This is a genomic window from Stappia sp. G46H5W (genome assembly GCF_058448995.1).
Window position 1 is genome coordinate 282,439 of the sequence record NZ_JBZFLL010000004.1, and the last position, 115,343, is coordinate 397,781.

General features: G+C 64.4%; 88 protein-coding genes, 1 tRNA gene and 1 pseudogene (2 of these 90 only partly in view). 57 read left to right on the forward strand and 33 right to left on the reverse strand.

Going from position 1 to position 115,343, the window contains the following annotated elements:
- The 3 genes from ACVJ6E_RS14220 to ACVJ6E_RS14230 all read left to right on the forward strand — a co-directional run.
- Positions 1 to 742, forward strand: partial view of a 3-hydroxyacyl-CoA dehydrogenase NAD-binding domain-containing protein gene (locus ACVJ6E_RS14220; RefSeq protein WP_120269519.1) — the final stretch only. The gene continues 1,376 nt to the left of window position 1, outside the view; 742 of the gene's 2,118 nt are visible here — the last part of the coding sequence; the start codon falls outside the window, past its left edge; its stop codon occupies positions 740 to 742.
- A 184-nt stretch (positions 743 to 926) separates the two neighbouring features.
- On the forward strand, positions 927 to 2,015 hold the full coding sequence (locus tag ACVJ6E_RS14225) for a metal-dependent hydrolase (RefSeq protein ID WP_120269518.1): 1,089 nt from the start codon (positions 927 to 929) through the stop codon (positions 2,013 to 2,015).
- Between the two features lie 129 nt (positions 2,016 to 2,144).
- A complete protein-coding gene (locus tag ACVJ6E_RS14230) occupies positions 2,145 to 3,383 on the forward strand; it encodes an MFS transporter (RefSeq protein WP_120269517.1) in 1,239 nt (412 codons plus the stop codon).
- A gap of 16 nt (positions 3,384 to 3,399) precedes the next feature.
- Here ACVJ6E_RS14230 and ACVJ6E_RS14235 read toward each other — a convergent pair whose 3' ends face one another.
- The 3 genes from ACVJ6E_RS14235 to ACVJ6E_RS14245 are packed head-to-tail and all read right to left on the reverse strand — an operon-like array spanning position 3,400 to position 8,394.
- On the reverse strand, positions 3,400 to 4,164 hold the full coding sequence (locus tag ACVJ6E_RS14235; protein ID WP_147421881.1) for a hypothetical protein: 765 nt from the start codon (positions 4,162 to 4,164) through the stop codon (positions 3,400 to 3,402).
- A gap of 53 nt (positions 4,165 to 4,217) precedes the next feature.
- On the reverse strand, positions 4,218 to 6,182 hold the full coding sequence (locus tag ACVJ6E_RS14240) for an adenylate/guanylate cyclase domain-containing protein (RefSeq protein ID WP_120269515.1): 1,965 nt from the start codon (positions 6,180 to 6,182) through the stop codon (positions 4,218 to 4,220).
- A 49-nt stretch (positions 6,183 to 6,231) separates the two neighbouring features.
- Entirely contained in the window at positions 6,232 to 8,394 is a 2,163-nt protein-coding gene (locus ACVJ6E_RS14245; protein ID WP_120269514.1) for a caspase family protein, read from the reverse strand.
- Between the two features lie 206 nt (positions 8,395 to 8,600).
- Between ACVJ6E_RS14245 and ACVJ6E_RS14250 the strand changes: the two genes are divergently transcribed.
- From ACVJ6E_RS14250 to htpG, 3 genes are all read left to right on the forward strand, one after another.
- Positions 8,601 to 9,647: a Gfo/Idh/MocA family oxidoreductase gene (locus ACVJ6E_RS14250; protein WP_120269513.1), complete on the forward strand. Its 1,047-nt coding sequence runs from the start codon at positions 8,601 to 8,603 to the stop codon at positions 9,645 to 9,647.
- Positions 9,644 to 10,471, forward strand: coding sequence for a glycerophosphodiester phosphodiesterase family protein (locus tag ACVJ6E_RS14255; protein ID WP_120269512.1), 828 nt, complete (start codon positions 9,644 to 9,646; stop codon positions 10,469 to 10,471). The genes ACVJ6E_RS14250 and ACVJ6E_RS14255 overlap by 4 nt, the downstream gene beginning before the upstream one ends.
- 112 nt (positions 10,472 to 10,583) lie before the next feature.
- Positions 10,584 to 12,518, forward strand: coding sequence for a molecular chaperone HtpG (gene htpG / locus ACVJ6E_RS14260; protein WP_120269511.1), 1,935 nt, complete (start codon positions 10,584 to 10,586; stop codon positions 12,516 to 12,518).
- 54 nt (positions 12,519 to 12,572) lie between these two features.
- On the opposite strand, the gene ACVJ6E_RS14265 is transcribed toward htpG, so the two are convergent.
- On the reverse strand, positions 12,573 to 13,202 hold the full coding sequence (locus ACVJ6E_RS14265; RefSeq protein ID WP_158592712.1) for a LysE family translocator: 630 nt from the start codon (positions 13,200 to 13,202) through the stop codon (positions 12,573 to 12,575).
- 203 nt (positions 13,203 to 13,405) lie between these two features.
- Between ACVJ6E_RS14265 and ACVJ6E_RS14270 the strand changes: the two genes are divergently transcribed.
- From ACVJ6E_RS14270 to ACVJ6E_RS14300, 7 genes are all read left to right on the forward strand, one after another.
- Positions 13,406 to 14,326 (forward strand): LysR family transcriptional regulator, encoded by a 921-nt coding sequence (locus ACVJ6E_RS14270; protein WP_120269509.1) that lies wholly within the window; start codon positions 13,406 to 13,408, stop codon positions 14,324 to 14,326.
- Positions 14,327 to 14,458: 132 nt separating this feature from the next.
- Positions 14,459 to 15,262 carry a putative hydro-lyase gene (locus ACVJ6E_RS14275; RefSeq protein WP_199681327.1) on the forward strand — a complete coding sequence of 268 codons (804 nt, stop codon included), beginning with the start codon at positions 14,459 to 14,461 and terminating at the stop codon, positions 15,260 to 15,262.
- Between the two features lie 22 nt (positions 15,263 to 15,284).
- Positions 15,285 to 16,328, forward strand: coding sequence for a TRAP transporter substrate-binding protein (locus ACVJ6E_RS14280; RefSeq protein ID WP_120269507.1), 1,044 nt, complete (start codon positions 15,285 to 15,287; stop codon positions 16,326 to 16,328).
- 27 nt (positions 16,329 to 16,355) lie between these two features.
- Complete coding sequence (locus ACVJ6E_RS14285) at positions 16,356 to 16,904, forward strand: TRAP transporter small permease (protein WP_120269506.1); 549 nt, start codon at positions 16,356 to 16,358, stop codon at positions 16,902 to 16,904.
- Positions 16,901 to 18,181 carry a TRAP transporter large permease gene (locus ACVJ6E_RS14290; protein ID WP_120269505.1) on the forward strand — a complete coding sequence of 427 codons (1,281 nt, stop codon included), beginning with the start codon at positions 16,901 to 16,903 and terminating at the stop codon, positions 18,179 to 18,181. The genes ACVJ6E_RS14285 and ACVJ6E_RS14290 overlap by 4 nt, the downstream gene beginning before the upstream one ends.
- Positions 18,182 to 18,226: 45 nt before the next feature.
- Positions 18,227 to 18,904 carry a DUF2848 domain-containing protein gene (locus tag ACVJ6E_RS14295; protein WP_120269504.1) on the forward strand — a complete coding sequence of 226 codons (678 nt, stop codon included), beginning with the start codon at positions 18,227 to 18,229 and terminating at the stop codon, positions 18,902 to 18,904.
- A gap of 64 nt (positions 18,905 to 18,968) precedes the next feature.
- Positions 18,969 to 20,255, forward strand: a complete 1,287-nt coding sequence (locus tag ACVJ6E_RS14300; RefSeq protein WP_120269503.1) for an amidase family protein — start codon at positions 18,969 to 18,971, stop codon at positions 20,253 to 20,255.
- Here the strand turns inward: ACVJ6E_RS14300 and ACVJ6E_RS14305 are convergent, their stop codons facing one another.
- From ACVJ6E_RS14305 to ACVJ6E_RS14315, 3 genes are all read right to left on the reverse strand, one after another.
- Positions 20,256 to 21,485 carry a mandelate racemase/muconate lactonizing enzyme family protein gene (locus tag ACVJ6E_RS14305; RefSeq protein WP_120269502.1) on the reverse strand — a complete coding sequence of 410 codons (1,230 nt, stop codon included), beginning with the start codon at positions 21,483 to 21,485 and terminating at the stop codon, positions 20,256 to 20,258.
- A gap of 109 nt (positions 21,486 to 21,594) precedes the next feature.
- Positions 21,595 to 22,881: a UDP-N-acetylglucosamine 1-carboxyvinyltransferase gene (locus ACVJ6E_RS14310; RefSeq protein ID WP_120269501.1), complete on the reverse strand. Its 1,287-nt coding sequence runs from the start codon at positions 22,879 to 22,881 to the stop codon at positions 21,595 to 21,597.
- A 114-nt stretch (positions 22,882 to 22,995) separates the two neighbouring features.
- On the reverse strand, positions 22,996 to 23,757 hold the full coding sequence (locus tag ACVJ6E_RS14315) for a DeoR/GlpR family DNA-binding transcription regulator (protein ID WP_120269500.1): 762 nt from the start codon (positions 23,755 to 23,757) through the stop codon (positions 22,996 to 22,998).
- Positions 23,758 to 24,017: 260 nt separating this feature from the next.
- On the opposite strand from ACVJ6E_RS14315, the gene ACVJ6E_RS14320 reads away from it, so the two are divergent.
- From ACVJ6E_RS14320 to ACVJ6E_RS14340, 5 genes are all read left to right on the forward strand, one after another.
- Positions 24,018 to 24,935: an ABC transporter substrate-binding protein gene (locus ACVJ6E_RS14320; protein ID WP_120269745.1), complete on the forward strand. Its 918-nt coding sequence runs from the start codon at positions 24,018 to 24,020 to the stop codon at positions 24,933 to 24,935.
- A 148-nt stretch (positions 24,936 to 25,083) separates the two neighbouring features.
- Entirely contained in the window at positions 25,084 to 26,127 is a 1,044-nt protein-coding gene (locus ACVJ6E_RS14325) for a glycine betaine/L-proline ABC transporter ATP-binding protein (RefSeq protein WP_120269499.1), read from the forward strand.
- A gap of 2 nt (positions 26,128 to 26,129) precedes the next feature.
- Entirely contained in the window at positions 26,130 to 28,196 is a 2,067-nt protein-coding gene (locus tag ACVJ6E_RS14330) for an ABC transporter permease subunit (protein WP_208996734.1), read from the forward strand.
- Positions 28,193 to 29,095, forward strand: a complete 903-nt coding sequence (locus tag ACVJ6E_RS14335) for a choline/ethanolamine kinase family protein (protein ID WP_120269498.1) — start codon at positions 28,193 to 28,195, stop codon at positions 29,093 to 29,095. The genes ACVJ6E_RS14330 and ACVJ6E_RS14335 overlap by 4 nt, the downstream gene beginning before the upstream one ends.
- Positions 29,096 to 29,099: 4 nt before the next feature.
- A complete protein-coding gene (locus tag ACVJ6E_RS14340; RefSeq protein WP_120269497.1) occupies positions 29,100 to 31,544 on the forward strand; it encodes a GcvT family protein in 2,445 nt (814 codons plus the stop codon).
- Between the two features lie 3 nt (positions 31,545 to 31,547).
- Here the strand turns inward: ACVJ6E_RS14340 and ACVJ6E_RS14345 are convergent, their stop codons facing one another.
- Positions 31,548 to 33,296: a cyclic peptide export ABC transporter gene (locus ACVJ6E_RS14345; RefSeq protein WP_120269496.1), complete on the reverse strand. Its 1,749-nt coding sequence runs from the start codon at positions 33,294 to 33,296 to the stop codon at positions 31,548 to 31,550.
- Between the two features lie 343 nt (positions 33,297 to 33,639).
- Here ACVJ6E_RS14345 and ACVJ6E_RS14350 point away from each other — a divergent pair.
- A tRNA-Met gene (locus ACVJ6E_RS14350) sits at positions 33,640 to 33,716 on the forward strand.
- 99 nt (positions 33,717 to 33,815) lie between these two features.
- Here the strand turns inward: ACVJ6E_RS14350 and ACVJ6E_RS14355 are convergent.
- Entirely contained in the window at positions 33,816 to 37,889 is a 4,074-nt protein-coding gene (locus ACVJ6E_RS14355; protein ID WP_147421880.1) for an enoyl-CoA hydratase/isomerase family protein, read from the reverse strand.
- Positions 37,890 to 38,104: 215 nt separating this feature from the next.
- Here ACVJ6E_RS14355 and ACVJ6E_RS14360 point away from each other — a divergent pair.
- The 3 genes and pseudogenes from ACVJ6E_RS14360 (at position 38,105) to ACVJ6E_RS14370 (ending at position 45,022) form a co-directional block, all read left to right on the forward strand.
- Positions 38,105 to 39,231 (forward strand): annotated as a pseudogene (locus ACVJ6E_RS14360) (IS3 family transposase).
- 269 nt (positions 39,232 to 39,500) lie between these two features.
- Positions 39,501 to 44,225, forward strand: coding sequence for an ATP-binding protein (locus tag ACVJ6E_RS14365; protein WP_120269494.1), 4,725 nt, complete (start codon positions 39,501 to 39,503; stop codon positions 44,223 to 44,225).
- Between the two features lie 434 nt (positions 44,226 to 44,659).
- Positions 44,660 to 45,022, forward strand: coding sequence for an excalibur calcium-binding domain-containing protein (locus ACVJ6E_RS14370; protein WP_120269743.1), 363 nt, complete (start codon positions 44,660 to 44,662; stop codon positions 45,020 to 45,022).
- Between the two features lie 319 nt (positions 45,023 to 45,341).
- Here ACVJ6E_RS14370 and ACVJ6E_RS14375 read toward each other — a convergent pair whose 3' ends face one another.
- A complete protein-coding gene (locus ACVJ6E_RS14375; protein ID WP_120269493.1) occupies positions 45,342 to 45,704 on the reverse strand; it encodes an alpha/beta fold hydrolase in 363 nt (120 codons plus the stop codon).
- A 95-nt stretch (positions 45,705 to 45,799) separates the two neighbouring features.
- On the opposite strand from ACVJ6E_RS14375, the gene ACVJ6E_RS14380 reads away from it, so the two are divergent.
- The 4 genes from ACVJ6E_RS14380 (at position 45,800) to ACVJ6E_RS14395 (ending at position 51,261) form a co-directional block, all read left to right on the forward strand.
- The gene (locus ACVJ6E_RS14380; RefSeq protein WP_147421879.1) at positions 45,800 to 46,441 is read left to right on the forward strand and encodes an RAD23 family protein; all 642 of its coding nucleotides are present in this window, start codon (positions 45,800 to 45,802) and stop codon (positions 46,439 to 46,441) included.
- 557 nt (positions 46,442 to 46,998) lie between these two features.
- On the forward strand, positions 46,999 to 47,358 hold the full coding sequence (locus tag ACVJ6E_RS14385; protein WP_147421878.1) for a hypothetical protein: 360 nt from the start codon (positions 46,999 to 47,001) through the stop codon (positions 47,356 to 47,358).
- A 233-nt stretch (positions 47,359 to 47,591) separates the two neighbouring features.
- Positions 47,592 to 48,479, forward strand: coding sequence for a hypothetical protein (locus ACVJ6E_RS14390; protein WP_120269491.1), 888 nt, complete (start codon positions 47,592 to 47,594; stop codon positions 48,477 to 48,479).
- A 1,831-nt stretch (positions 48,480 to 50,310) separates the two neighbouring features.
- Positions 50,311 to 51,261 carry a site-specific integrase gene (locus tag ACVJ6E_RS14395; RefSeq protein ID WP_208996733.1) on the forward strand — a complete coding sequence of 317 codons (951 nt, stop codon included), beginning with the start codon at positions 50,311 to 50,313 and terminating at the stop codon, positions 51,259 to 51,261.
- Here the strand turns inward: ACVJ6E_RS14395 and ACVJ6E_RS14400 are convergent.
- From ACVJ6E_RS14400 to ACVJ6E_RS14455, 12 genes are all read right to left on the reverse strand, one after another.
- Complete coding sequence (locus ACVJ6E_RS14400) at positions 51,258 to 51,977, reverse strand: hypothetical protein (RefSeq protein WP_147421877.1); 720 nt, start codon at positions 51,975 to 51,977, stop codon at positions 51,258 to 51,260. The genes ACVJ6E_RS14395 and ACVJ6E_RS14400 overlap by 4 nt on opposite strands.
- Positions 51,978 to 52,536: 559 nt before the next feature.
- Entirely contained in the window at positions 52,537 to 57,363 is a 4,827-nt protein-coding gene (locus ACVJ6E_RS14405; protein ID WP_158592711.1) for an autotransporter domain-containing protein, read from the reverse strand.
- A gap of 135 nt (positions 57,364 to 57,498) precedes the next feature.
- Positions 57,499 to 58,302, reverse strand: coding sequence for a helix-turn-helix domain-containing protein (locus ACVJ6E_RS14410; protein ID WP_120269487.1), 804 nt, complete (start codon positions 58,300 to 58,302; stop codon positions 57,499 to 57,501).
- Between the two features lie 312 nt (positions 58,303 to 58,614).
- On the reverse strand, positions 58,615 to 59,655 hold the full coding sequence (locus ACVJ6E_RS14415; protein WP_120269486.1) for a LacI family DNA-binding transcriptional regulator: 1,041 nt from the start codon (positions 59,653 to 59,655) through the stop codon (positions 58,615 to 58,617).
- 172 nt (positions 59,656 to 59,827) lie between these two features.
- A complete protein-coding gene (locus ACVJ6E_RS14420; RefSeq protein ID WP_120269485.1) occupies positions 59,828 to 61,252 on the reverse strand; it encodes a neutral/alkaline non-lysosomal ceramidase N-terminal domain-containing protein in 1,425 nt (474 codons plus the stop codon).
- Complete coding sequence (locus tag ACVJ6E_RS14425; protein ID WP_120269484.1) at positions 61,249 to 62,976, reverse strand: IlvD/Edd family dehydratase; 1,728 nt, start codon at positions 62,974 to 62,976, stop codon at positions 61,249 to 61,251. Before ACVJ6E_RS14425 ends, ACVJ6E_RS14420 begins: the two co-directional genes overlap by 4 nt.
- A 68-nt stretch (positions 62,977 to 63,044) precedes the next feature.
- Positions 63,045 to 64,037: a dipeptide ABC transporter ATP-binding protein gene (locus ACVJ6E_RS14430; protein WP_120269483.1), complete on the reverse strand. Its 993-nt coding sequence runs from the start codon at positions 64,035 to 64,037 to the stop codon at positions 63,045 to 63,047.
- A complete protein-coding gene (locus tag ACVJ6E_RS14435; protein ID WP_120269482.1) occupies positions 64,034 to 65,047 on the reverse strand; it encodes an ABC transporter ATP-binding protein in 1,014 nt (337 codons plus the stop codon). The genes ACVJ6E_RS14430 and ACVJ6E_RS14435 overlap by 4 nt, the downstream gene beginning before the upstream one ends.
- Before the next feature lie 2 nt (positions 65,048 to 65,049).
- On the reverse strand, positions 65,050 to 65,928 hold the full coding sequence (locus tag ACVJ6E_RS14440; RefSeq protein WP_208996778.1) for an ABC transporter permease: 879 nt from the start codon (positions 65,926 to 65,928) through the stop codon (positions 65,050 to 65,052).
- 11 nt (positions 65,929 to 65,939) lie between these two features.
- Positions 65,940 to 66,884 carry an ABC transporter permease gene (locus ACVJ6E_RS14445; RefSeq protein WP_120269480.1) on the reverse strand — a complete coding sequence of 315 codons (945 nt, stop codon included), beginning with the start codon at positions 66,882 to 66,884 and terminating at the stop codon, positions 65,940 to 65,942.
- 59 nt (positions 66,885 to 66,943) lie between these two features.
- Positions 66,944 to 68,521, reverse strand: a complete 1,578-nt coding sequence (locus tag ACVJ6E_RS14450; RefSeq protein WP_120269479.1) for an ABC transporter substrate-binding protein — start codon at positions 68,519 to 68,521, stop codon at positions 66,944 to 66,946.
- A gap of 101 nt (positions 68,522 to 68,622) precedes the next feature.
- Positions 68,623 to 69,303 (reverse strand): RraA family protein, encoded by a 681-nt coding sequence (locus ACVJ6E_RS14455; protein WP_120269478.1) that lies wholly within the window; start codon positions 69,301 to 69,303, stop codon positions 68,623 to 68,625.
- Positions 69,304 to 69,433: 130 nt separating this feature from the next.
- Between ACVJ6E_RS14455 and ACVJ6E_RS14460 the strand changes: the two genes are divergently transcribed.
- Together ACVJ6E_RS14460 and ACVJ6E_RS14465 are read left to right on the forward strand one after the other, a co-directional pair.
- On the forward strand, positions 69,434 to 70,168 hold the full coding sequence (locus tag ACVJ6E_RS14460) for an SDR family oxidoreductase (protein WP_199681274.1): 735 nt from the start codon (positions 69,434 to 69,436) through the stop codon (positions 70,166 to 70,168).
- Positions 70,169 to 70,185: 17 nt separating this feature from the next.
- Positions 70,186 to 71,031, forward strand: a complete 846-nt coding sequence (locus ACVJ6E_RS14465; protein ID WP_120269476.1) for a fumarylacetoacetate hydrolase family protein — start codon at positions 70,186 to 70,188, stop codon at positions 71,029 to 71,031.
- Positions 71,032 to 71,264: 233 nt separating this feature from the next.
- On the opposite strand, the gene ACVJ6E_RS14470 is transcribed toward ACVJ6E_RS14465, so the two are convergent.
- The 7 genes from ACVJ6E_RS14470 to ACVJ6E_RS14500 all read right to left on the reverse strand — a co-directional run bounded on the left by ACVJ6E_RS14470 (position 71,265) and on the right by ACVJ6E_RS14500 (position 77,388).
- On the reverse strand, positions 71,265 to 72,758 hold the full coding sequence (locus tag ACVJ6E_RS14470; RefSeq protein WP_120269475.1) for a tripartite tricarboxylate transporter permease: 1,494 nt from the start codon (positions 72,756 to 72,758) through the stop codon (positions 71,265 to 71,267).
- Positions 72,759 to 72,762: 4 nt separating this feature from the next.
- Positions 72,763 to 73,203, reverse strand: coding sequence for a tripartite tricarboxylate transporter TctB family protein (locus ACVJ6E_RS14475; RefSeq protein WP_120269474.1), 441 nt, complete (start codon positions 73,201 to 73,203; stop codon positions 72,763 to 72,765).
- 21 nt (positions 73,204 to 73,224) lie between these two features.
- Complete coding sequence (locus tag ACVJ6E_RS14480; RefSeq protein WP_120269473.1) at positions 73,225 to 73,911, reverse strand: GntR family transcriptional regulator; 687 nt, start codon at positions 73,909 to 73,911, stop codon at positions 73,225 to 73,227.
- Position 73,912: 1 nt separating this feature from the next.
- Entirely contained in the window at positions 73,913 to 74,782 is an 870-nt protein-coding gene (locus ACVJ6E_RS14485) for an alpha/beta fold hydrolase (protein ID WP_120269472.1), read from the reverse strand.
- A gap of 17 nt (positions 74,783 to 74,799) precedes the next feature.
- Positions 74,800 to 75,390 carry an amino acid synthesis family protein gene (locus tag ACVJ6E_RS14490; protein WP_120269471.1) on the reverse strand — a complete coding sequence of 197 codons (591 nt, stop codon included), beginning with the start codon at positions 75,388 to 75,390 and terminating at the stop codon, positions 74,800 to 74,802.
- Positions 75,391 to 75,411: 21 nt separating this feature from the next.
- On the reverse strand, positions 75,412 to 76,386 hold the full coding sequence (locus ACVJ6E_RS14495) for a tripartite tricarboxylate transporter substrate binding protein (RefSeq protein WP_120269470.1): 975 nt from the start codon (positions 76,384 to 76,386) through the stop codon (positions 75,412 to 75,414).
- Positions 76,387 to 76,743: 357 nt separating this feature from the next.
- The gene (locus ACVJ6E_RS14500; RefSeq protein WP_185925995.1) at positions 76,744 to 77,388 is read right to left on the reverse strand and encodes a GntR family transcriptional regulator; all 645 of its coding nucleotides are present in this window, start codon (positions 77,386 to 77,388) and stop codon (positions 76,744 to 76,746) included.
- Between the two features lie 187 nt (positions 77,389 to 77,575).
- On the opposite strand from ACVJ6E_RS14500, the gene ACVJ6E_RS14505 reads away from it, so the two are divergent.
- The 5 genes from ACVJ6E_RS14505 to ACVJ6E_RS14525 are packed head-to-tail and all read left to right on the forward strand — an operon-like array spanning position 77,576 to position 82,857.
- Entirely contained in the window at positions 77,576 to 78,523 is a 948-nt protein-coding gene (locus tag ACVJ6E_RS14505; RefSeq protein WP_199681272.1) for a tripartite tricarboxylate transporter substrate binding protein, read from the forward strand.
- Positions 78,514 to 78,975 (forward strand): tripartite tricarboxylate transporter TctB family protein, encoded by a 462-nt coding sequence (locus ACVJ6E_RS14510; RefSeq protein ID WP_158592710.1) that lies wholly within the window; start codon positions 78,514 to 78,516, stop codon positions 78,973 to 78,975. The genes ACVJ6E_RS14505 and ACVJ6E_RS14510 overlap by 10 nt, the downstream gene beginning before the upstream one ends.
- A gap of 1 nt (position 78,976) precedes the next feature.
- A complete protein-coding gene (locus tag ACVJ6E_RS14515) occupies positions 78,977 to 80,455 on the forward strand; it encodes a tripartite tricarboxylate transporter permease (RefSeq protein ID WP_120269466.1) in 1,479 nt (492 codons plus the stop codon).
- Between the two features lie 36 nt (positions 80,456 to 80,491).
- A complete protein-coding gene (locus tag ACVJ6E_RS14520; RefSeq protein ID WP_120269465.1) occupies positions 80,492 to 81,928 on the forward strand; it encodes an aldehyde dehydrogenase in 1,437 nt (478 codons plus the stop codon).
- Positions 81,929 to 81,966: 38 nt separating this feature from the next.
- Positions 81,967 to 82,857, forward strand: a complete 891-nt coding sequence (locus ACVJ6E_RS14525; RefSeq protein ID WP_120269464.1) for an NAD(P)-dependent oxidoreductase — start codon at positions 81,967 to 81,969, stop codon at positions 82,855 to 82,857.
- Between the two features lie 69 nt (positions 82,858 to 82,926).
- Here ACVJ6E_RS14525 and gcvA read toward each other — a convergent pair whose 3' ends face one another.
- Complete coding sequence (gene gcvA / locus ACVJ6E_RS14530) at positions 82,927 to 83,841, reverse strand: transcriptional regulator GcvA (RefSeq protein WP_120269463.1); 915 nt, start codon at positions 83,839 to 83,841, stop codon at positions 82,927 to 82,929.
- A gap of 175 nt (positions 83,842 to 84,016) precedes the next feature.
- Between gcvA and ACVJ6E_RS14535 the strand changes: the two genes are divergently transcribed.
- The 19 genes from ACVJ6E_RS14535 (at position 84,017) to ACVJ6E_RS14625 (ending at position 107,964) form a co-directional block, all read left to right on the forward strand.
- Positions 84,017 to 85,135: a thiolase family protein gene (locus tag ACVJ6E_RS14535; protein ID WP_199681270.1), complete on the forward strand. Its 1,119-nt coding sequence runs from the start codon at positions 84,017 to 84,019 to the stop codon at positions 85,133 to 85,135.
- Between the two features lie 4 nt (positions 85,136 to 85,139).
- A complete protein-coding gene (locus ACVJ6E_RS14540; protein ID WP_120269462.1) occupies positions 85,140 to 85,550 on the forward strand; it encodes an OB-fold domain-containing protein in 411 nt (136 codons plus the stop codon).
- Complete coding sequence (locus tag ACVJ6E_RS14545; RefSeq protein WP_120269461.1) at positions 85,547 to 86,329, forward strand: enoyl-CoA hydratase/isomerase family protein; 783 nt, start codon at positions 85,547 to 85,549, stop codon at positions 86,327 to 86,329. Before ACVJ6E_RS14540 ends, ACVJ6E_RS14545 begins: the two co-directional genes overlap by 4 nt.
- A gap of 44 nt (positions 86,330 to 86,373) precedes the next feature.
- A complete protein-coding gene (locus ACVJ6E_RS14550; RefSeq protein ID WP_158592709.1) occupies positions 86,374 to 88,236 on the forward strand; it encodes a TRAP transporter fused permease subunit in 1,863 nt (620 codons plus the stop codon).
- 17 nt (positions 88,237 to 88,253) lie between these two features.
- Positions 88,254 to 89,213, forward strand: coding sequence for a TAXI family TRAP transporter solute-binding subunit (locus ACVJ6E_RS14555; protein ID WP_120269459.1), 960 nt, complete (start codon positions 88,254 to 88,256; stop codon positions 89,211 to 89,213).
- A 32-nt stretch (positions 89,214 to 89,245) separates the two neighbouring features.
- A complete protein-coding gene (locus tag ACVJ6E_RS14560; protein ID WP_120269458.1) occupies positions 89,246 to 90,232 on the forward strand; it encodes a CoA transferase in 987 nt (328 codons plus the stop codon).
- Positions 90,233 to 90,308: 76 nt separating this feature from the next.
- A complete protein-coding gene (locus tag ACVJ6E_RS14565; RefSeq protein WP_120269457.1) occupies positions 90,309 to 91,463 on the forward strand; it encodes a CoA transferase in 1,155 nt (384 codons plus the stop codon).
- Between the two features lie 27 nt (positions 91,464 to 91,490).
- Positions 91,491 to 93,188, forward strand: a complete 1,698-nt coding sequence (locus ACVJ6E_RS14570) for a dihydroxyacetone kinase family protein (RefSeq protein WP_120269741.1) — start codon at positions 91,491 to 91,493, stop codon at positions 93,186 to 93,188.
- Positions 93,189 to 93,225: 37 nt separating this feature from the next.
- Entirely contained in the window at positions 93,226 to 94,209 is a 984-nt protein-coding gene (locus ACVJ6E_RS14575) for an aldo/keto reductase (RefSeq protein ID WP_120269456.1), read from the forward strand.
- 43 nt (positions 94,210 to 94,252) lie between these two features.
- Positions 94,253 to 95,404, forward strand: a complete 1,152-nt coding sequence (locus tag ACVJ6E_RS14580; protein WP_199681262.1) for an iron-containing alcohol dehydrogenase — start codon at positions 94,253 to 94,255, stop codon at positions 95,402 to 95,404.
- A gap of 249 nt (positions 95,405 to 95,653) precedes the next feature.
- Entirely contained in the window at positions 95,654 to 97,057 is a 1,404-nt protein-coding gene (locus ACVJ6E_RS14585) for a sigma-54-dependent transcriptional regulator (protein ID WP_120269454.1), read from the forward strand.
- Complete coding sequence (locus ACVJ6E_RS14590) at positions 97,050 to 99,098, forward strand: cache domain-containing protein (RefSeq protein WP_120269453.1); 2,049 nt, start codon at positions 97,050 to 97,052, stop codon at positions 99,096 to 99,098. The genes ACVJ6E_RS14585 and ACVJ6E_RS14590 overlap by 8 nt, the downstream gene beginning before the upstream one ends.
- Before the next feature lie 341 nt (positions 99,099 to 99,439).
- Positions 99,440 to 101,185: an OFA family MFS transporter gene (locus ACVJ6E_RS14595; protein ID WP_120269452.1), complete on the forward strand. Its 1,746-nt coding sequence runs from the start codon at positions 99,440 to 99,442 to the stop codon at positions 101,183 to 101,185.
- A gap of 251 nt (positions 101,186 to 101,436) precedes the next feature.
- Positions 101,437 to 101,916: a formate dehydrogenase subunit gamma gene (locus ACVJ6E_RS14600; protein ID WP_120269451.1), complete on the forward strand. Its 480-nt coding sequence runs from the start codon at positions 101,437 to 101,439 to the stop codon at positions 101,914 to 101,916.
- Positions 101,913 to 103,469, forward strand: coding sequence for a formate dehydrogenase beta subunit (locus ACVJ6E_RS14605; RefSeq protein ID WP_120269450.1), 1,557 nt, complete (start codon positions 101,913 to 101,915; stop codon positions 103,467 to 103,469). Before ACVJ6E_RS14600 ends, ACVJ6E_RS14605 begins: the two co-directional genes overlap by 4 nt.
- A gap of 4 nt (positions 103,470 to 103,473) precedes the next feature.
- Entirely contained in the window at positions 103,474 to 106,344 is a 2,871-nt protein-coding gene (gene fdhF / locus ACVJ6E_RS14610; RefSeq protein WP_120269449.1) for a formate dehydrogenase subunit alpha, read from the forward strand.
- Between the two features lie 4 nt (positions 106,345 to 106,348).
- On the forward strand, positions 106,349 to 107,164 hold the full coding sequence (gene fdhD / locus ACVJ6E_RS14615) for a formate dehydrogenase accessory sulfurtransferase FdhD (protein WP_067219357.1): 816 nt from the start codon (positions 106,349 to 106,351) through the stop codon (positions 107,162 to 107,164).
- A complete protein-coding gene (locus ACVJ6E_RS14620; protein WP_067219362.1) occupies positions 107,154 to 107,378 on the forward strand; it encodes a formate dehydrogenase subunit delta in 225 nt (74 codons plus the stop codon). The genes fdhD and ACVJ6E_RS14620 overlap by 11 nt, the downstream gene beginning before the upstream one ends.
- Positions 107,379 to 107,508: 130 nt before the next feature.
- A complete protein-coding gene (locus ACVJ6E_RS14625) occupies positions 107,509 to 107,964 on the forward strand; it encodes a YaiI/YqxD family protein (protein ID WP_120269448.1) in 456 nt (151 codons plus the stop codon).
- Between the two features lie 7 nt (positions 107,965 to 107,971).
- Here the strand turns inward: ACVJ6E_RS14625 and ACVJ6E_RS14630 are convergent, their stop codons facing one another.
- Positions 107,972 to 108,904, reverse strand: coding sequence for a LysR family transcriptional regulator (locus ACVJ6E_RS14630; RefSeq protein WP_120269447.1), 933 nt, complete (start codon positions 108,902 to 108,904; stop codon positions 107,972 to 107,974).
- A gap of 165 nt (positions 108,905 to 109,069) precedes the next feature.
- Between ACVJ6E_RS14630 and ACVJ6E_RS14635 the strand changes: the two genes are divergently transcribed.
- The 5 genes from ACVJ6E_RS14635 to ACVJ6E_RS14655 all read left to right on the forward strand — a co-directional run bounded on the left by ACVJ6E_RS14635 (position 109,070) and on the right by ACVJ6E_RS14655 (position 113,374).
- Entirely contained in the window at positions 109,070 to 109,621 is a 552-nt protein-coding gene (locus ACVJ6E_RS14635) for a cupin domain-containing protein (protein WP_067219373.1), read from the forward strand.
- Positions 109,621 to 110,415, forward strand: a complete 795-nt coding sequence (locus ACVJ6E_RS14640; RefSeq protein ID WP_158592708.1) for an alpha/beta fold hydrolase — start codon at positions 109,621 to 109,623, stop codon at positions 110,413 to 110,415. Before ACVJ6E_RS14635 ends, ACVJ6E_RS14640 begins: the two co-directional genes overlap by 1 nt.
- A gap of 25 nt (positions 110,416 to 110,440) precedes the next feature.
- On the forward strand, positions 110,441 to 111,517 hold the full coding sequence (dctP, locus tag ACVJ6E_RS14645) for a TRAP transporter substrate-binding protein DctP (protein ID WP_158592707.1): 1,077 nt from the start codon (positions 110,441 to 110,443) through the stop codon (positions 111,515 to 111,517).
- A gap of 73 nt (positions 111,518 to 111,590) precedes the next feature.
- Positions 111,591 to 112,073: a TRAP transporter small permease gene (locus ACVJ6E_RS14650; protein ID WP_120269445.1), complete on the forward strand. Its 483-nt coding sequence runs from the start codon at positions 111,591 to 111,593 to the stop codon at positions 112,071 to 112,073.
- On the forward strand, positions 112,070 to 113,374 hold the full coding sequence (locus ACVJ6E_RS14655; protein ID WP_120269444.1) for a TRAP transporter large permease: 1,305 nt from the start codon (positions 112,070 to 112,072) through the stop codon (positions 113,372 to 113,374). Before ACVJ6E_RS14650 ends, ACVJ6E_RS14655 begins: the two co-directional genes overlap by 4 nt.
- 49 nt (positions 113,375 to 113,423) lie before the next feature.
- On the opposite strand, the gene ACVJ6E_RS14660 is transcribed toward ACVJ6E_RS14655, so the two are convergent.
- The gene (locus ACVJ6E_RS14660; RefSeq protein WP_120269443.1) at positions 113,424 to 114,272 is read right to left on the reverse strand and encodes a fumarylacetoacetate hydrolase family protein; all 849 of its coding nucleotides are present in this window, start codon (positions 114,270 to 114,272) and stop codon (positions 113,424 to 113,426) included.
- Positions 114,273 to 114,322: 50 nt separating this feature from the next.
- On the reverse strand, positions 114,323 to 115,343 hold the 3' portion of the coding sequence (locus ACVJ6E_RS14665; RefSeq protein ID WP_120269442.1) for a GMC family oxidoreductase N-terminal domain-containing protein. Its footprint extends 587 nt past the window's final position; 1,021 of the gene's 1,608 nt are visible here — the last part of the coding sequence; its start codon lies beyond the right edge, outside the window; its stop codon occupies positions 114,323 to 114,325.

Genomic DNA, 115,343 nt, shown 5'->3' on the forward strand with positions numbered 1-115,343 from the left:
AGTCGCCACCGGCTTTGCGCTGGCGAAGAAGCTGCGCAAGGTGGCGGTGCGCGCCGGCGTGTGCGACGGCTTCATCGGCAACCGGCTGCTCAACACCTATCGCAAGGCCGCCGACTACATGGTCGAGGACGGGGCGAGCCCCTACCAGATCGATGCGGCGCTGGTCGCTTTCGGCTTTCCGATGGGTCCCTTCGCCGTCAGCGACCTTGCCGGCCTCGACATCGCCTGGGCCGGGCGCAAGCGGCGGGCGGCGACGCGCGATCCGCGCGAGCGCACGGTGGCGATCGCCGACCGCATCTGCGAGCGCGGCTGGTTCGGCCAAAAGACCGGCCGGGGATACTATCTCTACGAGGCGGGCGCCCGCCGAGGCAGCCCGGATCCGGAGGTCGAGGCGATCATCGCGGCCGAGCGCGAGGCCAAGGGCATCGTGCCGCGCAGCTTCACCGACGAGGAGATCGTCTCGCGCTACATGGCGGCGATGATCAACGAGGCGGCGAAGATCGTCGAGGAAGGCATTGCGCTGCGCCCGCTCGATGTCGATGTGACGATGCTGGCCGGCTACGGCTTCCCGCGCTGGCGCGGCGGGCCGATGCAATATGCCGACAGGCTCGGCCTCGACACGGTGCTCGCCGAACTGCGCCGCCTCGGTGCGGAAGACGCGTTTTTCTGGGAGCCGGCGCCGCTGCTGGTCCGCCTTGCGGAAGAGGGAAAGACCTTTGCCTCGCTGAACGAGCGCGATTGAACGACACCGTACGGCCCTCGTCGGTGCCTGTGTGCTGTCTTTGAAAGGCGTTCGCACTGGCGGCAGATGTCCTCGGACCCTATGTGAGGGCGCAACGCGATTACGCCCGAATGTCACGAGGCGGGCGCGGCGGAGATGAGCTCCGCCGCGCCGCTTTCGTACCTGCCCTGGACAAGAGCCGCCGATGGATTCCCTGACCCAGTTCGTGCTCGGTGCCGCCGTCTCGACCGCCTTCCTCGGCAAGACCCTCGGCCCGCGCCGGGCGGCACTGGTCGGCGGCGTGCTCGGCACGTTGCCGGATCTCGATGTCCTGCTGCCCTTCGCCGATCCGGTCGACAGTTTCGTCCTGCATCGCGGGGCGACGCATTCGCTGTTCATCCAGGCGTTGGCGGCGCCGGTCTTCGGCGAGGTTCTGGTCAGGCTGTTCCGTTCGCTGCGCGAGCGACGCCTGCTCGTCTGGCTGACGGTCTATCTCTGCTTCGCCACCCACGCGCTGATCGACGCGATGACGGTCTACGGGACGCGGCTGTTCTGGCCGATCTTTCCGGATCCGGTAGGCGTCGGCTCCGTCTTCATCATCGATCCGCTCTATACCCTGCCGCTGCTCGCGGTCGCGGTCTGGGCGCTGGCCCGGCGCGAATGGTCGCCGCGCTTTTCACGGGCGAACACTGCCGCATTGGTGCTCAGCACGGCCTATATGGCGCTGACGGTCGGGCTGCAGGCGCATATGGAAGCCCGCGCCAGCCGCATCTTCGCGGAAGCCGGGATCGCGCCGCAGCGGGTCTTCGCGATCGCTGCTCCCTTCAACACGGTGGTGTGGAAGGTGATCGGCATGGAGGACGAGCGCTATCACAATCTCTACCTGTCGCTGCTCGACGCCGACAGTCCTCCGACGATCTACACCCACGACCGGGGCGGCAGGTTCGCCGAGTGCCTTGCGGCCAATCCCGCCTATGCCAAGCTCGACTGGTTCAGCCGTGGCTATCTGCGGATAGAGGAACTGGGGAACCGCCTCGTCGTCTCGGATCTGCGGATGGGGCTGACGCCGGCCTACGTGTTCCGTTTCGAGATCGCCGAGCGGGACGAGGGCCGATACGCACCCATCGTGCCCGAGCGGGACATGTCCCACCGGCGCTCCAGTGAGGGCGATGGCGACTGGTTACTGGCGCGGCTTTGGGGCCGGCCGTTCCTGCGCCCGGCCGAGGCGCAGGCCGCCGAAACGGCGCTCGCGGAGAACGAGGCTGCCGAACCTCGCCAGGCCCGCGCCTGCTAACGACTTCGCGCCGCTACGTCACTCTGGCGGTGCCGCCGATTGACATTGAAAGACCCCGCGGAGGGTAGTAACCGGTTGAAAAAGCCTGCATGCGGGAGACATGCGGGCAACTGGGAGGACGCTCACGCCATGCAGGGAAGCGGGACACACGACACGGGCGGTGTCGACAGCGGCTATGCCTGGGCACGGCTGGGGCTTTCCATGTTCCTCGCCACCATCGGCGGGGCGGGCATGTGGTCCGTGGTGGTGGTGTTGCCGGCGGTGGAGCGCGAGTTCGGCGTCGACCGGGCGGATGCCTCGCTGCCCTACACGGCGACCATGATCGGCTTCGCGCTCGGCAATCTGTTCATCGGCCGTTTCGTCGATCGCCTCGGGGTCATGGTGCCGCTGGCGCTGGCCTCCGTGCTGCTCGGCTCAGGCTTCCTGCTGGCCTCGCAGGCCAGTTCGATCTGGATTTTCACCGTGCTGCAAGGGGCGATGATCGGCTTCGGTTCGGCGGCGACCTTCGGTCCGCTGCTCGCCGACGTCTCGCACTGGTTCGCCAAACGGCGCGGCCTTGCCGTCTCCGCAACCGCGTCGGGCAACTATTTCGCCGGGGCGATCTGGCCGCTGGTGCTGCAGGCGGCGATGTCCGAATACGGCTGGCGTGGGGCCTATATTCTCGCAGGCTGCGTCTGTCTTGCCGTGCTGGTGCCGATGGCCTTCCTGCTGCGCCGGCCGGCGCCGCACATGGCGGCCGGGGCGAGGCACGTGGAGCCGCCGCCGCCGGTGCGCACGACACCGCTGTCGCCCGGCGCCCTGCAGTTCCTGCTGATCCTTGCCGGGCTCGGCTGCTGTGTCGCCATGTCGATGCCGCAGGTGCATATCGTCGCCTATTGCGTCGATCTCGGCTACGGGGTGGCGCGCGGGGCGGAGATGCTCTCCCTGATGCTGGCCGGAGGCATCGCCAGCCGGCTGATCTCCGGCGTGCTGGCCGACAAGATCGGCGGGCTTCCCACGCTGCTGATCGGGGCGGTGCTGCAATGCCTCGCGCTGTTCCTCTACATCCCCTATGACGGGCTGGCTTCGCTCTACATGGTGTCGCTGATCTTCGGCCTGTCGCAGGGCGGCATCGTGTCCAGCTATGCCATCGTGGTGCGCGAATACCTGCCGGCCCGCGAGGCCGGACGCCGCGTCGGCGCGGTGATCACCGCAACCATTGTCGGCATGGCGCTGGGCGGCTGGATGTCGGGCTGGATCTATGACCTCACGGCATCCTACCAGGCGGCGTTCCTGAACGGCATCGGCTGGAACATGGTCAACATCGCGGTGATCGTGCTGATCCTGGTGAAGAGCGGACGGCCGCGCCGGTTGACCGCGGCGGCCTGAACCGGCGCTCGTCGGTTCAGTCCACGGTCTCGCCGGCATGCAGGCTCGCGATCAGGGCGAGCGCCTGCCGGCGGCAGTCCTGCTCCGCCAGCCAGGCGAGCAACTGTCCTGCGGGAGCCCCGTCAAGCGCCTCCGGCATCACCGAAAGCTCGAAATCCCTCAGCTCTCCGCCAACGGAGACGACCATGCGGCCGTCTTCCATCGCCATCCCCTCGGGCAGGGCAAGCCGGTTCTCGCCTTCCTTCCAGGCGATGCCGTCGTGACGGCCGGCAGCGCTTCTGGCCGAGACGGTCTGGGTCTCGTCCGCCTGCTTGCGCCAGAGCGTCAATTCGCCCGTGCGTATGCATCTGGGGCCGGAACTGTCGGTGCTGAGGTCCCAAACGCCGGGAGGTGGGGGGATGTCGCCGGCGCCGGCGCGTGCGGCGCCAAGCACGGTGGAGCTGGCTTCGGCAGAGCCGACGAGCCGCTTCAGCGCGTTCCAGCCGGTGGAGGGGGCATCGCCGCCGCCCGTCCCGCCTGGCGGCGGTACGGTGCCGGAATACAGGCCTTCCAGCGCGACCATGCGGCCGCTGCGCTCAATGAGAGTCAGCTTGGCGCCTTCGGGAAGATCGATCTGCTGGTCGTCGGCGATCTCTGTCCCGGCGGCATAGTTGCCGGGCGCGCCGCTGGCGGCGATGACGACATAGTCGGCCTGTGCTGCGGCCGGGCTGAGGCCGGCGAGCAGGCCGAAGCCGAGGCAAAGAGCGGTCTGGCGCATGGCAGTCCCGGGTCTCGTGTCCATCCAGTCCTCGCGCCGGCAACCTTTGCGGTGGCGCGCGGATCTTATCGTCTGCCTCATTTGCCCTCGAGAACCAATGTGGTCCCGGTTTCGCCGGCCTGCAAGCGGCGAAGGTGCAGAAGCGCCAAGGGATCGTCGGGTCGCAGCCGCAACGAGGCCTCGAAAAGGCTCGCTGCGTCGGCATTGCCCGCGCGCATCGCGGCAAAGGCCGAGCGATAGGTGGATTGCCAGGCCGGGTCCCGCTGGCGGGCCGCGAGAGGCTCGAAACAGGGCAGGGGAGTGGTGCGGCCCTTGAGGACGAGATCGGCCGCCGGTCTGCATTGGCTCGGTGGGCAGTGGGCGGCAACCGTCTCGCTCATCAGGATGCGGGTGCCGAGAAACCGGTTGGCCCCCTCCAGCCGCGCCGCCGTGTTCACCGTGTCGCCGATGCCCGTGTAGTCGAAGAAGCGGCTACCGCCGAAATTGCCGATGACGGCTTCGCCTGCATGCAGGCCGATGCGGGTCGCGCCGAGATGGATGCCGCGTCCGGCAACCTTCATCCGGTAGCCTTGCGCGAAATCGTCAAGAGCAAGGGCAAGGGCGACGGCATGGGCTTCCTGCTCCGGATCTTCGTCGGGTGCGCCGAAAAAGCCGACGACGGCATCGCCGATGATCTTGTCGATCGTTGCCCCGTGTTCGGTCATCAGCCGACACATCTCGTCGAGATACGGGTTGAGGATGTCGGTCAGGGCGGAGGGCTCAAGGTGCTCCGACAGGCTGGTGAAGCCCTCCAGATCGGTGAAGAGATAGGTGACCTTCCGCTTCTCGCCGCCGAGTTCCAGCGCCAGCCGCCCGCTGGCGATGCGCTCCACCACCGGGGGACTGACGTAGCGCGAGAAGGCAAGGCGCAGGAACGCCCGCTCCGAGCGCTCCGTCTGCCATCGTCGCCAGGAGAGCACGCCGGCGGTCGCAAGGGCCGCAAGGGGAGGGGCGACGAGCGGCGGCAGCCAGGTGCCGCTGGCGACCAGCCAGGCGGCAAGGGCGAAATAGGCGACAAGGCCGAGGGCCAGCAGCAGGACCAGCCGGCGCGGGGGGAAGGGCAGAGACAGCGCCAGGGCGGCAAGGCCGGCAAGCGCCAGCGTCGCCGCGATCCGCAGCCAGGGCGGCGAGGCGGGGAGCGAGAGCCCGGCAAGACGCTGGGCAAGGATGTGCGCATGGATCAGCACGCCGGGAATGGTGCCGGCGGCGCTGCCCTGGCCGGCGACCATCGGTGTCGGATGCCGGTCGATGGTCGGCAGGTCCGTGCCGATGAGGACGATCTTGCCGGCGAACCACGCGTCGGGGAGCAACGGTATGAGGTGGGCAGGGTAGAGCGGGAACGGGCCGGGCGCGCCATTCTGCAGTGTCTGCGCGCCATTGCCGTAAAGGATGCGGGACCGCGTGTCTCCCATGCTCTCATCCGCCGTCGCGCCGGCTGCCTCGATCAGGGCCTGCGTGAAGGTGCGTGTCGTCTTGCCGTCCTCGACCCGTGCCAGCGGCAGGTGGCGAACCACACCGTCGATCTCGTCGCGCGGCAGGGCGATCAGCCCGTGCCCGCGGCTGGCGACGTTCTTTGCAGCAAAAGCGGCCTGCCGGTCGGTCAGTCCGTCAGCGGAGGTGGCATAGGCGAGCACGACCGGCAGCGAGGCCTCGTCGATGGCGGAAAACAGCGCCTTGTCCTTCTGCGGAAGGCTTGGCTGATCGAGCAGGACGTCGATGCCGACGGCGGCGGCCCCGGCCTTGTCCAGACGTTTCACCAGATTGGCCAGGAACTCGCGGTCGATGGGGGAGCGGTAGGGGAAGGTGGCAAGTGTGTCCTCGGTCACAACGGCGACCACGATTTCGGACAGGGTCTCGGGCGGCGGCGAGGGCGCGAAGGCCACTGCGATGTCGCCCGCAAGCGGGTCGAGCCGGGAGGCGGCCACAAGCGCGACCAAAGAGGCAAGCAGAACGGCCGCTATCTCCAGCTGCCATCCGCTACGACGTGTCGGCCGTGTCGTCACCAGCCTCTCCCCCGGCCGGGGCCGCAGGGCCTGAGGGTTGCCGCGCGGCTCATGGCCCGACGTCGAAGCGCTTCACGCCGGAGCGGGTGCCGTCGCGATAGAACAGCTCCACCGAGACGAAGGAGGTGGCGGCGGGAATGTCGACATGGACCGTGGAGCCGGGCCCCGAAGACGGAACGGCATGCGGGTTGTCCGGATCGCAGGGACCGGTGTCGAAGGTGCGGTCCGGCGTTTCGCTGTCGAGGGCGTAGCGGACTTCCTGGATCGCGCAGCGATAGCTGATCAGGTGGGTGAAATAGAGCAGCTTGCGGCCGTCCCAGTCGCGGAAGGCAAGCCATCCGGTGCTCAGCCGCTCGAGGATGTCCTTCTGGCCCGAGACGAGCGCATCGCCCGGCGTGAAGCTGACGGAGAAGGGGCCCTGCATCTCGCCGTGGATGTTGAGATAGCTCACCTCGATGGCCGTGTCGCCGGCATTGCCGGGAAGCTCGAAGGCCGGATAGGGGATGGGTGCGCCGGTCGATGGGTCGACCGCGCCGTTGACGAAGCCGGTGGACCGGGCTTCGCCGCCCGGCAGTTTCACGAAGATCTCGCGCGTCCGGTCGGCGATGGCGAGGGTCAGCATCCATCCCTGGTTCGAGCGCATGGCGTTGAGGCGGACCGGGTTGGCAAGCGCGGCCGGGTTGATGAAGGACAGGGCGGCAAGGCGGGTCCTGGCGTCCTCGACCTGCTCGGCGGCCATCTGCTGGTCGAGATAGTAGCCAAGGAAGCGGCCATCCTCGACGGCGGCCATGAAGCGGTCGAGCAGATCGCGCTCGCGCGTCTTGTCGGATGCCGATTGCTGGCCGAGCCGCGTCTGGCTGTAGTCCTGCGACAGGGCGTAGAGCGCCGGCGAGAAGTCGGGATAGGCATCCAGGAACGCACTGAGCCGGCGGACGCGCTCTTCGCGCTCCTCCAGCAGGATCTCGGCGAACAGGGTCGTCGGATCGTTCCGTCCCTGCGACAGGGACCGGTAGATTTCCAATGCGCCTGCCCGTCCTTCCTGCACCCTCAGCACCGACTGGAAGCGCAGGTGCGGGTCGACCTGCGGCATGCCGAAGGCGAAGTATTTGAGATAATCCTGCCGGGCGCCGGGATAGTCGCCGCGGATCTCCTTGAGACGGGCGTTGGAGTAGAACTCGTGCGGCTGGGTCGGGCTGTCGACGATCAGCGAGCGGCTGGCGAGCTGGGCGAACAGCCGTCCGATCTTGTCGTTTCCGCTTTCCTCGCCGACCTCGTCGAGACGCGCTTTTGCCAGCGCGGCGAAGGCCCCGTCCGGGAAGCGGTCGAGATAGCTGCGGATCTGGTCGGCCGAGCCGCTGTCCTTCACGTCGTTCCACAACTGCAGCTCGAGTTGGACGTCGGAGCCGGGCGCAGCGCGCGCGACCGCCGCTGATCCGTCGGCGGAGGCGTCGGGCACGAAGATGATTTCCGAGGTGAGCGAGGAGTGATCCCAGGGCACCTGGTCGCCGCCGGTCGCTTCCACCACCCGCAGGCGCACCGCCTTGAAGACGGCCTCGATGCTGCGGCCGGGCACCAGAAGTTCCGCGGCGATTGCCGAGGTGTAGGGGCTGTTGAGGCCGGTGCCGTCGGCGGCGGTGCTGCCGGGAGCGGTGGCGAAGGAAATGAAGCTGCCGCGCGGCGTGCTGTTCAGCAAGGCGAGGCCGCCGGCACCGACGGAGCGGCTGAGCGCGGTGTTCCGGCATGCGTCGAGAATGACGATGTTGGCGCCCTTGTGTGCGTCTTCCACGGCGGACAGGACCCAGTCCACGGCAAGGGCCTCGAACTCCGCATCCACCTCGTCCCGCAGGTCGGCCCCGATGGGTGCGAGATAGTTGCGCCCGCCCGCCTGGAAGCCGTGGCCGGAATAGTAGACGGCGGCGACGGAACCCTCGCCGGCCTCGCCGAGGCGCTGCGTGAAGGCGCGAACCGCTTGTTTCATGGTGCGTAGATCCGCGTCGAGCACGGTCTCGACGGAAAAGCCGGCCTGGCGCAGCGTGTCGGCGATGAGCGCGGCGTCGTTGACCGGGTTCTTCAGCGGCGTCATGGCATCGCCCGAATAGTCGGAATTGCCGATGACCAGCGCCAGCCGTTCCGCGGCAAGGCCGGGCGCAGCGCCGAGCACTTGCGCGATGCCGAGACATGCGATGAGGGCGATCCCATGCAGCAGGCGCATGAACAGGTTCCTTCTGCGGTCTGACGGAGTGAAGTACCCGCAGGCGCGCTGCCAGTCCAGCTGGTCGCACCCATCGTTCACGGTTCCATGATTGCAGCTCAAACAGACATTGAGGTCAATCGGCACGGCAAAAGCCGGCCGACGGGTTGCCCTGCACTCCGCTTTTTCCCAAGATCCCGCCCAAGACGAGAGGGGAGCGGAACGACATGGCGCTGCGGGTCGGGTTTTCAGGGTACGGCGCGGCCGGGCGCTACCTCCATGCACCGCTCGTGGCGGCCGCGGGGATGGAAGTGGCCGCGGTGGCGACCTCGCGGGGCGCGGAGGTTGCCGCTGATTTTCCGCAGGCGGCCATCGTTTCCGACTTCGAGGCCCTGCTGGCGCGGCCCGACATCGATCTCGTCGTGATCGTGACGCCGAACGTGCTGCATGTCCCGCAAGTGCGGGCCGCGCTGACGGCCGGCCGCCATGTGGTCGTCGACAAGCCGGCAACGCCGACCCGCGCCGAGGCAGAGCAGCTGGCGGTGCTCGCGAGCGAGAAGGGCCTCAAGCTCGCCGTCTATCACAACCGCCGCTGGGACAGCGATTTCCTGACCGCACGGCGCCTGTTGGAAAGCGGCGAGCTGGGCGAGATCGCCGCGTTGCGCCTGGTGTGGGACAGGTTCCGGCCGCAGGTCGCCGACCGCTGGCGCGACCGGCCGGCGCCCGCCTCCGGCAATCTCTACGATCTCGGCTCCCACCTCATCGACCAGGCGCTGCAGCTCGTCGGCATGCCCGACTGGCTCCAGGCGGATGTCTTCACCCAGCGCCAGGACGGGGCGACGGATGACGGGTTCGAGCTTCTGATGGGGCTGGGCCGCATGCGGCTGTCGCTCGGCGTCTCGCTGATCTCTGCCGCGCCGCGCGACCGGTTCCGTATCGAGGGAACTCTTGGCGCGTTCCGCAAGCAGGGGCTCGACGTGCAGGAGGACCAGCTGAAGGCCGGGATGGTACCGCTCGATCCGCAGTTCGGCCGCGAGCCGGAGACGCAACAGGGCGAGATCGTCGCCCCGGACGGAAGCCGCCGTGCTGTTCCGTGCGAGCGCGGGCGCTGGCTGACCTTCTACGAGCGCATGCGGCAGGCCATCGAGACCGGAGGCGAGGTACCGGTGACCATGGCCTCGGCGGCGAAGGTGATCGGCCTGATCGAGGCGGCGCATGCCTCCGCCCGGCTGGGGCGCAGGATCGCACTCGACCCGGACGGGCGCTGGGCATGAGCGCCGCGCGGTCACAAGGGTTCGAGCATCCCTATCTGGCACAGCCGGGATTCCACGCGCTCGCCCATCGCGGCGGCGGGCTGGAGAACCCGGAAAACAGCCGGCAGGCGTTTTCCGCTGCAGCCGGCCTCGGCTACCGCTATATCGAGATCGACGTGCAGGCCTCTCGCGACGAGCGGGTGGTGGTCTTCCACGACGATACGCTGGAGCGGACGACGGACGGGCAGGGCGTCGTCTCCTCGCTCGTCATGTCGGATCTTGCCGGTGTGCGCATGCAGGGCGGCGAGCCGCTTCTGACGCTTGCCGAGGCGCTGGAGAGCTTTCCGGAGCTGCGCTTCAACATCGACATCAAGACCGACCAGGCCCTGTTGCCGACGCTCGACCTGCTGGAGCGCATGCAGTGCCTTGAGCGGGTCTGCATCGCCTCGTTTTCCGACGCGCGGCTGCGGGCGGCCCGCGCCCGCTTTGGCGACAGGGTCTGCCTCAGCAGCGGGCCGCGCGCGGTGACCGCCCTGCGCTTCGGCGCCTGGGGCATGCCGGTGGCCGCGCCCGATGTCGCCTGTGCGCAGATCCCGCTGGCGCAGTATGGCGTTCCGCTCGCAACGCCCGGTTTCGTGCGCCATTGCAACGCCAAGGGCATTGCCGTGCACGTGTGGACCATCGACGAGGAAGCGGAGATGCGCCGGCTGATCCGGATGGGCGTCAACGGCATCGTCACCGACCGGCCGTCGCTGCTGAGACGGGTGGCGCAGGAAGAGGGCGTGTGGCCCGGATCGCCGCCTCTTGGTCCCCGGGCCGGTCCCTCCAGCGGCCCGGGTGCTTGATTTCGCCGCATCGCAAGCCGATATCTCAGCCGCCTTCGCATCCGCCGGGCCGATCCGGCGCGCGGGCGTTTCACCGTCAGACATTTACGAGCGTACGGGGCAGTCAGAACCAATGAGTACCGAGCCGAACACGACAGGGGCAGGCACCGAGGCGCCGCAGAGCCACGCCTTCCAGGCGGAGGTCGCGCGGTTGCTCCATCTCATGGTGCACTCGGTCTACTCCAACAAGGACATCTTCCTCCGCGAGCTGATCTCCAACGCAGCCGATGCCTGCGAGCGTTTGCGGCACGCAGCCCTCACCGATCCTTCGCTGCTGGGCGAAGACACGGAGTTCGGCATTCGCCTGGAGGCGGACGAGGCCGGCCGCAGGCTGGTGGTGTCCGACAACGGCTCGGGCATGAGCCGACAGGAGCTGATCGACAATCTGGGCACCATTGCCCGCTCCGGCACCAAGGCCTTCATGGACCGGCTGGGCGAGGGCAAGGACGGGACGGCGCTGATCGGCCAGTTCGGCGTCGGCTTCTATTCCGCCTTCATGGTGGCGGAGAAGGTGGACGTGATCAGCCGGGCCGCGGGCAGCAGCGAAGCCTGGCAGTGGAGCTCCGACGGGCTCGGCGCCTTCACGGTGGAGCCGGCCGGGGACGATGCGGATGTGCCCGCGCGCGGAACCCGCGTGATCCTCCATCTCAAGGACGATGCCGCCTCCTATGCGCGGCCTGCCACCATCGAGCGGATCGTGCGGGCCTACTCCGCGCATGTGCCGGTGCCGATCACGCTGGCCGTGCCGCCAGCGGAGGACGGCGAGGAGGCCGAGCCGCGCCGCCTTGCCGACGGCACCGCGCTGTGGACGCGCTCGAAGTCCGAGATCGGCGAGGAGGAGTATCGCGAGTTCTACGGCCACGTGTCCGGCCAGTTCGACGAGCCGGCGATGACCGTCCACTATCGGGCGGAAGGGCGGCACGAATATTCCGTGCTGCTGTTCGTGCCGTCGATGAAGCCGTTCGACCTGTTCGACCCCGACCGCAAGGGACGGGTGAAGCTCTATGTGCGCCGGGTGTTCATCGCCGATGACGTTGACCTGCTGCCGGCATGGCTGCGCTTCGTGCGCGGCGTCATCGATTCCTCCGACCTGCCGCTCAACCTGTCGCGCGAGATGCTGCAGCACAATCCGGTGCTGGACGCGATCCGCAAGGGCGTGACCAACCGGCTGCTCGGGGACCTGCAGAAGCTGTCGGAAAGCGATGCAGCGGCCTACGAGAAGGTCTGGGAAACCTTCGGTCCGGTGCTGAAGGAAGGCATCTACGAGGACTTCGAGCGCAAGGACAAGCTGCTCGCTCTCGCCCGGTTCCGCAGCAGCTCCGACAAGGGGCAGAGCTGGCGTTCGCTCCATGACTATGTGGCGGACATGAAGGAGAACCAGACCCAGATCTACTACGCGACCGGCGCGAGCCAGGAGGCGATTGCCGCCAGCCCGCATCTGGAGGGCTTCCGTGCCCGCGGCGTCGAGGTGCTGTACCTCTCCGATCCGGTCGATGCGTTCTGGGTGCAGATGGTGGAAGGCTTCGAGGGCAAGCCGTTCCGCTCGATCACGCAAGGGGCCGCCGAGCTGGACGCCATCCCGGTCAGCGAGACGGAGAGTGATGCGGAAAAGAAGGCCGAGGCCGGGGATACCGATATCGGTCTGGTCACGGCGTTCCTGAAGGAGACGCTCGGCGAGCGGGTGTCGGATGTGCGCAGCTCGTCGCGGCTCGCCGAAAGCCCGGTCTGCCTCGTTGCCCCCGAGCATGGGCCGGACCGGCAGTTCGAGAAGCTGATGTCGCGGCAGGGCGACGGGCGGGCGCGCCTTGCACCGGTGCTGGAGTTCAACCCCTCGCACGAGTTGCTGTCGCGTCTTTCCTCGGCGCTGGCCGGCAGCGGCGACAAGGGCAAGCTTGAAGATACCGCCTGGCTGCTGCTCGATCAGGCGCTGATCCTCGACGGCGAGGTACCGGCGGATCCGGTCGCCTTCGCGCGTCGGCTGTCCACGGTGATGTGCCGCGGCCTTTGACCTGATCGAGGCGGATATCCCAAAGATGCGGGGAGGCGCTCTTGCCTTCCCGCATCACCCGGCGTTGAGAATGACCGGGATCATCGAGGCAACGAGCAGAACTGCCATCGTGACATTGAAGAGCCGTGCTGCCCTGGGCTGCTTCAGAAGTTCGCCGACGGCCGCGCCAAAGGCGAGCCAGGGCAGGCAGCCGAGGGCCGCGGCAACGATAAAGACGCCGGCGAGAATGCCGGCCTGCTGCAGCACGCCGCCGCTGCCGGGATGCATGTAGGTTCCGATGGCGCCAGCGGCGATCAGCCAGGCCTTGGGGTTGACCCATTGGAACAGGGCGGCGCCGACGAAGCTGCCACGCCGTTCCACCGGCTTGTCCTTTGCAGGTGTTGTCTCGTCCGTCCTGCCGACCGGGGCAGAGCCGATCTTCCAGGCGAGCCACAGGAGCACGACGAGGCCGACTATGCGGATCGCGTCCATCACATGGGGCAGGGTGAAGACCGTGCCGCCAAGGCCGACGGCGAGCGAGAAGATCATCGCCGCAAAGCCGAAGACGATGCCCCACAGGGTCGGCATGCCCTTGCGAAAGCCGGCGGATCCGCCAATGGCCGTCAGCAGCACGTTGTTGGGGCCTGGCGTCACCGAGGCGACGAAGGCGAAGGTGGCAAAGGCGACGAGCTGGTCGGATGTCATGAGTGCCGATCTCGCGGTGGGGCGCCCGGTGTCCGGGTGCGGCGGGGCAGGTTGCGGCACGATATTCATTCTGAACCTGCATTGCCAGCGCAAGGCCGGGAGGTTCGGCCGGCGGGGGCGATCTGCGCGGCGCTTGAATCCGCTTCGTCGTTCCACGAGGATGCGCCGTCCGCGCGCTGGACGCGGCCGAGGGAGGAACTGACGTGTTCGAGCTGAAGGACGTGGAGATCCTCCAGGATATCGTCCGGGCAGGCGGGTTTCGCGCTGCCGCCGCGAAATACGGGCTCTCGCAGTCGGCGATCTCGAACCGGGTTCTGGCCCTGGAAAAGCGGCTCGGCATCCAGCTGTTCGACCGAGGTCGCCGCCAAGTCCGCCTGACGCCGGTCGGGCGTCGCTTCCTGGAGGAGGCGCAGCGGCTGAGCGCGGCGAGGGACCGATTGATCCAGGAGATCACGCGGCCCGGCGGGCTGAGCGGCACCATTCGCATCGGCGTTGCCGAGACCATCGTCCACACGATCCTCAGCGAGTTGCTGAACCAATTGAAATGCGCGCACCAGCGTGTGCGCTTCGAACTGTCGGTCGATACTTCGCGCGAGCTGGGCCTGGCGCTGGCCGACGACGGGCTGGACGTTGCCATCATGCTGCGCGAGAGCGTGCCGAGCGGGGCGGCCGTAGTGCCGTTGCAGCGCCAGCCGCTCGGCTGGTACGGGGCTGCCTCCGACAAGGAAGGCGAGGATGCGGCGGCGGGCGAGCCGCTGACGCTGACCGACCTGGCCCGGCAGACCATCGTTTCCTTTCCCAAGGGCACGCCACCGTTCCGCGAGCTCGAGGGGTTGCTGGCAGCCCCCGACCTGCCGCCGCCGGACCTGCACGGATCGGCCAGCCTGTCGACGGTCCTGCACCTGGTTGCCGACGGGTTCGGCATCGGCGTGCTGCCGGTGCGCATTGCAGAGGCCGATCTTTTCCGCTCGCGAATCCGGCCGCTGAAGGTCGTGGAGGGTGCCCGCCTCAGCGCGTTGCGGTTCGTCGTCGCCTATATGCCGGACCGGAATCGGGAGGTGGGAGAAGAGGTTGCGGCCGTCGCGCGCGCATGTGATCAAAATGATCTTGAAAGAAGATCATAAAAATCTTATATCGATAACTTGACAAGATCATAACGACTGGCAATCCTCACGAGGTAACGTGAGGAGGTTGCCAGCGTGCCTGCATCTGTCGCCCTTGACCGCACCGCATCCGAACAGGATGCCTTCCGTGGTCTGTCTCCCGCCGATCTTCGCGTCAGCATCAGGACGGGCCGGTTCCGCGGTCCGACCGCCGGCTACGGCCAGGGCTGCCTCCAGGGGAACCTGGCGATCCTTCCGGCTGCACTCGCCGGCGACTTCCTGCGCTTCTGCACGCTCAATCCCAAGCCCTGTCCGCTGATCGGCATGTCCGAGCCCGGCAATCCGGCCATTCCCTTGCTGGGTGCGGATCTCGATATCCGCACCGACGTGTCCGGCTATCGCGTGTTTCGCGCGGGCGAGGAGGGATACACCTCGGTGCCGGACCTTTCGGACGTGTGGCGCGACGACCTCGTTTCCTTCGTGCTCGGCTGCTCGTTCTCCTTCGAGGCGGCCATCGTGCGGGCCGGCATTCCCCTGCCGCATTTCGAGGGCGGCAAGAACGTGCCGATGTACATCACCAACCTGCAGACGGCGCCGAGCGGCCCGTTCGGCGGACCGCTTGTGGTGTCGATGCGCTCCTTCCATCCTTCCGATGCGATCCAGGCGGTGCTGCTGTCCGATCGCTACCGGCTGGCGCATGGTGCGCCGGTCCATATCGGCGATCCGGCCGGCATCGGCATTGCCGACCTGATGAAACCCGATTTCGGCGAAGTCCCGGAGCTTGCTCCCGGAGCAATCCCCGTGTTCTGGGCCTGCGGCGTGACCCCGCAGATGGCGATCCGCCAGGCCCGTCCGGAGATCGCCATCACCCATGAGCCCGGCCACATGTTGGTGACCGATCTCTCTGCCGATGCTGCCGAATTCACGCTCGGCGGCGTCTGGCCCGCTTCGAAGTGAACGAAAACCAGAGGAGTCCCACATGAAGCGCATTGCCTCCAGCCTGCTCGCGGCCACGGCCCTGTCGTTTGCCGCATTCGCCCCGGCTTCCGCCGAAACCCTGTCGGTCGTCGGCAGCTGGTCCAACCTTCCCCTGCACCAGAAGTTCGAGGCTCCGTTCTGGACCGAGACCCTGCCGGCCGCATCGAACGGCGGTATCGAGGTGCAGATGACCACCCACAACCAGATGGGCATCCAGGGCGGGGACGTGTTCCGCATGCTGGGCGACGGCGTGTTCGACGTGGGCATGACGGTCGCCGACTATGCGGTGGGCGATGCTCCCGAGCTCGAAGGCCTCGATGTGCCGCTGATCGCCACCACCGCCGACGAGGCTCGCGCCATGGTCGCGGCCGCCCGCCCGATGGTCGAGGACATCTACCAGCAGCGCTTCAACGCCAAGGTCCTGGCGATCGCGCCGTATCCCCCGCAGGTCGTCTTCTGCAAGGGCGACGTTTCCTCGCTTGAAGACCTGAAGGGCAAGAAGATCCGCGGTTCGGGTCGCATGACCACGAAGTTCCTCGAGGCGCTGGGCGCCGAGGGCGTCAATGTGGCCTTCTCGGAAGTGCCGGGCGCGCTCGAGCGCAGCGTCATCGACTGCGCCGTCACCGGTTCGGGTTCGGGCTACAGCGCCGGCTGGTGGGAAGTCACCGACACCTTGATGAACCTGCCGCTCGGTGGCTGGGACTCGGTCGTCACCGCCGTCAACCTCGACCGCTGGAACGCCCTGCCGGAAGAGACCCGCACCCTGATCGAGACCCAGATCAAGGAGAAGTTCGAGACCCCGGCCTGGGATTCCGTTGCGGCCTCCGTCGCCACCGACACCGCCTGCCTGACCGGCAATGGCGAGTGCCCGGCCGGCAAGCCGGCATCCATGAAGCTGGTCGAGGCGAGCGAGGCGGATGTCGCCACCGCGCGCAAGATCCTGACCGAGACCGTTCTGCCGGAGTGGGCCGAGCGGGCCGGTGCGGACTGGGTGAAGCGCTGGAACGACAGCGTCGGCCAGACCACCGGCGTCACCGTCAAGTGACGGCCTGATTCAAGAGGGGGCCGCGACATGACGGACAATCTTGCCGCGGCCCTCCGCCGCATAAATTCCGGACTTGCCCTGCTGGTCGGCATCGTCGTGCTGGTGACCGCAGGCTTCGTGATCGTCGACATCACGCTAAGACAGTTCGGCCATTCGTTCGGCGGTTCGGACGAAATCTCCGGATATGTGATGGCCGCGGTCGCAAGCTGGGGCCTGTCCTATGCGCTGACCGAACTTGCCCATGTGCGCATCGATCTGGTGCGCCAGAAGCTGCAGACGCGCGGGCGGGCCATGCTCGACATCTTCGCGATGAGCATGGCCGCCGGCACGGTCTGCATCATCGCCTATCAGGCCTGGCCGGTTCTGGAAAAGACGCTGGTTCGGGGTTCGCGGGCCAATACGGCCCTGGAGACACCCCTGTGGATCCCGCAGGCCGTCTGGTTCTCCGGCTGGGTGTGGTTTGCCATCTCCTCCTGCCTCCTGGTCCTGCTGGCTGTGGCCACCGTGCTGCGCGGCGATTTCCAGAACGCCGACGCGATGATCGGCGCACGCGGCGAAGCGGAGGATGGCAAATGATCGGAAGCGTCGCCATCGCCCTACTCGGGCTCCTTTCGCTGTCCATTCCCGTCGGCATCGTCCTGTTCCTGCTCGGCTTCGGCATTTCCGAGTTCTTCTCGGTCTTTCCGCTGATCCGTGGCCTCGGGCAGGTGGTCTGGTCGGCGTCCGATTCCGCCACGCTGATCGCGATTCCCTTCTTCGTGCTGCTCGGTGAGATCCTTGTGCGCGGCGGCATTGCCGAGAAGACCTATGGCTCCCTCGACAAATGGGTGTCCTGGCTGCCGGGCGGGCTGGTCCATGCGAATATCGGCACGGCGACGATGTTCTCCGCCACCTCCGGCTCCTCCGTCGCAACCGCCGCGACGGTCGCCACCGTGGCCATGCCCCAGGCCGAGCGGCTGGGCTACGATCCCAAGTTGTTTTCCGGAGCGATTGCCGCCGGCGGCACGCTCGGTATCCTGATCCCGCCGTCGATCAACCTGATCGTCTACGGCTTCCTGACCGAGACCTCGATCCCGCGCCTGTTCCTGGCCGGTCTCCTGCCAGGCCTGCTGATGGCGGTCGCCTTCATGATCGTGACGGCGGTGCTGTGCAAGATCCGCCCCTCGCTTGGCGGTCCGAGCCGCAGCTTCACCTGGGGCGAGCGTTTCGCGGCCCTCGTCCAGCTGGTGCCGATCTTCATCCTGTTCACGGTGGTGATCGGATCGATCTATGCGGGCTGGGCCACGCCGACCGAGTCGGCGGCCGTGGGCGTTGCCATGGCCCTGCTGATCGCGCTGTTCAACGGCGGCGTCTCCTCGGCGATGCTGCGCGAGAGCCTGCTCGGCACCGTGCGCATCACCGCGATGATCATGCTGATCATCACTGGCGCCTATTTCCTCAACTTCACGCTGGCCTCGGCTGGGCTCGGCCGCGAGCTTCAGGACCTGTTCGACAGCCTGAACCTGTCACCCTTCGGCACGCTGCTGGTGGTCATCGTCCTCTACATCGTTCTCGGCTTCTTCATCGAGACGCTGTCGCTGATGGTCGCGACCATTCCCATCGTCGTGCCGATCATGGTCGGGCTCGGCTACGACAAGGTCTGGTTCGGGGTGATGATGATCGTGCTGGTGGAAATGGCGCTGATCACGCCGCCCGTCGGGCTCAACCTCTACGTGGTGCAGGGCGCGCGCAAGTCCGGCTCGCTGAGCGAGGTGATGCTCGGCTGCATCCCCTACGTCCTGGTGATGCTCGCCATGGTCGCCGCCCTCATCGTCTTCCCGCAAATCGCCCTGTTCCTGCCCGGATCGCTCTGATCCGGCGCAGGCGCAGGCCCTTTTCCCTTTTTCAAGGAGCTTCCCATGGAGTTCACCCTGAACGGCGCGCCGCTTGTCGCCCACGTTGCTGACCTGACCGTCGCCGGCTGGACCGGCCGGGATCCGGAGGCGATCCGTCATCACATCGACGAGCTGGCGGAAATCGGCGTGGCGCCGCCGTCCACCGTGCCGCTCTACTATCGTACCGCCGCAGATCTCCTGACGCGCGAAAGCCGCATCCAAGTCGTCGGCGGCGGCACCTCCGGCGAGGTCGAGCCCTTCCTGCTGGCGAAGGACGGCGTGCTTCATATCGGTCTTGCCTCCGACCATACGGACCGCGACCTGGAAGCTCATTCCGTGGCGCTGTCCAAGCAGGCTTGCGCGAAGCCCGTGGCCGGCGAACTCTGGCTGTTCGACGAGGTTGCGGGGCATCTCGATGCGCTTGAACTGCGCTCGTGGATCAAGGAGGATGCGGCCGGTGACTGGATCCCCTATCAGGACGGCAAGGTCGGCTCGATCCGCCCGCTCGCCGATCTGATCGAGGGGTCGGGAATGGATGCCGCCCGCGAGCGCGGTGACTGCGTCGCCATGCTGTGCGGAACGCTCGGCGCCATCGGCGGCGTGCGCCCGGCGGCGGCGTTCAGGATGGAGCTTCGCGATCCGGTGCTCGGCCGCAGCATCGGTCACAGCTACGAGATCACGGTTCTGCCGATCGTCGCCTGAGGCAACGGTCGCAGGACAGCTGCCGCCGGCGGACGGTCCGCGCGGCACAGGAGGAGACAGGTGAATGGGTGAGATTGTCGAGAAGGCCAGGGCTGCGATCGGACGCGTCGAGGCTCTGGGAGACGCGGCATCGGCGCTCTTCACCGAGTTCTCTCCCACCCGCATCCTGCAGGCGGCGGCCGAGGCGGAGGCCCTTGTCGCGTCCGCCGACAGGCCGCTGCCGCTCGCCGGGATGCTGGTCTCCGTCAAGGACCTCTACGACGAGGCGGGCCAACGCACTACGGCGGCCTCGCTGCTGCTGAAGGACCGGGAGCCGGCAACCGAGGACTGCCCGGTCGTCGCACGGATCAAGGCGGCCGGCGGCGTGCCGTTCGGCCGGACCACGATGAGCGAGTTCGCCTATTCGGGCGTCGGCATCAACCCGCATTACGGTACGCCGTCGAACGTCTTCGAGGAGGGCGGCATTCCCGGCGGCTCGACCTCGGGCGGCGGCGTGACGGTGGGCCTTCGCCTGTGCGAGATCGCGCTCGGTACCGACACCGGCGGCTCGATCCGCATTCCCTCTGCCATCAACGGCCTCTACGGCTACAAGCCGAGCCAGGACAAGGTGCCGCTCGACGGCGTGCATCCGCTGGCCGCTTCCTTCGATACCTGCGGCCCGCTGGCCACCGATTTCGCCACAATGCTGGCGGCCTATCAGGTGATGAGCGGCGGTGATGCGCCCGGTGTCGAGGCACCGGCCGGCAGCCTGCGTCTGGCGGTGCCGGAGAACGCCTTCACCAACGATCTGGACGAGTGGTCGTGCGGCCACTTCGAGGCGGCCAAGGCGCGCCTTGCCGAGGCGGGCCACGAGCTCGTGCCGCTCGGTCTGGGGTTCCTGCACGAAGCGCTGCTGCTCAACAAGATCCTCGTCTCCGCCGAGGCCCATGAGCTCTACAAGGATCATCTCGACACGCTCGTCAGCGTCGGCGATCCGCGGGTGCTGACCCGCATCCGCTTCCGCGAGACGCTGAGCGACGACGAGCTGGCCGAGGCGAGGGCCGCACGCCTCGAGGTCATCGCGCGCACGGCGGAGGCGCTGTCGGGTTTCGACGCGATGATTGCCCCGACGCTGCAGATCCGCCCGCCCAGCATCGCGGATGCTCTGGCGGATTTCGACCGCATCAACGCGGCGATGCTGCGCAACACCTCGTTGCTGAACCTTGCCGATGCTTGCGCGATGTCTATGCCGACGCACACCACCGGTGCCGGTCGTCCCGGCGCGCTGATGATCGGTGGGATCAAGGGGCATGACGAGCGCGTGTTGTCCGTCGGCGCAAGGCTCGACCGGGACCTCAACGGCGGCGACTGATCACGCTTCGCCATCCCTTGGAAACCGGCGATCCCGGATGGGATCGACCGGATGCTGGGTCATGTCCAGGTGCAGCGCGCGTCCCGTGTAGGGATGCGCGCGGGCAACGTCCTCGTCGAGCTCAACGCCGAGGCCCGGCGCATCGGGCACGATGACGTAGCCGTTCTCCCAGCGCAGCGGCGTCTTCAGGATGTCGGCGTGGAAGCCGTCGAACCGGCGGATCGATTCCAGGATCAGGAAGTTCGGCGAGCAGGCGGCTATCTGGATGTTCGCCGCGGCGACGATGGGCCCGCAATAAAGGTGCGGCGCGATCTGGGCATGCCAGGCCTCCGCCATTCCGGCGATCTTCTTGGCCTCCAGCAAGCCGCCGACGCGGCCGAGATTCATCTGCAGGATCGAGGCGGCGCCCGTCGACAGCAGCCGGGCGAACTCCCATTTGGTACAAAGCCGCTCGCCGGTCGCAACCGGGATCGCGGTTCCGCGCGCCACCTTCGCCATTTCCTCCGGCATGTCGGGCGGCACCGGCTCCTCGAACCAGAGCGGATCGTAGGGCTCGATCCGGCGGGCAAGGCGGAGCGCGCCCGATGCGGTGAACTGGCCATGGGTCCCGAACAGGAGATCCGCCCGGTCGCCGACCGCCTCGCGGATGCGGCGGCAGAAGAGTTCGCTGCGCTCGAGATCCTCCAGATCCGGCTGGCGCCCGCCATGCACGGAGTAGGGGCCGGCAGGATCGAACTTCACCGCCGTGAAGCCCTCCTCGACATATTCGGCGGCGCGCTCGGCCGACAGGTCCGGATCGCCGTAGAAGGCTGCGTGGTCCTCGTCGCCCTTCGGGTAGAGATAGGTGTAGGAGCGCAGCCGTTCGTGCACACGCCCGCCGAGCAGGGCATGAACCGGCTTGCCGAGTGCCTTGCCGATGATGTCCCACATCGCCATTTCGAGGCCGCTGACCACCCCGCACATGGTGGGGTCGGGGCGCTGGGTGAAGCCGGAACCGTAGGCCCTGCGGAAGAAGACCTCGATGGCGAAGGGATCGGCCCCGTCCAGATAGCGGGCGAAGACATCCTCGGTAAGACGCGTCATCGCGTCGGGACCGAAGCTCGCCGCATAGATCTCGCCATAGCCGACAATACCGCAGGCCGTGGTGAGCTTGACGAAGACGAAATAGCGGCCGCCGAAGCCGGGCGGCGGATTGCCGACCACGAATGTCTCGAGTCCGGCAAGCTTCATCGCGTTTCCTCCTGATCGCGCGTTGGTCGGCCCCTTCAGGCTAACGGCGATGGGGAGGATGTCCAGACGCGCGAAAGCGACACGGGCGGTCGCTTTCGCGCAAGGGATATCAGGCCCAGCGGACCTGCGCGCCCAGCTCAGTCAGCTTCTCGACGAAGCGCGGGTGGGCGCGGCGGATCGGGTCGGCCTTGCGGATGGTCGACTGTCCCTCAACCTGGATCGCGGCCAGGAAGAGGCCGAGCACGACGCGGATGATGTAGGGCGCCTCGACTTCCGCCGGCCGCAGGTTGTTGCCGCCGAAGACGATCAGGCGGTGGGGGTCGGACAGGTGCACCCGGGCGCCGAACTTCGCCAGCTCGGAGCTCCAGGCCAGCGCGCCCTCGTAGATCTTGTTCCAGAACATGATCTCGCTGTGGCAGCCGACGGCGACGCCGATCGCCTGCGGCAGCAGGTCGGCCGGGAAATACGGCCAGGGAGCAGCCTCGATCTTCGGCAGCATCTCGCGGGTATAGGGGCGCGAGATCTCGCGGGTCCAGCCGGTGACGGTGATCGAGTCGTCCGTGGTCTCGAATTGCAGGCCGAGCTTTTCAAACTGGCGCAGGATCAGCGTCATATGCGGGGTGATGTCGGTCTTGACGGTCAGGCGGCCGCCGGTGACCCCGCCGATTGCGAGGAAGGTCGCAACCTCGTGGTGGTCGTCCGGCACCCGCACGCGGGTTCCGGACAGACGCTCGACACCGGTCACGCTCAGGCGCGAGGTGCCGAGGCCGTCGATCTTCGCACCCATCGAGCGCAGCATCTCGCACAGCGCCTGGACATGCGGTTCGGAGGCCGCGTTCATCAGCACGGAAGAGCCCTCCGCCGTGGCGGCGATCATCGCGAAGGTCTCGGTCGCGGTCACCGACGCGTAGTCGGCCCAGATCGCCTGGCCCTTGAGGCGGTCCTCGCGGCGGATGTCGTAAGGGTGCGTCGCAACGATGCGGGCGCCGAACTGCTCCAGGATCTCCAGATGCGGATCGATCTCGCGCAGGCCGAGAGCGCAGCCCTTGGCGTCGGTGTCGAAGGTGAGGGTGCCGGTGCGCACCATGACGGGGGCGAGCAACAGCACGGCGGAGCGGATGCCGAGCGGCAGGTCTGCATCGCGGTCGCGGAAGGCTTCGAAGTCGTGACGGATGGTCAGGGTCGCGCCGTCGTCGGCACGAGCGACGGTCGAGCCCATGCTCTCGAAATAGGCGAGGATCTTGGCGACGTCGCTGATCTCGGGGACGTTCTCCAGCGTCACCGGCTCGTCGGTGAGCAGGGTGGCGCAAAGCATCGGCAAAACGGCGTTCTTGTTGCCCGACGGACTGACGGTCCCCGAGATCGGGTGTCCGCCGTCGACGATAAGGTCGGCCATGAAAAAGTGCCTCCGGATGGAAGGGGCAGGATGTTGCCCGTTTCCTAATGGAGAATCCGGTCAACGGCAAACGGCAGTTCCATGGCAATCGCGTGGCCGTGCCGGGATGCCGTCTTACGCAGCGATCTCAAGGGCGGTGCCGGCGGCCAGAAGCCGCTCGGTGATCTCCGGCGGCGGAGCCATGTCGGTGACGATCCGGTCGACGTCGAGGAAGCCCGCGACCCGCACCAGCGCGCGGCGGTTGAACTTGCTGTGGTCGGTGATGACCGTGCGCGTCTCGCCGCAGCCGAGCACCGTGCGGGCGAAATCCGCCTCGGCAAGGTGATAGTCCATCAGCCCGCCCACCGGATCGATGGCGGCGATGGAGATCACCACATGGCGGACGCGGAAGGCGGAAACGAAGTCGATGGCCGAGCGGCCGAAGGCGGCGCCGTTGTCGCCATGCAGCTCGCCGCCGGCCATGTAGACCTTGTTGCCGTTCACGGTCGCCAGGGTCCTGGCGACGTCCGACGAATTGGTGACGATGGTCAGACCGGTCTTGCCGCGCAGTTCGCGCGCCAGCACGCTCGTCGTGGTGCCAGTGTCCATCATGACGCTGTCGCCGTCGGCGATGCCTGCCGCGACATGGCGGGCGATGCGGATCTTGGCGTCGAGGTTCTCCCGCATGCGACGCTCGAACGGGGCCTCCATGTCCTGCCGCGCCAGGCTGACCAGCCCGTGCGACTTGACGATCTCACCGGTCTCCACCAGCGAGCGGATGTCGCGGCGGATCGTCTCCAGCGAGACGTCCAGCTCGGCCGCCAGGTCGGCGATGCGGGCGCTGCCCGAGCGGCGGGCGCTTTCCAGGATCAGGGTCTGACGCTTGCTGAAGGCCATGGCACCGGTCGCAGTGGATTGATTTGGCTGAATGTGTGGCTTTTGTGGCAATATCGGTCATTCAATATCAAAAAGCCACATCAATTGACGTATTTGCCAATTTTATCCCTCAAATCCATTGACAGGTTTGGCAGTCGAGGTGACGATCCTGTGACGGCGCCGAAGAGATCCGACAAGGGCGGGCGCTGCCTCCAGAGCGCATACAGAGGGAACCAGCCATGACACATGTCCGCCCGGCGGCAGCGATCCTGTCCGCCCTGATGGCCGCAACCGTCCTTGCAGGGACGCCCGTGCGAGCTGCGGAAAGCACAGACCCCATCCGCCTGACCCTGCACGACTGGACCGGCCAGCTGATCACCACGCAGATCATGGGCGAGGTGCTGAAGAAGGCCGGCTACAACGTCGAGTACGTCCAGGCCGACTACATTGCCCAGTTCGCCGGCCTGAAGACCGGCGATCTGCATGTGGCGATGGAGATCTGGGAGACCACCGGCCGCGATGCGCTGGACGAGGCGACCGCCACCGGGCAGGTCGAAAATCTCGGCGACAGCGGCATGCTGGCCATCGAGGAGTGGTGGTACCCGAGCTACATGAAGGAGCTCTGCCCGGGCCTGCCCAACTGGGAAGCGCTGAAAAGCGATGCCTGCGCTGAGGCCTTCTCCACCGCAGAGACGGCGCCGAAGGGCCGGTATCTGGGAGCTCCGGTGACCTGGGGCGGCTATGACGACGAGCGTGTCGAGGCGCTCGATCTGCCGTTCGAGGTGGTTCACGCCGGGACGGATGCAGCGCTCTTCGCCGAGCTGGAATCGGCCTATCAGCGCAAGGCGCCGATCATCCTGTGGGTCTATGCCCCGCACTGGGCGCCGCAGAAATACGAGGGCGAGTGGATCGAGTTCCCGACCTACGAGAAGGCCTGCTACGAGGATCCCGCCTGGGGCTCCAATCCGGACATGGCCTATGATTGCGGCAAGCCGCGCGGGCCGATCTGGAAGGTCGCCTGGTCGGGCGTGAAGGAGAAGTGGCCCGGCGCGCACAAGGCGATCTCGGCCTTCTCCGTCGACAATGACGAGATGGGCGGGATGATCACCAAGGTCGACCTCGACGGACAGAGCGTCGAGGACGTGGTTGCCGCCTGGATGGAAGCCAATACCGGCCGCTGGTCGGAGTGGATCAAGTAATACCCTTGCCCGACTGGCTGTCGCCGTCTTCCGTCCCCGGGGCGGCGGCAGCCTCTTTTCGCCCTGACGCGGATCCGCCAGAGCTTTCTGCGGCGGGCAGTCGAGGGCGGGACACGCAAGCCGAGGCTTTCCACCCGTGACCACTTCAATGCAGCAGGGCGCAGCGCCCGCAGCCGCGCCATCCGTGACAAAGCTCGAATGCCGCTCGGTCTGGAAGCTGTTCGGCGCCGGTGCCGAAGGCTACCCGATCGACCGCCCTGAGGCCGCGGACAGCGGCCGGTTGGCGCAGGCCGGACTGGTCGGCGCGGTGCGCAACGTCAATCTCGGTGTCCGTGAGGGCGAGATCTTCGTGATCATGGGGCTGTCCGGCTCCGGCAAGTCGACGCTGGTGCGCTGCCTGTCGCGGCTGGTCGAGCCGACCCATGGCGAGATCCTGTTCAACGGCGAGAACCTGCTCGCCGCCAGTCCGAAGCGGATGATCGAGATCCGCCGCCACCACATGGGCATGGTGTTCCAGCACTTCGCGCTGCTGCCGCATCTGTCCGTGCTGGGCAATGTCGCCTTCCCGCTAGAGGTGCAAGGCGTGGGGCGTGCGGAGCGCGAGGCGCGGGCCCGGCAGATGATTTCGCTGGTGGGACTGGAAGGGCGCGAGGGCTTCTTCCCGCGCGAGCTGTCCGGCGGCCAGCAGCAGCGGGTGGGCATTGCCCGTTCGCTCGCGGTGGAGCCGGAACTGTGGTTCCTCGACGAACCGTTCTCCGCGCTCGATCCGCTGATCCGGCGCGAGATGCAGGACGAGTTCATCCGCCTGCAGTCGGTGCTGCGCAAGACTATCGTCTTCATCACCCACGATTTCGACGAGGCGATCCGCCTGGCCGACCGCATCGCCATCATGAAGGACGGCGCCGTGGTGCAGGTCGGTACACCGGAGGATCTGGTGCTGCGGCCGGCGGACGATTATGTCGCTGAGTTCACCCGTGGGGTGGCGCGGGCGAAGGTCGTCCGCGTCGGCAGCCTGATAGAGGCAGGCGTTGCCCCGACAGATGCGCCGACGGTCGAGGAGGGCGCGCCCATTGCCGATACCGCCTCGCTCTTTGCCGGCGGCTTGCAGGAAATAGGCGTGCGTGCGCGCGACGGACGGGTGCTCGGGCGCCTGACCCGTGATGCGGTCGTCACCGTGATGATGCAGGGCTGAGCATGAGCGAGGCCGCCAGCATCGCACGCTCGCCAGCCGCGCCTGTCGCCCCCGCCGGTTCCGGCAGCCGGGAGATCCGCCGCCGCTGGCAGATGGTCTGGGGCATCGGCCTGGTCGCCTTCGTCCTGCTCTGGCAGTTCGGCGAGCCCTATGCCGGCTGGGCCTTCGACATACCGCGCGGCTGGCGCATTCCGCTGCAGCGCTGGATCGGCGCGGCGATGCGCTGGCTGGTCGAGGATGCGAGCTTCGGCCTCTTCACCTTCACCGATTTTACCCGCTTCCTCGCCGCAATGGTCGAGGCGCCTTACCGTTTTGTCCTCGGTCTGCTGTCAACCGGCATTCTCGATGGGCGAGGCAGCGCCGCCGTGCAGCTTCTGCCGCCGCTGTCCTGGATCGCGGTCACCGGCATCGCGATGCTGATGGGCCACTATGCCGGCGGGCGCCGGCTCGCTCTCCTCGTCGGCGGCTGTTTCGCCTTCCTGGCGATATTCGGCCAGTGGACCAGCGCGATGGTGACGCTCGCCTCCATCCTGATCGCCGTGCCGGTCGGGGTCGTCGGCGGGCTGCTGCTGGGCCTCGCCGCCTTCCGCTGGCGGGTGTTCGACAAGGCCTTGCGGCCGGTGCTCGACCTGATGCAGACCGTGCCGGTCTTCGCCTATCTGGTGCCGATCCTGTTTCTGTTCGGCTTCGGCCCGACGGCGGCCATCGTCGCGACGATCATCTATGCCCTGCCGCCGATGACCCGCATCAGCCTGCTGGCCCTGCGCGCCGTGCCGGAAGAGGCGCATGAACTCGGGCGGATGACCGGCTGCTCGCGGCGGCAGATGACCTGGCGCATTCTGGTGCCGAGTGCGCGGCCTGGGCTGATGGTCGGCGTCAACCAGGTGATCATGCTGTCGCTCAACATGGTCATCATCGCCTCGATGATCGGCGCGGGCGGGCTCGGCTTCGACGTGCTGGCGGCCCTGAGGCGGCTCGACATAGGTGCCGGCATCGAGGCGGGCCTTGCCATCGTCGCACTCGCCATCGCACTCGACAGGCTGAGCCAGGCTTTTGCCGGCCGCCGTCCCGAGCACGAGGCGGAAGGCGCGCAGCGAAAGGGGCTGCTTGCGCGCCACCCCTATACGGTTGCCGGTTGTCTGCTGGTGCTGATCACGGCCCTTGCCGGCCTCGTCGCGGCGCCTATCCAGGCCTATCCCAAGGCCCTGCAGCTCTCCACCGGCTCGGTCGGCAGCGACATCGTCGGCTGGATCAACGTCAACTTCTTCGACCAGATCGAGGCGGTGAAGAACGCGCTGCTGCTCAACATCCTGGTTCCGGTGAAGCGGTTCCTCGCCGGCCTGCCGTGGCTTGGCGTCACCGGGCTGCTGGGCCTGCTCGGCTGGCGGCTCGGCGGCTGGCGGCTGGCGCTTCTGGTCTGTGTGCTCGCCTCGCTGATCGCCTTCACCGGCCAGTGGGAAAAGGCGATGGTGACCGTTTATCTGTGCGGCATCTCCGTCGTCATCGCCTGCATGATCGGCATTCCCGTCGGCATTCTCGCTTCCACGCGCGAGCGGTTGTGGAAGGGCGTGGAACTGGTCATCGACACGCTGCAGACGCTGCCGTCCTTCGTCTACCTGATGCCGGCGGTGATGCTGTTCCGCGTTGGCGACTTCACGGCCATGATCGCGGTCGTTGCCTATGCGGTGGCGCCGGCCATCCGCTACACCGCGCACGGGCTGCGCCAGGTGAACCCGCAACTGGTCGAGGCGGGGCTCGTCGCGGGGGCGACGCCGTGGCAGCTGATGACCAAGATCCGCCTGCGGCTCGCCCTGCCGGAGATCCTGCTCGGCATCAACCAGACCATCATGCTGGCGCTGTCGATGCTGGTGATCACCGCTCTTGTCGGCACGCGGGACCTTGGCCAGGAGGTCTATATCGCGCTCACCAAGGCCGATACCGGGCGCGGTCTCGTGGCCGGTCTTGCCGTCGCCTTCATCGCCATCATCGCCGACCGGCTGATCGCCGCTGCCGCAGAGCGCAGCCGGCAACGGCTCGGCCTCGACGACACTGCAGGAGGACGCTCATGAGCGATGCGCCCGGCACCGCCCCGACGCGTGACAGGATCGCCGCCCTGCCGGTCTGGTCTGGCCCCATCGAGATCGAGCCGCTGCATGGCGGGCTCTCCAATGCCAGCTTTCGCGTTCGCGATCGCGAAGGGGCCTTCGTGGTGCGCCTCGGCCAGGACTTTCCGTTCCATCACGTGGAGCGGGCGCGAGAGACGATGGTGACCCGGGCCGCTGTCGATCTCGGCCTTGCACCGGAGCTGGTGCATGCGGAGCCCGGGATCATGGTCTCCCGCTTCATCGACGGGCACACCTTCGGGCCTGAAGACGTCCGTGCCCGGCGGGCCGATGTCGCGGCGCTCATCCGGCGCTTCCACACCGGCATGGGCGCACGGGTCAGCGGGCCCGGCTTCATCTTCTGGGTCTTCCACGTCATCCGCGACTATGCCCGCACGCTGGTCGCCGGCAACTCGCGCATGGCGGGCCGCTTGCCGGAATTCCTCACTGTAGCGCAGGAGATGGAGGAGGCGCAGGTGGCGCTGCCCATCGTCTTCGGTCATCACGACCTGCTGCCCGCGAACTTCATCGACGACGGCAATCGTCTGTGGCTGATCGACTTCGAATATGCCGGCTTCGGCACGGCGATGTTCGACCTTGCCGGCATCGCCTCCAACGCGGGCTTCTCGCAGCTGGAGACCGAAGACCTGCTGGCGGCCTATCTCGACGCGCCGGCGGATGAGGCCTTCCTGCATGCTCATGCGGCGATGCAGGTCGCCTCGCTGTTGCGCGAGACCCTCTGGAGTCTCGTCTCCGAACTGCATCTCGACGCGCCGGGCGTCGACTACGTCGCCTACACCGCAGAAACGCTCGCCGCCTTCGAGGCGGCGCTTGCCAGCTACCGCCTCCGTTTCGGAAAGGGTTAGTTCCATGTCGCTTCCACAGCAGGCCCAGATCGTCGTCATCGGTGGCGGCATCATCGGCTGTTCGACCGCCTATCATCTGGCGCGCGACCACAAGGCCGATGTGCTGCTGCTTGAACAGGGCAAGCTCACCAGCGGCTCGACCTGGCACGCGGCCGGGCTGGTCGGCCAGCTGCGCTCCTCCGCCTCGATCACCCAGGTGCTGAAATACTCCGTCGACCTCTACAAGCGGCTCGATGCCGAGACGGGTCTGGAGACCGGCTGGCGGATGACCGGCTGCCTGCGGCTCGCCTGCAACGAGGACCGGTGGACCGAGTATCGGCGCCTTGCCACCACCGCGCGCAGCTTCGGCATGGAGATGCATCTGCTCTCGCCCGACGAGGTGAAGGCGATGTGGCCATTGATGCGCGTCGACGACCTGGTGGGGGCGACCTTCCTGCCGACCGACGGGCAGGCCAGCCCATCCGACATCACCCAGTCGCTGGCCAAGGGCGCGCGCATGCACGGGGTTTGGATCGTCGAGGGCATCCGGGTCACCGGCTTCGTCATGGACGGGGCGCGCATCACCCATGTGGAGACGACGCAGGGGCGCATCGCCTGCGACACGGTGGTCAACTGCGCCGGCCAGTGGGCGCGGCAGGTCGGCGCCATGGCGGGCGTCAACGTGCCGCTGCAGCCGGTCAAGCACCAGTACATCATCACCGAGCCGATCAAGGGCATCACCTCCAACACCCCGACGGTGCGCGACCCGGACCGGCGCACCTATTTCAAGGAGGAGGTCGGCGGCCTGGCGCTCGGCGGGTATGAGCCGGACCCCATCGCCTGGACCACGGGCGATGTGCCGGACGATTTCCAGTTCCAGCTGTTCGAGGATGACTGGGACCATTTCGAGCAGCATCTGGTCAACTCGATCCATCGCGTTCCCGCGCTGGAGCAGACCGGCGTCAAGCAGATGATCAACGGGCCGGAGAGCTTCACGCCGGACGGCAATTTCATCCTCGGCGCGGCTCCCGAATGCGCGAACATGTATGTCGGCGCGGGCTTCAATGCCTTCGGCATCGCTTCGGGCGGCGGCGCCGGCTGGGTTCTGGCCGAATGGGTGATGAAGGGCGAGGCGCCGCTGGACCTTTGGAGCGTCGATATCCGCCGCTTCTCCGGCCTTCACAGCGACCGTGACTGGGTCTGCGAGCGCACGCTGGAGGCCTATGGCAAGCACTACACCATCGTCTTCCCGCATGAGGAATATGCGAGCGGCCGGCCGCGCATCGTCTCGCCGCTCTATGAGCGGCTCAAGGCGCGCGGGGCGGTGTTCGGCTCCAAGCTCGGCTGGGAGCGGCCGAACTGGTTCGCGCGTGCCCAGGACGAGCCGCGAGACGTCTATTCCATGGGCAGGCAGAACTGGTTCGACGCAGTCGGCGAGGAGCACCGGGCCGTGCGCGAGGCCGTCGGCCTGTTCGACCAGTCGTCCTTCGCCAAGTTCGAGCTGCGTGGGCCGGATGCGGCGGAGCAGCTGGAGTTCATCTGCGCCAACAAGGTCGGCAAGCCGGCCGGCCGGTTGACCTATACCCAGCTGCTCAACAGCCGCGGCGGCATCGAGTGCGACCTGACCGTCGCGCGCCTTGCCGACGATCTGTTCTACATCGTCACCGGCACCGGCTTCCGCACTCATGACGGAAGCTGGATCGCCGAGCACCTGCGTGCGGGCTCCAATGCGACCCTCGTCGACGTGACCGAGGAGTTCGGCACGCTGTCGCTGATGGGGCCGAAGGCGCGCGACGTGCTTGCCACGGTTGCGCCGGGCGCGGACGTTTCTGGCGAGGCGTTCCCCTTCGGCCATGTGCGTGTGATCGAGATCGCCGGGCATCCGGTGCGGGCCCTGCGCGTCACCTATGTCGGAGAACTCGGCTGGGAACTGCACGTGCCGATCGCCGCCACGGGCGCGGTGTTCGATGCCCTGATGGAGGCGGGCGCCTCGTACGGCATCCGTCCGGCCGGCTACCGCGCCATCGAATCCCTGCGCCTGGAAAAGGGCTATCGTGCCTGGGGCGCGGACATTACGCCGAACGACAGCCCGTTCGAGGCCGGTCTCGGCTGGGCGGTGAAGCTGCGCTCCGGCCTGCCGTTCCTCGGCCGGGAGGCTTCTGAGCGGATCGCGGGCGCGCCGCTGCGCAAGCAGCTCGCCTGCTTCACGGTGGAGGACCAGAGCGTGGTGCTGCTCGGCCGCGAGACGATCCTGCGCGATGGCGAGTTTGCCGGCTACCTGTCCAGCGGCGGCTACGGCTACACGGTGGACCGGCCGATCGGCTACGGCTATGTGCGCCGTGCGGGTGGTGTGAACGAAGCTTACCTGCGCGCCGGCAATTACGAGCTCGTCGTCGCCAATGAGCGGGTTCCGGCTCGGATTGAACTCGGGTCTCTCTACGATCCGCAGAATGCCCGCGTGAAGGCCTGAGGATCAGGCGCCGGACGCGGCATCCGCCATCGCGTGTGCCGCCCCCGGTTGGCGGGTGTCGGCAAGGATCCGGCCGGCTTCCATGCGGATCAGCCGGTCGCACTTGTCGAAACAGTGCTCGTCGTGGGTCACCGCGATGACCAGATGGCCGTCTCTTGCCATCTGCGGCACCAGCACGTCGTAGAAAAGCTTGCGGCGGACGGGATCCTGGTCGGCGGCGAATTCGTCCAGCACGATGATCGGCCGTGCCTCGGCGAGGGCCACGGAGAGGGCAAGCCGTCGCTTCTGACCGGTCGACAGCGCCAGGGTCGAGAAGGCGCCATTCTCGATGCGGACGCGGTGGGCAAGGTCGAGCTCTGCGAGATGCGGGGGAACCTTTGCCTGTTCGGCCTCGTCCAGCCCGTAGAGCTGTGAGAAGAGGTGGAACTCGCTGAAGACCGCGCTGAACAGGTCGCGATAGTCCTGAAGGTTCGCCGGGGTCACCAGCTTCCCGTCGAGCAGGATTTCGCCGCCTTCGGGCCGGCGCAGGCCGGTCAGCAGCGAGATCAGGGTCGACTTTCCAGCGCCGTTGCCACCGCTGATGAACACCACTTCGCCGGGTTCCAGCACGAGGTCGAGCGGGCCGACGGTAAAGCGTTCGTCGTCGGCCGGTGCGGCCGCGTTCACTCCTTCGGGCGGTGCCTCCGAAAGGGTCGCCGTCACGCCGCGCAGCTCGATCCGCGAGAAGCGGGCAGGGGGAGCGGCAGGTCCTGTCGTCGGGGCGTCGGTCTCGGCCTCGGCGATCAAGTCCTTTTCCAGCCCGGCGATCAGCCTGCGGGCGACGGCGGCGCGCGAGAAGGAGGCGAGATTGCCCATCACCGTTTCCACCGGCCCGTAGGTCAGCAGGACGACGGTCAGCACCTGCAGGACCGTTTCGGTCGGTGTGCCGGCGAACAGCGGCAGGCCGACGACGATGAGGCACAGGAGGCCCATCATCGCGCCCTGGGCGACCGTCTGGCCGAGACTGAAAAAGCGCTCTGCGGTGACCTTCAGCTCGCGTTCGCGGCTCGCCGCATCGACGATGTCGGCCTGCAGCCCGTCGCGCCGGGCGCGCCGCAACCGCAGCTCCTTGTAGCCGCGCAGCACGTCGTTGACCCGGTCGAAGAAGGTCCACTCCGTCCGCGAGGCGCGCTCCGCGCTCGCCTGCGCCGGCGTTTGCGCCAGCAGGTAGCCGATGGCGCCGATCACGACGGCGCCCAGCGTCGCGACGCCGCTCGGCCACGACAGATAGAAGATGTAGGGAATGCAGAAGGCGATCACCAGCGCGGCTTCCAGCGACTGGATGAAGTTCACCGACGCATAGGAGATCTGGTTCACCTCATGGGTGACGATGGAATAGACCTTGCCGTGGTCGCGGCGGGAGAGAAAGTCGGCACGCGCATCCAGCAGCCGCCGGCTCAACTCGGTGCGCAGCCGCCGTTTGGTGGTCTCGACGAGGCGAAAGCTGGCGACGCGCGCCAGATGCGAGAAGGTCAGGGTCGACGCGATGGCGGCCAGCAGCAACAGCACGTCGCCGGTGGCGATGGCCGCAGCGCCCGCCAGCGTGTTGATGGCGTAGATCATGCCGGAGCGGGTGACGCTGGCCAGCACGGCATAGGCCAGCACGGGCGAGCGCATCAGGTTGCCATCGCGGATCAAAAACGCGAAGAGGGAACCGAGCCCGCTGTTACCCTGGTCGCTGCTGCCCGCCGCGCTTTCGTTCTGCCCCGCCATCTCGTCCGTCTTGCCTACTCGTTGCCGGTTTGGGGTCCTGCCGGCTGCAAGGCCCGCACCGTGCGCCGTCCGGCTGTCGTCGCGCACCCTGCTCTAACGCAATTCGGAGAAGAGGGAAACGCAGTTGCGCCGGGCAGGCTCCTCGCGGCAACCGCCTGTGACAGGCGGCGATCCGCTTGCGGAAAGAAGCCCCTGGCAGCCTGCGCCACGGCCCTTTGGTGCTGCGTGAAACTGCGAGTGGGGAGAAGCGTGTCTAACCTGCCGCTCCTCTCTTGACAGGCGGCCGCGGCGCCGACTATATGCGGGCTCACTCGCGCGGGCCTCAGCTGCCCGCTGCCGGTCTGGCGGAGTAGCTCAGTTGGTTAGAGCAGCGGAATCATAATCCGCGTGTCGGGGGTTCGAGTCCCTCCTCCGCTACCAAAATTTTCTTTGTATTGCAGTTGGTTGGGTCCTTTGCTCTGTGGGTGCGCTCACGCGCGGAGCGCCCGGGGTTGCATTCTGGGTTGCAGCAGTTGTGGGCTAGGATGCGATGGATTGACGCTCAGCCTTTAGCATGCCGTCGATGGCCAGTTTTATCTCGCTTTGATTTGAGATGCCGAGTGTCGGCAAGGTTGCAAGGAGTATGACCAGTAGCTTCGCCGTTTCATTCGGCTCATCCTGCCCCCACACATCCGATATATTTCGTTCATAGAGCGACGGCTGTCGCAGAAGAAATCTCTGCTTCTCCAAAATGAAGCTCCACCTCTCCCTCAACCAAATCAGAGCTTGTTTTGACAGAAGACGATTTCGGCCCGCCAGCTTGCCTGTCTCAACTAGCTTCATCGTCAATTCAAACACTTCACGCGGAGCGAGCGGCGAAGTTTCGTCGAGGGTCTTGCGCCCAAGAGAAAGAAGGCTTGCATAGCGCGTGTAGTAATCAGTTTCATTGGCTTTGCCCGCCAAGCATTCAACGAGTTCGCCCCGCCTTCTAAATCCTTCTGGAGAAACCAAAGCGGTCATCAATCTGTCGTAGCTCGCGGCGTCATTGCCTAGAAAGCATGTAGCTGCAAAGGAAAGTATTTGTTGTTCTGCCAACGTGATTAGGTCGCTCATTTCTTCGGCGGTTGGTAATGGAAAGTTTCCAAATGTAACGTTCTCGACGTTAAAACCTTTTTCCTTTCCACCAAGTTTGCTCATGAGCGCAAATTCAGCAACCGTGTCTGCAAGCGTTGAGACGAACAAATCGACGTCTCTCTGGTGAAAGGCCCTATACATCTTCCCTTGCGTCAGGAGGATTAGCCCCTCTCGCACCGGCCCATTGGGAAGATGTGCGTCCATTCCTTTTGTGATGCCGACGTCCAGCAAGCAGTGATTTTCTATTTGAGCGAGCATGTACCAAGATAGTTCCAGAGTAGGCAAAAAGCGCTCGCCGATGTCCGGGTGCGGTTCTGGGTTGCTGACTAGGCCAGGATAAATTCGTGGAGTTTCGTCGTTGGCAATGTAACGCACTTCACCAGTGGCTTCTTGATCAATCCAAAGAAGTATGTGCCTAGAGACCGCATGACAATGCACAGCTCTGAGAGAGCTTTCCGGGTCTAGCGTCGGAAGCTTTTCCAACACGACCGCCATCTCACGCAAACAAGTTTCTCGATCGCCTGCGTGCCAACTAGCTAGAGCTGCATCTGCGAGGAGGCCAATGTGCATGGGTATCATGTCTGGCACACCACACGCCTCTGCAGCATCTGCTCCATACAAATAGAAGCGTCTTGCTGTTTCGAAGTCGCCTTGTCTCTCTGCACTAATAGCAGCTTCCCTGCCCAGAAAGGCCTTTTCGGTTTCACTGAGCGGCGCGTCGCCCTCGATCAGTGTCGTGGACAATTCCAAGCTGGCCTGATGATCGTTCGCCCGATAAAGAACCTTTGCCTTCGCACGAATGAGCTCTGAGTTAGTAAGGCCATAGGTAATTAGTCCTTCATTGAGAACAGACAATGCAGCGTCTTTGTCGTTGCCGTACTCATCGAGGATTATTGCTTGGTACTTTCTGCATGCAACTGCAAGATCCTGCCGTCCCCATCCACTCGCGAGCTTTTCCATGTGGGCGTATGCGGATGAATGTGCGCTTGGGTCAATTGTGTTGGCGTCATGCTCCTTTAGCCACGCGCCGGATATGAGCATATCTATGTCGATAGGAAGTTCAGGAACGTCATAGTTTTTGAAGATTTTCGCTCGGAACTCGGCGGTGCAGGTATCAAGGGACTCGAAAATTGACAGCAGGTCGCTGATCTTTTTTGTTTGACGAGTTTGGTTTAAAAACATGAAGCTGATATTGGTAGAAACATCACTGGATTGGGTCGCTCCTTCAAAGAACTCTTGCGGAAGGCTCTTGCCTTGATTCTCGAAAAGGGCATCTAATTCTTGCAGGATGTTCAAAAACCGCGGCACCGGTCCGAAAACCGGCTCTGAAAGTAAGAGCTTCGAATAGATGATTAGTTCCATTCCAGCCTGCAATTTTTCCGGGAGAACACGATCAGCCTCTTTCCTGTACGACTCCAAGGCTGCGCTAAACGTTTGTGCGCCGTTTTCGTCGTAACACAGTAGAAGTAGTTGGCTTCCGCGGAATATTTGACTGATAGCTGGATTATCGTCGTAGGCAAAGGTGTTGGTCCTCATGTGTGTGAGTATCATGAGGTAAGGGGCTATCATCTCTAGGTCGGAGTTATTGGAACCCACGACTGACATACATAGCTTGAATAATACGCCTTCGTTTTTTCCTGCCCACGCAGCCATAAGAGCAGAATTTGCTGTTATCGGGTCGAGGCTCCTGGTCTTGACCAGCGAGTTGGCTATCTCAAAATTGATCGTTTCCTTTTGTTGGTCTGTGAGTGAGCTGGCTGCAAAATTCGAAAGCAAAGGCGACAGCGAAAATCGGTCTTTTTCCTGCTGGTCAATCCAAGACCCAATCAAACTATCAAACAATATTCCACCATCGACCACAACGGGGTCGACCTGAGCGATGTCAAGCACGAGTGTACGCTTGAACCCGCCGGTGGTGAGGGAAAGGCGTTCCAGGAGTCGTTTGCTACCGTCAGGCAAGCTCTTGATTAGCCGTTGTCGAGTTTGGGCGCGGACCTGCTCGATTTCAGGATTTCCGGCCATCAATGAGTTGAGCGTTCGAAACTCGTCTGTATCCCAACCTGCTCGCTGCATACTCTGTATTGTTGCTATCGCGAGTTGTGGGTGCCCCCCACCGGAAACCAAATGAATGTACTTAGCCCAATGTGATCCTCCGACCCCTAGTGACGTTAGTATCTCCTGCACGTCCTCCTCAGTGAAATCTTCCAACGTCGTTTCGATATTGGCTGGCAGGTCGGCAACAAATAGCAAGTCCGATGGTGCGGGCCTTGGCGCTGTGACCAGCAAAAGCAGATCTCGGCGGTTGCAAACCGATAATAAGTTTAGGAACTTGTCTACAACATGAGGCTCAAAGGCGCATTCAAGGTCATCTACTAGAAGGCCATGAATATCGTGTTCCTCCGCAATGAGGTTGCTCGTAGTTGAAAGTAGGTCGCTAACTTGATCAGGTGACAGACCTCGCAAGTTAACGCTCGCCCAATTTCCGCCTTCGCGTAGAGCCGCCAATCGCGCAGCGACTGTTTTGCCGACGCCAGCCGCTCCCAATATCCAACTCACTCCGCATTCTTCGAGGGAGGAAACAATGCTGGATATCAGAGCCGTTCGTTGTGCAATTGCGGCAGGAAGCGGTACCTCGTCCACGGGGTGTGGGCGGGCAAGCCTTGACGAAACCAAATCAGTTGATTTTGGAATAGACGCAGCTAGCGCTTTCGCGATCAGTTCGTTTTGAGCATCAAGCTGAGCTCGGTTGACAGGAACATGTGTTGCTGCTTCGAGCAGGTGTTCGAGAGTCGCACGGTCAACAAAGCGATCTGTCTGTTGGGTCGATTTCTCCAACAGGTGCACTAGAATGTTGCTTGTGCATTCGCTCGCTTGCGAAGCAGTTCCGCCACGAGCTTGGAGCAAGCCGATTATTTTAGCATGCAGCTGTTGCTTGAGGAATTTGACCTCAAGCGCTCCACAATCAAAATGAATGCGCCGCAGGAAGTCTTCTCGAAATTCAACGTCCCTCAGAGAGACGATAAATTTCTTTGTTTGTTGCGACAGCTTCGAGGCGAGAAGTATATCTCTCAGCGGAGACACATCACCGGTTCTCGAGATGCTGCGCCAAACCTCTAGAGTTGGAGTGTCGCCAATTCTATGCTTAGAGGATTTTTCTTTCCCGATCTGCGACGTGGTCAGATGGCGCAGTCTGATCGCTAGTTGTGGATTTCTTGTTCGAAGTTCCACAAAGCTATCGATCGATGCAATTATATCGTCTGAATTTATGGTTACGACGTTGGACGTGCCCTTGACTTGGACCGCGTTCAGCGCATTCTGCGCGGCTTTCACAAAGTCTTCAGCTACCTCCAAGAAAAGAAATTCACTTTCGTCGAGCTCAAGCCACGCAAGTGCGGCTTGATATACTTGGTAGACGTACCCTCCCAGGGAGGCGACTGCTTCGCGTTTTTCATTACCCTTTGGGGCTATTGGCTTGTTCATAGACGAGTCGCTTCCGCAATCGATCACCCATATTGGAGCGCTGCGGAGACACGCGCAACCGACATCACACCTTTGCCTACTCTTCCTTGACCTAATTTAGGCGTGCGCGAGGTTGTGCGACGCCAAATTTGACTGGCGTTTATCGAGCAACTTGACCGAATAGCCCCTAGATTTGTGGACGCCTTCTTCCCTAATTTTGAGGCAAGGAGGCCATGATGGGGACCGGCAATTTCAGTGACGAGTTCAAGCGCGATGCTGTCGCGCAGATCACCGAGCGGGGCTATCCGGTTGCGGAGGTGTCGCAGCGTCTGGACGTGAGCCAACACTCGCTCTACGCGTGGAAGAAGAAGTTCTCTAAGCCATCGGGAAGCGATGGGGATCAGGCGGCAGAGATACGTCGTCTGAAGAAGGAACTGGCGCGCGTCACCGAGGAACGCGACATCTTAAAAAAGCCACCGCGTATTTCGCCAAGGATGCAAAGTGAGATACGCGTTTGTTGCCGAGCATCGCCAGCAGTTCACGGTGCGGGCGATGTGTCGCTGCCTGCGTATCCGGCCCAGTGGTTTCTATGTCTGGCTGAAAAATCCGCTGAGCAAACGGGCCTGGGAAGATGTCCGCCAGACCGCGCTTCTCAGCAAGGCCTGGAAGGAAAGCGGCAGGGTCTACGGCTACCGCAAGCTGCATGACGACCTCCTCGATCAGGGAGAGACCAGTTGCCCCAACCGCATCGCTCGTCTCGCCAGGCTGGCCGGGGTCAAGGCGCAGATTGGCTACAAGCGTCGGCCCGGTTCCTATGGCGGCAAGCCGTCGGCCGTGGTCGACAACACCCTTGCCCGGCAGTTCGATGTCGATGCGCCGGACAGGGGCGTGGGTGACCGACATCACATACATCAGGACCCAGGAGGGCTTTGCCTATCTGGCCGTGGTGATCGACCTGTTCTCGCGCCGCGTCATTGGCTGGTCATTGCAGAGCCGGCTGACCACCGATGTCGTGCTGCAGGCATTGCTGATGGCGGTGTGGCGTCGAAAGCCGAAGAACAGCGTCCTGGTCCATTCCGATCAGGGCTCGCAATTCACCAGTATGGACTGGGCGGCGTTCCTGAAGCAGCACAATCTTGAGCACTCGATGAGCCGTCGCGGCAACTGCCATGACAATGCCGTGGCGGAGAGCTTCTTCAATCTCCTCAAGCGTGAGAGGATACGGCGCAGGACCTACCGAACACGCGAGGAGGCAAGGAAGGACGTGTTCGACTACATCAAGATGTTCTACAACCCGAAGCGCAAGCACGTCAGGAACGGGATGCTATCACCCGTCGAGTTCGAACGGCAGCAGGAGATGTAACCCAAGGGCGTCCACCAAACTCGGGGCTATTCAGAATTCTCCGATGGGCATGTTGTTTAAACACAAATAATTATGGCTTCTCTGCGAATATTGTCCGCACTTCCTTTCCCAGTGTCCGACATCAGAACATTTGGCACATCTCGCGGTGTAGATCAACGGAGACCTCGTCCGGGCCTGATGACCGATGGGCGCTTCTATCAAGCTCTTCTTGAAGAACCGGAGCCCACCAGTCAGTGTATTGGCGTTCAAACTGGCGAGTCGGGGCTGGCATGTTTTCCGGAGGGATCGCGGACAAATTAGGCAATCGATATGAAGCGAAATGGCTCGTTCTGCAGTTGCTGGACGTCATTGGCGGCAAGTCGTCCGCCTTAACCTTTGAGGGGATTGATCCCTCCTTCAAGGGATTTGAATTTTCATTAGTTCGTGATGGCATCACCGAATGGCATCAAACGAAAGTAAATAATCCAAATGGAAACTGGACTCTAGCTGCACTGAGGAGAGAAGGCGTTCTCGAAGCGTTCAAGCAGCGATTTTCCTCCACGGAGGACGATCTATGTGTCTTTGTTTCACAACATCCCGCGAGAGATATCGCCGATCTTGTCGGAAAGGCAGAAATTGCCAAGGATGAAGGTGAGTTCGTCAATTCTTTGGGCAAGGGCGCCAGCGCGAAGTTAGATGAACTAAAGCTTTCGTGGAACATTGATGATAAAACCGCTTTCAGCTGGTTAAATCGTTGCCGCTTTCGAGTAGAGAGCCAGCGCTCTATAGAAAGCATTTTCGATACGTACTGTGATTTCTATTTTGAAAATAAACTACGAACTAGCTTCGAAATCCTCCAAGAATTCTTGATTCAGCGGATTAATCGAGAAATAACGACTGAGAGTGCGAGAGCAGATATCCAAAAGGAGGGAAAGCTAAAGCTTAAGGACTACGCCCTCGATCCGACGCTGGCACAAAGATTGCATGCCGAGACTTCTGCATATCTTGATACGTACATTCCCTTTGGCGCGGGGCGTGAGACTCTCATACGTCCAGAAGCCGAGTGCCTCGCAGACAGAATCGCCGATCCAAATGGCCCTGCGGTCATCTTGCTCACGGGTGTTGCCGGCGCTGGCAAGTCCGGTGTCATTCGCGAGCTGATTGCAAAGCTGTCATCAGTTGCGACAACCCACTTGGCGTTTCGCGTCGACCACTATTTGCATTGCAGGAGCCCGCAGGCTTTTGGCAAGGCAATTACTGGTCGCGAGGAAAGCCCGGTTGCGACACTGAGGGGCGTCTCGATTGGGCAGAAATCTGTACTCATCGTAGATCAAGTCGACGCAATTAGCGAGATTTCGGGGCGAAACGGCGCAATCAAGCAAGCAGTTCTCAAGCTTGTTGATGATGTAAGGAATTCTGAGAATGTAGTTATTGTTATTTCTTGCCGTACTTTTGATCTCGAAAACGATGATCGACTGAAGGTTCTTAAGGCTGCTCATGGCGTCGAGCATATTGAAGTTCAGATTTTGGATTGGGAAAACTCAGTAAAGCCATTTTTATTGTCAAAGTCAGTGGCCATTGCTCAGTTTTCTCCCAGCCAGATCGAACTCTTGCGGCTGCCTCTAAATCTGGCGCTTTTCTTCGAAACATACGATCCTTCCGCTCCCACATTCAGCTCACGCAACGAGTTGTTTCGTCTTCTGCTAGAAAAGAAACGCAAGGCCCTCGGAACAGATCGAGCGATATCATGGGATGTTCTGGAGCCCCTGTCACGCCTAGCAGAGTGGATGAGTGAGCGGCAACGATTAGACGCGCCGGATACAGTGCTGTCTAGCTTTGGCGGAGCCCTAAACGTTTTACCTTCTGAAGGGCTGCTCGTTCGATCCCGTGGTAACGTCAATTTCTTTCACGAGAGCTTTTTCGACTACATCTATGCCCTTACATTTGCGGGCAGGAACATATCCCTGGAAGCGCTACTGCTTCAAACCGAGCAGCATCTCTTTCGGAGGACGCAAGTCCGCCAGATACTAGAAAATCTGCGGCAGGTGGATAATGCCCGGTATCTCCGTGAACTCCGCTCCGTGGTAGGAAACCCGAAAATCCGTTACCACATTCAGGTTGCGGCAGCACAATGGCTGGGATCCCTGAACGATCCTGCACCGGAGGAGCGCGATATCGTCCTCTTGGTTGATACGACGACGGGGCCAATCCCGGCGTTGGTCAGATATGCTGTCTTCGCATCACCTGGTTGGTTTGACAGGTTACAAGTAGATGGATGGGTGCCGAAACAGCTTCTCGATGCGAACACCGAGCGAGCCGGTGCCGTCCTTTGGTGGCTTTCCAATGTTGCATCTGAGCGACCAGTGGAAGTCGCGGGTCTTCTCGACAAATGGTGGGGGGGCGATCCCGAACGAGCAAAGCAATTACTCAACTGGTTCGGCTTTGTTAAGCGGCAGAAGCCGGACGATACTCTGGTTGACCTCTGTGCTCGCGTTACGCGTTCAAATCCGCCCGGAATGTTCGAAGGGCGAGGCCAAAACAATCGAGACTTGTTGCTTCATACCTGGGCGGGTGAGAATCCTCACGGCGCGGAAAAGGTGTTGAAGGCGTATTTTGAAGCTTGGTTCGAGGCTCACCCGGGGCTGCATCCATTTGAAGGAGATGAGTTCCGGGACCTTGATGTACATTCGCTTGGCGAGTTGGCGAAGAAGGCGCCGGAAGTCTTCATTGACGGAACGATCGAAGCATTCATTCGATCTATAGATTTGATCGCGTTGAAGAATTCGAACGGCACGAACGATTACTCATTTATGATGCGCTATGCGTCCGGACACCATTTCGGAGCCGGTGCCTTCCTGAACATGTTTCGTGGTGCTTTGGCAAAGCTTGCGTTGGCGTCTCCCGATAGGGCGCGCGAGACGTTGAAAAGGATCGACCCCGACAAGCACGAAGTTTGCACTCATATCTGGCTTGAGACGATCGCCGTCAATGGAAATGCCCTAAAAGATCTGTTTGTCGAACTTCTCGATTGTAGACATGTTTTTGACGCAGGTTGGGACGGGGCCGATTGGGAGTCGTTTGCGTCTGCGGCGCGAGCCGTGCTGCCGCACCTGCAGGCAGACGGAATTGCAAAATTTGATAACTTGATAGCCGGACACAAGCCTGAACTTGATTTTGCATCAAAGCTGCTGCAGCGCATCAAAGCTGACGGCGAGGAAGAGCCGTGGCGAACCGGGTCGGGAGCTACACACTACCTTAGCCGGTCAGGTCATGAGCTTTGGTGCATTCTCGATAGTATCGGAGACGAAGCTCTATCGCCATTAGCGAGGAAGACCCTTGCTCAACTTCGAAGGAAGTTTCGCACGGACAAGCTGCCGGAGCGTGATCATTTTGAAGCTCGCTGGGTTCAGTCGCCAATAAAGCGAGACAAAGCTGAAAGAATGACCGACGAACATTGGCTTTCAGCAATGCTGAAATACGATAACGACGATCACCGCCGTCGGGGCCGTATATTTGTGGAGGGGGGCGCCAGGCAGCTTGCCAGCGAACTCCAACACCAAGCCAAGGAGCAACCGCAAAGATTCTCAGCTTTCCTGGAGCAGATACCCCCAGGGGTTAATCAAGCCTACGTAAACCACTTGCTTGGGGGGTTAGCGGAGTCCGAGGGAGCGAGCCTTGAAGCCTTGAAGCGCGCAATTGTGACGGTTCATGAAAGGGAAGAACGAGCGTATGGGAGCGAAATTGCTCGTCTGATCGAGAAGAACCCTGAAGTGGCTGCTGATCCAGCGATTTTTGAGATCCTTGTTTGGTACGTAGAAAATGGAGACGCCAACGAGGCCGATGCCGTTGAAAGGTCGAATACCGAGAGAGAGGTCGTAACAATCGAAGACCTGATCAGCGAAGGGCGTCTGCATGTTCGTGGCGTGAATGGCGCTCGCGGGGCGGCAGCAGAAGCGTTGGGAACCGTTCTGTGGCACGTGCCAGAAGTTGTTGAAGCGGCATGGTCGGTCGCTGAAAGGCGCGCCACGGTTGAGCCTTTGGTCAGTGTTCGTTGCTGTCTTATTGGAGTAGCCTTGGCGCTCTACAATGCAGATAGAGCGCGCTGTGCGAGACTGCTGGAGCGTATATCGGGACATCCCGAAACCTTGGACCAACCTTCCCACTTTCAGGCGGCATGGGTCAAAGCTGCTTTCCCACCCCGGCGGTTTCCTCGGTTGGCAAAGGCGGCCTCCGTTTGGATCGCCTACGCCATTGAGAAAGTCATTCGACGAAGCTCTGCTTCTGCGGGCAGTCCGGATGAGAGCTATTGGTTGGCTCCACTAGTTACACATCATGGCGTCCGGTTGCTGCCGTACATCCTGCGCTTCGTACCAGATGCGGGACGGCGGTTACTGTATCGTTTGATCGTTCAAGGCGATCCTAACGCCCGGGCGATCGCCGCATGGCTTGTATTCTGGCAGAGCTTTCAAGCTGAAGTGTTCTGTTCTTTAGCAGATGCACTTGCTAACGACGGCGTGGTATATCGCTGCCTCATGGCTGATGTTGCGTCTCACGCCATCGAGGATGCCGAATTCAGATACCGAGCCGAAACAATTTTGCGGCGTAGCTTCAATGACGACGATGAGAAGGTTAGGGGCCACGCAGGCGATGTCTTCAGAAACGTGAAGCCTGACCAGTTCGACCGATATCGTGAACTTGCGTATGACTTCATTCGTTCTCCCGCGTTCGAAGCGGGATCTTATGGATTCTTCCATGCACTTGAACGCGCCGAATGCAAAGTTGACGATATCGTGGTCGCTGCCGCCAAGATTCTCATGGAAGACATCGGCGAAAACGGCAACGCGGCAGGTCGAAGATCAATGGATTTGCATCAAATGCAAGATTTAATAAAAACGGAGTATGCGGTATCCGAGGGTAATCCTCCATTGCGGGCTGAGATACTGGATATAATAGACAGTATGCTTAGATTGGAAATTTATGGAGTTGAACGAATATTCGATTTGACTGAAAGATGATATTTATACGCGCTTATTACAGCTCTGTGAATACACATTGATGCAACGACCTAGGCCGGCGGAAAGGAGGCGCTGGGCATATGGTGGCCGACGTCCCGGAAGTATTAGTGCTGGCGCGCGGGGCTTTGTCCATCCTGCTACTAACGGCTCATGTCGCGTCGCTCGCGATGGGTATCCGTACTACTCCGAAGATTGCCGCCACGTACTAGGTGGTGACGTTGCCGCCAATCTTATCCAATTCTGAGCCCATTTTCGGATTCGGATTTTCCTTGTTGGGCGGGTGAGGGAGCGCTGCCAGTGGTGCCGGGATGGAAGTAATCGGGCTTTCCGACTGTCAGACGCAATTCGAATTGGATTTTTTGTTTTTGCACAACGAGGAATTCGCCTGGGGCGGATACTTTTTGTGTAATGAGTTTGGCAGACGAATAAATGATATGCGGAATACATCAAATAAATCGCGGGTTTTATGGGTGAGTCAACCGGACGAGCCTGAGCGTCAGTTGAGAAGGCGCTTTGCAAAGATTTCGAGAAGAAGCTTTCGCCCAACCCCGCTGCACCGTCGCTATCGCTGGGCTATCCAGCTCTGCGCATTTGCAGCACTGACCCTGGCCGCGCTCTTTGTAATTTCGCGTGTAAGCCCTTGGCCACTCGTGACTACCCTACGCCATATCGCATCAGCGCCAAATTGCACTGCCGCTCGCGCCGTCGGTCTTGCTCCTGCAAGGTATGGTCAACCGGGGTACTGGGGAAAGCACGATGCCGACCGCGACGGTATTGCCTGCGAGCCGTGGCGCTGACCGGGCATTCGCTGTACCGCCCCACCTACAAGCAATCCGGTGCTGCAGGAAGCATAAGCGCGTGCCCGCAGGGTAGGTGTAACGATCGGCTGATGTTGAGGCGAATGCGTGTCCCTCATAATCTGCACCCCGCGGCGGCTCGTGTGAACGCGTGGCGCCTATGCGACAGACACCGCCGCACCGAACCTGGCGGGTCTCGTGCCGTTTATCTCCAATGCCCGTTTGAGCATGCCAACGGGTCAACTGCCGACGCGAGCTGTTGAGCCCGACGCCGGCAGACGTCACGCGGAGCGAGGTTTAGCTCGGCTACGCGGCTCTCCTAGTCGCAGATTCGACCGTTCGCGATCGCAAGCTCCAGGCTGTAGCCCGGCACATTGAATGCGAACACCTCGTAGACCCCGCCCTGGTGCAGATAGCCCGCGAAAAAGAACTGCTTGCCGGTATAGGCACCGAAGCCGTTCTTGGCGTTGACCGTGCCGCAGATCTTGCCCGCTTCGTTGTCACCCATCACTCGAACGATGTCGAAGGTGAAGACGGCGGAATAGGGGTCGTTGAGCACGCTGGCAGCCTTGTCGCGGATCGCCTGTTCGAGGGCAGGGTCGATCTGATCCGCTGTGGCGTTGCTCGCTGTCGAGCTGGCAAGCAGGAGGCTGAGAGCGGCAGTTCGGATCGCATTTTTCATGATCGTACCTCGGTTTCAGATGGAATCTTGCTGCGATAGGACGCCGGCTGGTCGGGGCCAAGGGTGGATCTGCCCGTGGAGGATTCTACGATTCAATGGACGTGGACGGTAGAAATGTCTACGTTGACCTTATGAGCAGCAAACGTGACAAGGCCTATTATGAGGCAAGGCTGAAGGCCGAACATCCGGCGCTCTCGGCGGACGTCGTTAGCGGGAAACTGGCGCTGTGGGATGCAGTCTATCAGGCTGGACTGAAGCCGCGCCCGACGCCGCTCAAGGTTCTGAAACAGAAATGGCGGAAGGCTGCACCCGCTGAGCGGGATCTTTTCCTGCAGTGGCTAGCCTCGGACTATGGCATCAACTGCGTGGTGGGCACGCCGGCTATTGGTCCTTCTGCCAGCGCCCCGACAAGTGGAACTGTGCCGGCACCTGCGCCGGCACCTACAACAAACAATGTTCCAGCACCCGTGGCTCGAGCATCTCGACCGCCGCGTGGCGCGTCCGGCAGTGCCATTGTCGATTCCAGCGGACGGCTTCTGCCGGGGGCCAAACGTGCGATCAGTCGCATCATGGCGGCTCGCGGGATCAAGCAGGGCACCATAATGAAAGAGATTGGTGAGAAGCCACTCAACGCCTCTCTTGGCATGGCGCTCGCTCGCGATACGGCTTTGCGTGACCCGAATTTCGTCAAGAAGCTTGAGGCGTGGCTCAACAAGCACGGGAACTCGTTTCCCTAGGGGCGCGTCCACCGCGTTGACAATGCACTGGGAACTTCAGGTGGGCATCAGGCGTCTCGATCAATCGAGCTCTCCCGCCCTGCGCTGCCGGGGGCAAGATCTCATTGATGGTCAGGTTTTCTCCTCCTGAGTTCCGTGCTGGGGTGGAAAATTCTACTATTCGGCCTGCTTGTGCCTTCTGTCATGCCTGCCGCCAGCCGTGTCGGCCGCAGCGGCGATCGTAGAAGATTCCACACCCTCCTCATCCGCCATCCCGGATTTTTGTCTCCGAGCTTCTGCTGACCTCGGTCTTCGCGTCACCGGGGGAGGGGGCGTTTGACATGCCGCTCTCTAGCTTGAGCAGCATATTTTCGCTGCCGATCACGAGAGCCGCGCTCATTTCGCCATATGCAAGGGCAACCCACACACCGGCAGGCCGCACGGAGGACCAACACGTCAAGGATCAATCCGGTCGTCGAATCCGCCCTGCCGCCAAACGAAGCTGGAGTTTGCATCAAAGTTGACAAATTCGCATCAAAATCTTATTATTGATGCAGTCTACGAAATGGAGATGACTAATGCCTAGCTATCGTTACACCCTCTCGCTGTCCCCGGAAGTCGGCGACGTCGTCGAACGTCTCGCTGCAAAATCTGATCTGCCGGCGGCGAAGGTAATCCGCAACCTGCTCGGCTTCGTTGAGACCGATGCGCGCCTGTTCTGTCAGTGGCTCGAAGGACTGCCGAAAGACAGTCCTCAGCTGACAAGGGGGCTCCATTCGCTTCGGAACCCTGGGCCGGGTCGGCTTTTGGCCGACGCGGCGGCTATCGAACGTGACTGCGGCAACAAGTTGCTGGTCGGAGTTGCCGCCATGCACCATGACCCCACCTGCGGCGGGATTTGCGTGGTCTCGGCCGAACTTGAGGGAAGCGGTGCGTGACCTGGCTTGACGTGATGTTGGTCGCTGGCGTGCCTCCGGTCGAACATCTCATACGTGTCCGCGACATCTGCACGTATCTTGCGGCAGGTGCCCGCATTGATGCCCGGCTTGGCAAGGCTTTTCCAGTGCCGCCTGAGCCGAATGCGAGCGACAACAAGTTGCACGACAATGGAAAGGGCGCCGCAAGGCGCCCTTTTTAGCAAGAAGGAACAGGCGCTTGAAGGATGTAGTCGATGCGTTGTGACGTTGATTTTGGAAGCCCGATCGAGACTGATGACAGCTGGCATGGAGCACGCTCCTCACTGAGCGACCAGCATATCGACGCAATCGCGTTCCCGGTGGGTGATGCTGCGCTGGAGCTATTGCGTGAGCGTCCCGCCCGTTGGTTGGTCATGATGCTGAAGGAGGTTTGCAGCAGGATCATACGTTCGGGTGGGGTCTCCTCCTGCTACGCGGGTAAATACAGGAAGGCCTATGTGACGCTGAATTTGGTGCTCAACGAGCATTTCGTCATCATGGGAGATGGAAAAGAGGACAGGGCGGCAAGAAAGGGGGCGATTGCGCCGGCCTTTCGTCCGCGTCTACCTTTGGCACGGATGCCGAAGGGCCGTGAACGTGACCTTTCCAATGACAGCCAGGTAATCGATCTGCACTTCTTTCACTGCCTGGGGCAGCGTCGATGCATGGGTGATGACAATGCGATAGCCGCGCTGTCTGGGCGGCAGTTCGATTTTGACGCAGCGGCGCGATTTGCGACTGTGGGAGGGTCTACCGCAACAAAGCTCCAGAAGCTTGGCTTGACGGAGGCTCCGGGGATCGGGTTCTGCCGGCTTGGTGCGACCGTGTTGCGCTTACCCTCGGATGCAAAACTTCGCGATCGCTTGGTGAACAACCTTGCCGGTGTGGAGACGCAGCTCTCGGTGCGTTGCCGCACAAATGGAGCTGATCTGGCCGGTTGGGCTGAGCTGCTTCAGGCGGGCGAAGCGCTGAAGAAGCTGGATATCGAGCTGACCGGCCGTAATCTCCGAGATATGCATATGCTGATGTTTGGTCACAGCAATACAAGATCGGACAGCGTGTTGCGCAAGTACCGATCGGCGCGAGAATGGGTGGGCGAGTAAGCGTTGAGGCCGCTTGCGCATCCTTGGCTACACAGCCAGCTACACACCGGATACACACCGAAAACTCAACCGGAGACACAACGATCACGCATCGCACGCCACAGTGGTAGCTGTTCTTGCCCTCGGAATTCTGCCAATTTCTCGTTCCGGCGCCTGCCTTACTATAAATAGAAGGTAATGAAGTAGACTATTATAAGGGAAACGCCTCCGGCGGGGTGAGAGGCTTCGCCCGTCGCTACGCTCCGGTCTCTACCTCTCCAAGATGTCTTTCACGCCGGAAGTGAATGAGACTGCTTCACGCGCTACGAGAGGTCATAGACTATTCCGGTTGGTTGTTGGTCTCGTTCAAGAAACAAGGACGAGAGACCGCTCCGGCCCGACGCCTGCGGCGCCGTGCCTGGAGCTCTGCGTCTGCGTCTCATCTGCATCTTCTTCACCTCGAGGCCTGTCACATCCGGTGTCTGCTCAGCGTGTCTCGTGTCTCCGGATGCTTCCGGCTCCTATGGGCCGTTCCGGCCCTTTTGAGCCGATACAGCAAAGAGTGGCATCTCGTGAATGTGTCGAGGTGGATCCGGGGACTGGCACCTGACAAGTGCCGGCACACAGGCAACAGGCGTCTGCCCGCAATTTATGCCGGTAGGGGAGATGTTTCGCTTCCGCTCCGGAAACATCCCGCCTCGTGTGATGATGCGAATAAAGGGCCGGTGGCTGGCTTGCTTATCCGGAGCGCAGGATTTTACCTGATCATGCCGGAAGCGTCCCTGTGCGCGGCCCTGACGCTCCTCAACGATGTATCAGGTTGGCCGTCCGGGAATTTTGCAGCAGCCAATCCCCTACAAAACTGCCGATCCTCGTTTCCTATATGTATATATATACCTATGAAGAAGAATATTATCTATTACGGAAAATCGGACCGGCAGTCTCTGCGGTTTCGTGTTCTCTTCCTCATTCAGACACTAACTGCTCCGGTCGCGAAAGCGTTTGCTTCTTGCTCCGGGAGCTTCAGCGTCGCATGAGATGCAAATAAACGACCGGTGGCTGGCTCCGGCACATTTAGCGCGTCCTCCCCGTAGCGTCCGGATGCGAAGCTGTGCCTGCGCGCACCCCAAGCGATCCTGGCGTGGTGCCACGCGCAACTGGTGTCGCTTTCAAGGTGGTCGGTTTTTGGTCTTTACCGGTGCGTCCTGGTTCAATGATCAGGCCCGCGCCGACCCGCGGTCTGCGAAACCATTTTGCGTGATTTCATGCAAACGGTTCACGGTCGCGATGGGCAGGAGCAGAGGGCAATGGTTTGGTTTGCGTCATCCGGCCACCCTCGACGATCGGCCTCTCATGTATTGTCCTGGTGCCCGGATCTATTTTTTCGCGGGCGAAACATCGCGCTCTGCCTCTTCGTGCGGCACTGAGATGTCGCTTTCAGGCTGCGGAAACGAAGGAGGAGGCGCCTCTTGCCGCCGTGGTTGACACGAAATGTCGGAATTCGCGTGGACATAGCACGCACATAATTCAACTTTCTCGGGCGGCTCGGTCTGAAAACAAACCGTTTTACGAGCAGATAACCGGCCAGTTTCGGTGTTTTCGGCTCAGCTCTTTTGGCCGATCAGGCATCCGGGCGACTTTATTCAACCCAGATTCAACCTAATTCTACCGACAAAGGCTCCGGGGATAGACGTGATGCCACAGGTGGACCCATAAGCCATCCCCCTCGAGCAGGCGCGTTTGTTCTAGGACTTCGATGTTCTGTGCCCGGGTGTCGTTTTTTTCATCTGTCGACTGGAATAACACCCGACAGGGTGTTCCGCGTGTCCTAGACTCTTGCTCATCAACAGTCATGGGGTCTTCGATGAGCAACACCAAAACCATCTCCGATGCTTGCAAGGCATGGCTGAAGCGCTGCGAGCGGGACGAGCTGGAGCGTGCCACCTTGCGCTCCTATCGCAATCACGTTGACCATCATATCGTGCCGGCCATCGGCGAGCTGTGCATTGCCAGTCTCTCGCGCGCTGATGTGCGCGACTTCATCGATGACATGCTCGACAAGAACTCGCGGGCAATGACCGACAAGGTGCTTCGCTCGCTGCGTTCGGCGTTGAACGAAGCTCTGGACCGCGAATGGATCGACAACAATGTCGCGCTGTCGGTGAAGCTGCGTCGCTCGTCTCGTAATGCGCCCGATCGCGTGATCCCAACGAAGGACGAGATCAAGACGATGCTGAGCACTGTTCCGGTCAAGCATCGCCCGCTGATCGTCACCGCGATCTATACCGGCATGCGCATGTCTGAGCTGCGCGGGCTTCGCTGGGAGGATGTCGACTTCTCTCGGTCGATCATTCAGGTGCGTCAGCGCGCGGACCGCTTCAACAAGATCGGCAAGCCGAAGTCCCGCTCAAGCCGCCGCGACATTCCCATGGCACCCAGCGTGAAAAAGGTGCTGATGGCGTGGAAGGCGGATTGCCCGGAAGGGGAGATGGATCTGGTCTTCCCAAATGGCATCGGCAATGTAGAAAGCCCGTCGAACATCTCGAACCGCGTGCTGTACCCGCTGCTGATCGATGCCGGGATCGTCAAGGCAGACGGCAAGCCGAAGTTCTCCTTCCACGCGCTTCGCCATGCCGCAGCTTCGCTCTTCATCGAGCAGGGCTGGCCGGCAAAGAAGGTGCAGACGATCCTCGGGCACTCTTCGATCACCATGACCTTCGACGTCTATGGCCATCTGTTCGACAATGCCGAGGATGATGTGGATCTGTTCGCCAAGCTCGAGGCGGACCTCGAGGCGGCTTAAGAAGCCTCTTTGGGCTCGGGAAGCTTCACCAATCTGAATAACGGGTCGTCCGGCGCGGTCTTTCGTCGCTCACGAAGCAGCTTGCGAAGGTTCGCCGACGTCCATTCGCGCCCTCTTTCGGTCTTGGCGCTCCTGCCATTCAGCGCGTCAACGAGCCGCGAAATCGCATAGGGCGCACTGTCTCCTTCGCGGGCCCAAGCTCGACATATCGCGCGTATGTGCCCTGCCACGAAAGCTTCGTGAGACTGCGAATTCACTGCCTTCATTTGTTGCTTGGAAGATCGGGAAACACGCGGTTTTCCGGTCCAATCGTGTTTGGCGAGTTCCTTGCGGATCTCAGAGCACGCCTTGCGCTCGTCCTGTTGATGAAGCCTGTCGAGCAGAAGGGCGTTGAGCGTTGGTAGATCCAGGTCATTGATCTTCTTTTTGTGCAGAGCGCTGTAGAGCTGATAGCCGCTTTCGAGAACGGCGCTGTTGAAAGCCTGCGCGCTCTCCCAATCGTGATAGTCGAACAGCCGCGCATAATTATCGATGCAGATCACCTTTCCCTCGCGATTGGAGAGAACAAAGGCCCTTCTCAGCGCCGGATGGCTCGCCTCTATTCGAGTGTCTCTTGCAATTCCCAGCGCGATGGAGTGGAGGACCGACTGCTTGGCTGCCTTGGCCCAATCGTTGAGATACGACCACTGAAACCGCACGGATGGATCCAGTTGCACGTCCTCTATCGATATGGACCGCGGATATCCTCGAGCGACGAGCAGACAGATCACAACGACCCCGGAACTAGCGACGAGAAACAGATTTTCTGGTTACAGACCATAGCCCGCCGAAACATCGTCAACACGGCAGATCTGAACAGTTTCAACAGCTTTCCGATGGAATCATAATCCGCGTGTCGGGGGTTCGAGTCCCTCCTCCGCTACCACTTTTCCCAAATCAATTCAGATGATTAGACAGCTTATGCGGTGGGCATGCCCACACGTGGGGCTAAAGCGTTACCATTCGCACACGGCCCGAGGCGGGCTCTGCTCCGGTGGCCTTTTCGCCCGCCTCCCTGAATGTGGTGGACATTCTCCGACAGGAGCGGGTGACGCAATGCTTCTTTCAGGAAGATACTTCGTGCGCCACCGAACTTGACCCGCACCTTATCCATGCGGCCGCGGCTGCCTGGCGTGCGGACGCGAGCCCTGGCGGTTCGTCACCGCTCAGGGACGCACCGCGCCGGCCCATATCCGCTGCCTTCAGCCGGCCCCGGCATCCATGGCGGCCGGTTCGCTAGAAGCGAACCTCAAGCCTCGCGTTGGCGCCTTGCTCCACGGCATTGCGTCCGAATCGACCCTGATAGCTGAGGCCGACCTTTGCGCGGTCGCTGAAGTTGAAGCGAACGCCCGCCTGCAGCAGCGCGCTGTCGCGATCGAGGGGAGCTCCGTGGATGGAGAAACCATCCAGGCCCGCAATGGCGAGGCGCCGGCGGGCCGTGGTGCTGCCGATGGCATGCTGCCAGCCGAGACGTCCGGTGAGTTCGGTGGTCATGCCGTCGCGCGTCGACAAGGTCTTCGACAGGCGCATGCCGAGGTTGGTCGATCCGAAGAACTGCGCCGAGGCCTTGCCGGAAAGCGCCACATCGGCGGATCCGGTCTCCTTCACGGCCCCCGCATGGTGGTGAACCACCGCAAGGCCGGCATAGGGCTCGAGCTCGAGCCAAGGCGTCTCGAACCGATAGGAGAGGTCTGCGAAGGCCTGCGCGGTACGCGATCCGTAGTCGGCCTCGACGGTCTCATTGATGCCGCCGAAGGCCACGTGGCGGCGGGTCGACACCTGATGCCAGCTGTGCGAGGCACCCGCCTCGACCCGGAACGCGCCGGAGCGAACCGCGCCATAGGCGCCAAGCGTGAAGCTGTCCGCCGTTGCGCTTGATCCACGTTTGTCGACGCTTGCGTTCGTCCGGCCGAAGCCGGCCAGAAGGCCGAGCCTGATATCCTGCGTCGGGCTGGATTCCAGACCGAAGAGACCGCCGCCGGTGGTCCCCGAAAGCCGGGCGGCATTGCTATCGCCCTTGAACATCGCGTAGGCGCCCTGGACCTGGCTCCAGATCTGCAGGTTCGTGAGAGGCCCTTGTGTGGTGGAGGGAGCCCTAGCGGCGCCCGTGTGTGCGAGGCCGGCGAAGCCGCTGGCGATGCGGCTGGCCACCGCATCGCGCAGACGGGCACTTTCGCTCACGAACAAGGTCGGCAGCGAGGCATGGATTTCGCCGGACAGACTGTCATAGGCGGCCCGGGCCGAGGGGGCGTCCAGGCCGATCAGCGTGCCATAGAGGGTGGCGGAGGTCGTCCGACCGTCCAGGCTCGTGGCGACGGCCCGCTGGTTGGCGGTCCGTGCCTGCGAGGCGAAGTTCGCACTGTTGCGGATCAGTTCCAGCACCACCGCGTCCGGTTGGTAGACAAGCGTGGCATCCAGGAAGGCGAAGCTCTCCGTGACGCTGTCGAAAGTTCCGAAGACCCCGCCCGCGCCTGTGAGGATCGTGTAGCTGGTCGACGGGGCAAGGGGAGGGGTGGCCCCGCTCAGCAGCGAAACGTTGACTGTCCCGCCTGACAGGTCGACCCGTCCGGTCGCCGCCGTCAGATCGCTCCTGCCGGTTTCGTCCACCTCCACGGCGTAGATGCTTCCCGGGCCGAAGGAGACGTCGCCGGCAACATTGATCGTCCCGATCGAGTTGCCGGGTGCAAGTGTGCCGCCCGAGGCAAGTGAAAGGCCGCCGATCGTGCCGGTGCCCTGGAGCAGAGCGCCGTTATGTACGGTGAAGCTGCCGGAAAGCGCGGTGTCGAGCGTGTAGACAACACCCGAGTGCAGGCCGACATCGCCGGTGAAATTCGACTGAAGCCGTGCCGCACCGGTGCGGTAGATCTCGGCCGAGCCGGTGAAGCCGGTATAGTCCCCGGTGAGCAGCGTTTCGCCGTTCAGGAAGGCTAGCGTGCCGTCGCCGGTCACATCGGCTGCGAAGTCATAAGCTGCATCCGTGTGATTGAAGACGATGCTGCCTTCGCCCGCACCAAACGCGACCGTGCCGGCCAGAAGCGTCCCCGCGCCGACAGGCGTCGCTCCTTCTTCTGCGCCGAAGACAAGGGTTCCGCTCGATCCGGCCGACTTGCCGAGTTCGAGCGTGCCGGTCCCGCCGCCGATCTCGGCGACGCCGTCGTCCGACAACACAAGCATGCCCTCTCCGCCGGAACCGCTACCGATCGCGGCACCGTTTGCGATCGACAGGCGGCTGTCGGCTCCGACGATATTGACCCTGGCGCGGGAGGCGCTGCCGACGTCGAGGGTGTCAGCGCTGACCACGGCCTTGTCCCAGATCCACAGGTTGGCGCTTCCGCTCCCGCCGGTTTCGCCCAGCTTGAGATCCGAGCCGATGGTCCAGAGCGTGCCCACCCCCGAGATTTCGAAGTCGGCATCCCGGCTGCCTGCCGCGGTGATCGCTCCGCGCCCGCTCGTCATGGTCTTGCCGCCGCCGAAGTTGACAATGCCCTCATCGACGCCAATCGCTCCGGAAACGGCCGTGTCGCCGCGCAGGAACACGGTTCCGAAACCCGTTTTCGTGAGGTTGCCCAGGCCGGAGATTTCACCGGAAAATCCGGTGACGTCGTCCTGATCAAGGATCAGATCCGCTTGCGAGCCGATGCTGGTCAGCGTGCCGCCGGTTCCCCACAGCTGCGATATCGTCAGGTCATGTCCGCCGAGGTCGAGGGTTCCGTCGTTGATCTCGTAGCGGGTGTTGTCGGCGAATGCGTTTGCGCCGCCGGCGCGCAGCGTGCCGCCGTTCACCACCGTCTTGCCGGTGAATGCGGCGTTGTTGCCGGTCAGGGTCGTGGTGCCGGCGAGGGCCGCGATCGTCCCATTGCCGACTATGTCACTGGCGAAGGCGTAGCCGCCGTCGGTGTGGTTGAAGACCAAAGACCCGTCGCCGTCTCCGAATGTAAGAGAACTCGCGGTCATGGTGCCGGCGGCCGATGCGGTCTCACCGGCGGCAGCACCGATGTTCAGGACGCCAGTGCCGCTGAAGCGTGCCACATAGACGGTCGATGCTGCATTCAATGCCCCGCCATCGGTCAGGGTCAAAGTAGCGCTCTGCCCGCTCTGGCCGATGGTCACGACGTCGGCGGCATTGATCGACGACCCTGCGCCTGCGACCGTGACCGTGGCGTTCGAGCCGCTCCCGGATCCCAGGATCAGCAACTTCGATGTATTGAGGACGCCGCCATTGCTGATCGCCACCGTGCCGTTGCCACTGGAACCGACGACCATATTGGCGTTGGAGGTCAGGGACGATCCCGATCCGGATATGGCGAGCGTTCCCGTTGCGCCGCTCAGGTTGCCGACGATGGTTTTTTCCCCGACCGAAACAGCAGCGCCGCCCGTTATGGACAGCGAACCGGTGCCCCGATACCCAACCCGAAGGTCGTCTGCAACGGTCCAGGAGGAATTCGCGCCGGTTACATTGACGGTGCCTGTGCTGGTGGCGACGTTGCCCAGAAAGGCGTTGTAACCCGTGGTCAAGCTGGCGCCATTGGAAACGGTCAGGCTGCCGGCGTCACCGCCCGCATAACCAAGATAGACACTGTTGGTGCTGTTCATCGACGTTCCGCTTCCCGAAACAGTCAATGTGCCGGTCTTTCCCGCCTGGCCGCCCAGGTAAATGCGGTAGCTGTCGATTACGGATCCATTCGAGACTGTCGCAGCGCCATCCGCAACGTGAAAATTGCTTACGCTCGCCGTTGCCCCGTCTAGCTTGAGCAAGCCGTCGAAAACCGCCAGGTGGCCGAGTGGGGCGCCGGCCGTGCCGGTCATGGTCCAGGTGGAGGCCCCTGTCTTCGATACGGTTTCGAAGCCGGTGTATTTGGTGCCGATTTCACCGAGATCGAAGCTCGGAACCGGGCTGGTGTCTCCCCCCAGAACAAGCGTGTCGTTTCCGCCGCCCGCAACGACATTGCCGATGATCGTTGACCCGGCTCGCAACTCCAAACTGTTGGTACCGCCGGTGAATTCGATGGCATTGGCGCGATTGCCGCCGGAGAGACCGCCGGAAATCGTGCCGCTGTTGACGATCGTCAGGTCTGAGCCGGTGATACCGGTCCCGCCGACGCCTGCGCTTCCGGCAGGCCCCGTGCTGGCCATTATGGAACCACCTCCCGCGCCCCCTTGACCGCCCGCGCCACCGGTGATCGTCCCGGAGTTGTCGATGGTGAGGTTGCTGCCCGCAATGCCGGCACCGCCTGCACCGCCGTTGCCGCCCCTGCCGCCAGTGCTGGAGTGACGGGCGCCGCCAGTGCCTCCGTTGCCACCGCGTCCACCCGTGATTGTGCCGCGGTTCTCGATGTTGCCGTCGCTGCCGGAGACGGCGGCTGCGCCGGCTCCACCGCCGCTGGCGTTCGCATTGACGGATTCATAAGCGCCGTTGCCGCCCACACCGCCGTTGCCGCCGGCTGCGGACCCAGTCATCCGCAGCGAAAACCCGCTCTCCGAAACAGCTGTCGTTCCCGCGTCGCCCGCAGTGCTGGCGGCGGCTTCGGTTGCGTTGCCACCGTTGGCCCCGTTCCCGCCGGCCGCAGTGCCCGACAGGGCGGCGGTGAGCGCATTGCTGGAGGACACCCCCGACAGCACCAGCGATGTGCCAGATGCGGCGAAGGGAGAGCCGGTGATCTCGACCGGGGCGCTTGCCTGAACCGTGACGTCTGCCGCAAAGGCCGGCAATCCGCCCGAAACGGCGATGGTCGCAATCGTTGGATCGATCTCGATCACATCCCCGCTGGCGCCTGCGCTGGCAATGGCCCAGCTCAGCGAACCGGCGACCGTGCCGCTGCCATCGTCGGTCGCTTCCGTGACCAGATAGGTCGCGGCATGAGCAGGCCGGTCGGAGAGCGGCAGGATCGCCGCCGCACAGAGCGCGGTCGACGCGAGAAGGGAGAGAGCGCGCCGCCGCGTCGTGCGCGAGCGTTTCGCCGGCTGGCGGGGATGATCTTTTCGGGAGACCAGCTTGCCCGAACGGTCCGGCGCCAGACCTGCCGTATCGCAAGCCCCGCGGGCCGTTGTTTTCAGTGTGTCCATGGATCCCCCTCGGCGCACCGTCAGGCGACCGGGCACCGCCGCCGCGTTTCGGCAGCCGGCGCAGCTCTCCCGCAGCGCAGGTTTTGTCAGCAACCGTCTTTTTGCGCGGGAGAGGCGATGGGGTGAATCCCCTGTTTAGGGGTTCTTGTTCGTTTTCAGACCCTTGCCCAGCCACAGGGCCATCAGGCTGGAGCGGCTGGAGACCCCGTACTTGCGGAAGATCCGCTTCACGTGGTCGTGGGTGGTATGCGGGCTCTGGTTGTTTTGCTCGGCGATCCGCTTCTCGGTCAGGCCGAAAAGGAGCCCCTGCAGGACGAGCTGTTCCGTGGGGGTGAGCGGGGCCGAGGCAACGCCGACTCCTTCGCCCAGCATCTGGTGCTTGTAGAACCAGCTAATCCCGCGCAGCGCATGGAAGATCGTGGCTTGGTCTTCCCGGGAGAACGGCTCCTTTTCGAAGCTGCGATGGAATCCGATCTGCAGTTCCGCATCGGCGCTGACGGGAATCCCGGCCCAGATGGAATCGCGTCGGTCCAGTGCTTTGTAGTAGCGCCGATAGGACGGCCCCTCGAACCAGTCCGGCGTGGCCAGCTCGCTCAGCAGCAGGACCCTGAAAGTGCCGGCCAGTTCCACATTGCGCGTCGTGGTGATGTCCGGCTCGCCGTTCTCCATCTCCGCAAAGGCCTGGTCGATTGCCTCGCTGCTGACCTTGCAAGGGTGCAGTGTGAAGAGGGTGCGCGGCCGCCACCCTTTCATCGGATCGCCGCTCTGGCTCCAGTTCAGACGTACGCAGCCGATCCAGTCCGCGTTCTGCGCATCCACCAGGGTACAGATCTCCTGCAGCAGAAACCTGCGAGACGCCTGGATATCCACGGCGTCGAAGGCGGCAAGGTCGTCCCAGAGCTTGTAGATCGTGTCGAGGTGCAGAAAATCGAGTTGCATGAAAAGTCCGCGAAAAGCTGAAGGGTCGGCGTGGACACTACAACGAGGACCGGCCCATGGCGCGATCCGGTATGGTTTCCCCATCGCAGCACATCTTCCCGATGCGCACTCGGCCCGTCATTGTGGCCAAGCCGGAAAACTCCACGCTCTGGCGGTGCAGGCTTGGAGAGCCGGGCGTCGACGTTTTCACCCTAGGGAGATACCCGTTTTATCTTCGTTCTTTGGTCATGATCACTGGTCCCGAGCGTTCATCAAATTCGTGCCACCGGTGCTGATTGCAGATATCCAGAAAATTGCACTCCGTCCTTTCGATCAGCCGATCGAGCCGCCCTCGACGATGCTCACGGGCATCAGAAGATGATGCGCTTCGCCCCCTTCCGCGGTGATCAGGCCGATCAGGATCTTGCTGATTTCCTGACCGATTTCATAGGCGGGGGAGGCAACGCTGCACAGAGTGGGCTTGGAGAATTTCTGGAACAGGAAGGCGTTGTACCCGGTTACCATCAGGTCGCCGGGAACGGAGAGACCGCATCGCTCCGCGGCCTGCATTGCCGCCAGGCCGAGCTGATCGTTGCCGCCCATCACCGCATCGGTGTTCGGGTGGCTCCGCAACCAAGATTCGATCTCGCCGATGGATGCCTCGAAATCGTCTTCGCTGCAGGACAGATAGTCGATGCGCGCCCGCTTTCCGGCAGCCGCCGCTGCAGCGGCTGCCCGTCGCTCCATCGCCGGCCAGACCTGCCGGGAAGCGGCAAACAGGATGCGCTTGGCCCCCTTGTCGAGCAGCCGTTCGACAAGCATCCCGGCTCCCGCGCCATCGTCCTGGCGGACGGAAGAGACTTCAGGCAGATCGGCAGGCGGATCGTCCTGGATGACCACCATCGGGAGGTTCAGCTGCGCGAGCTTCCGATAGACCTGCAGCCTCTGTTCGCGCTCACCCGAGACCATGACCGCAAACCCGTCATAGCCGAAGCTGCGCTCCATAAGCGTGTCTAGCGCCTCCGGGCTGCGTAACCCGTTCACCATCAGGCTGTAGCCGATGGTCGCGAGATAGTTGCTCATCCCGGCGGCAACCTGGGTGATGTAGGGATCATCGAGAAAGCGCCTGTCGGGGTGGAGCACCGTCAGGCCGAGCGCGAATTCCTTTTGGAGCCTCAGGCTGCGGCCGCTGCGCTGGGGCCGATAGTTGAGTTCGCGAATTGCCTCGCGCACGCGCGCGGCCACCTCGTCGCCAACACGCGCCATGCGTCCGTTGATGACATTAGAGACCGTCATCACCGAGACATTGGCAAGTTTTGCCACGTCCTTGAGGCTCGGCTTTTGCGACCGCCTGACGGCGGACTTCTTGGCCATATCGCGTTCAACCCAACTGCCGCCCCGTCACAGGGCCTCTTCAACTTGCTTTCATTGATATACGCCGAATTGCGGTTGGGAGACCGTGGAGACTGTGGACAACCGGAGGCTTATGCACCCGGAAATGCGTTTATACGCTCTTCCGGATGCGTCCTTCGGCAATTTGGCGCCTTCAGGCGGCGTGAAGCGACTTCACCAGTTCGATGGCGGAGTGCCGGAAAACGGCCTCGGCATCCTTCGAAACATAGCAGGCAAGCTCCACCTCATAGCCGCCTTCGGCATAGCAGTCGGCTGGTGGCAGATAGCCTTCGGTCCCGTTTGTGTAGCCGCCGACAAAGGTCATTGCGAAGGGCGAGGCCTCGCGGATGGCAAGCCCCGTTGCTGAAAAGATCTCCATCGGAGCCGACACCAGCACCGCATCGCCGATGCGCAAGGCGCGTATCGGGATCGGCACCGTTGCAACACCCTGCACGCGCTGGGCCATGACGAGCATGATGTCGGCGCGACGCGCCCGGAAATGGACATCGGCAAGAGTTTCGTGATCCGCGCCCTTGTTCTTCAACTCGTGGAGTTCCGCCTTGGTTGCAGCCGCGCGTTCCTCCAGAACATCGATGGGTTCGAACGGCTTGACGGGCAGTTCGGCAATGGCTTCCGCCACGCGGATCGTCGCGGGATTGTCGGCAAGAACGGTCTTCTTCTGAACACCGAGCGGGGCTCCGGATTCGACCACATGGCTATAGTCCATGCGGTAATTCATTGGAGACATCGCGGTAAGCGTGGTTGCAGCGTCCGCCGCGATCCGGTTGCCGATCCGCTCGGCAAGACGCACATCGCCGCTCAGGGCCTCTAACGGGATCTGGTCGCCCGCGCTGCCCTGCAGGAACAGGCAGGTGCCGCCGACGAGCTTTTCGACGCCCTCTTTCAGGGCTCCGGGAAACTCGGCGCTGATCGCCGTATTCTGATGAGCAAGCACGATAGGATGCGTGCCGTAGCCTACGACGCTTGCGATCGTGTTGCCGTCGAGATCGTCGAACCGCAGGAGCGCGATCGTGGTATCGCGCAACCCGCCCTTATGCGGGCTGACCACCATTCGCCCCTCCGGCGTAGAGAACCGCCGGTTGAGCGTGACCTCGCTCGCGCCATAGCCGGAGGCGACGCGTGCCGGCTGCAGGCTTTCAACCGCCATGCGGCATGCCGAGAGGACTGCCTGCAGGGACTTCTCGCGCCATGCCGGCATCAGGTCCATGCCGGGCATATCCGGCGACAGACCGTTGGTCGTCTCCGCATTCCAGACCGGCGCGCTGTGCGTGTGCGTGGCCCCAATCGAAACATGAGCCGCCGAAACACCGGTTTCCCGCTCTATTGCCGCGCGCATCTCGTCGCAGACACTCGTCGGCAATCCCGTCAGGTCGAGGTCGCAGACCAGAAGCCTCGTCCCGTTGTTTTCAAGGCAAAGCGCTGTCGCATGCAGCGGCAGATGGATGCTCTCGGCAAGATCGACGGTACGCGCGCCCCACAGGATATGGGGGATACCCACCGGCGGCGTCATGTCCGCACGGCCCACTCCGCATTTAAACAAGGTCGTCTCCTCCGTCATACGTAGTCTCGTGCCACTGCGGCGCCGCGCCGGCCCTTGAGAAGCCCGAAATCGCAGCCTTCATCAGCCTGCAGAATCTGATCTGAAAACAGCCGTTCGAAACCGCCGGCCGGCGAGGCCGCCGGCACCCAGCTTGCCCTGCGGCGCGCAAGGTCTTCGTCCGATACCTCAAGCACGATCGAGTTCGCCGATGCGTCGAGGGAAATCATGTCCCCGTTTTCCACCAGCGCGAGCGGCCCACCGATGGCTGCCTCCGGTGAAACATGCAGGATGACCGTGCCATAGGCCGTGCCGCTCATGCGGGCGTCGGAAATGCGCACCATGTCGGTCACGCCCTTCTGGAGCAGCTTGCGCGGTAGCCCCATGTTGCCGACCTCCGGCATGCCCGGATAGCCGCGCGGCCCGCAGTTCTTCAAAACCAGGACGCTGGTTTCGTCGACTTCCAGATCGGGGTCGTCGATCCTTGCGTGATAGTCGTCGATATCCTCGAAGACGACCGCCGCGCCGCGATGCGTCATCAAGGATGGCGTTGCGGCGGACGGCTTGATGATCGCCCCGTTCGGCGCCAGGTTGCCGCGCAGCACCACGATCCCCCCGTCCTCGGTAAGTGGGGCGGACATGGGGCGGATGACTTCATCGTTGAGAACCCGGATCGCGCCGTTGTTCTCGGCAATCGTCCGCCCGTTCACCGTGAGGCAATCCCCGTGAAGACGTCCGGCATCGAGAAGCCTACGCAGCACTGCCTGCATGCCCCCGGCATTGAAGAAGTCCTCCATGAGGAAACGCCCCGAAGGCATGAGGTCGACGATGGTCGGAATATTGCGCCCGATACGGTTCCAGTCGTCGAGCGAGAAGGGCACCTCGACCCGGCCTGCCAGCGCCTGCAGGTGAATGACCGCATTGGTCGAGCCGCCGATCGCGGCATTGGCGCAGATCGCGTTTTCGAAGGCCCCGCGCGTCAGGACACGCGACATGCGCAGATCCTGATGCACCATCTCGACAATGCGCTTGCCGCTCATGAACGCTAGGACGCGCCGGCGCGCATCCACGGACGGTATGGCCGCATTGCCGGGAAGCGTGATCCCCATTGCTTCCGAAAGGCAGGCCATGGTCGAGGCGGTGCCCATCGTGTTGCAGGTTCCGGGCGAACGGCTCATGGCCGCTTCCGCCGCCGAAAACTGTTCCGGCGAGATCGTCCCGGCCCGCATCTCCTCGCTGAGCCGCCAGACATCGGTGCCCGAACCCAGGATCTGTCCGTTGAAGCTCCCGCTCAGCATCGGCCCGGCCGACACGAGGAGCGCCGGCAGGTCGCAGCTTGCCGCCCCCATGAGAAGGGCGGGCGTGGTCTTGTCGCAGCCCGCCAGCAGCACCACCCCGTCGATAGGGTTGGCGCGAATGCTCTCTTCCACTTCGATGGCCGCAAGATTGCGGAACATCATCGCGGTCGGGCGCATGTTCGATTCACCCAGCGACATCACCGGAAACTCGACGGGAAAACCGCCCGCCTCGAAGATGCCGCGCCGCACATGTTCGGCCAGGTCGCGAAGCTGGCCGTTGCAGGGGGTCAGTTCCGACCATGAATTGCAGATGCCGATGACGGGCCGGCCGTCGAACAGGTGCGGAGGGAAGCCCTGGTTCTTCATCCAGCTTCGGTGAATGAAGGCTCCCTTTTCATGCCCTCCGAACCATTCTGCGGACCGCAACGGGTCTTTTTTCTGGGTCATTTCGTTTCTCGCAAGGCTGGCGCAATGGCCCTGGTGGTCTTTTGTTCGCGAAACCCGGGGAGCTTCCGTCAGGCCGCGGCGGCCTGCAGCTCCTCGGCAAAATGGCAGGCCACCTGGTGGCGCTCGCCCAGTTCCCTGAGCGCCGGAGGCTCGTTCCGGCAGAGATCGCGCGCGAAGGGGCAGCGTTGGCTGAAGCGGCAACCCGGAGGCGGGTTGAGAGCGCTGGACACCTCCCCGCCAAGGCGCGCGCGCTTGCCCCGAAGGCGCGGATGAGCCACTGGGATCGCCGCCAGCAGCGCCTGCGTGTAGGGATGAAGCGGGGACGCGTAGAGAGCGTCCTTTCCGGCGACCTCCACCACCTCGCCCAGGTACATCACCGCAACGCGATCGGAGATGTGCCGCACGACCGAAAGGTCATGCGCGATGAAGAGGTAGGAGAGGTTGAACTCCTCCTGCAGGTCCTGCAGCAGGTTGATGACCTGAGCCTGGACCGAAACATCCAGTGCCGAGACCGCCTCGTCGCAGACGATGAAGCGCGGGTCGGCCGCAAGGGCGCGTGCAATACCGATGCGCTGGCGCTGGCCGCCCGAGAATTCGTGCGGATAGCGCATGATATGCGCCGCGTTGAGCCCCACCCGGTCGAGCAGCATGCCTGCGCGCTCGCGCATGGCCCGGCGCGTCATGGCACCTTGCACATAGAGCGGCTCGGTCACGATCTCCTCGACTGTCATGCGTGGATTGAGGGAACTGAACGGATCCTGGAAGACGATCTGGATCGACTTGCGGATGGCCTTGAGTTCACCGGCGTCGAGCTTCAACAGGTCGCGTCCCTGGAAAAGGACCTCTCCCTTGTCCGGCTCGATAAGTCGCAGAAGCAGCCGCCCGGTCGTGGACTTGCCGCAACCGGATTCTCCGACCAGACCGAGCGTTTCGCCCTCGCCGATATCGAAACTCACCCGATTGACCGCCTGCACCGTACCGATGGCCGTGCCCCGGAAGGGGCTGCGGATGGTGAAGTGCTTGGAAAGGTTCCGAACGGATAGAAGCGGTGCTTGGCTCATGCCTCGGCTCCCTCTGGTTGCGCCGCCGAGGCAACGAGTTCATCCGCCCGGATACAGGCCGAGGCGTGATCTCGTCCCACGCCGATCATCGGGGGTCTGGCGGTCTTGCAGGCCGGTTGCGCAAGGTCGCAGCGCGGCGCGAAGCGACAGCCGGGCGGCAGCGCACCGAGGTTCGGCAGCGCGCCGGGTATGGTGGTGAGCCTGCGCGGATTGCCGGTCAGCTCCGGCGTGCATTGCATGAGACCCTTCGTGTAGGGATGCCCCGGGCGGTCGAATATCTCCGTCACCGGTCCCTGTTCCGCGATCCGGCCGGAATACATCACCACCACCTTGTCGGCACACTCCGCGATCACCCCCATGCTGTGGGTGATCAGCACGATGGCCATCCTGGTTTCGGCCTGGATTTCCAGAAGCAGGTCGAGAAGCTGGGCCTGGATGGTGACGTCCAGCGCGGTGGTGGGCTCGTCGGCGAGAAGCAGCTTGGGAGAGCATGACAGGGCGATGGCGATCATGACGCGTTGCCGCATGCCGCCCGAAAGCTGATGCGGATAATCGTTCATGCGCTGCGCGGGCGAGGGGATGCCGACCTTGGTGAGCAGCTCCACCCCCCGGTCGAAGGCCGCGCGATAGCTGATGCGCTCGTGAATGCGGATCGGCTCGATCAGCTGGTCGCCGATCTTCAGAACCGGGTTCAGCGAACTCATCGGCTCCTGAAAGATCATGCCGATGGAGCCGCCACGCAGCCGCCGCATCTCGCGCTCGGAAGCCTGCGCAAGGTCGCGGCCATCGAACATGATGCGCTCGGCTGAGACCTGCGACGTGCTCTTCGGCAGGAGCCCCATGATGGCAAGCGCTGTCACGCTCTTGCCGGAGCCGCTTTCGCCGATAAGGCCGACGATCTCGCCCTCGTTCACGTCGAAGCTGACATCATCGACCGCCACCACCGTGCCTTCGTCGCCCGTGAAGGTCGTGCGCAGCCCTTGGACGCGCAGGATTGGCTCTTTTGGCATGGTCAGTGTTCCATCTTCACGCGAGGGTCGAGAACGTCCCGCAGACCGTCGCCCAGAAGGTTCAGGCCGAGCACAGTGATCGCGATCGCCATGCCGGGAATGACCGTCATCCACGGAGCCTCGCGGATATAGCTGCGGCCTTCGGAGATCATGATGCCCCAGCTGGGATCGGTGGGGGCCGCGCCGAGCCCAAGAAAGCTCAGCACTGCTTCGGAGAGGATCGCATAGGCGAAGACGAAGCTGAGCTGCACCACCAGGGGCGCCATGCAGTTGGGCAGGATATGGCGCCGCAAGATATGGAAGTCGCCCGCACCCGCCGCCCGTGCCGCATTGACGAATTCGAGCTCGCTGACCTGCAGGACGGACGCTCGGAGGATGCGCGCGGTGCGCGGAATGTAGACGACCGCCAGCGAGATCACCGCCGTCATGGCCGATGCTCCCATCGCTGCGGCAATGCCGATTGCAAGCAACACCGAGGGAAAGGCCATAAGGGCATCCGACAGGCGCATGAGAATGCCGTCGAGACGCCGGAAATAGCCCGCAAGCGCCCCAAGAAGCACACCGAACACCGCATTGAGGAGAACGACGCCCAGACCGATGGCGAGGCTCAGACGCGCGCCCCAGGCCACGCGGCTGAACAGGTCGCGGCCCAGATTGTCGGTTCCCAGGAGGAATTCGAGCGACGGTGGCTGGAAGCGGGAGCGGATGGTCATCTTGTTCGGATCGGCCGGTGAAATGATCGGTGCGAGGATGGCGATGGCCGTCACGAACAGGCACAGCCACAGGCCGATCATGAAGGAGCGATGCCGGATGAGGCGACGCACGCGCCGTCCTGCGAAGAACCGCTTCAGGAAAGACGGTTCGCCCTGGGGGGCGTTCATTTCGAGACTGCTCATTGGACGCGCACCCTCGGATCGAGCCAGGCATAGAGCACATCGACCACGATGTTCAGGATCAGAAGGACCGCTGCCACGAAGATGAGGCCTCCCTGGATCATGGGATAGTCGCGGCCGAGGATCGCATTGCCCAGAAGCGCGCCGATCCCCGGCACGGCGAAGATGGTTTCCACGATGACCGACCCCGATAGGAGCACCGAAAGGATCATGCCGAGCACGGTGACGACGGGGATCAGAACATTGCTCATGGCGTGCTTGATGATCACCCTTGGCTCGCTTGCGCCTTTGGCGCGGGCCGTGCGGATATAGTCCTGGCCAAGCACCTCCAGCATGGTGGAGCGGGTCAGGCGCGCAAGCAGGCCGATCTGCATCATGGCGAGGGAAAGAGCCGGCATGGTCGCCGCCAGGAACCAGCCCACGGGGTCTTCGAAGAAGGGCACGTAGCCCCCCGTCGGCAGCCAGCCGAGATGCACCGAAAACAGGACGATCATCACGAGGCCCAGCCAGAAGTTGGGGACGGAGACCCCGATCAGAGCGAAGGCCATCGCCACCTGATCGATCCAGCGATTGTGTTTCATCGCCGCGATGACGCCGATGGAAAGCCCGAGGATGATCGTCAGGACGAGCGAATAAAGCGCCAGCGATATGCTGATGGGCGAACGCTCCAGCACCACCTTCAAGACTGGCTCCCCCAGAATGATGGAGTAGCCGAGATCGCCCTGGAACAGGTTTCCGTAGAAGATCATGATCTGCGTCGGAAGGGACTTGTCGAGCCCCAGCGTCTGGCGCAGCTGGATGAGCTCGTCGGGTGTGGCGTTGGGGCCCGCCAGAACGGCGGCGGGATCCCCAGGCACCAGCTGCATGATCCCGAACGAGATCAGGCTGACGAGAAGCAGAATCGGCACGGCCTGGGCTATGCGCCTCAGCGTGTAAGCAAGCATGTGACCTCCGAACGTTTCCGTGCCGGTTCATGCATGGCGGAACATGGCAGAATGGCTGGCTATTCGGCCAACCAGACATTCGAGACACGCGTGTTGAAGAACGGCACATAGCCCTTCACATTGGCGCGCGTTGCCTGGTTCTTCGGCGTCACGCCGAAGGGAATTGCCATGACCTGCTCGAACACCCGCTCCTGCGCCTTGGCGAAAGCGGCCTTGCGCTCTTCCAGATCCGGGCTCGTGCTCAGCACCTGGAATTCCTTCATGAACTCGGCGTCGGACTTGTTGTCCTTCGGCTTGTGCACGTTGGACGGGTCGGCAAGGTTGCGCAGCGACTGCGCGCCGCCCTGGGCGGTGACCGTGATCCAGCCCGTGTAGAAGAAGTTCCAACCCTTGGTCTCGTTGACGCTCATGCCAAGCGCGGTCGGCCAGTCCAGGACCACCAGTTCGGCATTGATGCCGACGGCCTTCAACTGCTCCGACATGACGAGGGCCGCGGTGTAAAGGCGGGGAATATCCCTTGTCGTCAGGAGCTTGACCGCCTCGCCGTTGTAGCCGGCCTCCTTGAGCAGGGCCTTGGCCTTTTCCGGGTCGTTCTGATTGTAATACTGGCTGCCGGCTTCCGAGTAGTAGGTCTGGCCGGGAAACTGGAACGACGGGTTGAGGCTGTAGGAGCCGTCGCTCATCGCATCCATGATTTCATCGAGGTTCATGGCCGCCTGGATCGCCTGGCGCACCTTCAGATTGTCCGTCGGCGGCTCCGATAGGTTCGGATAGGTGAGCCACAGGGCGGCATGCTTGAGCTGCGCCTGAACGATGTCCTTGTTGCCGGTCAGGCGCTCCTTGGAGAGCGTCGGCACGTCCTCGACAATATCCACCTCGCCCGTTTCGAGCGCTGCAAGACGAGCGCCGGGTTCTGCCAGCGTGCGGAACGTGACGGTGTCGACGCAGGCCTGCTTTCGTCCGGCAAAGCCCGACATGCCTTCAAGCGTTTCGTTGGGCTTGTAGTCCTCGTAGCGCTTCAGTTTCACATGGCTGTCGGCCACGAATTCCTCAAGCTGGAACGGTCCGGTGCCGATGGGTTCGAGCCGGGTCGCCTCTGCGCTTGCCTGTTCCGAGGGAACGATGACGATCGGCACGGTCGATGCCGAAATACTCTCCAGGAAACTTGCCTGCGGCTCCTTGAGAACGACGGTGAAAGTGGCTTCGTCCGGCGTTTCCCAGCGATCGACCCCGCCGAGAGCGGAACGATCCACGCCAAGGCGGCTGTAGCGGTCGAAGGAGGCGGCCACATCCTCGGAGGTCAGAGGCTTGCCGTTGTGGAACTTCACGCCTGGGCGAAGCTTGAAGGTGTAGGTCAGCTTGTCGTCGCTGATGTCGAGGGAGTCCGCGAGGTCGAGGATGGGCGCCATGTTCTCATCGCGCGTCATCAGCGTCTCGAAGATGTTCATGGCGACATTGCGCGTCGCGTTCGCCGCATTCACGTGCTGGTCAAGCGTGCCGAGCTTTGCCTCCATGCCCAACACCAGATCGCCGCCCACATGACCGCAGAGTTCAGCATAGGCCGGGCCTGCGGCGACCGCCATTGCGCCGGCGAGCAGCAGGCCGTGCAACCGGTTTCTCGAGTTTCTGTGCGTCATTTCGCTCTACCCCTCTATTTTTTCTTGGCGTCATTCTCCAGGGGCGCGGCTCGTGCCGCGCCCGTGGGTTTCGCTTTATGGCAAGTGCGAGTCAGGAGGACTTACAGGATGCCATATTTCGCGAACACGATTGCGAGGCGCTCTCCCGCCTCGAGATCGGCCAGCGTGTTGCGCTCGCCGCGCAGGCGTTCCTGCGCGACGTCGAGAACTCTGGCCTCGATTTCCTGAGGAATGACGACGACACCATCGGCATCACCGAAGACGAGATCGCCGCTGTGGACCTTCACGCCGGAGCACTCGATGCCGACATCAATCGCCACGACCTTCCCGCGCCCCTTGCAATCCAGTGGCGCGATGCCCCCGTGAAAAACGGGAAAGCCCGAGGCAAGGATTTCGCGCGTATCGCGCACCAGGCCGTCCATGACCGCCCCTGCCGACTTGCGGAACTTTGCCGCCGTGCTCAAGAGACCACCCCATGGCGCCATGCGTCCTGAGGTTCCGCATGCGAAAACCGGGATCTCATCGACCTTCAGGTCGTCCACGAGCTTGATCTCGAGCTCGTAGGGATTTTCGCCCGGCGCAGGACGCTCATAGACGTCCATGCAAAGCGCCGTACGCGCTCTTCCGACCATCACCAGAGAACTGTCGAGCGGCCGGATCGTGTGATGCATGGCCTGGTTCATGTACCCGAGATCGTCGAGGACGTCGGAGAGAAGGGCGGTGAAGAAGCGCTCCCTGAGTTCGGTCAGGGTCGGGTGCGTTTCGGTTTCCAGGGGGGCCATCTGTGCGGTCGCCTTCGTGGTGTTTGCATACTTGAATTACAACAGGTTTATCGTTAAATCTTATGCGAAGGCCGCGCCGAGTCAATAGCCAATTTCGACGGCCGCCCCTCAAGCTGATGAAGGATGGAAAATGGGTTCACTCACTGGAATGACCGCCCTCGTCACCGCCGCGGGACAGGGAATAGGCTTTGCAAGCGCCCGAGCCCTGGCCGAGGCGGGCGCGATGGTTCACGCCACGGATATCAATGGAGAAAGTCTCTCCGCGCTGGCCTGGCAAGCGGGCTCCATCGAGCCGCACCTGCTCGATGTCCGCGACATGAATGCCATCACCGGCCTGGTCGCAGGGATCGGCAAGATCGACATTCTCTTCAACTGCGCCGGCATCGTTCACAGCGGAACCGTGCTCGACGTCCGTGATGAAGACATCGACCTCGCCATGGACCTCAACGTCAAGGCTATGATCCGCACCATCAAGGCCGTGCTTCCCGGAATGCTGGACCGGGGCAGCGGCAGCATCATCAACATGGCGTCGGTCGTCTCGAGCGTGAAAGGCGCCCCCAATCGGTGCGTCTACGGCCTCACCAAGGCCGCTGTGGTCGGGCTCACCAAATCCGTTGCTGCTGACTATGTGGGCCGCGGAATTCGTTGCAATGCGATTTGCCCTGGCACCGTGGACAGCCCCTCGTTGCGCCAGCGGCTCGAGGCGACCGGCGATTACGAAGCCGCCCGCAAGGCCTTCGAGGGCCGCCAGCAGATGGGGCGGCTGGGGACTGCGGAGGAAATCGCCGACCTCGTCGTGCATCTGGCCGGCGCCACCTACACCACCGGTCAGGCTTATGCCATCGACGGCGGCTGGACGATCTGAAACCATAGGGAAAGACGATGAAACTTGTACGCTTTGGTGCAGCCGGCGCCGAAAAGCCCGGCCTTGTCGACGACAATGGCGATCTGCGCGATCTCTCCTCCCATGTCGCGGACATTGCCGGTGAAACGCTTTCGCCAGAAGGGCTCGCGGGTCTGGCGGCACTCGATCCCTCGTCCCTGCCTCGCGTTGCGGGCGAGCAGAGGCTCGGCGCCTGTGTCGCAGGCACCGGCAAATTCATCTGTATCGGGCTGAACTACAGCGATCACGCGCGAGAGGCCGGATTGCCCGTCCCCACCGAGCCGATCGTCTTCATGAAGGCCACCAGCGCGATCTGCGGTCCAAATGACGATCTCGTCATCCCGCGCGGCTCCACCAAGACCGACTGGGAGGTGGAACTGGGCGTGGTGATAGGCACGACCGCAAAGCATGTGAGCAAGGAAACCGCACTCGATCACGTGGCCGGTTACTGCGTCCTTCACGATGTCTCAGAACGCGCTTTCCAGAACGAACGCCAGGGGCAATGGACCAAGGGGAAATCCTGCGACACCTTCGGCCCGACCGGCCCCTGGCTGGCGACCCGTGACGAGATTGCCGATCCCCAGAACCTCTCCATGTGGCTGGAGGTGAATGGTGAAACGATGCAGTCCGGCTCCACCCGAACGATGGTGTTCGGCGTGGCGGAGCTGGTCAGCTACCTCTCGGATTTCATGTCCCTGCATCCGGGCGATATCATCTCGACCGGCACCCCGCCGGGGGTCGGCATGGGGCTTTCCCCCCAGCGCTACCTGAAGGCTGGCGATGTGGTGACACTCGGCATTGAAGGTCTCGGTCGGCAAAAACAGCTTTGCGTCTCGTCGCGCTGAGGGCTCGGCAACGCGAACTGCCTTGCTGTTGGAGGACATCCTTGATCCATGCTGCCGGAAGCCGGGAGAACAACCGGGGTCTGGAGCGTGTATCCGGTGGGTGAGGGGGGACTGTAGCGGTCAGCCGCTACCGGCTTTCCCGGCAGACTTCTGGTGTGCAGCCCCGGGGTATTCTGGGTAGGTGCCAGCGGCATTCGGTGCGGTTTGGCGCCGGAGTCGCTGGGCGCGCCATCTCAGCTGCCCGGGTCGTCGCCTGCGTGGGCCGGCGCGTTCCGCTTCAGCAGCGCCCAGAGCAGGATTGCCAGCGTGAGCAGCATCAGTACGGCAGTGGCGGGACGCGAGAACATCTCGATATAGCTGCCGCGATGGATCAGCAGCGCCCGGCGCAGGTTCTCTTCCAGCATGGGGCCGAGAATAAAGCCGATGAGCAGGGGCGCCGGCGAATAGTCGAAGAGCCGCAACAGGAAGCCCACGAAGCCGAATCCCAGGACCAGCCACACGGCGAAGGCGCTGTTGGTGAGCGTGTAGACGCCGGCGCAGATGAGCGCCACGATCACCGGGTACATCATCGAATAGGGGATGCGCAGGAGCCAGAGCCAGATGCCGACAAGCGGCAGGTTCAGGCCCAGCAGAATGATGTTGCCGAGCCAGAAGCTGGCGATTAGCCCCCAGAACATTTCGGGCTGTTCGAAGATGAACTTTGGGCCGGGCGAGATGCCGTGGATCATCAGCGCGCCAAGCATGATCGCCATGGTGGGACTGCCGGGAATGCCGAGCGACAGGGTCGGAATGAAGGCGGTCTGCACGGCCGCGTTGTTGGCGGCCTCGGGCGAGGAGATGCCTTCGATCGCGCCCTTACCGAACCGGTGGGGCGTCCGGCTTATGCGCTTCTCGATCGCATAGCCGATCAGCGAGGCGATCGTCGGTCCGGCGCCCGGCAGCGGGCCGACCACGCTGCCGACACCCGTTCCGCGCACCATCGGGAACAGCGTTTTCAGGAATTCCGGCCGGCTCGGGATCATCGAGCGGAAGGTTACCTTGGGCATCGGCCCGCGGGCCTTCTGGGCGCGGATCGCGAAGATGACCTCGCCGACGCCGAATGTGCCGAGGGCCAGTGCCACCAGGCTGACGCCGTCGAAGAGTTCCGGAACGCCGAAGGTGAAGCGGTAGTCGCCGCTGTTCACGTCGATGCCGACGGTGCCGAGCAAGGCGCCCAGGAGCACCATTGCGATGCCCTTCATCGGTGGGCCGTCGGAGATCGTGGCCGCCATGATGATGCTCAGGAGCAGGATCGCGGCATATTCGGAAGGGCCGACGGCGACAGCCAGCCGGCTGATGATCGGCGAGAGGAAGGTCAGCAGCAGGATGCCGACGGTTCCTCCGAAGAAGGACACATAGGTGGTGACGGTGAGCGCGACGCCCGCCTTTCCGTTCTGGGCCATCGGATAGCCATCGAGGCAGGTGATGGCGTTCGACGAGGTGCCCGGCAGGTTGAGCATGATGGAGGCGGTCGAACCGCCATATTCGGCGCCGTAATAGATCCCCGACAGGAAGACCAGCGCCGTCGTCGGGTCGAGATAGAAGGAGACCGGCATCAGCAGCGAGATCGCCGACAGCGCCCCGACCCCGGGCAGCACGCCGATCAGGGTTCCAAGGAAAACTCCCGCGAAGCAATAGACCACGGAGGTGAGCGTCAGCGACGCGAAGCCGAGCGTGAACAACTCCATGGGATCACACCTTGATCAAAGCTGCGGGGGAATTCAGCCCGATCACGAAGACGAGCCAGACGAGAACGCAGGAGAAGAGGACGATGCCGATGGTTCGTCGCAACCCGACGTCGCGGTCGGCCAGGCACGCGAGCAGGCCCGAGATGCCAAGGGCCGGAAACAGGCCGAAGCGGCCGATGGTCAGCGCAAAGCTCGCGACGCTGAGCGCGATCAGAATCAACTCGCGCCAGGGAATGTGCACAGGCGTTGCCGATGCGCGCAGGCCGCCGATGCCGATCACCGCGCCGAGCAGCACCAATGCCCCGCCGATCAGCAGCGGAAAATAGCCGGACCCCATGTGCGCCGCGCTGCCGATGCCGTAGTCGAGGGCGCGGTAGGCGGCTGCGGCTCCGATCAAGGCGAGCAGGAACCCGCTCACGGCGTCACGATTGAGCTTCGGCTGCATGGCGTCGGTGTCCTTGCGGGATTAGGGGGCGGTAGGGGCCGGCATTGCGGCCCTTGCCTGGGCGCGGGCGTTGCGAATGTGCGTGATCGCGGCCTGCTGGGCGCCGGGAACGTCCCTGGCGCGGATGCATGACAGGATGTCCCGCATCTCCTTCAGGCTTTCCTTCGGTCGGCCAGGCCGGGACATGGAGCGCGAGCGCAGCAGGTTCACTCGCGCAAGAAGGCCGCGCAGGATGTCGGCGAGGATGTCGTTGGTGCAGCCCTGGAACATCACCTCGTAGAAGGTGGTGGTGGCGAGGATCAGCTGAGCCGGATTGAGTCCCTCGGACGAAGCTTGCTCGAATTCCACGAGTGCCTCGTCCATCTGCTCCAGCTGCTCGCCGGTCGCAGCAAGCGCGAAGAGGCGGACGACTTCCGGTTCGATCAGCTCGCGCACGTCGTAGATCCGCTCGGCCTCCTCCCGGCCGAGCTTGACCACGATGGGCCCCCGGTTGGGGCGCACCTCGACGAGCCGCTCCGCCTCCAGCTGGCGAAGCGCTTCGCGAACCGGCGTACGGGAGGCGTCGAGATGGGAGCACAGCTCGGCCTCTGACAGGCGCTGGCCGGGAACGAACACGCCCGTGATGATGTCGGCGCGAAGGGCATTGGTGACGCGCTCGCGCACACTGGCCCCGCGGACGCGCGCGGGATTGCTGGCCTTGGTATCCATCTTATCTCCGTCCGGCTCCTCTCTCCCCGATGACGCGGTCGAGGAACGCACCGACCACGGCGTTGAAGCTTACCGGATTGTCGTCGTGCACGTAGTGGCCGGCGCCTTCAATCTCCTGGGCCGCCACGCGCGGATTCGTCTCGCACATCCGCTGCACGCGTGCTGCGTCGAGATAGTCGGACTTGGCGCCGCGCAGGACCAGGACAGGGCAGGCGAGGCTGGACAGGGCAGGCCAGAGGTTCGGGTTCGGGCGGACGCTCGCCTGCTTGATCCGGCATTCTCCGATCCCGCGCTGGTCGTGGCGCCAGACGATCTTGCCGCCTACGGTCTTCATCGAGTTGGCCACGCGCGATTCGATCGCCGCCTCGGTCACGTTGGGCCGGATCGACCGCCAGAAGGCGCGGGCCTCGTCCAGGCTTGTGAAGGAGAGCGGCGTCGTTTGCAGCTCCTTCAGGATCCGCTCGATGCCAGCGCTGCCATCGGCTTCCGGTCCGCTGTCCTCAAGGATCAGCGATGCAAACCGGTCGGCATGGGTGAGTGCATAGGCCAGCGCGTTGATACCGCCCATCGAGTGGCCGAGAACATGAACCGTCTCGGCGCCCAGATGATCGATGAGCGCACCGAGATCGGCGGCGTACTGATCGGCAAAGTAGTTCTTCGCCGGATCCCAGTCCGTTTCCCCCCGGCCGCGCTGGTCGGGCGCCACCACGTAGAAGCGATCCGCCAGAGTTTCCGCGAGCCCGGCAAATGTTCGGCCGTAGCTGCGCAGGCCGTGCAGGCAGATCAGCATCGGACGGCCGGGATCACCCCAGGTGAGATAGTGAAATCGCAGCCCGTTGAGCTGAACGAAATTGGAGTGCTCCCGGTCCATCTTGTCGGCTCCGTAGCTTATTCGGCCGCGAGCGGTGCGGCCTCGGGTCCGCCGAGGCGGGCGTGGATGCGTCCGCGCGTCGCAACGGCGAAAACCACCACCACCTCGTCGGCATTGGGCGCATCGTCGAAATGGGCGCTCACCGTGTCGTAGTAGGCGCGCGCAAACAGTTCGCCGGCATGGGCGAGCGGGACATCGATCAGGGCGCCCGGTCCGCTGCGCTTGCCGGTCGAGGGGATCCACTCCTTCGCACCCGGAAGCACCTGGCGGATCGGAGTGGCGAAGCGGGCGGTGATGAACGCGTTGCCGTGCTCGTATTCACCCGCGCTGCCGACGACGCAGGCCTTGCCGTAGCTTTCGGCCTGCGCGCCGCCGAGGGCGGCGAGGATGCGCCGGGCAAATTCTTCTCCCAGCTTGTCGCTGCCATCGATGATCTCGCTCAGATCTTCGCTGAACCGGCCCGCATAGGGGTTCCTGATCGCGGCTGCGATCAGGATCTTGCGCAAGGGGGAGCCGTCGTCCGACTGATAGGTCTCGTTGGCCAGAACTTCCTGTTCCTGGATGTACCAACGGCGGATCCGGTAGTCGGCGATGTTGTCTCGACGCATCGTGTCGGTGACCTTTTCGGTTTACTTGGAGATGTCGATATTGGTGGTGGCGAGGATGTGCTTCACCAGCGCCACGGAGGCGTCGCGCTTCTTCTCCAGCTCTTCCGGAGAACTGCCCTGCGCCGTGACGCCGAGCTTGGCGAATTCATCCTGCGCTTCCGGCTGGTCGAGGACCGAGCGGACAGCCTTGGACACCTGGGCGCGGATCTCGGCCGGCACTCCCGCCGGGGCGAAGATCCCGAACCAGCCGGCGTCGTCGAGGCTGTCATACCCCTCTTCGGCGAAGGTCGGAATGTCGGGGAACTGCGACAGGCGTCCGGCCGCGGCGACCGCAAGGCCGCGCATCGCCTCGTCCTGAAGCGAGGCAGTGAGCGCGGTCACCGTCAGGAAGGCGCTGTCGGTATGGCCGCCGGTCACGTCGGCGACGGCCGGGGCCGACCCCTTGTAGGGCACATGAATCATGTCAGCGCCGGCCTTGGAGGCGAAGAGCGTTCCCAGAAGGTGCGGCGTGGAGCCGACGCCGAAGGTGCCATAGGTGAGCGGGCGCTCTTTCGAGGCTTCCACATAGCCCTTGAGATCGGTGATCGGCGAGGAAGCGGGAACCACGAGAATGAGCGCGCTGTTGGCGATGAGGCTCACCGGATCGAGGCCGGTCAGCATGTCGCCCATCTTGTCCTCGTGCAGGACTGGCGAGATCGCATTGGTCGAGGATGTTCCGAACAGCAGCGTGTAACCGTCGGCCGGCTGCGTCTTCACGTAGGCGCCGGCGACGGCACCGCTGGCGCCGGGGCGGTTGTCGACGACCACCGGCGCGCCGAGCGCGGTCTCCAGCTTGCTCGAGACCAGCCGCGCCAGCAGGTCCGTTCCGCCACCGGGAGAAAAAGGCACGACGAGCGTGACCGGGCGGTCGGGATATCCCTCGGCCAGGACCGGCGTTGCCAGTCCGAGGGTTGCGGCGATGCAGCTTGCGGCCAGCACGAAATGTCGACGGTTCATGATCCCCTCCTCTTAATACAAGATTGTATGATAATCACATCATACGTTTTGAGTTTCAAGACCGATTTGCACGATGCTCCGCCTCTTCTTCGTGCGGTGCCTGCATCGAAAACGAGCACGCGTGCGGGAGGCGGGTGCGCATTGCGTGCCTGGTGATCTGAAAGCTGGGGACGTTGTTTCAGGGGGATGAGGCGTTGCCAGAGGCGCCAGTTTGCTTGCGTTAACGGCTTGAAACGCTTGCCATTTGCCGGGCAGTGAGGCGCGCTGCTGCAGGAGCCGGGGCACAGGCCGACGGCCGGGCTGGATCAGCCCGGTTCGCAGGTGTCGCAACAGGTCGGCCGATTTGTCAGCCTGCGGTCACAGGGCGCCGCAGTATTTTTCCTCGTAGAAGGCGCGTGCGGGCTGCATGTGGCTGATGCACAGCCTCGCGAGTTCCTCAAGATCGCCATTGCGGACGGCGTCGACCATGGCGAAATGCTCCGCCCTGGCCTTCTCCAGCAGGGACGGCATGCCGAGGCCGTGGGAGCGGATCCCGTGCGTCTTGGCGTTGGAGGTCTCGATCGCTTCGGAGAGATAGGCATTGCCTGTTCCCTCGAAGAGCTTGCGGTGGAAGATCGTGTTGGTCTGGAACACGAGCCCGAGATCGCGTGAAGCGACAGCCTCGGCATGGGCGTCGCGCGCAGCCTCGAGCTGGGCAAACCACTCCGGGTCGGCAGCCAGCTGGATCCGGCGTGCCGCTGCCTCGTGCAGGATGACGCGCAGCTCGTAGAGCGCCGCGACCTCAGCGCGCGAGAAATAGCGCACCGCCGCGCCGCGATTGGGCTGGCGCTCGACGATGCCTTTTCTTTCCAGCTCGTGCAGGGCGGCGCGCACGATATGGCGTTTGGTGGAGAAGCGGACGATGAACTCGTCCTCGTAGAGTCGTTGTTTCGGCAGGAACCTGCCGAAGATGATGTCCTGTTCCAGGACCGAGACGATCTCTGAAACCGCCGTCTCGGTCATGGTTCCGTGTCTGACCATAATGCAGCGCCTGATTATTGATAATTTCGTCGATGTTTATATCGACAGGCGCGGCGGCGCAAATGCCGCCCCTAATTCACTTGCCGGCGGTCCGCCCGGACGTATGGTCTGCCGGCACTTTTCAACGGGACCGCACAAGACCGGCCCGCAACGATCCGGGAGGATTATCGTGCTCAGGAAACTCATGACGGCCGCTGCGGCCATTGCCATCTTCACCGGCCCGGCTCTCGCCGAATGGCCCGAGAAGTCGATCGAGCTCATCGTCGCCTATGGTGCAGGCGGCGGCACCGACGTTACCGCACGTACGCTCCAGCCGCTGCTGGAAAAGGAACTCGGCCAGTCCGTGGTCATCGTGAACCGCCCGGGTGCGGCCGGCGAAGTGGGCCATGCGGCCCTCGCCAACGCCACGCCGGACGGCTACACGATCGGCATCGTGAACCTGCCGCCGATGCTCACCATCCCGATCACCAAGGATGCGGCGTTCAAGGCTGATCAGATCATCCCGGTGGCGGGCCTGGTGCGCGACCCGTCCGCGATCTCGGTGCCTGGCAACAGCCCGTTCAACACGCTCGACGAGCTGATCGCCTATGCCAAGGAGAACCCGGGCGCGGTGACCATCGGCACGACGGGCGTCGGCACCGACGACCATCTTGCCATGCGCTATCTCGCCAAGGCGACCGGCGCGGAGTTCACCCACGTTCCCTTCGCCTCCGCCGGTGCGGCCCGTACGGCCCTGATGGGCGGTCACGTGTCCGCGGCTGCCCTGAACCTCGGCGAGGCCATGCCGAATGCCCAGGAAGGCAAGGTGAAGATCCTCGCCCATTTCGGCTCCGAGCCCTCCGCGCTGGCGCCTGACGTTCCGACCGCCAAGTCGCTCGGTGTCGATGTCGAGATGCTGTCCGAGCGCGGCGTCGGCGTTCCCGCCGGCACGGACCCGGCCATCGTCGAGAAGCTTGCCGCCGCCATCGCGGCCGTGGCCAACGACCCGGCGTTCATCGAGCGCAACAAGGAGCTCTTCACCGAGGTGGCCTACAAGTCGTCGGCTGATTTCCAGCAGCATGTGCAGAAGCTGCGCGACGACTATCAGGCCATGTGGGAAGAGTCCCCGTGGCAGTAACGCCTGATCAGGCAGAGGGAAACACCGTCCGGCCGCTCGAGCGGCTGGCGGTGGCTCTCCTCGTTGCGATTGTCGGGGCCGTCGTCACCTGGGACGGCACCCGGCAGGCCGGGGCGAGCGCCTATTTCCCCATCGCGGTCGGCAGCGCGATGATCGTGCTGTCGGTGATGTCCATCATCCGGCTCGGCCGCGACACGCGTCTCACGGACGAGGCTCCCCTGTTCAAGGGCTTTGCCGGCCTTGCCCTGCTTGCAGTCTTCATCGCGCTCGCCGGCCAGATCGGCTTTCTCACGGCCTCCCTGGCATTCATCCCGGCGATGGCGGTGCTCGGCGGAGACCGCAATGTCGTGCGCGTTGTCGTTGGAACGGTCGTCTTTGTCGTCATGGCCTATGTCGTGTTCCATCTCGCCTTCGCTCAGCCGTTCCCGGCGGAACTGATTCTGGGAGGCTGACGTGATCGAAGTTCTCTCCGGTCTTCCCCACGCCCTGCTCGTCGACAGCATTCTGGCGATGATCGTGGGCACTGCCGCCGGCATTCTCGTCGGCGCGATCCCCGGCCTCACGGCGACCCTCGCCATGGCCCTGCTGCTGCCGTTCACCTACACGATGTCGCCGCTCGTGGCGCTCGGCATGATGGCCGGCATCTACAACGGCTCCATGTATGGCGGCGCCATTCCGGCGATCCTGATGCGGATTCCCGGTACGCCTTCCGCCGTTGCCACCACATTCGACGGCTACCCGCTGGCCCAGGCGGGCCGCGCCAAATATGCACTGCATATCGCGCTGGTCTCCTCCACGGCAGGCTCGATCATCAGTGCGCTGGCGCTGATGATCATCGCGCCGCCGCTGGTCACGCTCGCTCTCAAGTTCGGCCCGACCGAGTATTTCTGGGTCGCGATCTTCGGCCTCACCAGCGTGTCGCTGCTGCTTGCCGGCGCTCCGGCCAAGGGGCTCGCCTCCGCGATGATCGGCGTCGCGGTCGGTCTCGTCGGCATGGACATGATGACCGGTGCGGAGCGGCTGGTGTTCGGCGTGCGCCACATCGCCGGCGGCGTCGACCTTGCGGTGATGCTGACGGGTCTCTTCGCCATTCCTCCCGCGCTGGCCATGCTTGCCTCGTCGTCGGGCGGAAGCAGCCGTGCCGACCTGACCGGCGCCGGACTCAAGCTGCGCGAGACGGTCACCTTCGCCCGTACCTGGCTCCGGTCGGGCGTCATCGGCGTCATCATCGGCATCATGCCGGGCGCCGGCGGCAATCTCGCCGGTATCCTCAGCTATGCCGAGGAGAAGCGTGCGGCGCGGGATTCCTCGCGCTTCGGCAAGGGCGACCCGCGCGGCATCGCCGCCTCGGAATGCGCCAACAATGCCGACAACGCCTCGTCGCTGATCCCCACGCTCGCCCTTGGCGTGCCGGGGAACTCAGTCGCCGCACTGATGATGGGCGCAATGCTGATCCAGGGCCTGAACCCGGGACCGGCGCTGTTCAGCCAGCATGCCGACGTCGTCTACGGCTTCATGTGGCAGATGCTGCTCACCGCCTTCATGATGCTCGGCCTCGGTCTCGTCGGCGCGAAGCTGTTCGTCAACATGCTCCGAATTCCCGCCGCGCTGCTCGCGCCGATGATCCTGATCATCTGCTCGCTCGGCACCTACGCCTCGACGAACGCCATGGCCGACGTCTGGCTGATGCTCGGCTTCGGCGTGACCGGCTACGTGCTGTCGCGCTCGGGCTACCCCATCGCCCCGATCGTCCTGGGCGCGATCCTCGGCCCCATGGCGGAATCCTCCTTCCGCCAGGCGCTGCTGATCTCGCGCGGAGATCCGCTCTCCTTCGTCTCCTCGCCCATCTCGATCGTGCTCGTCGTCGCGATCCTGGCGATCCTCGCACTCCCGCTGCTGCGCCGCCGCAAGCCCCAGACGCCTGCCGGCTGAGCGCAGACCCGACCACACAACAGGACAAGAACAGGCATGGACACTCGCACGAAAGCCCGCGAACTCGTCAGCATCAATCCTGCCGACGGCACCGAGGTCGCGCGCGTTGCGGTCACCACCCCGCAGGAGCTGGATGCCGTCGTTGCGCGCGCGCAGAAAGCCTACCGGGAGTCCGGTTGGAAAGAGCTGATGCCGCACAAGCGGGCCGAGGTTCTGCACGCCATCGCCAACGGCCTCCTGGCCGAGAAGGAGACGCTTGCGTCGCTGCAGATGCGCGACAACGGCAAGCCGATCGCGGAGTGCCGCGGCATGGTCGACTATGCGGTCGGCACGTTCCGCTACTACGCCTCCGTCTGCGAGACGCTGGAGACGGACGTCACCCCGCGTCGCGGCGACTACGTGTCCTTCACCGTGCTCGAGCCCTATGGCGTTGTGGCTGCCATCACGCCGTGGAACTCGCCGATCATGAACGATGCGGCGAAGGTCGCGCCGGCGCTCGCCGCCGGCAACGCGGTCATCCTGAAACCGTCCGAGGACGCGCCGCTGCTCGCGCCGGAACTGGAGCGCATTGCCGCGGCCGCGGGGCTTCCGGGCGGGCTGCTGCAGGTGGTGCAGGGGTATGGCGCGGATATCGGTGCGGCTCTCGTGGCGCACGAGGGCGTCGGCATGATCTCCTTCACCGGCGGCACGGCCACGGGCCGGGCCATCGGCCGCGTTGCCGGCGAGCGCATCGTCCCGGTGGCGCTGGAACTCGGCGGCAAGTCTCCGCACGTGGTCTTCGCCGATGCCAACCTGGAGCATGCGGTGGCGGCGGTCGCGGCCGGCATCTTCGGGTCGTCCGGCCAGTCCTGCGTTGCCGGCTCCCGGCTGCTGGTCGAGGAGAGCGTCTACGACGAGGTCCTGACGCGGCTCGTGGAGCGCGCCAAGCGGATCGTGGTGGCCGCGCCCGACGCCAAGGGCGTCGAGGTGGGACCGCTCGCCTCCTTCCATCATCGCGACCGGGTGCATGCCTTCGTCGAGCGGGCCCGCGCGGAAGGCGGACGCGTCCTGTGCGGCGGGTCGGCTCCCGAGGGCGCCGCGTACGAGGCGGGCGCCTATTACCTGCCGACCGTGATCGACGGGCTGCCGCACGACGCGCTGTCCTGCCAGGAGGAGGCTTTCGGCCCGGTCCTGGTGGTGCTGCCGTTCAAGGACGAGGCGGACCTCGTCGCCAAGGCCAACGGCACGGATTTCGGCCTGGCCTGCGGCATCTGGACCGAGAACTTCAAGAAGGCCTGGCGCACGGGCCGCGCGCTCGAGGCCGGGTCCGTGTGGATCAACACCTACAAGCAGTCCGTGACGAGCACGCCGTTCGGCGGGTTCAAGGACAGCGGCATCGGCCGGGAGAAGGGCATCGACGGCCTGCGCCTCTATGCGCAGGTGAAGAGCATGTATTTCGGCCTGCACGAAAACCCGCTGCCCATCGCCAAGTGATCCGTCCCGACAACGAATTGAGAGTTTCTGGAGTCTCCATGACCGATATTTCGAAGGTTGCCATCTACGGTCTCGGCAATATGGGCTTTCCGCTCGCCAAGCGGATCGCCGCCCGCTTTCCGGTGCAGGTGTTCGACCTGAACGAGGAGATGCTGGCCAGGGCCAAGAGCGAGCTCGGCGCCGAGACCATCGCAAGCCCCGAGGCGTTGTCGCAGACGCGGATCGTGGTCCTGTGCCTGCCGAGCCCCAAGGCCTCGCTCGCCGTGCTGCGCCAGATCGCGCCGCATCTGCCCAAGGACGCGGTCGTCGTCGAGACCTCGACGGTGAATCCGGAAGACATTTTCGCCTGCCGCGATGCGCTTGCGCCGCACGGCCTGCGGGTGATCGATGCCTCGCTGATGGCCGGCGTGAGCCAGATGGAAGCGGGAACCGCCTCGCTGCTGATCGGCGGCGAGAGCGATGCCATCTCCGCCTGCCAGCCGGTGCTCGACGCGATCGCCGACAAGCAGACGGTGTTCGGCCCGCTGGGTACCGGCGCTGCGGCCAAGGTCATCAACAACGCGGTCGCCCACGCCGTCATGGTCGTGGTCGCCGAGGCCGGTTCGATGGCGACGGCGACGGGCGTGTCCATCGACAAGCTGATCGGCCTGCTGTCGGATCCGCAGATGGGCCTGCACCGGCCGCTGACCTACCGCTTCGCCAAGCGGGTGGTGGAAGGCGACTATGCCGGCGGCATGCCGCTGGACGCCGCACGCAAGGATTCCCGCCTTGCCCTCGATCTTGCCCAGACGGAGGGCGTTCCGCTCTTCGCGATCCAGGCGGCGCATTCGGTCTACGAGATGGCGTCCCGCGCCGGCTACGCGCGCGAGGATTACGCCGCAATCGCCAAGCTGTGGGACGACTGGCACGTCCCGGCCGTTCCGAAGTAAGCGAAAAAGCCTGAACGGCCGGAGGCGATCGTTTCGATTGCCTCCGGCCGTCGTTTTGCCGGCAAGGCGTCAGGCGGGAAAACTGCCCGACGGCTCGAACGAGTGGCTGGTGGTACGGGCTTCCTCCATCAGCCATTCGCGGAAAAGCTCAAGGCGGGGAGTGCCCGCATATCGCGGCGACGACATGAAATAATAGGTCTCGTCGGAATGCACATGCAGGTCGAGCGGTGCGACCAGCAGGCCGGATCGCAGGTCGTCCTCCACGAGAAACCGCTGGCCGATTGCCACGCCGAGGCCCTGCAGGGCCGCCTGATATGACATGGACGAGGATTCGAAGCGGTGCCCCCGGTCGAGGTCGACATAGGGCATGCCGGCACCCTTGCACCAGACCTGCCAGTCGTTCGGGCGCCCCAGCGAGTGGAGCAGCGGCTTGTCCTCCAGCGTCGCTGCACCTTCCCCCTGAAACGCTGTCTTCGCGAGTTCCGGAGAGCAGACGGGCACCAGGTAGGTGTCGCAGAGCTTGTCGGCACGCACCGGCCATTCGCCGCGGCCCGCACGCACGGCGCCGTGAATGTCGGAATTGGTGAAGTCGACGGGCTTCAGCGACGCGGTCAGCTGCACTTCGATTTCGGGAAACTTCTCGTGGAAGCGCCCGAGCCGGGGAATGAGCCAGCGCATCGTGAAGGTGGTGTAGGTCTGGATCTTGAGGATCTCGCGTCGCCGGTCCCGCCGCAGCTGCCGGGTCGCCAGATCCATCTGCGCGAAGATGCCCGCGATATCGCGCTGGTAGCGCTCGCCTTCCGCCGTCAGCGTCAGCGAGCGATGGCGGCGCTCGAACAGCTTTAACTCCAGAAAGTCCTCAAGCAGCCGGATCTGACGGCTTACGGCGGACTGCGTGACGCACAATTCCTCGGCGGCCTTGGTGAAGCTGAGATGGCGTGCGGCGGTGTCGAATGTCCGCAGCGCTGAAAGAGGTGGGAGCATGTTCTCATCCTTTTCGCATGACTTTAAGTCATGCAAAGGCTTTTTAAAAGTCGTTTGAGCTGCTGTCGTGTTCGTCCGAAGGTGCGCGACATCGTTGATCGGGAGAGGCGAAAAACCGCTCCGGATAGCCGGAATTCGTTTCCGGTCGGCACCTCAGGACGGGAGAACGCCTCGCATGGTCGACACTTTCATGCGCGACAAGGTATGTATGGCAGGAATAGGAACGACCGAATACGGCTCGTTCCCCGAGACCGACACATATGGCCTTGGCGCGACCGCTCTCAAGCGCGCGCTCGATGACGCTGGTCTGAAAATCTCGGATATCGACGGCCTGATCGTCAACCGCATTCCGTCCTACGAGCGGTTCGCGGAGATAATGGGGATCAACCCGCGCTACTGCCTGCAGACGGATTCTCCGGGGCGCTACTCTTCCGTGTCGCTGATGCTGGCCGCGCAGGCGATCGCCAGCGGTGCCGCAGAGGTGGTGGCGCTGGTCTATGCCAACAACGGGCGCTCCAAGCGCGTCTTCTACGGCGGTGACGAGGGCGAATGGGCGCCCTGGGGCATGTCGTCCCCCGGCGCTTCCCACGCCATGATGTTCCAGACGCATATGAACGAGTTCGGCACGCGGGCCGAGGATCTCGGGCACATTTCGGTCGCCTTCCGCAAGCACGCGATGCTCAATCCGAACGCGGTCATGCGCAAGCCGATGACGCTGGAGGATCATAACAACTCCCGCTTTATTGCGGCGCCGCTGCGGTTGCTGGATTATTGCCTGATCAACGATGGCGGTGTGGCCTGGATCATGACCTCGGCCGAGCGGGCCAAGGACCTGAAGCAGAAGCCGGTCTATGTGTCGGGCTATTCCCGCCAGGATCTTTTCGACACCGCCTCCATCCCGCGTCAGGACTACTGGCATCCGGCCCTCAAGCGGATCGAGGGGGAAGTCTACGAGAATGCCGGCATCAGCCGCGATGAGATCGACGGCCTGATGATCTACGACAACTTCTCTCCGACGGTGATCTTCTCGCTGGAAGGGCTCGGCTTCTGCAAGCTGGGCGAAGGCGGTGAGTTCGTGCGCGACGGGATGCTGGAGCTGGGGCGTGGCCGCTGGCCGACCAACACCAGCGGCGGCCATCTGTCGGAGAGCTACATGCAGGGCTGGGGCCTGATCGCGGAAGCGGTGCTGCAGCTGCGCGGCCAGTGCGGCGACCGGCAGATCCCGGACGCCAGGGCCATCCAGTACATCTCGGCCACGCCTATCTCTTCTTCCATCATCTTCCGCAGGGATTGAGATCGTGACAGCTCCCAAGCCAAACCCCATCATCGACGTCTGGAACAGCCCGTTCTGGGAAGCATGCAAGGACGGCCGGCTGGTGCTGCAGCGGTGCGCGTCGACCGGCCAGTGCTGGTATCCGCCCGCGCCGATCAGCCCTTATGACCCTTATGGTGACTGGGACTGGGTCGAGTGCAGCGGCAAGGCAGAGATCGTTTCCTGGACGGTCTTCCACCACAAGTATTTCGAGGGCTTCGCGTCCGAGATCCCCTACAACGTCACGCTGGTTCGCCTGGAGGAGGGCGCCCTGCTGCTGACCAATATCGTCGACGGCAACGACAAGCTCGTTCCCGGCGGCAAGGTAGAGGTGGTGTTCGACAATCGCGGTGAGTTCACCGTGCCGGTATTCAAGCTGGCGGAGGCCGGCCGATGAGTGCGGACCTCGTCACAATCGAGCGTCGGGGCGCAGTTGCCGTCCTGACGTTCAACCGTCCGGACAAGCGCAACGCCATGAACCGCGCCGCGCGCACTGCGCTGCGCGAGGCACTTGAAGCGCTGAAGGACGGCACGCGCGCCGTCGTCGTGACGGGGGCGGGGGAATCCTTCTGCGCCGGCATGGACCTCAAGGAGCAGGCCCTCGACCGGGAAACCGGCAACCAGACCGCCAATACCGAGTGGCGGGATGTCAATGTCGCGATCCGCCAGCATCCGGCGGTCTTCATCGCCGCGGTGAACGGCTTCGCGCTCGGCGGCGGAATGACCCTGATCAACGTATGCGACCTGGCAATTGCCTCGGAAAAGGCATCGCTCGGCATGCCGGAAATCAGCTTTGCGACCTATCCCGGGCTCGCCGGCCCCTCCACCCAGCTGTCGCTGTCTCGCAAACGGGCTGCGTGGATGATCCTGACTGGCAACCGCATTGATGGACGCACCGCCGAGGAGTGGGGCCTGGTCAATCGCTGCGTGCCGCATGAGGAGCTGCTCGGCGCCACCACAGAGGTGGCGGAGCGCGTCGCTCAGTTCGATCCGGTGGCCCTCGCCGCCTGCAAGCGGGCGCTCGACACGATCCCGGCCGCCGTCACCGATTGGCGTTCGGCCTTCGATTACGGCGAGCTGACCAACGCCGCCATCCGCGAACAGACGGAAGCTCAAAAAGGCGGTCTGGAAAAATTCGGCGCCGGAGAGCGCAACAGCGGACAGGGGCGAAGCTGACCATGACTGCTCTGGGAGGAGACCAAGGCACCGCATACAGGACGATGATCCAGAAGGTCATTTCCGTCACCGCGGTCGCGTTTTCCGCATACATGATCTACGCGACGCTGTTCGGGCCCTACCGCACCACCCTGGTGCATCTGGCGATCTTCCTGGCAGCCTCGTTCACGATCTACTTTCTCGAGCGCGAAGGCAGGCTGATCAAGGATCCGCTTTATCTTCGCGCGATCAACTGGCTCTGCGTCATCGGCACCCTGGCGGCGACGGCGCATATCGTCATCAATCTCGACCGCATCCTGGCGTCCTGGGGAGCATCCTTCCTGACGACCGGGGATCTGGTCTTCGGCGGTGTTCTCGTCCTCGTCGTCCTGGAAGCGGCGCGGCGCGAAAGCATCGCCTTCTTCCTTCTCAGCGTCATCGGCATCCTCTACATCCTGTTCGGCAACCTGCTTCCCGGTGTGCTCGGTCATTCCGGCATGGACCTGCGCCGCTTTATCTACCTCACCGCCTATACGGGTGAGGGGATCTTCGGGTTCGGGCTCAACGTCGCCGCCTCCTATCTCTTCATGTTCATGCTGCTCAGCTCGGCCATGGCCAGGACCAAGACGGGCGAGTTCATCATGGACATGTGCAACGCCTATTTCGGCCACCGCGTCGGCGGTCCGGCGAAGTCGGCGGTGGTGGCGAGCGCAGGGTTGGGCACCATGGTCGGCTCGTCCATCGGCAATGTCGCCACAACGGGCACCTTCACCATCCCGCTGATGCAGAAGAACGGCCTGCCCGGATACAAGGCCGGCGCGGTCGAGACGGTGGCCTCCGAAGGGTCACAATTCCTGCCGCCGATCATGGGCGCGGGCGCGTTCATCATGGCGGAGATGACAGGCATTCCCTATGCCTCCATCGCGCTCGCCGCCCTGTTGCCGGCCTTGCTCTATTTCGTCTCGATCTTCGCCGTCGTGCATTTCGAGGCGGTCAAGCTTGGGCTGAAGGGGCTCGACCGTTCGGAGATCCCGAGCGCCCGCCAGGTGCTCTACGACGGCTGGCATCTGCTCATCCCGCCGGCGATCCTGTTCTACCTGCTGATGTGGGAGGGATTGACGCCCGGTTACGCCGGCATGATCGCGGTGCTGGTGTCCATCGTCGTGGCCATGCTGCGTGCCTCCTCGCGAATGAGCTTCGGGCAGATCCTGTCCGTCTTCGACCGGGGAGCTCGCTCGGCCGCCTCGGTCGCCGCCCTGATTGCCGCCGTCGGCTTCATCCAGCAGGCGATGGTCACCACCGGCCTTGCCCCGCGGCTGACGGAAATCATGCTGCTCGGCACGGGCGGCGAGATGATCTGGACGCTGGTCCTTGCTGTGGTGGCGGCAACGATCCTCGGCATGGGCATGCCGACGCCGATCGCCTATGTGCTGCTCGCGCTCTTCGTCGCGCCGGCACTGGAGATCGTCGGCGTCTCGACGCTGGCCGCGCACCTCTTCCTCTTCTACTTCGCGATCAAGTCCGGCTCGACGCCGCCGGTGGCGATGGTGGCCATCGTCGCCGCCTCGATCGCCAAGGCGGACTGGTGGAAGACCGGCATCTGGTCGTTCTACTACTCGCTGCCCGGCTTCATCATCGCTTTCATGTTCGTCTATTCGCCGGCCCTGCTGTTCCAGGGAACCGCCGTCGAGATCAGCATGGCTATGGCCATGGCGACCATCGGCACGGTGGGCATTGCCGGAGCGATGCTCGGCTGGTGCGGCTGGCCGCTTTCGATCCTCGAGCGGCTCGCGCTCGCCGCCGGTTCGATCTTTCTCATCCATTCCGGCCTGATCACCGACGCTCTCGGACTGGCCCTGGTTCTCGGAAGCGTCTCGCTTGCGCGTTTCCGTGCATCTCGTTCTGTCGCAAGTGGAATTTCTGGATAATTCGGGAGGAAATCACAATGAAGCTCATGAAACTCGGCCTTGCCCTGACAACCTCGGTGCTTGCCTTCACGGTCGCCGCCAACGCGCAGGAGCGCTGGTCCATCGCCACGTCGAGCACCGGCTCCGGCCCCTATATCAACGGCTCGGCCATCGCCGAGAACGTCAACAGCAAGCAGAAGGAGCTGTCGGTCTCGGCCCAGACCTCGGGCGGCTTCAACGACAATCTCGGTCTGGTCGCTTCCGGCGAGGTCCAGTCCGGCCTGACGCTGCTGTCCGAGCTCGGCGATGCGTGGCGCGGCACCGGCAAGTTCGAGACGCTGCCGAATGCCAAGGAGACCTTTGCTCCGCTGCGCCGCCTGTTTCCGGTCACCACTGCAACGTTCCAGTGCGTCGTTCTGGCGGACTCCGGCATCAAGTCCTTCGACGACCTGAAGGGCAAGAAGCTCAACGTCAACGTACCGGCCACCGCGACCCACGCCATCAACCAGAACCTGCTGGCGGCGTTCGACATGGCGTTCACGGACTTCCGCATCTTCGAGATCGCCACGAGCGGCAGCTATGATGCGCTCAGCAACGGCATCGTCGACGCCACCTGCAACGGCCAGCCGATGCCCTCCAGCTCGGTGCTGCAGGTGTCGGCCTCCAAGCCCGTCGACGTGCTGCCGATCCCGGACGAGGTGTTCGAGCGTCTGAACGAAGCGTATCGCGGCACCATGCTGCGCGTGTCGATCCCGGCCGGCACCTATCCCGGACAGGAAAACGAGGTCGCGACCTTCGCCTATCCGGAAGTCCTCTTCGTTCGCGAAGATGCGTCGGAAGAGGCGGTCTATGCCTTCACCAAGGCCTATTGGGAAGGCGCGCAGCCGGCGAGCCCGGCCTTCGCCCAGGTCAGCATCGACCATGCCGCGCTGAACGTCGATCCGCCGCTGCACCCCGGCACGGAACGGTACCTGCGCGAACAGGGCCTGATGGACTGATCCGACCCGATAGCCCTGCGAAGGAGGATATCATGGTGCCGGCTCCCAAGCCGTTGTCCGGGCGTACGCTCGTGGAACTTCACGGAAGCGGCGTGGGCGATGTCGCCGAACTGTCAATCGCCTTCGCAGGGCGTATTGCCGCCGATCTCGGAGCCGATGTCGTGTGCATCAGCGTTGATGGCGGCGACCCGCTCAAGTCGTGGGGGAAGGTGCTGCCGGACGGCAGGCGTTCGGTATCGCGCTTCCTCAATCACGGAAAGACATTGGCCGGCGCCCTACCGGCTGGCCCCGCCGATCTGCTCACCTGCGATCCCCAACTGGCAGCATCCTGGGACCGGGGTGTGAGCGTCCTGGTGCGTGCAGATGCCGCCGATGCGCCCTGCGGGAGCGAATTGACGGTGCTGGCGAGCGCCGGCTTGCTCGACATCATGGGTGAGCTGGGCCGCCCGCCGCTGGCCATGCCGGGAAACCAGGCCGCCTACTCGGCCGGTGCTGCCGCCTTCGACGCGCTGGTGTCGTCCGTTTTCGCCGAAACGGTTCATGGCACCCGCCCCCGCTCCGAGGTCTGCGTGGTCGACGTCGCCGAATGGCTCAACTGGAAGCACTTCCTCGCGGCCAGTTTCGGCCAGCTCGATGCCGGCATCGGGCGGCCCGAGGACTGGAATGCCTTCGCCTGCCGCGATGGCTACATCGCGGTCGTCTTCCAGGACAAGGACGTTCCGACCCTGGCGCGCCTGGTCGGAAACGAGACGCTCAACGACCCGAGGTTCGCAACGCTGAAGGGGCGGCGCGAGAACATCGCGGCGTTCAACACGATCCTTGCCGACTGGGCCCGGACCTGCACCCGCTCTGACATCGTCGAGGCGGCCCGCGCCGGCAAGCTGCCGTTCGGGCCGGTGCTGAAGATCGCGGACCTGATCGCGGATCGACAGATGCTGGACCGATCCTTCCTCGATCTCGACGCTGCCTCGCCGACATTCGGCGTGGCGCGGCTTCCGGCCGTGTGGGCGGGAGCTTGAGGACACACGCAATCGCGGGCCTTGCCGCCGGAGGTCCGGCCGGCGCGCCATACGGAACCAGTCGGAGAGCGTATTCATGAAACCATTAGACGGTCTTCGCGTCGTGGACCTTGGCATCATTACGGCAGGCGCCAGCACCTCCGCCCTGCTTGCCGATCTCGGTGCCGAAGTGATCAAGGTGGAAGGCCCCAGCTACATCGACCCCTTTCGCAGATGGGCCGGGGCTGCCGGCGTCGAGGACTGGTGGAATGCCTCTCCGCATTTCCACTTCACCAACAGGAATAAGAAGGGGCTTTGCGTCGACCTGAAGTCCGAGAGCGGACGGGCGCTTTTGCTCGACCTGGTGGCGGTGAGCGATGTGGTCGTGGAGAATTTCAGTGTCGGCGTTCTCGACCGGCTGGGGCTCGGCTTCGACGCTCTCCGGCAGGCGAACCCGCGGATCGTGCTCGGCTCCGTCTCGAGCCAGGGCGTGACCGGCCCGGATGCGGGCGCCGTCTCCTTCGGCTCGACGCTCGAGGCGTCGAGCGGCTTTGCCGATCTCGTGCGCTACAGCGCCGAGGAGCCCCCCTTCATCAGCGGCCAGGCGCTCAACTATCCCGACCAGGTGGTCTCGTTGATCGCGACCGGCTTGATCATCTCCACGGTGATCGAGAGCCGTCGCACCGGCCTTGCGCGCCATGTCGACATCTCCCAGCGCGAGGTGACGGCGTTCATGCTCGGCGAGAAGGTCGTCGAGGCGGTGCATGGACTTGTGCCCGATGCGGGCGCGGGGGCGCCCGATCTTCTGCAAGGCGTCTTTCCGGCTCGCGATGGACAGTGGATCGCCGTCTCGGTGAGCTCTGATGCCGCGGCCGTGCGTTTGTGCGGGCGTCTTGGCTGGGATGCCCTCGATGCAGAGAGGCTTGGCGCCTGGATCAGCGGGCGGGATGCGGCCGAGACACTCGCCTGCCTGGAAAGTGTCGGCGTCAGTGCCAGTCTCGCCCGGCGGGTGTGCGATCTTCCTTCGCTGGACACGCCGGAGGCGGTGGGACCGGCCTTCGCCATCGCCCCGGACGGCAAGCCGGTCAAGGGCTTGCCCTGGACGATCGACGGCGAAGCGATGAAAGTGCGGCACACCGCGCCGCGCTTGGGCGAACACAACCGGAATATTGTGGTCGACCTGCTCAAGCGTAGCGAGGACACCTATCACGAGCTTGTCGTGCAGGGCGTTTTGGCGCAAGCACCGGCTTGAGCGTGTGACCACATCTGAGGAATGGACATGAAGAAGCTGATCAACGATCCCGCGAATGCCGTTGCAGAAATGGTTGCTGGCCTGGTCGCCGTGCAGCCCGGACTGACCAGGATCGCTGGCCGGAATGTGGTCTTGCGCGCCGACCTGCCGGCGCCGGAGCACCGCAAGGTCGCCATCATCTCCGGCGGTGGCAGCGGCCATGAGCCCGCGCATGCCGGCTATGTCGGTGCCGGCATGCTGACGGCGGCGGTGCTGGGCGATGTGTTCACCTCGCCGAGCGTTGATGCGGTGCTCGAAGCCATTCAGGCGACGGCGGGGCCGGCCGGCGCGCTTCTCATCGTCAAGAACTACACGGGCGACCGGCTCAATTTCGGCCTGGCGGCCGAGATCGCCCGCGCCGGCGGCATTCCGGTCGAGATCGTTGTCGTGGGCGACGATGCGGCGCTCGAGGGCATCGTCGCGCAGGAGCGGCGGCGCGGCATCGCCGGCACGGTCCTGGTGCATAAGGTTGCGGGCGCTGCGGCCGAGCAGGGTCGGCATCTTGCCGCGGTTGCCCAGTTGGCTGGCCGTGCGGCCGATGCAGTCCGCTCCATGGGTGTCGCCCTTGGGTCCTGCACGCTGCCCTCGGCGAAGGCTCCGAGCTTCACGCTCGGAGATGAGGAGATCGAGTTCGGTCTCGGCATTCACGGCGAAATGGGCGCGCGCCGCTCCGCCATGCTGCCGGCGAGCCGCATCGTCTCCGATATGCTCGACCGCCTCGTCGAGGATCTGGGCGAGCGGTCCCGCGAGCCGGTGGCGCTCGTCGTCAACGGTCTCGGTGCGACCACCCAGCTCGAACTGATGATCGTGGCGAGCAATGCGCTCGGCGATCTCTCCCGCCGCGGCGTGAAGGTCGCACGCGTGTGGGCCGGAAACTTCATGACGGCGCTGGAGATGCCGGGCTGCTCCCTGTCGCTGATGCCGCTGGACGACGAACTCTCCGCGCTGATCGACGAGGCGACCGTGGCGCCGGCCTGGCCCGGGCCGGGTCTGCTTGCGGAGAAGGTTGCGGTAAAGGCGCCTGTGGCGACCGACGACATTCTCGCCGGCGAAACCGACGGCCCCGTTTCCGACGCGGTACGCAAGGCCATGCTGGCGATTGCCGAGGAGCTCGATGCGGCGGAGCAGAAGCTGACGGAACTCGACAGCGTCGCCGGTGACGGAGATCTCGGCGCCAGCATGGTGCGCGGGGCCGTGGCGCTTCGCGGTGTCGCAGCCGCCAGGTTCTCGACGCCGTCCAAGGCTCTCGATGCACTGGCGCTGGCGCTGCGCCGCGAGATCGCCGGCAGCTCCGGTCCCTTCTATGCGATTGCCCTGATGCGGGTCGCAAGGCTGCTGGAGGGCGAGGTTTCGCCGTCCGCCGATCTGTGGGGCAAGGCTCTGGCCGAGGCCGCCGAGGCCGTGTCTGCGACCGGCGGTGCAAGGCCCGGCGACCGGACGATGCTCGATGCGCTTTCCGGTGCGATCCAGGCATGGCGCGCGGCGCGGGCCGAGGGGCGTGGTGGCTTTGAGGCATTCGACGCCGCCGCTGCAGGCGCCGCGCAGGGCGCCGCGAAAACCGCCGAGATGACGCCGAAGCTCGGGCGGGCGAGCTATCTCGGCGAGCGTGTGCTCGGACATCCCGATGCCGGCGCAACGGCCGTCGCTATCTGGATGGATGCGCTTGCGAGGTCGCTGCGCGGCTGAGGCGGATTGAGAGAGACGACAAGGAGAGACCGGCGACATGCAAAAACGTGCTTTGGGCAATGGAGGGCCGCAGGTCGGCGTCGTCGGTCTCGGCTGCATGAGCTTCGGCGGCGATTACGGCGCAACGAGCGAAGCGGAAAGCTTCGCGGTGCTCGATGCGGCGGCGGAAAGCGGGGTTACCCTGCTCGACATCGCCAACATCTACGGCAAGGGCGTGTCGGAGGAGACGGTCGGCAAATACCTGTCGACCCGCAACCATCCGTTCGTCCTTGCCACCAAGGCCGGCATCGTGCCGGTCAGCCCGCGGCGCTACGACAATTCGGCGGCCTATCTGCGCGAGTGTCTCGAAGCCTCGTTGAAGCGGCTGAAGCGCGATCATGTCGAGCTTTTCTACCTGCACCGCCGCGAGTCGGAGCGTCCGATAGAAGAGGTGATGGAGGCGATGGTCCGCTTCAAGGAAGAGGGCAAGATCGGCGCCATCGGCCTGTCGGAGGTCGCGCCCTCGACACTGGAGCGGGCGAGCGCGGTCCATCCGGTTGCTGCGGTCCAGAACGAGTATTCGCTCTGGACGCGTTTGCCGGAACTGGGAATGCTCCAGGCTTGCCAGCGGCTTGGAACCGCCTTCGTCGCCTTTTCGCCGCTGGGCCGAGGCGTCTTTACCAGCAAGATGCCTGACCCGACAGCGTTCTCGCCGGCCGACTTCCGGGTCACGAGCCCGCGGTTCACCGAGCCGAATTTCTCGCACAATGCCGAGCGCATCGCGCGGTTTCGCGCCTTCGCGCAGGCACGCGGCGTCTCGCCGGCGGCGTTGGCGCTCGCCTGGGTGCTGGCCAAGGCTCCCAACATCATCGCGATCCCGGGGACGAGGTCGGCGGCTCACATGAGCGAGAACGCCTTGGCCGGCGGCATCGTGCTGACGCCGGCGGATGTCGCCGAGATCGAGGAAGTGCTGCCGGTCGGGTTCGCCCATGGCGACCGCTACTCGGACGAGCGCGCCATCGGGCCGGAGCGCTACTGCTGAGTCCCCTTGGCGAGCAGCATGGCATGACGATCGGAGACCAAGAGTGATTCAGTTCCAGCTTTGCAATCCCACCGACATCCGCTTCGGTCAGGGGCAGATCGCCGCCCTGGCCGATCTGGTGCCTGCCGATGCCTGCGTCCTGCTTCTCTATGGCGGCGGCAGCATCAAGAAGAACGGCGTCTACGATCAGGTCGTCACAGCTCTCGGCGAGCGCCGCCGGGCCGAGTTCGGCGGCGTCGAGCCGAACCCGGTCTACGAGACTCTGCAGAAGGCATCGGCCTTCGCCCGGGAAAACGGCGTGGACTTCGTTCTTGGAGTCGGCGGCGGCTCGGTAATCGACGCGGCGAAGTTCCTCTCCGCCATGATCGCCTCGGACAGCGACGATCCGTGGGACGCGTTCGTGAAGGGATACGGCTCGGCTCCGGCCGTTCCCAACGGCGCGGTGTTGACGCTTCCGGCCACCGGCTCGGAGAGCAACCCGGTTTCGGTGATTTCCAACCACGGCCGCGAGCTGAAGATCCCCTTCGCCAGTCAGGCCGTGCGGCCGGCCTTCGCGATCATGGATCCGGCGACGATGCTCAGCCTGTCGCGCCGGCAGCTCGAGAATGGCGTCGTCGATGCCCTCACCCATGTGCTGGAACAGTACCTGACGATGCCGGTGAATACGCCGGTGCAGTACGGGTTCAGCGAGACCCTGCTCGAAGTGCTGATCGAATGGGGCCCCGTCCTGGTTGAGACCCGTAGCATGGAGGCTTGCGAGAACGTGATGTGGGCCGCCAACCAGGCACTGAACGGGCTTGTCGGCGCAGGCGTGCCGCAGGACTGGTCGACCCACATGATCGGCCATGCGATCACTGCCCTCTACGGCATCGACCATGCGCGCACTCTGACCATGGTGATGCCGTCGCTGCTGCGCCACCGGCTGGACGCCAAGCAGGCGATGCTGGCGCGCTACGGCCGCCGTGTCTGGCGCATCGAAGGAGACGACGACCGTGCGGTCGCCGAGGCCGCGATTGTGAAGACCGAGGCGTTCATGGTCCGCATGGGCTGCCCGGTACGGATCTCACAGGCAATTGCGGACTTTGACGCGGACAGCCTCGTCGATCACCTCCTGCGTGCGGATCAGACGGCGCTGGGAGAGCGGCAGGATATCGGCGCGAGCGAAGTGCGAGAGATTCTGGCTCTGGCTGCCTGAGCGCCACACTCTGAACAGTCCTTCCTTCCCCAAGGCCCGGTCGCGGATATGCGGCCGGGCTGTTTTTGTTCCTCTCCGCTTTCCGCCGGCTTGCCGCAGGGGGCCTTTGCCTGCGGCCGCGATGGTCTTTGCCCTCCGGCCTGAGTTCCGCGCATTTCGCTCAAGGACGTTATGCTGCCTGTTATGGTTGTGCTATCTCTTGGGAGAAATAGGCACAGAACAACAGAAAACTCCGGGGGGAGGCAGATCATGTGCACGGGATCGCTGAGGCGTGTAGCGGATGCGTCCGTTGATGCGGAGTTCGGGCCATGGCTGTCGCAGGCCGCGATCCTCATCGTCGACGACGAGCCGGGCATGCGCAATTTCCTGGTGCGGACGCTGGCGCCGCACTGCAAGCACATCGCCGAAGCCGAGGATGCCGCCGCCGCATCCGTGATGCTGGATCGGCATCACTTCGATGTGGTGATCCTCGATAATATCATGCCGGGCAAGACCGGCGTCGAATGGCTCGCCGAACAGCGGGAGATCGGCTTTTTCGCCCATGCGATCCTGATGACCGCCTATGCGGATCTGGAGACGGCGATCCAGGCGCTGCGGGCCGGCGCCGTCGACTTCGTGCTCAAGCCCTTCCGCTCCAATCAGCTTCTCAATGCGGTGGCGCGCTGCCTCGACCGGGTGACCTTGCTGCGCGAGAACCAGCTGCTGCGTCACCAGCTGCACGCGACCTCCGACCATCTGTTGCTGCGCGACAAGCTGATCGGCCATTCCGCAGAGATCGGCGAGATCCGCGACACCATCGCCCGGGTCGCGCCGCTGCCGACCTCGGTCCTGATCACGGGCGAATCCGGCACCGGCAAGGAGGTGGCCGCGCGTTCCATCCACGAGCTGTCGGATCGTGCGGCCAAGCCTTTCGTGCCGGTCAATTGCGCGGCCATTCCCGCCGACGTCATCGAGGCGGAGCTGTTCGGCCATCTGAAGGGCGCGTTCACGGGGGCGGCGTCCAACCGCGAGGGCCTGTTCATGCATGCGCAGGGCGGCACGCTGTTCCTCGACGAGATCGGCGAGCTGCCGATGCCGCTGCAGAGCAAGCTGCTGCGGGCCATCGAGGACCGGCGGGTGCGGCCCATCGGGTCCGAACGCGAGGTGCCGGTCGACCTGCGGTTCGTTTTCGCGACCAATGCGGACCTGGAGCGCGAGGTGGAGGCGGGACGGTTCCGAGCGGACCTGTTCTACCGGATCAACGTGCTGCAGATCGAGATGCCGCCGCTGCGCGAGCGCGGGGACGACATTCTCGAACTGGCCGAACTGTTCATGAGCAAGCTTGCCGTGCAGCTCGGCATGCCGCCCGTGCCCATCGGGCCGGATGTGGTCGCCGGCCTGCGGGCCTACGAGTGGCCGGGCAATGTCCGAGAGCTGCGCAACATGATCGAGCGCTCGCTGATCCTCGGCCGGTTTCCGGCGGAGCTGACCCGCAAGACGGATACTCAGCCGATTGCGCCGGCGCCGAGCCGGACGGATCTTCTGGAGGATATCGAGCGCCGGCACATCCTGGCGGTTCTGGACGAGAGCGAGGGCAACCGGGCCGAGGCCGCGCGCCGGCTCGGCATCTCGCGCAAGACCATCGACCGCAAGCTTGCCGACTGGAATGGCTGAACCTTCGGCGCGGGCTCGGGGAAGGGGACTGCACGGAAGCCGCCTGTCGGTTCGCGTCCGCCTGCTTGCCATCGCCTTGTTGCCGACGCTGGTGGTGCTGCCGCTCTTCCTCGGCTGGGCGATGGTGCGTTGGAACTCCAAGTTCGACGCCCTGCTCAAGACCAAGGTGAATGCCGATCTCACGGTCGCGCACCAGTATTTCACCCGCATCCTGGAGGACACCGGCGAGCGTCTCGATGCGCTCGGCAAGTCGGCGGAGTTCCGCGACATCGTCTCTGCACGCGATGGCACCGCTCTAGCAGCGCTGCTGGAGCGCATCCGCGCGCAAATGGGCCTCGATTTTCTCTATCTCGTCGGCAAGGACGGCAGCGTCCGCGCGGTCTCGCCGGCCGGGGCGCGTCCGCCGACGGACCGGGACTGGCCGGTGGTCGAGCGGGCGATGGCCGGTGCCCCGTCCAGCAGCGTCGACATTTTCGACGGCGAGGACCTTGCCGGCATCTCGCCTGATCTCGCAGCGCGCGCGAGCCTCGACCTGATCGCGACGCCGAATGCGGTGCCGACGCAGCGCACCGCCGAGACGCGGGGCATGGTGGTGCATTCGGCCAGTCCGGCACGGCTGCCGGATGCCTCCTCCGCAGCGCTGGTCGGCGGCATCCTGCTCAACCAGAACCTCGTCTTCATCGACACGATCAACGACCTCGTCTACCGCGAGGCCAGCCTGCCGGAGGGCAGCCAGGGCACCGCCACGCTGTTCCTGGAGGATGTGCGGATCAGCACCAATGTGCGCCTGTTCGAGAACCGCCGGGCGCTGGGCACGCGGGTCTCGGCGGCGGTGCGCGAGCGCGTCCTTGGCCGGGGCGAGGTCTGGCTCGACAGCGCCTTCGTCGTCAACGACTGGTACATCTCCGCCTATGAGCCGATCACCGACAGCCGCGGGGAACGGGTCGGCATGCTCTATGTCGGTTTTCTCGAAACGCCGTTCCAGAAGGAGAAGGTCGCAACGCTCGCCGCGGTTCTCATCGGCTTCCTTCTGGTGACGGCGGGCAGCGTGCCGCTGTTCCTGCGCTGGGCCCGAGGCGTGTTCAAACCGCTGGAGCGGATGACGGACACCATCGCGCGGGTGGAGCACGGGGACCTTGGCGCACGCACGCGCCCGGGCGGGGGCAGCGACGAGATCGCCCGGGTCGCGCAGCATCTCGACCATCTCCTGGACCAGGTGCAGGAGAGCGACCGGCAGCTGCGGTCCTGGAACGAGGAGCTGAATGCCCGGGTGGAGGAGCGCACGCGCGACCTGATGCAGGCCAACCGGCAGCTCGAGGAAACCACCAAGCAGCTGATCATGTCGGAAAAGCTCGCCGCCATCGGCGAGATCACCGCCGGCGTCGCGCATGAGATCAACAATCCCATCGCCGTCATCCAGGGCAATCTGGAGGTGTTGCGGATGCTGCTCGGCGAGCATGCGAAGGTCGCCGGGACGGAGATCCGGCTGATCGACGAGCAGGTCCACCGGATCAACCAGATCGTGATGAAGCTGCTGCAATTCGCCAAGCCCGACGAATATGCCGGCTATGCCGACCGGCATGCGCCCGACGAGGTGATTTCCGACTGTCTGCCGCTGGTGCGCCATCTCCTGCGGCGCACGGAGATCGAGGTGGTGCGCGAGATGCGGGCGACCCGCGCCATCCTGATGAACCGGACCGAGTTGCAGCAGGTGCTGATCAATCTCATCGTCAACGCCATCCATGCGATGCCGCAGGGCGGGCGGCTGTCGCTGGCCACCGCCGACACGCAGCGCGATGGGGTGCCGGGAGTGACGGTCGAGGTCGCCGATACGGGCGTCGGCATGAGCGAGGAGGTGCTCTCCCGCGTCTTCGATCCGTTCTACACGACCAAGAGCCGGCAGGGGACGGGCCTCGGCCTGTCCATCACCCAGACGCTGGTCAGCCGGCAGGGCGGCGAGATCCGGGTCCGCAGCGCGCCGGGAGCGGGCACCGTCTTCACCATCTGGCTGCCCGAGGAGCCGCTGGCCGGCGCCTCCTGATCCTTCGGACAAAATGTCCAGCCCGTGCGGGCGTGGAGGCGGACGCGAGTGGACAAAATGTCCGCAACGCGCGGGTCTTTTCTATCAAGTCATTGAAAAACCGCCGTCATCCAAACTGGCGCCGAACTTGCGAAGGGGGATGCGCTGTCTGGACGCGGGCCGCCCGAGCGGGCGGTCTGGCGCGGTTCTGCAGGACGGGAGGTCCTGCAGGGCGCGGGGGGCAGGCAGCAGGCATCCGGTTCCGCAAAGGAGCCGGCCGGCGACTGCCGACGATCCGGTCAACGGCGCGGCACGCGGTCCGGAACTGCCTCGACAACCGTGCACGGGAGGAAAATAGGTGCATGTTTGACTGGCTGAAAAAGGAACACATCGTCGCAGAGGACGGCTTCAACCGCTGGAAGGTTCCGCCGGCGTCCATTGCCATCCACCTGTGCATCGGCTCCGTCTACGCATGGAGCATCTTCAACCCGCCGCTGATCAAGCAGTTCGGCGTCGTGGCCGCAGCGCCCGGCGACTGGAGCCTGTCGTCGGTCGTGTGGATCTTCTCGGTCGCCATCGTCTTTCTCGGCCTGTCGGCGGCCTTTGCCGGCAAGTGGCTGGAGGAAGTCGGCCCGCGCATGGTCGGCGTCGTGGCCGCGCTGTGTTGGGGCGGCGGCTTCCTGATCGGCGGCCTCGGCATCATGACGCACCAGCTGTGGCTGCTCTATCTGGGCTACGGCGTGCTCGGCGGCTGCGGTCTCGGCCTCGGCTATGTCTCGCCGGTGTCGACGCTCATCCGCTGGTTCCCTGACCGTCGCGGCATGGCGACGGGCATGGCCATCATGGGCTTCGGCGGCGGCGCGATGATCGCGACGCCGATCAAGGAGTGGCTGCTCGGCGTGTTCTACAAGGCGCCGGACTATCTCGGTGCGCTCGGATCCATCGATCTGGTCACCGAGGGCGGTCGACGCCTTGCGGAGGTCAACGGCCAGTTGGTCGAGGTGGTGCTTGCCGGTGCCAAGGAAGTGGCGGCTGCACCGGTCGCGCTGCAGGAAGGCATCTATGTCGCCGGTACCGGCAACACGGGCGCCGCCGGCACCTTCTTCACCCTGGGCATCGTCTATCTGGTGGTGATGATCATCGCGGCCTTCTCGTACCGCGTGCCGCGCGATGGCTGGCGCCCGGCCGGCTGGACGCCGCCGACGGCGGATGCAGCCTCGCGCAAGATGATCACCCAGAACAACGTCCATATCGACCAGGCGCTGAAGACGCCGCAGTTCTACCTGTTGTGGATCGTGCTGTGCTTCAACGTCACCGCCGGCATCGGCGTGATCGGCGTCGCCAAGACGATGATGTCGGAGATTTTTGGCACCACCTTGCCGCTGATCGTGAACTCCGCCTTCGCGGCGACTTATGTGTTCATGATCTCGGTGTTCAACATGGTCGGCCGGTTCTTCTGGGCGTCCACGTCGGACTATATCGGCCGCAAGAACACCTATCACTGCTTCTTCGTGCTCGGCACCCTGCTGTACCTGTCCATCCCCTTCGCGGCGGCACAGGTCAGCGTGGATCCGGCGGTGACCTGGCTGGTGATGTTCTACGGCGCCACCATGATCATCTTCACGATGTATGGCGGCGGTTTCGCGACGATCCCGGCCTATCTCGCCGATATCTTCGGGACCAAGTATGTCGGCGGCATCCATGGACGCCTGCTGACCGCCTGGAGCACCGCCGGCGTTCTGGGTCCGCTCGCCATCACCGAGCTGCGCAACATGTCGCTCAACAGCGCCTTGCGGGACCTTGCGAGCAAGGTGGATCCGCAGGCCTTCGCGCAGAAGTTCGGCGCGGGCATCGACCAGCTCGACCAGCTGGTCGCGGCGAAGACGGTGACGGTGGCACAGCTGATGGAGATCGCGCCGGCCGGTACGGTCGACCCGACGCCGAGCCTCTACAACACCACCATGTATGCCATGGCGGCACTGCTGGTGATCGCGCTGGTGGCCAATGCCCTGGTGCGGCCGGTCGATGCCAGGCACCACATGGAGAGTGCCGCGGGTGCGGGTGCGAAGGGCGCAAGCCCCGAGGGTGCGCAGCCGGCCAAGGCCTGAGGCGATCCCACGGTCCGGGGCGCCAGCGCCCCGGACCTCCTTGCTGCTGTTTCCGTGATCCTGCTTTGCGCGCCGGTCATCCGGCGCGGTCGATCCCGCGCATCCTCAGCGGAGCGGGCGGGAGAGTGCGTAAAAGTGGAGTATTTTACTCATCTATAGGGATGTGCAATCGCACAACGGAACAGCGATGTTGATGTTTCTTCGCGCATTTCGGACTTTCCGGGAAGCGGGCGAGGCGAGGGAGAAAACGCATGTCATTGCAATTGTCGTCACGACAGGTCGCGGAACGGACGCTGGCGGTCGTGGAGGACCTTGCTGAGCTCGAGGGGCCGCTTCTGCCGATCCTGCACGAGGTGCAGAGGGAGTTCGGCTGCGTGCCCGATGAGGCGCTGCGCACCATTGCAGAGGAGCTCAACCTGAGCCGGGCCGAGGTGCACGGGGTGATGAGCTTCTATCACGATTTCCGCAAGGAGCCGACGGGTCGCCATGTGCTGAAGATTTGCCGGGCCGAGGCCTGCCAGTCCATGGGCGGCGATGCGCTTGCCGACGGCGTGCGTTCCGCGCTCGGCATCGACTGGCACGAGACCACGCCGGACGGGCGGGTCACGCTGGAGCCGGTCTATTGCCTCGGCCTGTGTTCCTGCGCGCCGGCGGCGATGCTCGATGGCGAGTTGCACGGGCGGCTGGACGAGGCGGCGATGAGCGAACTGGTGAAGGAGACAGGCCGATGACCCCGGTGATCTTCGTTCCCAGGGACGCGACGGCGCTTGCCGTCGGTGCCGACCGGGTCGCCAGGGCGATCGCGCGCGAGCTCTCCGCCCGCGGTATCGAAGCCAGGATCGTTCGCAACGGCTCGCGCGGCATGCACTGGCTGGAGCCGCTGGTCGAGGTGCGCACCGCCCATGGCCGTGTCGCCTATGGCCCGGTCACCGAAAAGGATGTGCCCGGCCTGTTCGAGGCCGGGTTCCTGGACGGCGGCGAGCATCCGCTGTTCCATGGCGAGACCAAGGAAATTCCCTTCCTCAAGAGCCAGACCCGGCTGACCTTCGCCCGTGTCGGCGTCACCGACCCGCTCTCGCTGGAAGACTATCGCCACTACAAGGGCCTGCGCGGGCTGCAGAACGCGGTCGCCATGGAGCCGGCGGATATCGTGGCGCAAGTGACCGAGAGCGGACTGCGCGGCCGCGGCGGCGCCGGTTTTCCCACCGGCATCAAGTGGAACACCGTCCTGAAGGCCGAGGCCGACCGCAAGTACATCGTCTGCAACGCGGACGAGGGCGACAGCGGCACCTTCGCCGACCGGATGATCATGGAGGGCGATCCCTTCGTGCTCATCGAGGGCATGGCCATCGCCGGCATCGCGACCGGGGCGACCAAGGGCTACATCTACACGCGCTCCGAATATCCGCATGCCATCGAGATCATGCGCGAGGCGGTCGAGATCGCCCGCCGGGAAGGCATTCTCGGCGCATCGGTGCTCGGCTCGCGGCATGCCTTCGACATGGAAGTGCGCGTGGGCGCCGGCGCCTATGTCTGCGGCGAGGAGACCTCGCTGCTCAACAGCCTGGAAGGCAAGCGCGGCATCGTGCGGGCCAAGCCGCCGCTGCCAGCGCTGGAAGGCCTGTTCGGCCGGCCGACGGTGGTCAACAACGTGCTCTCGCTGGCCTCCGTGCCGGTGATCATGGACCGGGGCGCTGCCTTCTACCGCGACTTCGGCGTCGGCCGCTCGCGCGGCACGATGCCGATCCAGCTCGCCGGCAACATCCGGCATGGCGGCCTCTACGAGACCGCCTTCGGCGTGACGCTGGGCACCCTGGTCAACGAGATCGGCGGCGGCACGGCGAACGGCCGCCCGGTCCGCGCGGTGCAGGTCGGGGGCCCGCTCGGGGCCTATTTCCCGCCCTCGCTGTTCGACACGCCGTTCGACTACGAGGCCTTCGCGGCACAGGACGGCCTGATCGGCCATGCCGGCATCGTTGTCTTCGACGACACCGTCGACATGCTGAAGCAGGCGCGGTTCGCCATGGAGTTCTGCGCGATCGAGAGCTGCGGCAAGTGCACGCCGTGCCGGATCGGCGCCGTGCGCGGCGTCGAGACGCTGAACAAGATCGCGGGCGGCGAGCGCTCTGACGAGCAGGTCGACCTGCTGAAGGACCTTTGCGACACGATGAAGGCCGGCTCGCTCTGCGCGCTCGGCGGCTTCACGCCCTATCCGGTCCTCAGCGCGCTCACCCATTTCCCCCAGGATTTCACCCCCCGGCCGATGGCCGAAGCGGCGGAGTAAACCCATGACGCTGATCAAGGAAACCGACTACGGCACACCGGCATCGACGTCGGAAAAGACGGTCACGCTGACCATCGACGGCTTCGAGGTCACCGTGCCGGAAGGCACGTCCGTGATGCGGGCCTCGATGGAGACCGGGATCCAGATCCCCAAGCTCTGCGCGACCGACATGGTCGACGCCTTCGGGTCCTGCCGGCTCTGCCTGGTGGAGATCGAGGGGCGGCGCGGCACGCCGGCCTCCTGCACGACGCCGGCCGAAAACGGCATGGTGGTCCACACCCAGACCGGCCGGCTGAAGCAGCTGCGCCGCGGGGTGATGGAGCTCTACATCTCCGATCACCCGCTCGACTGCCTGACTTGCGCTGCCAATGGCGACTGCGAGCTGCAGGACATGGCCGGCGTGGTCGGCCTGCGCGACGTGCGCTACGGCCATGAGGGCGATAACCACGTCAAGGCGCGCGACGGGCTGGGCGAGGTCAACGCCCGCTGGATGCCGAAGGACGAGACCAACCCGTATTTCACCTACGACCCGTCCAAGTGCATCGTCTGTTCGCGCTGCGTGCGGGCCTGCGAGGAGGTGCAGGGCACCTTCGCGCTGACTATCGAGGGACGCGGCTTCGACAGCCGCGTCTCGCCGGGCATGCACGAGGACTTCCTGTCCTCCGAATGCGTCTCGTGCGGCGCCTGCGTCCAGGCCTGCCCGACGGCGACCTTGCAGGAAAAGTCGGTGATCGAGATCGGCCAGCCGGAGCATTCGGTGGTCACGACCTGCGCCTATTGCGGCGTCGGCTGCTCGTTCAAGGCGGAGATGCGCGGCGACGAGCTGGTGCGCATGGTGCCCTACAAGGACGGCAAGGCGAACCGCGGCCACAGCTGCGTCAAGGGCCGCTTCGCCTACGGCTATGCCGCGCACAAGGACCGGATCCTGAGCCCCATGATCCGCGAGAAGATCACCGATCCCTGGCGGGAAGTGTCCTGGGAGGAGGCGCTTGGCTTTGCGGCGACGAAGCTGCGCGCCATTCAGTACGAGCTCGGCAAGGACGCTATCGGCGTCATCACTTCCTCGCGGTGCACCAACGAGGAAACCTACCTGGTGCAGAAGCTGACGCGCGCGGTGTTCGGCAACAACAACACCGACACCTGCGCCCGTGTCTGCCACTCGCCGACCGGCTACGGCCTCGGCCAGACCTTCGGCACCTCCGCCGGCACCCAGGACTTCGACAGCGTCCAGCATGCGGACGTGGTGATGGTGATCGGCGCCAATCCGACCGACGGCCATCCGGTCTTCGCCTCGCGGCTGAAGAAGCGCCTGCGCCAGGGGGCAAAGCTCATCGTCGTCGATCCGCGCCGCATCGACCTGGTGAAGACGCCGCATGTGAAGGCCTCGCATCACCTGGCGCTGCGCCCGGGCACGAATGTCGCCGTGGTGACGGCGCTGGCGCATGTCATCGTCACCGAAGGGCTGTTCGACGAGACCTTCATCCGCGAGCGCTGCGACTGGGACGAGTTCCAGGACTATGTGGAGTTCGTCTCTGACCCGAAGCACAGCCCGGAAGCGGTCGAGGCGCTGACCGGCGTCCCGGCGCAGGAGCTGCGCGGCGCAGCGCGGCTCTATGCCCGCGGCGGCAACGGTGCGATCTATTACGGCCTCGGCGTCACCGAGCACAGCCAGGGCTCGACCACGGTCATCGGCATCGCCAACCTAGCCATGCTCACCGGCAATATCGGCCGGCCGGGCGTCGGCGTGAACCCGCTGCGCGGCCAGAACAACGTGCAGGGTTCCTGCGACATGGGCTCGTTCCCGCACGAGCTGCCCGGCTACCGGCATGTCAACGGCCAGGAAGTGCGCGACATCTTCGAGAAGATGTGGGGCGTCGAGATCTCCGACGAGCCGGGGCTGCGCATTCCCAACATGCTGGACGCGGCGGTCGACGGCACCTTCAAGGGGCTCTACTGCCAGGGCGAGGACATCCTGCAGTCGGATCCCGACACGCGTCACGTGTCGGCCGGCCTTGCGGCGATGGATTGCGTCATCGTCCACGACCTGTTCCTGAACGAGACCGCCAACTACGCCCATGTCTTCCTGCCGGGCTCGACCTTCCTGGAGAAGGACGGGACCTTCACCAATGCGGAGCGCCGGATCAACCGGGTCCGCAAGGTGATGGCGCCGCGCAACGGCTACGCGGACTGGGAAGTGACCCAGATGCTGGCCAATGCCATGGGCGCCAACTGGTCCTACACCCATCCTTCGCAGATCATGGACGAGATCGCCGCGACGACGCCGAGCTTTGCCAATGTCTCCTACGAGATGCTGGACAAGAAGGGCTCGGTGCAGTGGCCGTGCAACGACAAGACGCCGGACGGCTCGCCGATCATGCATGTCGACGGCTTCGTGCGGGGCAGGGGGCGGTTCATCCGCACCGACTACGTGGCGACGGACGAGAAGACCGGGCCGCGTTTCCCGCTGCTGCTCACCACCGGCCGCATCCTGTCGCAGTACAATGTCGGCGCGCAGACCCGCCGCACCGCCAATGTGGTCTGGCATGCGGAGGACGTGCTGGAGATCCATCCGCATGACGCGGAGACGCGCGGCGTCAAGGACGGCGACTGGGTGAAGCTCGCCAGCCGCTCCGGCGAGACGGCCTTGCGGGCACAGATCACCGACCGTGTGTCGCCGGGCGTGGTCTACACCACCTTCCACCATCCGACGACGCAGGCCAACGTCATCACCACCGACTATTCGGACTGGGCGACCAACTGCCCGGAATACAAGGTGACGGCGGTGCAGGTGATGCCGTCCAACGGCCCGACCGACTGGCAGGAGAAATACGAGGAGTTCTCGGCCCTGTCGCGGCGGATCGAGGCTGCCGAGTAACCGCATGGTCACGCATCGCCCTGCCTCCGGCACCGCCTATCGCAATGGTCGCTTCGCCGCTTCCACCCGGGAGCTGGCGGAGGAGGCGGCGGTTGCGATCAGCTACAACGGCACGTCCCATGCCGTGCTGATGGCAACGCCCGCCGATCTGGAGGACCTGGCCTACGGCTTCTCGCTGACCGAGGGGCTTGTCGCCTCGGTGGCGGAGATCGAGGAGGTTGCCACGGTCGATTGCGGCCGCGGCCTCGACCTGCAGGTCAGCCTCGCCGGCGATGCGGGCCAGCGGCTTGCCGAGCGGCGCCGGTCGATGGCCGGGCCGGTCGGCTGCGGGCTGTGCGGGATCGAGAGCCTGGAGGCGGCGATGCGCGAGACCGCGCCCGTCGCCGCCGACTTGCGTCTTGCGCCGGCCGAGGTGTCGCGGGCCGTTGCCGCGATGGCCAAGATGCAGGCGCTGAACCTGCGCACCCGTGCCGTCCACGCCGCCGGCTTTTACCAGAGCGAGCGCGGGCTGGTCCTGGTGCGCGAGGATGTCGGCCGGCACAACGCGCTCGACAAGCTGATCGGTGCGGCGGCGCGCGCCGGGATCGACATGGCCACGGGCGCCGTCGTTCTCACCAGCCGGCTGTCCATCGAGCTGGTCCAGAAGACGGCGGTTGCCGGCTGCGGCCTGCTGGTCGCGGTCTCCGCGCCCACCGCCCTTGCCGTCGACGAGGCCGAGGCCGCCGGCATCACGCTCGCGGCCGTCGCGCGCGGCGACGAATTCGAACTCTTCACGCATCCGCAAAGGATCATCGGGGGAAGCCTGAAAGATGTCGCCTGACAAACTGACCTACATGGCCAACCAGATCGCCGGCTTTTTCCGGACCCGTCCGCATGACGAGGCGGTGGCCGGGATCGCCGATCACATCAGCAAGTTCTGGGAGCCGCGCATGCGCAACCAGCTCTTCGCCATGCTGGCGGAGAACGGGTCCGGCTTCGATCCGCTGGTGGTCGAGGCAGCGCCTGCCATCCGCAAGCCGAAGCAGGCGGCCTGAGCGGCGCCCCGGTCGCATCGATTTCCGCCCTCCGGATTTCGCTCTCTCGAAAGACCCCCTATAAGGGCCGGCACCGGGGCGGCGCGGCACGCTGCGTCCGCAACGCTTTGGCGGCAAGGGGAGTAGGGGCGTGACCACGATCTATGTCGATGCCGATGCCTGTCCGGTGAAGGACGAGGTGGAGCGCGTCGCGAGCCGGCTCGATGTGCCGGTCGTGCTCGTATGCAATGGCGGCCTGCGCCCGTCCTCCAACCGCTTGATATCCTTGAAGGTCGTCGCGGAAGGCCCGGACGAGGCCGACAAGTGGATCGCCGAGCAGTGTGGTCCCGGCGACGTGGTCGTCACCGCCGACCTGCCGCTTGCCGACCGCTGCGTGAAGGCGGGGGCGCATGTGGTGCAGCACGACGGACAGGTTCTCGATGCCGCCAATATCGGCGGACGGCTGGCGACACGCGACCTGATGCAGGACATCCGCGCCGCCGATCCCTTCCACCAGGGCGGCGGGCGCTCCTTCTCCAAGGGCGACCGGTCCCGCTTCCTGCAGTCCCTGGACCGGCTGGCACGGCGCGCGCTCAAGGGGGCTTGAAGGAGCCTCAGTCCGCCTCGGTTCCCGGGGACTGCTGCCGGCAGACCTGGATCACCTGGTCGCGCAGCCAGACATGGGCCGGCGACAGGTGGGTGCTCTTGTGCCACATCATCTGGATGTCGAGCGGCGGCAGGTCCATCGGCGGCGAGAAGGTGACGAGGTCGAATTTCGCGGTGAACAGCCGGGCGAGGCGCTCGGGCATGGTCGCCACGAGATCCGAGCGCTCGAGCAGGAACGGCACGCCGACGAAGTCCGGCTTGGAGATCGCCACCCGGCGCACCAGGTTCAGCTTGGCCAGCGATTCGTCCAGCACCGCGCGGTACATGGTCGCCTCGGCCGGCTCGATGGCGACATGGTCGAGATTGCAGAACCCGGCCAGTGTCAGGTCGCCGGACAGGGCCGGATTGCCGCGCCTGGCAAGGCACACCATCCTGTCGGAGAACATCCTGCGCGAGATCAGGTCGCCCGGCGCATCGGGAAAATAGGACACGGTCAGGTCGACGCTGCCCTCGCCGAAGACGCGCGCGAGGCGGAACGGGTCCGGCCCGACGATGCGCAGACGCACTTCCGGCGCCAGCTCGCGGAACCGCTGTTGCAGCGAGGGGATCAGGATCGCGTCGATATAGTCGGTCAGGATCAGCGTGAAGGTGCGGCGCGAGCGCAGCGGATCGAAGCCGCCGCTGTCGTCGACCAGCCCTTCCATCTCGCGGATCAGGATCTGCACGCGTTCGTGCAGGCCGCGCGCCACGTCGGTCAGGACGTGCTTGTTTCCCTGCCGGATCAGCAGCGGATCGTCGAAAACCGTGCGCAGCCGCTTCAAGGTCATGCTCATCGCCGGCTGGCTCATGCCGAGCCGGTTCGCCGCCTGGCTGACATGCCGGTCGCGCAACAGGGCGTCCAGCGCCCGCAGGTCCTTCAGGCTGTAGTCGGGGCCAGCCATCTCTTACTCTTCAGTTATTCGGATATCGAATAAGGCATATCAAGGTCAGCCGATTGCTGCAATCGATCCGCTCGCGCCATTCTCCATCGTGATAGTTCTCCGTAGTTGCACGGAGGGCAAAACCGGCAATGCCGGTTATCACGCAACCAGGCCAGGGAGGTCGTAATGGCTTTGAAGACGATCCGCGTCACCCGTGAGGAGATGCGCAAGCGCGTTGCCCTTTTCTCCGAACTCAAGGGGTTCGACGGCGGACTGCCGGACAGCAATCATCCGGAGTGCAAGCGCACGCTGTACAACGTGGTCGGCTTCCAGCCGCCGGAGGGTGAGGATGTCGCCACCACCTCGCCGGTGGGCGCACAGGCTGCGGAAAACGCGTCGATCAAGATCTCTGAGGGCTTCAATCTCGGCTATTGCCATGCCAAGCCCGGCAAGGGGCCGATGATGCACAACCACGACACCAACGAGACCTTCATTCCGATGACCGGCCGCTGGCGCTGTTCGTGGGAAGTCGACGGCCAGGTCGAGGCCTTCGAGCTCGGCCCGCACGACGTCATCTCGTTCCCCCCGGGCGTGCAGCGCCGCTTCGAGAACATCACCTTCGACGAGCCGGACAAGGAGCATCTGCTGATGTTCGTGATCGGCGGCAACCAGCCGAAGGCCGAGTTCTCGCCGGGCTCGATGGACGAGCTGCGCGAGCGGGGCCTGCTGGAAAACTGATGGCGGCCACTGGCGCACATCTGACGGGAGAGCCGCTTGCCGCCCTGGATGCGGCTTTCCCCAAGACGCAGGGCGCGGACGGCGCCCTGTCGTTTCGCCGGTCCGCCTCCCCGTCGGGGCGGCCCGTGCTGCTGCTGCCGGGGGCGAGCGGCACTTCGGAGTTTTTCTGCCTTGCCGCGCCGCTGCTGGCGGCCGGTGGCGTGGATCCGGTGCTGGTCGACTATCCTGGCACGCTCGCCCCGAGCGAGCTTGCCCGGCGCACCGAGCGCCTGGCACTGGAGCTCGGGCTCGCGGCGCCTGTTGCCCTTGGCTGCTCCTACAGCGCCTGGTGGCTGCAGCACGCCGCCACGGACGGGCCGTTCCGCGCCTTGATCCTGTGCAACGGCTTCGTCGAGGCGGAGGACCTCAAACCGCATCCGCTGTTCGACCATGCCGCGATCGCGGCAACGCCGACGGCGAGCTTGCGCGAGGAATGGCGCGAGCGCGCGGCCTCGGCCCCGCCCGCGATGCTGTCGGAGCTGTTGCTGCAGGCCATGAGCGGATGGCTGGCGGCGGAGGATCTCAAGGGGCGCCTGCTGGAAGTGACCTCGTCGCTGCCGGTACCGCCGGGCGAGCGCTTCGCCGGTCCGGTGACGGTGGTCGACTGCCATGACGATCCGATTGTCGGCGAGCGGGCGAGGGCCCTGTTCCGCGACAGCTGGCCGGAGGCGGGCCACCGGGAAATTTCCGGTGGACACTATCCTTATGTCAACGCCCCGGAGGAGTTTGCACGCACAGTGCTTGCAGCCATCTGAGGCAGGAATACCTGGGAGGGAAAAAATGAAACTGGGCACGTGGATCAAGGGTTTTAGCGGCAGCGTCTGCGGGGCGGCCCTGCTGCTTTGCGGCACGTTCGGGGCGCAGGCGGACAGCTTCCTGCTGCGCATGGGCGGCGGGCACACCACCGGCCTGACCTATATCGCCACCTATGACACGTTCTTCGCCGAGGAGGTGCAGAAGCGGGTCAAGGAGCGCACGGGTCACGACATCCGCTTCATCAAGGCCTGGGGCGGCAGCGTCGCCAAGGTCGACGGCGCCGTCGAGGCGGTGCAGCGCGGCACGCTCGACATCGGCCTGTCGCCCATCGGCTTCGAGCAGTCGCGCGCCGCCCTGCTGAACTACAGCGCCATGGTGCCCTTCACCACGTCCGACCCGGTGCTGCAGGGGCGCGTCGCCTCGCGCATGCTGGCCGAGGTGCCGAGCCTGCAGGAGAGCATGGAGCCCTACAACGCCCATATCCTGTCGATGATGGTCACCGAGGCCTACGGCCTTGCCACCAGCTTCGACTGGACGGCGATCGACGAGCTCAAGGGCCGGCGCATCGCCATGGCCGGCACCAACGCGCCGCTCTTCGTGCCCATCGGCGCCGTCCCGGTCAATCTCGGCATCGGCGAGCACTACCAGGCGATGCAGACCGGCCTTGCCGAGGGCAGCCTGTTCTTCATCTCCGGCATGGAGGCCTTCCAGCTGAAGGAAGTCTCCTCGACCTTCACCCGGACCGGCTTCGGCTCGCTGGCGACCTTCGTCTCCTTCATGAACAAGGACACCCGCGAGCGGTTGCCCGAGGACGTGGTGGCGATCATCGACGAGGTGGCCGCCGAGGCGGCGGTGATCGTTGCCGAGCGGAGCGCCGAGCGCGACCGCCAGCTCGCCGAGAAGCTCGCGGCCGAGGGCATCACCGTGCGCGATCTCTCCGACGAGCAGCGCGCGCGCTGGGCGAGGGCGGTGGCTGACATTCCGGTGACCTCGATTGCCGGCCTGGAAGATCGCGGCTATCCCACCGCGGAGGTGCTGAGGACCTATATCCGGATCCTCGGCGAGGAAGGCTACACCTTCCCGACGGACTACCAGTTCTGAGTGGCGGTTACCGGCCGGGCTTTCAGTCCGGCCGGCTGCCGTCCGGTGCCGTCCGTCCAACAGGTGGAAAGACATGGAACGCTTCATCAACCGGGCGTCGAGCCTGCTGGCGGATCTCGGCAGCCTCGTCGTCTATCTCTGTGCCGGGCTCATCGTCTATGACGTGTGCGCCCGTCTTGCCTTCGGGCGCCCCTTCGCCGGCACGGCCGACCTCGTTGCTATCGCCCTGGTTCTCGTCACCTTCCTGCAGGCCATGAAGGCGCTGCTGCAGGATCGGCTGCTGCAGATGACGCTGCTTTTGGAAAAGCTGCCGGGCGCGGTGCTGAAGCTTGCCATGACGGTTGCCAATCTGGTCGGCGCGGCGCTGTTCCTGTGCCTTGCCGCGATCTCCGTCGAACCCATCGAGCAGGCCTACCGGACCCACGATTTCTTCGGCACCGATGCATTCCGCGTCACCGCCTGGCCAGTGCGCCTTGTGGTCGCGCTGCTGTGGTGCATGCTGGCGGTCGCCTTCCTGAGCAAGGCCCGCTCCGTCCTGCGGAGGACCGCGCGATGATCGAACAGACCGCGGTCATCGCCCTTGGCCTCATCTTCGTGCTGGCGCTGGCCGGCGTGCATATTGCTCTGGCTTTCCTCATCGGCTCGACCGTCGGGCTCTACCTGCTGTTCCAGGACTGGTGGATGACGCTGGGCCTGTTGCAGCAGACGGCCTTCGACGGCATTCGCGACTACAATCTGATGGTGATCCCGCTGTTTGCGGTGATGGGCCTGCTGATCGCCCGCTCGGGCGCGGCGACAGACCTCTTCTCCGCTGCCAACCGCACCTTCTCCCGCGTGCCGGCGCGCCTTGCGGTGGCAACGGTCGCGGGCAACGCCTTCTTCGCGGCGGTGACCGGCGTCGGCGTCGCGGCGGCCGCCACCTTCAGCCACATCGCCTATCCCTCGATGCAGGCAGCCGGCTATCGCCGCAGCTTCGCCGCCGGCTGCATCGCCGGGTCGTCGGTGCTGGGTCTCCTGATCCCGCCGTCGGTCTTCATGATCGTCTGGGCGATCCTGACGGAGCAGTCCATTGGCCGGCTGTTCGCGGCCGGCGTCCTGCCGGGCATCGCGCTGGCCGTGCTCTTCGCGCTCTATTGCGTGGTGCGGGCGATCCGCAATCCGCAGATCGTGCAAGCCGAGACCGCCGTTGCGCCGGAAAGCGCGCCGCGTCCCGATCCGGTCGGCATCTTCGGCATTCTGGCGATCATCGTCGTCACGCTCGGCGGCATCTGGGGTGGCTTCTTCACCCCGACGGAGGGAAGCGCCGTCGGCCTTGCCGGTGCGCTTTTGCTGTCCCTCGCCAAGGGCATGAGCCGGAGTGCCATCGTCGAGGCGACCCGCGAGGCGGGCATGGTGGTGACGCCGATCATGCTGCTTTTGCTGGGCGCGGCGATGTATTCCAAGCTTCTGGCGCTTGCCGGCATCCCGCAGGTGGTGGGCATGCTGTTCGAGACGATGGAGCTCGGGCCCACCGGCACGGTGCTGGTGATGGCGGCGATCTGGCTGGTGCTCGGCTGCTTCGTCGACAGCATCTCGATCATGCTGCTGACGGTGCCGCTGTTCTGGCCGATCGCGCAGGCGATGGGCATCGACGCGGTGGTCTTCGCCATCGTCGGCATCCTGGTGATCGAGGCCGGCGTGCTGACGCCGCCCTTCGGCATCGGCGCCTTCGTGGTGCTGGCGGCGATCCCGGACAAGCAGCTGCGCCTGTCCGAGGTGTTCCGCGGCCTTGCGCCCTACTGGATCATGATCCTCGGCATCGCCGTCGCGGTCTATGTGTTCCCGCCGCTGGCGACGCTGGTGCCCTCGCTGCTCTGAATATGCGGCGCGGCGGTCCTGTCACCGCCGCGCCGCCTGTCCTTGCTTCTCAGCTGCCGCTGGCGATGACGGTCTGGCGCTGGGCGCCGAGCTTTTCCACCGACAGCTCCACCACATCGCCCTCGCGCAGGAAGCGCGGCGGGGTAAAGCCGAGGCCGACGCCCTCCGGCGTGCCGGTGGCGATGATGTCGCCGGGCATCAGCCGCATGAAGCGCGACATGTAGGAGATGATCGTGGCAACGCCGAAGATCATGTCCGAGGTCGAACTGTCCTGCATTTTCTCGCCGTTGACCGACAGGGTGAGGGCAAGGTCCTGCGGATCCCCCACCTCGTCCGGCGTCACCAGCCAGGGGCCGATGGGACCGAAATTCGGGGCGGACTTGCCCTTGATCCACTGGCCGCCGCGCTCGATCTGGAAGGCGCGCTCGCTGACATCGTTGATCGTGCAACAGCCGGCGACATGGGAGAGGGCATCGGCTTCCTCGACATGCTCGCAGACCCGGCCGATGACGATGCCGAGCTCCACTTCCCAGTCGGTCTTGACGGAGCCCTTCGGCAGGATGATCGGGTCGTTCGGCCCGCAGATGCAGGACGTCGCCTTGGAAAACAGCACCGGCTCGGCCGGTTCCGGGTTGTTGGTCTCGCGGGCGTGGCGGGCATAGTTCAGTCCGACCGCGAAGAAGTTGCGCGCCGCACCGACGCAAGGCCCGATGCGGGTGCCGGCCGGGACTTGCGGCAGCGCGGCAAGGTCGGTGCCCTTGAGCCGCTCCAGCGTCTCGCAGGAAAGCGTTTCCGGCGTGAAATCGTCGATGAGGCCGGAGAGATCGCGGATCGTGCCGGTGTCGTCGAGGCAGCCGGGCTTTTCCGCGCCTGCCAGTCCAAAGCGGAGAAACTTCATGGGTCGTCCTTTCGGGTCTTGAAACGGGATGCGTGCGCTGCCGGCAGCACTCAGGCGGGGCGCAGGATCATGTCGGCGGCCTTTTCGGCGATCATCACCACGGGCGTTGCCGTATTGCCGGAGACGATGCGCGGCATGATCGAGGCATCGACCACGCGCAGGCCCTTCAAGCCGCGCAGGCGCAGCTGCGGATCGACCACGGCCTGCTCGTCGACGCCCATGCGGCAGGTTCCGACGGGGTGGAAGATGGTCGTGCCGATGTCGCCGGCCGCGTGGATCAGCTCGGCATCGGAGACGATCTCCGCGCCCGGCAGCGCCTCTTGCGGCGCGTATTTGCGCAAGGCCGGCATGGTCATCAGCTTGCGGGCATGCAGCAGCGAGCGGCGGGCGATCTCGCGGTCGCCGGCCGTCGTCAGGTAGCGCGGCGCGATCCGCGGTGCGGCCCCCGGCGCATCGCCGGCGATGTGCACGCTGCCCCGGCTTTCGGGACGCAGGTTGCACACCGACACGGTGACCGCCGGATAGGGGTGCAGCGGCTCGCCCAGCCGGTCGGTCGACAGGGGCTGGATGTGATACTCCAGATCCGGCGTTGCCTGGTCCGGGCCGCTGCGGGTGAAGATGCCGAGCTGGCTCGGTGCCATCGACAGCGGGCCCGAGCGGCTCCACAGATATTCCGCCGCCATGGATATCTTGCCGGTCAGCGAGTTGGCGATCTGGTTCAGCGTCAGCGCGTTTTCGACGCGGAAGACCATGCGCAGCTGCAGGTGGTCCTGCAGGTTCTCGCCGACCTCCTCCATGTGCCGCACGACGTCGATGCCGGCGTCCTTCAGCCGCGCGCCCTGGCCGATGCCGGAGCGCTCCAGCAGCGCCGGCGAGTGGATCGCGCCCGCCGCCAGCAGCACCTCGCCGCGCGTGCGCGCCTCGCTCCGCCTGTTGCCGCGGGTAAAGGCCACGCCGGCCGCGCGTCCGTCCTCAACGAGGATGCGCTCCACCTCGGCATGGGTGAGAAGGCGCAGGTTGGGGCGCTTGAGGGCGGGCTTCAGGAAGGCGCGGGCGGCGCTCCAGCGCCGT

Coding starts and splice junctions, on each gene's coding strand:
- ACVJ6E_RS14365 (WP_120269494.1), top strand. CDS start 39,501: ATGTTTTCCGGAGGGATCGCGGACAAATTAGGCAATCGATATGAAGCG.
- ACVJ6E_RS14450 (WP_120269479.1), bottom strand. CDS start 68,521: ATGACGCACAGAAACTCGAGAAACCGGTTGCACGGCCTGCTGCTCGCC.
- ACVJ6E_RS14620 (WP_067219362.1), top strand. CDS start 107,154: ATGTCGCCTGACAAACTGACCTACATGGCCAACCAGATCGCCGGCTTT.
- ACVJ6E_RS14250 (WP_120269513.1), top strand. CDS start 8,601: ATGGCGCTGCGGGTCGGGTTTTCAGGGTACGGCGCGGCCGGGCGCTAC.
- ACVJ6E_RS14330 (WP_208996734.1), top strand. CDS start 26,130: ATGAGCGAGGCCGCCAGCATCGCACGCTCGCCAGCCGCGCCTGTCGCC.
- ACVJ6E_RS14660 (WP_120269443.1), bottom strand. CDS start 114,272: ATGAAGTTTCTCCGCTTTGGACTGGCAGGCGCGGAAAAGCCCGGCTGC.
- ACVJ6E_RS14345 (WP_120269496.1), bottom strand. CDS start 33,296: ATGGCGGGGCAGAACGAAAGCGCGGCGGGCAGCAGCGACCAGGGTAAC.
- ACVJ6E_RS14380 (WP_147421879.1), top strand. CDS start 45,800: ATGGACGTGGACGGTAGAAATGTCTACGTTGACCTTATGAGCAGCAAA.
- ACVJ6E_RS14315 (WP_120269500.1), bottom strand. CDS start 23,757: ATGGCCTTCAGCAAGCGTCAGACCCTGATCCTGGAAAGCGCCCGCCGC.
- ACVJ6E_RS14310 (WP_120269501.1), bottom strand. CDS start 22,881: ATGGCCGACCTTATCGTCGACGGCGGACACCCGATCTCGGGGACCGTC.
- ACVJ6E_RS14440 (WP_208996778.1), bottom strand. CDS start 65,928: ATGAACGCCCCCCAGGGCGAACCGTCTTTCCTGAAGCGGTTCTTCGCA.
- ACVJ6E_RS14425 (WP_120269484.1), bottom strand. CDS start 62,976: ATGACCCAGAAAAAAGACCCGTTGCGGTCCGCAGAATGGTTCGGAGGG.
- ACVJ6E_RS14535 (WP_199681270.1), top strand. CDS start 84,017: ATGGTCGACACTTTCATGCGCGACAAGGTATGTATGGCAGGAATAGGA.
- ACVJ6E_RS14430 (WP_120269483.1), bottom strand. CDS start 64,037: ATGAGCCAAGCACCGCTTCTATCCGTTCGGAACCTTTCCAAGCACTTC.
- dctP (WP_158592707.1), top strand. CDS start 110,441: ATGAAACTGGGCACGTGGATCAAGGGTTTTAGCGGCAGCGTCTGCGGG.
- ACVJ6E_RS14280 (WP_120269507.1), top strand. CDS start 15,285: ATGAAGCGCATTGCCTCCAGCCTGCTCGCGGCCACGGCCCTGTCGTTT.
- ACVJ6E_RS14525 (WP_120269464.1), top strand. CDS start 81,967: ATGACCGATATTTCGAAGGTTGCCATCTACGGTCTCGGCAATATGGGC.
- ACVJ6E_RS14520 (WP_120269465.1), top strand. CDS start 80,492: ATGGACACTCGCACGAAAGCCCGCGAACTCGTCAGCATCAATCCTGCC.
- ACVJ6E_RS14590 (WP_120269453.1), top strand. CDS start 97,050: ATGGCTGAACCTTCGGCGCGGGCTCGGGGAAGGGGACTGCACGGAAGC.
- ACVJ6E_RS14285 (WP_120269506.1), top strand. CDS start 16,356: ATGACGGACAATCTTGCCGCGGCCCTCCGCCGCATAAATTCCGGACTT.
- gcvA (WP_120269463.1), bottom strand. CDS start 83,841: ATGCTCCCACCTCTTTCAGCGCTGCGGACATTCGACACCGCCGCACGC.
- ACVJ6E_RS14500 (WP_185925995.1), bottom strand. CDS start 77,388: ATGACCGAGACGGCGGTTTCAGAGATCGTCTCGGTCCTGGAACAGGAC.
- ACVJ6E_RS14655 (WP_120269444.1), top strand. CDS start 112,070: ATGATCGAACAGACCGCGGTCATCGCCCTTGGCCTCATCTTCGTGCTG.
- ACVJ6E_RS14395 (WP_208996733.1), top strand. CDS start 50,311: ATGGGGTCTTCGATGAGCAACACCAAAACCATCTCCGATGCTTGCAAG.
- ACVJ6E_RS14420 (WP_120269485.1), bottom strand. CDS start 61,252: ATGACGGAGGAGACGACCTTGTTTAAATGCGGAGTGGGCCGTGCGGAC.
- fdhD (WP_067219357.1), top strand. CDS start 106,349: ATGGTCACGCATCGCCCTGCCTCCGGCACCGCCTATCGCAATGGTCGC.
- fdhF (WP_120269449.1), top strand. CDS start 103,474: ATGACGCTGATCAAGGAAACCGACTACGGCACACCGGCATCGACGTCG.
- ACVJ6E_RS14605 (WP_120269450.1), top strand. CDS start 101,913: ATGACCCCGGTGATCTTCGTTCCCAGGGACGCGACGGCGCTTGCCGTC.
- ACVJ6E_RS14490 (WP_120269471.1), bottom strand. CDS start 75,390: ATGCGTCGAGACAACATCGCCGACTACCGGATCCGCCGTTGGTACATC.
- ACVJ6E_RS14635 (WP_067219373.1), top strand. CDS start 109,070: ATGGCTTTGAAGACGATCCGCGTCACCCGTGAGGAGATGCGCAAGCGC.
- ACVJ6E_RS14460 (WP_199681274.1), top strand. CDS start 69,434: ATGGGTTCACTCACTGGAATGACCGCCCTCGTCACCGCCGCGGGACAG.
- ACVJ6E_RS14355 (WP_147421880.1), bottom strand. CDS start 37,889: ATGAACAAGCCAATAGCCCCAAAGGGTAATGAAAAACGCGAAGCAGTC.
- ACVJ6E_RS14565 (WP_120269457.1), top strand. CDS start 90,309: ATGAAACCATTAGACGGTCTTCGCGTCGTGGACCTTGGCATCATTACG.
- ACVJ6E_RS14335 (WP_120269498.1), top strand. CDS start 28,193: ATGAGCGATGCGCCCGGCACCGCCCCGACGCGTGACAGGATCGCCGCC.
- ACVJ6E_RS14475 (WP_120269474.1), bottom strand. CDS start 73,203: ATGCAGCCGAAGCTCAATCGTGACGCCGTGAGCGGGTTCCTGCTCGCC.
- ACVJ6E_RS14370 (WP_120269743.1), top strand. CDS start 44,660: ATGCGGAATACATCAAATAAATCGCGGGTTTTATGGGTGAGTCAACCG.
- ACVJ6E_RS14480 (WP_120269473.1), bottom strand. CDS start 73,911: ATGGATACCAAGGCCAGCAATCCCGCGCGCGTCCGCGGGGCCAGTGTG.
- ACVJ6E_RS14465 (WP_120269476.1), top strand. CDS start 70,186: ATGAAACTTGTACGCTTTGGTGCAGCCGGCGCCGAAAAGCCCGGCCTT.
- ACVJ6E_RS14640 (WP_158592708.1), top strand. CDS start 109,621: ATGGCGGCCACTGGCGCACATCTGACGGGAGAGCCGCTTGCCGCCCTG.
- ACVJ6E_RS14375 (WP_120269493.1), bottom strand. CDS start 45,704: ATGAAAAATGCGATCCGAACTGCCGCTCTCAGCCTCCTGCTTGCCAGC.
- ACVJ6E_RS14555 (WP_120269459.1), top strand. CDS start 88,254: ATGAAGCTCATGAAACTCGGCCTTGCCCTGACAACCTCGGTGCTTGCC.
- ACVJ6E_RS14265 (WP_158592712.1), bottom strand. CDS start 13,202: ATGACATCCGACCAGCTCGTCGCCTTTGCCACCTTCGCCTTCGTCGCC.
- htpG (WP_120269511.1), top strand. CDS start 10,584: ATGAGTACCGAGCCGAACACGACAGGGGCAGGCACCGAGGCGCCGCAG.
- ACVJ6E_RS14245 (WP_120269514.1), bottom strand. CDS start 8,394: ATGCGCCTGCTGCATGGGATCGCCCTCATCGCATGTCTCGGCATCGCG.
- ACVJ6E_RS14385 (WP_147421878.1), top strand. CDS start 46,999: ATGCCTAGCTATCGTTACACCCTCTCGCTGTCCCCGGAAGTCGGCGAC.
- ACVJ6E_RS14340 (WP_120269497.1), top strand. CDS start 29,100: ATGTCGCTTCCACAGCAGGCCCAGATCGTCGTCATCGGTGGCGGCATC.
- ACVJ6E_RS14600 (WP_120269451.1), top strand. CDS start 101,437: ATGTCATTGCAATTGTCGTCACGACAGGTCGCGGAACGGACGCTGGCG.
- ACVJ6E_RS14230 (WP_120269517.1), top strand. CDS start 2,145: ATGCAGGGAAGCGGGACACACGACACGGGCGGTGTCGACAGCGGCTAT.
- ACVJ6E_RS14295 (WP_120269504.1), top strand. CDS start 18,227: ATGGAGTTCACCCTGAACGGCGCGCCGCTTGTCGCCCACGTTGCTGAC.
- ACVJ6E_RS14445 (WP_120269480.1), bottom strand. CDS start 66,884: ATGCTTGCTTACACGCTGAGGCGCATAGCCCAGGCCGTGCCGATTCTG.
- ACVJ6E_RS14455 (WP_120269478.1), bottom strand. CDS start 69,303: ATGGCCCCCCTGGAAACCGAAACGCACCCGACCCTGACCGAACTCAGG.
- ACVJ6E_RS14570 (WP_120269741.1), top strand. CDS start 91,491: ATGAAGAAGCTGATCAACGATCCCGCGAATGCCGTTGCAGAAATGGTT.
- ACVJ6E_RS14585 (WP_120269454.1), top strand. CDS start 95,654: ATGTGCACGGGATCGCTGAGGCGTGTAGCGGATGCGTCCGTTGATGCG.
- ACVJ6E_RS14435 (WP_120269482.1), bottom strand. CDS start 65,047: ATGCCAAAAGAGCCAATCCTGCGCGTCCAAGGGCTGCGCACGACCTTC.
- ACVJ6E_RS14650 (WP_120269445.1), top strand. CDS start 111,591: ATGGAACGCTTCATCAACCGGGCGTCGAGCCTGCTGGCGGATCTCGGC.
- ACVJ6E_RS14405 (WP_158592711.1), bottom strand. CDS start 57,363: ATGGACACACTGAAAACAACGGCCCGCGGGGCTTGCGATACGGCAGGT.
- ACVJ6E_RS14470 (WP_120269475.1), bottom strand. CDS start 72,758: ATGGAGTTGTTCACGCTCGGCTTCGCGTCGCTGACGCTCACCTCCGTG.
- ACVJ6E_RS14305 (WP_120269502.1), bottom strand. CDS start 21,485: ATGAAGCTTGCCGGACTCGAGACATTCGTGGTCGGCAATCCGCCGCCC.
- ACVJ6E_RS14560 (WP_120269458.1), top strand. CDS start 89,246: ATGGTGCCGGCTCCCAAGCCGTTGTCCGGGCGTACGCTCGTGGAACTT.
- ACVJ6E_RS14410 (WP_120269487.1), bottom strand. CDS start 58,302: ATGCAACTCGATTTTCTGCACCTCGACACGATCTACAAGCTCTGGGAC.
- ACVJ6E_RS14325 (WP_120269499.1), top strand. CDS start 25,084: ATGCAGCAGGGCGCAGCGCCCGCAGCCGCGCCATCCGTGACAAAGCTC.
- ACVJ6E_RS14255 (WP_120269512.1), top strand. CDS start 9,644: ATGAGCGCCGCGCGGTCACAAGGGTTCGAGCATCCCTATCTGGCACAG.
- ACVJ6E_RS14290 (WP_120269505.1), top strand. CDS start 16,901: ATGATCGGAAGCGTCGCCATCGCCCTACTCGGGCTCCTTTCGCTGTCC.
- ACVJ6E_RS14320 (WP_120269745.1), top strand. CDS start 24,018: ATGGCCGCAACCGTCCTTGCAGGGACGCCCGTGCGAGCTGCGGAAAGC.
- ACVJ6E_RS14485 (WP_120269472.1), bottom strand. CDS start 74,782: ATGGACCGGGAGCACTCCAATTTCGTTCAGCTCAACGGGCTGCGATTT.
- ACVJ6E_RS14495 (WP_120269470.1), bottom strand. CDS start 76,386: ATGAACCGTCGACATTTCGTGCTGGCCGCAAGCTGCATCGCCGCAACC.
- ACVJ6E_RS14595 (WP_120269452.1), top strand. CDS start 99,440: ATGTTTGACTGGCTGAAAAAGGAACACATCGTCGCAGAGGACGGCTTC.
- ACVJ6E_RS14235 (WP_147421881.1), bottom strand. CDS start 4,164: ATGGACACGAGACCCGGGACTGCCATGCGCCAGACCGCTCTTTGCCTC.
- ACVJ6E_RS14225 (WP_120269518.1), top strand. CDS start 927: ATGGATTCCCTGACCCAGTTCGTGCTCGGTGCCGCCGTCTCGACCGCC.
- ACVJ6E_RS14300 (WP_120269503.1), top strand. CDS start 18,969: ATGGGTGAGATTGTCGAGAAGGCCAGGGCTGCGATCGGACGCGTCGAG.
- ACVJ6E_RS14550 (WP_158592709.1), top strand. CDS start 86,374: ATGATCCAGAAGGTCATTTCCGTCACCGCGGTCGCGTTTTCCGCATAC.
- ACVJ6E_RS14575 (WP_120269456.1), top strand. CDS start 93,226: ATGCAAAAACGTGCTTTGGGCAATGGAGGGCCGCAGGTCGGCGTCGTC.
- ACVJ6E_RS14545 (WP_120269461.1), top strand. CDS start 85,547: ATGAGTGCGGACCTCGTCACAATCGAGCGTCGGGGCGCAGTTGCCGTC.
- ACVJ6E_RS14630 (WP_120269447.1), bottom strand. CDS start 108,904: ATGGCTGGCCCCGACTACAGCCTGAAGGACCTGCGGGCGCTGGACGCC.
- ACVJ6E_RS14415 (WP_120269486.1), bottom strand. CDS start 59,655: ATGGCCAAGAAGTCCGCCGTCAGGCGGTCGCAAAAGCCGAGCCTCAAG.
- ACVJ6E_RS14390 (WP_120269491.1), top strand. CDS start 47,592: ATGCGTTGTGACGTTGATTTTGGAAGCCCGATCGAGACTGATGACAGC.